This window comes from Ruegeria sp. AB8, from assembly GCF_056542605.1.
Genome location: NZ_JBQGAB010000018.1, coordinates 1 through 105302, shown reverse-complemented (window position 1 = coordinate 105302; position 105302 = coordinate 1). Strand labels below are relative to the sequence as shown.

Genomic DNA, 105302 nt, shown 5'->3' with positions numbered 1-105302 from the left:
AAGCATTTCCCCAACACTGCTCTGCGGAACCATGTACTACCAGTCTCTACGATAAGCATGGTTGACCGCAACCAGCCCAAACCAGACATTCAGAGTCGGACTTTGCAAAGTCCGACGGAAGGAATAGGCGGACTTTCTTGCCTATTTGAAGATCATGCAAACTTCATTCAACTTGAGAACCGGTGTGGTAGCTTGGTCGAGCGAGTTCATAAGATCAGATCAGTCCAATTGGAGTACGACCATGCGTCATATCGAGCTATTTCGGATATTACCAAAAGCGACCATAGCCTTTGTGGCTTCAGTATCGATGGCCTGGGGATGCACTGGCATCATGTTGACAGGGCAGGATGGAAGCATCGTTCGCGCAAGGACCGCCGAATGGGGGCCGTTCGATCTTGAGACAAAGATCAACATTATTCCGCGAGGTTTCACTTATACCGCAGGCGAAATGCCAGATGAGCGAGACGGAGCAAACTGGACCGGCCGATTTGGAATGGTCGGTATCAGCATGTTGGATCATGGGGCTCCCGCAGATGGCATCAACGAAGCTGGGTTGACCGCCGGGTTGTTTTATCTGCCCGGCTTCACCGAGTATCAGGAGTACGACCCTGACCTTTCCGGCAACACGATTCCCGGCGATTTGCTAGCCAGCTATGTCCTTTCCCAATTTGAGACAGTTGAAGAGGCTGCCACCGGGTTGGCGAATGTCCGTGTTGTCGGGGTCGTAGATGAGACTCTCGGATTTCCCTTCCCATTTCATATGTTGGTTGCTGACCGGTTCGGCGGAAGGATCGTTGTCGAGTACATTGACGGTGAACTGACGATTTTCGATGCTCCGCTTGGCGTGATCACCAATTCGCCAAACTACGATTGGCACATGACGAACCTTAACAACTACGTAAACCTGTCGGCCCTTGGGCTTCCGGAAGTTGAGGCAAGTGGCGTTACTTTCGCGCCCCTTGGCGCTGGGAGTGGAATGATAGGGCTGCCAGGCGACTTCACACCCCCATCCCGGTTCGTCCGCGCAGTCGCCTTTTCTCAGACGGCGCGGGAGACGCAAGGTGGCTATGACACCGTGCGCGAGGCGTTTCGCATTCTGGATAATTTCAACATTCCGGCCGATGCAGCGGAGGGCGCTCAAGACGATGTGCAGTCGGACGACCTGCTTTACAGCGCAACTCAGATCACGACCGCTGCGGACTCCCTCAACCTCGTCTACTACTATCACACGATGTACGACAGAACGGTGCATATGGTCGATATGAAGCAGATTGACTTCGGAGCTATGGGAGACGAGATGATCGTCTTTGAAACCAGCGGTGATCGCGAACCAACGTTAGTCGATGTGACCCCAACGAACTGACGTTTTACCACGTGGGCCGTGGCGGCATCACCGCTGGCTGCGGCCCAATAAAACTTCGGAATGGAGGGTTTACCGCTCCAGCGAATTACCGGCGCTAGGCTCGAAGCCGCGTTCACCACTGTTCGCACTAGTGACTGGAGGCAGCCCGAAGCGGACCTTCGCAACCAAGCTTTGCTAACTCCGAAATACACAACGAAACGGCCAGTTGCAGAGGTTGTATCGGCGGTGGCAACCAACCATTCATGTCGTCGACTAACCTGTTCAACGTCGCACTACAACTTCTCCGAACTGATCCCACGAGGACCTAATCTTCGAAGCGTTCATTTGGCTCGACCACATTTACTTGCTTCGGAACTTGGTCGGTGTCATTCCGGTCTGACCTCGGAAAAAGCGAGTGAAATGGGACTTGTCAGAATAGCCGAGCATCAGTCCGATCTCTGCAATTGTCATCTGGTTTTGTTTGAGGTGCTCCTTGGCGACATCGATACGCAGCCGTTTGATTTCGCGCGGTAGCGTTGTGCCTTGTTTTTGAAGCGCTTTCAGAAACCGTTCCGGTTGTATTCCCAGCATTCCAGCCACCATCTCTGGTCCCAAATCGGTTTCATCCAGTTTGTCGCGTAAGACAGATCGCAAAGCTGCCACCACGGTTACTTCTTCATCTTGTCGAAGTGATGCTATGGGCTTGGCAGAACCCTCAGAGACGTGGTGCAAAAACAACCATTCCACAGGAAAACTAATTTGCATTCCGGGATCAGTCCCAAGGCCAACCTCGATCCCTTTGTAGTCGATAGGCAGCCCATTGATGTATCTGCTTTCCCATCGCACACGGGAAGAGTCCCAGGAATCTCCGACGACGGTCTGCAATAGGCGTACATAGATTGCGGCACCAAAACCGGTCACCTGAATGGGTGGGACGGTTGGTTCCTGTTGCCTCTCGATACGATAAGTCGCTTTGTCTGCTTCAATGACAAGGCTGTGCCGCACAGAATTGGACTCCTGCGGCACGAGCTCAACAAAGCGGGTAAAAAACTCGAACAGCGTTTTTGTAGATTGCAAGGCTTGAGCGAAGGGCGGCCATCCTTGTAGGTCAAACGCTTCCCCTACATTCAGTCCTAGGTATCGATCCCCTGATACTTCTGAGAAAGCATTTACCAAGCCGTAAACCAACTCGGAGTGAACGTACACGGATGGGTTAGTCATCAGTTCAGCTTTCAAGCCGACCTGATCCAATGCTGGTTGCGGATTGATCTTACGTTCGGTGAGATATTGCAGAAAGGGAGCGGCTAAAGAGAGGCGAACAAAGCCCTCGCTATGCTCTCGGGAGGTGGAGTTGAAAGGCAAGCTCATAACCCTTGTTGGATTAGCTTTAAGAAGTGGCCATTTTTGCAGTCACATTCGTACATCCTAATTCAAAAGGGGCAACCGAGCCAATGAATTCCAGACTATAGTTGGCAAAACATGAATATGAAGGGAGTACTTATGTCCGGCTTACGAATGTCTCTTTGCTCGACGGCAATTGTCGCGGCAGTTCTTTCTTTTTCGGCGACCGCGCAGGCTCAGGATCAAGAAGAACCCCAAACGCTGTTTACCAACGTGCATGTCTTCGACGGTGTGAATGAGCAACGCATTGAAAATGCCAGTGTTCTGGTCGAGGGCAATCTGATCAAGTCCGTCTCAACCGATGCCATTGATGCGCCGAGCGCGACGGTTATCGACGGCGGTGGGCGCACTCTGACACCGGGCTTTATAGAGAATCACGCGCACCTGATGCTCATGGGGCCATCGATTGCCGAGATGGAAACCAACTCGACCTGGGAGGATTTCGCCATCCACGGGACCCGGATGGCCGAAATGTACCTGATGCAGGGCTTCACGACCGTTCGCGATGCCGGGGGCGCTGGCGGCGGGCTGCGGCGCGCAATTGACGCCGGCCAGATCGTCGGCCCCCGCTTTTATCCTTCCGGGGCATTTCTCGGAACACGTGGTGGTCACGCCGATTTCGCATCCTTCACATCTCCGCCGGGTGGGGTGACCAACTTTGGGACTCTGAATATGGCCCAACAGGTCAACGGTGTTGACGAAATTTACATGTATGGCCGCAACAACCTGCGCATGGGTGCCACGCAATTGAAGTTCATGCAATCAGGTGGGGTGATTTCGGCATTCGATCCATGGCAGTTGCTCGCCGGTTCGAAAGAAGAGATCGAGGCCGCTGTTCAGGTTGCCAACGAGTACGGCACCTATGTCATGGCACATTCCTACCGCAAAGAAGCGATCATCAATGCCCTGAATGCAGGGGTCAGAACCATTGAACACGGATTTCACTTTGACTGCGAGATTTCTGCTTTGATGAAAGAAAAAGGAGCGTACATCACGACGAACATCACAGCATTTGATCCAGGCCTACTTGATGTTCCTTCCGTGAAAAACAACCCCAACAGTTTGAGGAAGGCCAAATCGGCCTCGGCGACCTTCGAAGCCTACATTCCAAGTATGAAGGAATGCCCGGCGCCGCGCGGTTTCCAAACCGATTGCGTCGGCTCGGTCGAAGCGTGCAACATCCAGATCGCCTACGAGAAACATCTGAATAACCATTTCTTCGGCCCCTATGCGTCGATGGTAACCCTAACTTCGGTAGGTGGCGAGATCGCGGCACTTAGCGGTGATTTCATGAACCCCTATCCGGAAGGCAAACTGGGTGTGATCGAAGAAGGCGCCTATGCCGACATCCTGCTGATAGACGGCAACCCCCTCGAAGACTTCTCTGTCGTTGGAACAGGCGATCAGTGGTTCGGTGCGGACCCGAGGCCGGACAGCCCGGAAACAATCCGCCTGATCATGAAGGACGGTGTGATCTACAAAAACACACTGGATTGACCAGATAAAGCAGCCGGAGAGCATTCATGCGAAATTGGTTTTGCTCCGCAGTATTCGCATGGTTGGTTTTGTGCGGTTATGATGCTGCGGCGACGCCTGGAACCGCGTTGGACTGGGCAGATCTGCCAGATCCGTCTGCGCAGGTCTTTGATGACCCCTATCGTGAACTCAGCCCCGAACAGTTCGACGATGTTCTTTTCGTTGTGCGTATACGCGGCAGGTTGCAGCAGGAGGTTGGCAGCGCCGAAGAACGGCAGAAATGGCAATTGCTTTTAGCAGAGACCGAAGACGCCTTGGTGTCAGACGGAATTGACGTCGACTGGTTACTCGATCAGCGCGAGGTTGTGACTGAACGTCGAAGAAAGGCTGGAACGAGCGGAAACCCGCAATTCGACGGCAGAACAATCACACTCGCGGGCTTTGCCATTCCTGCTCCAAGCGATCCGGACGGCCGGCCTGTGGCGTATTTGGTGCCAGAAAGAGGGATGTGCAGCCACATGCCTCCACCTCCGCCTAACCAGATGATCCGTGTGCGGTTGAACGGGGACTGGGCGCCTAGCTATTTCCACGAACCCGTTCGGCTGACAGGCACGCTGACTATCGATCCTTCCGTTCATAATATGATGGTTGTGGATGGCCTCATGCCTATGAATGCGACTTTCCAGCTAGAGGCGGAACGTGTCGAAACTCTGGAAACCGAGGCAGACAGGTTGGAATGGAAGCAGCGTGCTGCTGATCTCATCCGCGCGGCAGGAAATCGCAAGACCGGTGGGGCACAGGCGTCAAAATGATAAGACTTCTGGTTGCCGCATTGAGCATTGCATTTGCTGGCGCAGCGTCGGCTCAGGGACTATCCGGGCCATCTTCAGTCGAAGCCGATCTTGCGCCCGGAGACGGGCTCACCGATCCGCAATATCGTTCCGATTTTCCACGCAACATCGCACCGGGTTGGTTTCAGTGGAAAGACCGACTGGCTGAGGGTGGTTTTCGGTTCAACATTGACTACCTGGCATTGGGCCAAACCACGGATGCTGATCTGGGAACCGGCGAAGCAGCCAGCGGAATTGCGCGGTTCTACGGCAGTTGGCAGGCAACTGAACGGGGGTCTCTGACATTCAAGATCGAAGACAGGCACAGTTATACTGACGTTGCTCCGCAATTTCTCGGGCTGGATGGCGGAGCCCTTTCAATCACGGGAACAGCCTTCAATGACAACGGTTTGCTTCTGACCAATTTGTTCTGGACCCAAAGGGCTGAGAATGGGTCGTGGGCGCTGCAAGTCGGCCAGATTGATGTAACGGACTTTGTGGATATCTACGGGTTGGTAAGCCCCTACAGTGGTTTTCAAAACCTGTCTTTCAATACCAACCCGACAATCAACACGCCCAACCAAGGCCTTGGTATTGCCGGTGGGGTAAAGCTGAGCGAGAACCTCTACGCCGTTGCCAGCGTATCAGACGCAAACGCCGACCCGTCCGATCCAAACTTTGATGTGTTTAGCGACGGCAATCTCTTCAAGTCGCTCGAACTTGGGTACACGTCCGGCTTTGATCGCATCTACTTCGACAATATCCATCTGACCCTCTGGCATGCGGATGCGGCTGACGATGGCAGTCGAGCAGAAGATTACGGCGCAGCGTTTTCCGCCGCATGGTTTGTTGACAATAAATGGATGCCGTTCTTCCGTGCAGGGGCCTCGAAGGGAACCGCAGCGCTTTATGATCGGTCGATTTCTGCCGGTCTCGGTTACTATGGTCGCAACACCGATTTGGCCGGTCTGGGCCTAAACTGGGCCGAAGCAAGAGGCATAGATGGCGATCAGTTCACGCTTGAAGCTTTCTACCGCTTTTCAATCTCACCCGGACTGCAGATCACGCCATCGGTACAATTCATTTCCGACCCGCTTCTAAATCCCGATCAGGACCGGATTACCCTGTTCGGTCTAAGAACCCGGATCGTTTTCTAATGCGGGGTGAAGGCAGTCACTAAGGGGTGTGCCAAAGGGCAACTAAGAGAGATCAAGCGCGTGCCGGAATTTTCAACGCCGGTCGAATGAAGTTGGGAAGCAAAGGAACAATCTATGAAGATTGCATACGGAATTCTTGCAGCCTTAGCAGTTGTGTTTTTCATCCTTGGAGGCAGCGATGCCCATGCCAAAGACAACAAGGGTAAAAAGCCGAACAAGGGGGGCAAGAACGGTGATGTCAGCATTCAGATAGAAGACAAACCCGGCAAAGGCCCAAAAGCTGTACCACCTGGACAGATCAAGCGCTACACGCGCGGTGCCAAGCTCCCATCTGACCTGGAGTTCGAGGATATTGGGGACCTTTCCAAATGGAAGCTGGGGGAGCCCGGCAAAGGAAACCGCTACATTCAGGTCGATGGCGAAGTCCTCGAAGTTACGAATGATCTGTCTACTGTTGTCGATGCCGTCGGCATCGTCGGTGATCTTCTCAACTAGACGAAAGTACGATGTTTCAGGGCAAGAACTACCTCGTTTGCCCTGACGCTGGCCGGGGCGATCATTTGTGAACCCCGGCCCAAGTTCAAAACCCGGATCCGAGGCGCTACGATGATAAAGGCCCTTCTTGTTCTTTTTGCGCTTGCTACCTTTTCGTCAGCACGCGCCCTACTCGCTCAGGAAAACGGTGCAACTGAAGTCCCGCAAACAATACGCTTTCAGGGCTATGTATAGCCCAGTCGCGAAGCAGAACTGTCGCCTTTGGTGGACAATGTGGTCAACCGGACTTTGCAAAGTCTGCTTTCTGCGCATCGCTGACCTTTGAATTCGAAGAAGCATTTTGAACTTTGTGTTCACGATTTCAGCTAAAGGAATGTTCACGAATGTCCGATTTTCGGACTTACGGGTGGTTGGCTGACTAGAACGCAACCGCTCTATAATCGCGACTTATGTTAAATCTCGAAATCCCGGCTTTCTGCCACAAAACCGGTGCGCGTTTTCGACAGTTTCAGGAAAACGAATGTTTCTCCCGTTGATGGCTGGAATGACGATTTGCGCAGCATCAATATTAGAATAGGTGCCTTATTCAGGCGCGTGCGGGAAACCCGCAACCCATTTGTCATATTCCGACCGTAGTTGCCCAAGGAACTCATCTACATTCGAAATCCTTAGCTGTGCGTCCTTGGCAAGCAGCATATCCAACCGCTCCTCCTTTTGAGCGCAGCGCAGATTCAAACACAGTGCCTCCGCGACTGAGCCAACGGGGAACGGCGTGAACTGTCTCTCCGGAATATCGATTAGGTAATCAATCGAATAGCGCGCTGCCTCAACCGGCTCGAGCAGAAAGTTCACAGCCTCTCTTCCGGGAACGAACATCGTTCCAAAATTTACGCCGTTTACGGAAGCGAAAAGATCATTCTCGCCCGAAAGGCGCTCGACTTCGTTGTTTGCAATCGCTTGAAAGAGGTCGTCCTTGACCCCGTTCCATTTTGGCCACGCCACGATGAAAATATAGTCTTCCGCCGTCTCGAAGCGTTTGAGGTCTCTAAATGGTGCCATGTTCCCGGGCAATTCAACCTTCCCACTGAGGTCTCCAAAAATGGATGGATCGGGCTGGATGCGAGTTTCGTTCATCTCATAATTCCAGGTCCCTGGATCGTCCGCCAGCCTAAGGACAAAGGCTGGTTTCCAGACCTGAAAACTGGCGTCAAATCGCAATTGCAGCGATAGTCGTAACACGGTTTCGAGCTTAAAATTCACGGCTTGCAAAGCTTTCGAAAGATCCGGCCTTTTTCTAGCGATGTCTCGGAACTCCGCGTACCAGTCCCAGTGATGTTCCTCATACAACTCGTTAAACAGCGCCCAGTTACCGCCGTCTTCAAAGTCGTCCTCCCCAATCGAGAGTCTGTCGGTCAGCCCAAAAAAGTCATAGATCGAGAATTCGACGGCAGCATCCAGACCGAGACGGTCTACCCGTCGTTTTGGCACCTTGACGACGCAATAGGGATGTTTGGCAGCCGGTGTACCAATATCACAAATAGCCACCGTTGGAGCCAGTCGTTGAAAAGGCGCGTCGAATACATAGTCGGCGTCCATGTCAAAGATTTGCCCCCAACCAGCGCCTGATATCAGTGAAAGTTCACCGCTTCGAGGCCATTCCGGCGGAACACCTGTCTGACATCAGCACCTGTGGGCCTGATTGAAGGAATTGCATAACGGAAGGTTTCTGGCTCATCTGAACCGTTAAGGAGTGAAGATGAGACGGAAAGCTGGAACCGACAAACCGACGGCTGAACGGGTCGTCAAGGACATTCGCCGCAAGACGCGCAAGCACCATTCGGCGGAGGAGAAGATCCGCATTGTGCTGGAGGGTTTGCGTGGCGAGGAGAGCATCGCCGCGCTCTGCCGTCGCGAGGGGATTGCCACGAGCCTGTACTATTCCTGGTCGAAAGAGTTCCTGGAGGCCGGAAAGAAGCGGCTGGCAGGCGACACAGCCAGGCAAGCGACTAGCCCCGAAGTGAAGGAGCTGCGGGCCGAGGCGTCGGCCCTGAAGGAGGCCGTTGCCGACCTCACCCTGGAAAACCGCTTGCTCAAAAAAAGCATGCTCGGGGATGGGGACGACGACATATGAGATACCCCGCAACGGAGAAGCTCGAGATCATCCGACTTGTCGAGCAGTCCCACTTGCCAGCGAAGAGGACGCTGTCGAGGCTGGGCATTCCGAAAACCACGTTCTACCGCTGGTGTGCCCGCTATGAGGCGTTTGGTGAAGCCGGGCTTGAGGATCGCCGACCACACCCCGGCCGGGTCTGGAACCGCATCCCTGACGAGATCCGGCAGGCTCTCGTTGACCTCGCTCTGGATGAGCCGGAACTATCGCCGCGTGAGCTGGCATTCCGCTTCACAGACACGAAAAAGTACTTTGTATCAGAGCCTTCGGCCTATCGCATCCTCAAGGAGCAGGACCTGATTACTGGCCCGGCATTCAACGTGATCAAGGCCGCGGACGAGTTCCACGACAAGACCACGAGAACGAACCAACTTTGGCAGACGGACTTCACCTACCTGAAGGTGACAGGCTGGGGTTGGTTCTATCTCTCGACGATCCTGGACGACTTCAGCCGTTACATCGTGGCATGGAAGCTCTGCACAACGATGAAGGCCGGCGATGTCACCGACACTCTGGAACTGGCGTTGGAGGCATCAGGCTGTTCGTCGGCGACCGTCCGACACAAACCTAGGCTGCTCAGCGACAACGGCTCATCATACATCTCTGGTGACCTGGCGGATTGGCTCCAAGATCAGGGCATGGACCACGTTCGAGGGGCACCAAATCATCCGCAGACCCAGGGCAAGATCGAGCGGTGGCACCAAACGCTCAAGAACCGCATCCTGTTGGAGAACTATTACCTACCGGGCGCACTCGAGGAAGCGATCAGAGCCTTCGTCGACCACTACAATCACTGCCGCTATCACGAGAGTCTCGGCAATCTGACACCGGCCGATGTCTACTTCGGTCGCAGCCACGGCATTCTGAAGGAAAGGAGAGCCATCAAGGAAAGAACACTGAAACAGCGACGCTTGCTCAATCTTGGGAGCGCCGCGTAAGATCGCAATCGATGAGCCAGGCCGTCCTAAACGCAGTCAGCTCAATCGGACCACTTCATTCGATGACGGACAACTTTGCTTTGGCAAGCCTTGCGAGAGACGTAAGCGTCATGCGATCCGAAGTCAGAAACCGTTCTTCGAGCAGATCGTAAGTGACTTCTTCAAACAAGAAGTCGTATCTGGGCGCTCGGTTGCCTTTGTTCGTGTGTTTGGGTCGAAGCCCTGCATCGCCTTTTGAACGGTCCAGCTTATCCCAGGATTGAACAGTCCTTAGTGAGGGAAAACCATTAGCTCGGAAAGACGTGTATTTGTCATCCAAGAAGTCTAGTAAAAGTCGATTGTAGGCTGCCTGCCAAGTGAGACCACCTCCTCGATGCACTCTGATCGCTGTGATAACACGTTTTTTGAAGCTTAGTTCTTTCTGCTCAGAAGCGTTGAGCATTCGGCGCAGTGACCTGGCATCTGCGTTCGGATCGAACGCCATCTCGGAATGAATGAGTTCTCTGAATCTCTCAAAGCTGATGTGCGAATAAACACCGTCCTTGTCAGTCAGGGAGACTGAACCGTCGCGCACTCCAATTTCTTCTACGGTGAAGGTCTGTTCTTCGATCAGAACATGCCAGCCAATATACTGTCGCTGAACGTGGGTCATAGCTCGATGATCTCCAGATGATTGGTTTTTGGAGTTGGCGACAAACACGCAAACGAAGCCGGCCCAAGACGTCGACTATGAAGATCCACTGCAAGAAACCCGGAAAGGATAGCGCAAAGGAGTTCGTCCGAACCAAGATCAAACTCGGAGATCAGCTGACCAAGACGGACACCTTCGTTTGGCACTTCAGAAAGGACCTCTAGAGTTTTCTTCGTTGGTGGCCTGTCAATAACAGCCTTCAGCGTGCGGACGTTGTGAGCCACGATTTCCGTCAGCGTTTCGTCTGTAATCAGTGTCCAATGATGGCCAACAGATTTGAAAAACTTTGGCAAAAAATTCCGATGGAGGTCCTCGTTGACCCGACTTTCAGCTTTTGTTTCAACGAAAGCTGTTCGACCATCCCGCATTCTGACGAGGAAGTCGGGTGTGTAAGGCTTGGGGCGATAGCGCTTTCCGACAAACTCATCGATAAGATTCTCTTTTTTCGCATAAGACCTTCCCGATAGAAGATCATATGTGCAAGGTTGGGGCCGGAAACTGGCTACACGCGGATCCAACGCCAACGCAAAAGCAGTCGTGGCCTCCAATGTGCTCTCCAATTGGATGTATCCAGCACATTTCGGAGCACTGACGTAATTTGCTCTCTTTTTTTGCCCCGCTTTTCTTACGATGCGGGATGTTGGGTGTGACTTGGGGTCTTTTTTCACTGGTAGATCTTGTACTATCCTTGATGGGATTACCCGAATAGGATATTCGGACACAGAATACAAGGAAAAAAATGGCGGAAAAATCCGGCAGCCTTGAAGGCGTGGCAAAAAGAGAAAACTGGATCGAGCTTGGCGAAGCTCTTTCAGAGGCAATGAGCCAACCAGAATACTACGGGCTCGGAACTTCGAGTGAAGTTCTCCAAAGTGTAGCTAATATCAAAGGAAAACAATCGGATAGCTTAAAGAAAACTGTGAATGTAAGCGCTTGGTTAAAGCAAAATTACCCGGATATCTTTGCCGCGAAACCTCCATGGCTCGGCATGACCCTGGTGATGTTCCTGATGAAAATGAATGAATTGGACCCTTCGGAAGCCAAGAAATCGGCCGCCGAAGTCTTTGCGGGCCATTCCGGTCAGGTTGCGCTCAAGAAAAAGTATGACGAACTACGAAAAAAGAGAAAGCAGGCGTCTAATTCAGTTACCAGTGCTGCGATTTCTGCACCAGAAAGAGCTCAGCAGTTCGAAACCATCGTGACCAACTACTTCGAACGCTTTGGGGCGCAGTTGTTCAACACCAGTCATGTCACCATTCGTTCAGGCAAAGTTATAGAACCGGTCAGCCCCGATCTAGTCGTGGATTGTGCAGACGGACGCCGGTTTGCAATCGAAACAAAAGCATATCGTAGTCAAGTAAACCGCCGCGATATCATCGGTACACTGGGGCACTTGGCCCTTATCGAAAAGCTTGTGCCAGAAATTCTCATGATCGTGCCCGAAGGAAGCGCATATGACTTGCGTCGGATGAATGATTTGCGCGACAAACTCTTCTTAAAGGGTATTCGCTTTGCAACACTGCCCGAAAAGAGAGCTGAACGAGCTACAGACCTTAGGGTATCCGAATAAAGCTATTTGCTGTCAGCATCATGGGATACAGCATTTGACAAGGGTCTGGTGACTTTCAAGGACGACGGGACACCTAGGTTTTCGAGTAAATTGTCCGCACCGGCAATGAGCTCGTTTTCTGGACATTCCAAGCAGATCTCTGGTCAAACTGCTGGGCACAAGGAGAACCTGATCTGGTATCGCGATCAGGTGTTCAATCCTTGAGCAACTGAAACCTATCCCTCGACACCCGCATAAGGCGATTTATTTGCTCTCCTCTGCACTATTATCGTGAAACAGTGCAAACTTATGGGCAAATCGTGCAAACTTATGGGGTGCGTGAAGGTTTGTGCGCGTCCCTACACATGACTAGAAATCCAAGTTTTCAACACTCAGCGCGTTTTTCTGGATGAACTCCCGCCGCGGTTCGACCACGTCGCCCATCAGTTTGGTAAACAGATCATCCGCCTCGACCATATCATCCACCCGCACCTGCAACAGTGTGCGTGCGTCGGGGTCCAGCGTTGTTTCCCAAAGCTGGTCGGGGTTCATTTCACCCAAACCTTTGTACCGTTGCAGCGACAGGCCCTTTTCGCCTTCTTCCAGAATTGCGCGCAGCAGGTCCAGTGGACCGTGAATCGATTGCATACGGTCCCGGCGGATCAGGGTCGCGGGGGTGTTGTAAACCTCTTGCAGGCTTTGTGTGAAGCTGCCTGTTTTGCGCGCCTCGCCCGAACGCAGCATGGGGCCATCCAGCGTGCGCACTTCTTCGACACCGCGCAGTATGCGGGCCAGCCGAATGCCGTGGTCCTGCGTGATCCGGCCCTGCCACCCTCGTTCATATTCAAGCGCGATCAGGTCCAGACGGGCGGCGACCTTGTCGGCCACGCCTTGCAGGTCGGCATCAACCGCGCCCGGCACAAAGGCCCCGGCAACGGCAGCTTGTTCCAGTATATGGCGCGGGTAGTGGGTCGGAAACGCATCCAGCACACGTTTCAACTGCCGTGCTTCATCGACCACCCGGGTCAGATCCTGGCCTACGATCTCTTCGCCCGAGCCCAGTTTCAGAACCGCACCTTCGACGCCCTGGTTGATCAGATAGTCATCCAGTGCCGCCTGATCCTTCAGGTAAACTTCTGATTTACCACGCGAAACCTTGTATAGCGGCGGCTGCGCGATATAGAGATACCCGCCCTCGATCAGCTCCGGCATCTGCCGATAGAAGAAGGTCAGCAGCAGGGTTCGGATATGCGCGCCGTCCACGTCGGCATCGGTCATGATGACGATCTTGTGGTAGCGCAGCTTTTCGATATTGAACTCATCGCGGCCAATACCAGTGCCCAGCGCCATGACGAGGTTGCCGATTTCCTGAGAAGACAGCATCCGGTCGAACCGGGCACGCTCGACGTTCAGGATCTTCCCGCGCAAGGGCAGAACGGCCTGCGTCAGACGATCCCGGCCCGTCTGAGCAGAACCGCCAGCCGAGTCCCCCTCGACGAGGAAGACTTCGGTCTTGGACGGATCTTTCTCGGAGCAATCCTTTAGCTTGCCCGCCAGATAGTTCACGTCCATCGCCGTTTTGCGACGGGTCAGTTCGCGGGCCTTGCGAGCGGCCTCGCGCGCCAGAGCAGCCTCGATGATTTTGCCTACGATGGTCTTGGCCTCGTTCGGGTTTTCTTCGAACCATTCGGCCAGCTTTTCGTTCATCAGACTTTCGACCGCCGGGCGCACTTCAGACGACACCAGTTTGTCCTTGGTCTGGGACGAGAACTTCGGATCGGGGACTTTCACCGACAACACACAGGTCAGGCCTTCGCGCGCGTCGTCGCCGGTAAAGCTGACCTTTTCCTTCTTGGCGATCCCGCTGGACTGCGCGTAGTTGTTGATCGTCCGGGTTAGCGCGCCCCGGAATCCGGCCACATGTGTCCCGCCATCGCGCTGCGGGATGTTGTTGGTGAAGGGCAGAACCGTCTCGTGGTAGCTGTCATTCCACCACATGGCAATTTCGACACCGATATCATCGCGCTCGCCCTTGATATAGATCGGCTCGGGCATCGCAGCAGTTTTCGAACGGTCCAGGTATTTGACGAATTCTTTTACGCCGCCCTCATAGAACAGTTCGGTCTCAAGCCGCTCCGCCGGACGTTCGTCGATCAGGATGATCCGCACGCCCGAGTTCAGGAAGGCCAGTTCGCGCAGGCGCTTTTCCAGCGTCTCGAAGGAATACTCCAGGTTCGAAAACGTATTGGTCGAAGCCAGGAACCGCACCTCTGTCCCGGTGCGGCCACCACACTCGGCCACGACTTTCAGATGCTCTGCTGTCTCGCCCCCTTCAAACCGGGCAATATGTTCGTTTCCGTTGCGCCAGACCCGCAGTTCCAGCCAGTCGGACAACGCGTTTACCACCGATACGCCCACGCCGTGCAGACCACCCGACACCTTGTACGAGTTGCTGTCGAACTTACCGCCCGCGTGCAACTGGGTCATGATGACTTCGGCGGCAGACACGCCTTCTTCGGGGTGGATATCGACCGGAATCCCACGCCCGTTATCGCTGACCGAAACGCTGGAATCGGCGTGAATTTTTACGGTCACATGATCGGCATGACCGGCCAGAGCTTCGTCAATTCCATTATCGACAACTTCGTACACCATGTGGTGCAGACCCGAGCCATCATCGGTGTCACCGATATACATGCCGGGGCGCTTGCGGACGGCTTCTAAGCCTTTGAGAACCTTGATAGAATCCGCGCCGTATTCTTGTGGTGCCTGTGCGTCTTCGGACATGCCGTTAGTACCTATATTATTTTGGTAACTTATACGTTTTCTGGTGGGGAATGTCACGCGATCCCCCCACATTTTGTGGCGGAACTTGGTTTTTTCAGCAGATCAAAGCCGGTCGATATCCGCCGCGATATCCGCCGCGATTTCCAGGGCATTCACATCACTGCGCTCGGCCGACAAACGCAGCCCCAACAGGTCGGATTGATACCGCGCCGCAAGACGGCCCGGATCACGATCCGCGCCGATTTCTCCGGCCTCCTGCGCGCGGCGAAACAGCGTTGCAAAACACACTTTCATATCCGCCATATGACGGCTCGCCTTTTCGGCCAGTTCGTGATCCTTCGACTGCAACTCGGCGTAGGTTTTGGCCAACATGCAGGCCCTTGCAGGCATCTGGGCAGAATCGATCACGATCCGTGGCTGCGCCTTTAATGCTTCAAGCGGCCCTAATTCCTCGGCCAGCGCCATAAGGCGTGCCACACCATCCTGCGCGTACCGTTCAAGCGTCAGCGCATAAAGCGCATCCTTGGACCCAAATGCCGCATAAAAACTGCCCGGCTTGAGGCCAAGTTCGCGTTCCAGATCCTTCAGCGACGTCCCGGCCCAGCCCTGACGCCAAAAAATATCCCTGGCCTTCGCGATCAGAGCGTCTCGGTCATATGCGGGTTTGCGGGGCATTTGCTTCACCAATTCTTGAACGTTCGCTCAAATATATACTTGAGTGATCACTCAAGAAAGACTATTTCGGACTCAGTCGCCAGAAGACAGGAGTTCCGACATGGCCAACTTCCCCTCCCACGACCTCGAATCCGCACCAGAAGGATCCAAACCGCTTCTCGAGAAATCCCAGGCCGCGTTTGGCCGCTTGCCCGGCCTGCACAAGGTGATGGCTGAAAGCCCCCAGCATCTGGAAGGTTATCAGGTCCTGCACGGCCTGTTCATGCAGACCGATTTCGACAATGACGAGAAAACCGTCGTCTGGCAGACCATCAATGTTGAAAATGAGTGCCACTACTGTGTGCCCGCTCATACCGGCATCGCGAAGATGATGAAGGTTTCGGATGAGATCACCGAAGCGCTTCGCAACGAAACCCCGCTGCCCAATGCCAAACTCGAAGCACTGCGCACCTTTACCCTGCAAATGATGCAAACCCGCGGCAACGTCGCCGAGGCGCAATTGCAAACCTTCTTTGATTCGGGCTACTCACACCGTGCTGTTCTAGACGTGGTACTGGGTCTGGCTCAGAAGACCATGTCGAACTACGTCAATCACATGGCTAAAACACCTGTGGATGAAGTCATGCGCGGCTTCCTTTGGGAACGCAAGGTCAGCGAACCCGCCTAAGGCGTCACGACCGAGCCTTCGTCGCCTTCCGTGACAACCAGCGTCTGGGCCCTCTCACCCAATTCCGCAAACAACTCAGGCCCGGTGCCCGTCATCCAGGCCTGAGCACCAAGTGCGCAGATCTCATCATAAAGCGCGGCCCGTCGGTCGGCATCCAGATGGGCGGCAACTTCATCCAGCAACACGATCGGCGGCGCACCCACCATCCCGGCCAACGCCCGCGCGTTGGACAGGATCAGCGAAACCAAAAGCGCCTTCTGCTCGCCGGTTGAACAATCCCTGGCAGGCACGCCCTTGGCCGCATACGCCCCATACAGATCCGACCGATGCGGCCCAACCAAAGTCCGCCCCGCCGCCAAATCGCGAAAGCGGCTTTCATTCAATGCGTAACGCAAGTCTTCCGCCGTCCCGGGCATCGTCCCTTCGGTCTGCACCAGCTCCAGTTCAGCAGACGGAAATGCCGTTTCTGCCTGATCCTGCGCTGCCCGCAGATGGTCCAGCGCCGATAACCGGGCCACATTTATCCGGTGCCCCATCTCCGCCATCTGACCTTCCACGGCGGCATACCAATGGGCATCCCTCGCCTGCTCCTTCAGCAAGCGATTCCGTTCCCGCATGGATTTTTCGTAGATCAACGATGCCTCGGCATGGCTTGGGTCGAAACTCAGCGCGATCCGGTCCAAGAACCGGCGCCGCCCTTCGGCGCCCTCGATCCACAACCGATCCATCGACGGAATCAGCCAGACCACCCGCGCCAGCTTGCCCAGATCGATCTGACTGGCGGCCTTGTCGTCAATCCGAACCTGCCGCGCCGCACCACCTTCCGACCAGGTCTCAATCTCGTATCGCTGTCCCTGCGCCTGCAACAGCCCGGACAGCTTCCAGCCCAGCGCCTCGGGTCGCCGCGTCATCTCTGCCGCGCTCGCCCGTCGCATTCCACGACCCGGCGAAAACAGTGAAACCGCTTCTAGGATATTGGTCTTGCCGGCCCCGTTCGGTCCATGGATCGCCACGGGCCGCCCATCCAAAGACAAACGCGCCAGTTTGTGGGACCGGAAATGCGAGACCGTAAGTTCGGTCAGGGCCAAAGCCATGACCCCTCCCTTCATCTTTTCAAAAATACTCCCGCCGGAGGCATCGCGCGCCAGCGCGATCAGACACGCATCGGCATGACAACGTAAACCGCGCTCTGGTCATTGCCTTCACGCATCAGCGTCGGGTCTCCAGCCGAATTGAACATGAACACCGCATTCTCGCGATCCACTTGGCTAGCGATCTCCAGCAGGTACTTCGCGTTGAACCCGATCTCCAGCCGCTCGTCGCCATAGGCTACGGCCAGTTCTTCCTCGGCCGCACCGCTATCCGGCGCGTTCACCGACAGGACCAGCTTGTCCGCATCCAGCTGCAGCTTTACCGCCCGCGACCGCTCTGATGAAACGGTTGCAACACGGTCCACGGCCTGCGCGAATTCGGCAGCGTCGACTTCCAACTTGCGAGTGTTCCCCTGCGGAATGACACGGGTGTAGTCGGGGAAAGTGCCATCGATCACTTTTGAGGTCAGCGTGATATCCGGCGTCGCGAACCGCACCTTGGTTTCACTGACCGAGACAGCGATATCCATCTCGTCATCGTCCAGCAGCTTGCGCAATTCGCCCACGGTCTTGCGCGGCACGATGACGCCCGGCATACCCGCCGCCCCATCCGGCAGGTCGGCGTCAATGCGCGCCAGCCTGTGTCCATCGGTGGCCACGCAGCGCAGAACCTTGCCGCCCTCGGACCCATCCGCCACATGCATGTAAACACCGTTCAGGTAGTACCGGGTTTCTTCAGTCGAAATGGCGAATTTGGACTTGTCGAACAACCGGCGCAGCAATGCTGCGGAAGCTGTGAAATTCGACTGGTACTCCGAAGAAGCCATCACCGGAAAATCTTCTTTCGGCAATGTCGCCAGCGAGAAGTTGGATCTCCCGGCCTCAACCGTCAGGCGACCCGCAGCACTGTCAGCCGTCAACGTGACCAGCGCGCCGTCGGGCAACTTGCGCACGATCTCGTGCAGGGTCGTTGCCGCCACCGTGGTCGCCCCGGCTTTTTCAACCTGCGCAGGGGCCTTGTCCACCACTTCGATATCCAGATCGGTGGCGCGGAACTGCACCTGGTTGCCTTCAGCCTCGATCAGCACATTGGCCAGAATCGGAATTGTGTTGCGGCGTTCCACAACGGATTGGGCCTGCGAAACGGCCTTGAGAAGGGTGCCGCGTTCGATGCTGATCTTCATACCCTCAATTCCTCTGACTTCTGTGCCGACATGGGCGGGACTGGCACGTTAGCGGTTCCACCCTGAGGCACAAGGATTTTTTATGGTTTTCTGGGTCGGATTGCCCAACACGTCAAGGGCCGCGTGGTTTCCAAAGCACAGTTCCAGGCCAGGCGTGGACAATAGCGCACATGATTACGCCCCGGACCTGGTGAACCGGGGCGTTGATGAAGGGCTTGGGTTGCAATCAGGCTTCCAGAGACCGCCGCAGCATTTCAACGTCTTCCGCGATCTGACCGTCGGTCAGCTTCAACTCTTCGATCCGCTTGACGCCATGCATGACCGTGGTGTGGTCACGCCCGCCAAAGCGGCGGCCGATCTCGGGCAACGAGCGGCTGGTCAGCTGCTTGCACAGATACATCGCAACCTGACGCGGACGCGCGTATGAACGCAGGCGTTTCGGACCGATGATGTCGGACAAGCGAATGTTGTAGTAGTCCGATACTTTCCTCTGAATCTCTTCAACGGTGATCTTACGCTCGGACGCGCGCAGGACGTCGGCCAGACAATCCTGAGTCAGTTCCATATCGATCTCACGCCCCACCAGCGAGGCAAACGCAAAGAGACGTGTCAAAGCCCCTTCAAGCACGCGTACATTGGTTGAGATGCGGTGTGCGAGGAATTCCAGAACACCGTCCGCGATGGTCAGATCCGGATATGTGCTGCTATACTGCTGTACCTTGTTCTGCAGGATACCAAGGCGCAATTCGTAGTCGGTGGGGTGCAGGTCGACGACCAGGCCGCATTGCAGACGCGACTTCACACGGTCCTCCAGATCCTTGATTTCGCCCGGGGCGCGATCGGCCGAGATGATAATCTGCTTATTCTGATCCACCAAGGCGTTGAAAGTGTGAAAGAACTCTTCCTGAGTTGAATCCTTGCCCGCGATGAACTGGACATCGTCGACCATGAGCACATCAACCGACCGGAAGAGATGTTTGAAATCCATCATCCGGCGCTCGCGCAGAGCCTGTACAAAGCGGTACATGAACTGTTCGGCCGACAGATAGAGCACATTCAACTCAGGGCGCTTGGTTTTTAGCTCCCAGGCGATGGCGTGCATCAGGTGTGTTTTACCCAGCCCGACGCCGCCGTAAAGGACCAGCGGATTGAAAGTAACCGGCCCGCCTTCTGCAACCCGGCGCGCCGCGGCATGGGCCAGTTCGTTGGGCTTGCCGACCACAAAGCTGTCAAACGTAAAGCGCGCATCCAACGGTGCCGCCTGCAGCGAATCCAGGGCACCATTGCCATCCTCCTGATAGGATGGATCGACCCTTTTGGGTTCCGCCATTTCCCGCGCTGCCGTAGCGGGTTCCACTGCCGGCCGCGCGGGCGAATTGGCCGCGACGCGAAAGGCCAGACGCTCCACCGGTTCACCGGAGGTGTTCAGTTCATAGAGAATGAGATCCGCAAAATTCTGACTCACGTAGTTGCCCATGAAATTCGTCGGCACCGAAAACACCGCTACACCGTCCTCCAACTCCTGAAATTCAAGAGGTTCGATCCAGGTGGTGTAGTTGTTCCGGCCAACAACCTTCAGCAACTTTTTACGCAGCAGTCCCCATTTCTCTTGTGTCATTCAGCGCCTCACGCATCCCATTCTTTATAGGCCTTCAGGCCTTTTTTTGAATTTGTCCGGATCACCCGGTCTTCTGGGCGTTCACTCACGCAAAAGGCACCCTTGCGCCGAACCAAATAGATCGGCGGTTAGATTTTCTTTTTCTGCGCATCGCTGATACTGCTACGCTCCAACAGCCGGAGCGCGCCCGAAAACCAGGTTACGCATCACCTTCCAATTTTAGACAGGACCGAGCACCTCGGTTTCCCGAGACCCGAAGCAGATCGCCAAACCGGCCAGACCGGTCGCCGACATTCGTCCATGGATCATCCTGATGCCCGTCAGTCCGATCGCCAGGACAGCCTGTCCCCCCAAGCGAGTGAATCGCTGAAACAGTGGTAACAAGACCGAACGGCCGGCGGCAATGAATCTCTGATATTGACTCAGGAATCCGGCAGAAAGAATCTCTCGGTTTTGTGAAGGCGCGATATATCGGCAACAGCAAAAAGGCGCCGCACATTGCGACGCCTTCTGAAATGGATCAGCCTTGTTTACCTGACGCTAGGTCAGGCACCGGCGTCAGCCCAGTGCTTTTACGCGCGACGACAGGCGCGACATTTTGCGGGCAGCAGTGTTCTTGTGGAAGACACCTTTGGTGACACCGCGCATCAGTTCGGGCTGGGCTGCGCGCAGGGCTGCGGTTGCCGCGTCCTTGTCGCCGGATGCGATTGCTTCTTCAACTTTGCGCAGATAGGTGCGGATGCGCGAACGGCGTGCTTTGTTTACAGCGAAACGCTTTTCGTTCTGACGTGCGCGTTTCTTTGCCTGAGGCGAGTTAGCCATGTGTTTCTGACCTTTGTTCGGTACGGTTATCTAGGGTTGCGCGCCACGGAAACATCCGCACCGGATCAGAAATCACGAGTGTGAGTCGGGCCGAGCGGGCCGCACGCGCATGTATAGCGGCGCTTACTATCCAAGTTGGCGAGGTTTGCCAAGCCGATTCTTTGATGCGCAAGGCAGGTATGAAAAAGGCGGGCAATGGCCCGCCTGTTCCGATCTGGTCAGGGCACCGCTTACTTGTCGCGGAACTGCGCCGCGCGTTTTTCCAGAAACGCGGCCATGCCCTCTTTTTGGTCTTCTGTCGCAAACATCGAGTGGAACACGCGCCGTTCAAACAGCATTCCCTCGCTCAGTGGCAACTCATAGCTGCGGTTCACGGCCTCTTTTGCCGCCATCGCCGTCAGTTGCGATTTCTCCGCGATCTTCTGCGCGGCCCCTATTGCCTCTTCGATCAGCTTTTTTGCCGGAACAACGCGGCTGACCAGCCCCGAACGCTCGGCCTCCTCCGCATCCATAAAGCGCCCGGTCAGGTTCATGTCCATCGATTTTGACTTGCCGACAAATCGGGTCAGGCGTTGCGTGCCACCGATGCCGGCAATGACACCCAAATTGATCTCTGGCTGGCCGAACTTGGCAGTATCAGCGGCGATGATGAAATCGCACAGCATCGCCAGTTCACAGCCGCCACCCAACGCATATCCTGCCACCGCAGCAATGATCGGTTTACGAATAGCCGAGACGCGATCATTCGCTTCGCCAAACAGGTTTTGACTGTAGACATCGACAAAGCTCATCTCGGACATCTCTTTGATATCCGCGCCCGCGGCAAAGGCCTTTTCCGAGCCGGTGATGACGATGCAGCGCACCTTGTCGTTTTCATCTGCCTCTTCCAGCGCGGTGTACAGCTCACCCATCAACTGGGTGTTCAGCGCATTCATCGCGTCCGGTCTGTTGAGCTTGATAAGGGCAACGTGGTCTTCGATTTCGACGATGATCGTCTCAAAAGCCATGGGATGTAAGCTTCCGGTTGTTCCGTTCAAGTACGATTCCTTACCACGCGAAAAACTTGGATCAAGCTATCTTTGGCATTGCGCACAGTAGAAGGATGAGCGACCGGACTGGGTGATTCTCCTTATCACAGCGTCACAACCTTCGGTCCGGCAGGGCTCGCCCTCTCGGCCATAGACGTCAAAGCTGTGCTGAAAATATCCAAGTTCTCCATCAGCTTGGCGGAAATCCCGCAGCGACGATCCACCCGCCTCAATCGCCTCCTGCAGCACCTGCCGAATAACAGGAACCAGCGCCGCGACTCGCGCCGCAGAAATTTGCCCGGCCCTGCGACGTGGCGACACCCCGGTGCGATAAAGCGCCTCGCACACGTAAATATTGCCGAGCCCGGCAACGATTCCCTGATCCAGCAATGCGGATTTGACCGGCGTGTTCTTTCCGCGAAACGCATCGACCAGGTGTTGCTCGTGAAAATCATTGCCCAAGGGTTCCGGCCCCAGAACCGACAGAAGTTTGTGTTCCTCGGCCGTGGCCGTCGGCAGCAGATCCATTGCCCCGAACCGGCGCGGGTCGTTGAAGGTCACCCGCGCGCCATTGACCATGTGAAACACGACGTGATCGTGTTTTGCCGGCATCGGATGCTCGTGCACGAACTGCCCAAGCGGATCGCCCGAGACGGTCATCCGCCCGGACATGCCCAGATGGATCAAAAGCGTCTCGCCGCTGCCAAGATCGGCCAGAATGTATTTGGACCGCCGCCGCAGCCTGTCAACCCGCTGGCCCGTCAGTCGCTCGGCCATGCGTTCCGGAAACGGCCAGCGCAGATCCGGTCGGTTCACGTCCGCCTTTTCGATCACCACCCCCTCCATTGCAGGGGTCAGGCCGCGTCTTACTGTCTCGACCTCGGGCAATTCCGGCATTACACGGCTCCTAATCCAAAGGGCCGCATTGTGCCCCGGTTCCAGAGCCCTATAACAGAGGCGAAATTCGACAAACGGCAAGGCAAATGTCCGACAACAGCGACAAGACCACACATTTCGGGTTCGAAACCGTGCGCGAGGCTGAAAAAGCCGGGCGCGTACAGGGCGTGTTCAACTCGGTCGCCTCGAAATACGACGTGATGAACGACGTCATGTCGATGGGCATCCACCGTGTCTGGAAAGACGCGATGATGGACTGGCTGGCTCCGCGCCCTGGTCAGCGGCTGCTGGATGTGGCGGGTGGCACGGGCGATATTTCTTTCCGCTTCCTTAAACGCGCGGGCCACGGCCACGCCACCGTTCTGGATCTGACCGAACCGATGCTGATCGAAGGCCGCCAGCGCGCCGAAGCCGACCAGATGTCGGACAGCCTCAACTGGGTAGTCGGTGATGCCATGGCACTGCCTTTCGAGGACAACACGTTTGACGTCTACACCATCTCGTTCGGGATCCGGAACGTCACCCGCCCGCAAGAGGCGTTGAACGAAGCGTTCCGTGTTCTCAAACCCGGTGGCCGCCTGATGGTGCTGGAATTCAGCCAGTTGCCCAATGACGGGTTGCAAAAGCTCTATGACCTCTACAGCTTCAACGTCATCCCGCGCATGGGGAAACTGATCGCCAATGACTACGACAGCTATCAGTACCTGGTCGAATCGATCCGCAAATTCCCGGATCAGGAAACCTTTTTGAACATGGTCCGCGCAGCGGGATTCGAGAATGCCAAATACCGCAACCTGAGCATGGGCATCGCGGTGCTGCATTCCGGATGGAAGATCTGACCTATGCGCGGCCCTCATAATATCATCCGCCTGATCCGCACAGGCGCCACCTTAGAGCGCACGGGTGCCATGAATGTCGTGCTGGATGCGTTTGAAGCCCCGCGTGCCGTGCGCATCCTGGCGCATACGTTGGGCAAACCCTTCCAATGGCTGGGTTACAAAGGCGATTCCAAGATGCCGCCGGCGACGCGTGCCCTGACCGCGCTGGGTCCGGCCTACATAAAGTTTGGCCAGGTGCTGTCGACCCGACCGGATGTTGTAGGCAACGAACTGGCAAGCCAGCTGCGTGTGTTACAGGACAAACTCCCCCCTTTTTCCCGCTCAGCAGCAATGGCCGAAGTGGAAAAGGAACTGGGGCAACCGGTGGCCGAAATCTTCAGTGAATTCAGCGATCCGATTGCCGCCGCTTCGATCGCACAGGTTCACAAGGCCAAACTGACCAGCACGGGCGAAGACGTCGCCGTCAAGGTCCTTCGCCCCGGCATCGAACGCGCCTTCAAAAAGGATGTCGACGCTTTCTATTTTGCCGCCCGCATTGTTGATCTCTTTGCCCCCGGCGCGCGCCGATTGCGCCCGATGGAGGTCATCGAGCATTTCGACGGGATCGTACGCGGCGAACTTGACCTGCGTCTGGAAAGCGCGGCTGCTTCGGAATACGCTGCCAACACAAAGGATGATGCGGGCTTTTGGCTGCCGCCCGTGGTTTGGTCGTTGTCCGCACGCCGGGTGATGACGCTCAGCTGGGCAGATGGAATCCCGCTTGGCGACAACGAGGCTCTGGATGCCGCGGATCATAACCGCAACGATCTGGCCCAGCGGGTCTTGCGCCTGTTTTTGCTGCATGCCCTGCGCGACGGCTACTTTCATGCCGACATGCATCAGGGAAACCTGAAAGTCGCGGCAAACGGCGACATCATTGCCTACGACTATGGCATCATGGGCCATATCGACGAATACACCCGCCGGGTCTATGCCGAGATCCTGTTCGGCTTCATCCGTCGCGACTACAAGCGCGTGGCCGAAGTGCATTTCGAGGCGGGCTATGTCCCCGCCAATCAGGACGTTGACGAGTTCGCCCGGGCCCTGCGCGCGGTCGGAGAGCCGATCTTCGGTATGGACGCTACCCATATCTCCATGGGGCGTTTGCTGAGCTACCTGTTCGAAGTAACCGAACGGTTCGGGATGGAAACCCGGACGGAACTGATCCTGCTGCAACGCACCATGGTTGTGGTCGAAGGCGTCGCGCGGTCACTGGACCCCCACATGAACATCTGGGAGGTCGCGCGTCCCGTGGTTGAAGATTACATCAAACAGTCAATCGGCCCGCGCGCCGTAATGCGGGACTTCGGCAAGACAGCAATGGTTCTGGCCCGGTTTGGCCCACGCCTGCCTGGATTGGTTGAAAACGCGCTGATTGCGCAGACCCAACAGGAAGAAACCAAAGGCAACAAAGTCGTGGCGTCACTTCTGACCGCCGCAATCGGCGCAGCTTTCGGTGCGGCGGCGGTGCTTTTGATTACAGTATTGGGTTAACTCCGGCCCGCCTGCTTCATCTGGCCAAAAATATCCTCGGGGGGAATCGCGCCATGGCGCGATGGGGGGCAGACAGCCCCCCTGCCCGATCTCAGATCAAAGGCGCTCGATTGCTATGGCAATCCCCTGACCGCCCCCAATGCACATGGTGATCAGACCTTTGGAACCACCGGTGCGCTCCAACTCGTAGAGGGCCTTCAAAGTGATGATCGCACCGGTCGCGCCCACCGGGTGGCCCAGAGCGATCGCACCACCGTTGGGGTTAACCTTCGATGCGTCCAGCCCAAGCTCCTGATTGACAGCCAAAGCCTGCGCAGCGAACGCCTCATTGCTTTCAATGACATCAAACTCTTCGGTGGACAGCCCGGTCTTCTTTAGCAGATTCTGAACCGCCGGAACCGGTCCGATCCCCATCACTTCGGGCCGAACCCCGGCATGGGCATATCCCAAAACGCGCGCCCTGGGCTTCAATCCGGCTTTCTCGGCGGCATCTGCCGTCGCCAGAACCATAGCCGCTGCCCCGTCATTGATACCCGAGGCATTTCCGGCAGTAACACGACCGTCTTTCTTGAACACCGGTCGCAAACCTGACAGCGCCTCAAGCGAGGTTGCTTTCGGGTGCTCATCGACCTTGAAATCGACCATGTCGCGCTTAACCTTGACCTGCACTGGCGCGATCTGGCTTTCGAAATAACCCGCCTCGATCGCTTCCGCCGCGCGGGTCTGGCTGGTCATTGCAAAAGCGTCCATCTGCTCACGGCTGATCTGGTGCTCGTCCGCGACGTTCTCGGCGGTGATACCCATATGCCCGGTTCCGAACGGGCAGTTCAGTGCCCCCAGCATCATGTCCAGCGAGGTGACATCACCCATCTTTGCGCCCCACCGCGCCTGCGGAATGATATAGGGGCTGCGCGACATGCTTTCGGCGCCGCCTGCAACGGCGAATTCCGCATCGCCCAACGTCAGCGACTGCACCGCCGACACGATCGCCTGCGCGCCAGACCCGCACAACCGGTTCACGTTCATTGCGGGGGTGCCATTTGGAATTCCTGCCTGCATCGCAGCAACCCGTGACAGATACATGTCACGCGGCTCGGTGTTGATCACATGACCGAACACCACATGCCCGATTTGCGCGCCTTCGACACCGGACCGCTCCAGCGCCGCCTCGGTCGCAACAGTCGCCAGATCAATCGGCGCGGTCGAGGCCAGAGCCCCGCCAAAGGTGCCAATCGCGGTGCGGGCACCATCGAGAATTACGATGTCGGTCATGGATCACTCCTCCTGAATTTGACCGCAGTATGCACACGCAGAATGATGATGTCGCGCAAGACGTCCCGTCACGGACGGAATTGACAATGCTCCGCTCAGCGCGCATGAAATTCCGTCATGACGGAAAACACAGACGATATCCTGACACGCCTCCCCGCCCGCCTGAAAGAGGCACGCAGGGCCAAGGGCCTGTCCCTCGAAGCGGTCGCCAACTTAAGCGGCGTCTCCCGGTCCATGGTCAGCCAGATCGAACGGGGCGAAAGCAGCCCGACCATCTCGACACTGTGGAACCTGACCCGCGCCCTGCAGGTGGATTTTGCGGGCCTTCTGGAAGACTCCAAAGCCAAGAATCAAATCGAGGTGCTCAAGAAAACCGAAGTGCCAAGTATCGATAACATGGGCGAGCGATGCCGGATTCACATCCTGTCGCCGCCGGAAGAGGCCGGTGGGCACGAAGTTTACGATATTCAGTTCGAAGACGGCGGTGCGTTGAACAGCCAGCCCCATAAGCGGGGCGCACGGGAACAGTTAACCGTTTTGGAGGGCGCCGTCCGTGTCATTTCGGGGAACGCCGTTTCGGACCTGAAGCAAGGCGATACCGCCCGGTATGCAGCGGATATTGCGCATTCCATTTCCGCCGATGGCCCGGCACGGGTTTTCCTGATCGTAAAAAACGCCTGACATCAGCAAATTTCCGCCTTCACGGAAATTTTTCCTTCATACTGTAATTCCCCTATTTGGGAATATTGTCCGCTATGTTAGAAACGCGACTCAGATGAACGGAGGTCGCCATGGCAGATGCATTCCTGTCCCACATCACGGACACCCTTGCGCAGATCGAAGCAGAAGGCCTGTACAAACGCGAACGAATGATCACCTCGCCCCAGGGCGGTGAGATTACGGTGGGCGACAGGCAGGTTATTAACCTGTGTGCTAACAATTACCTGGGTCTGGCCGATCACCCCGCTCTGATCGAGGCTGCCACGAACGCAATGGGACCCAAAGGGTTCGGCATGGCTTCGGTGCGATTCATCTGTGGAACGCAGGATATTCACCGGGAACTGGAACAGGCGTTGGCGAAGTTCCTGAACAAAGACGATTCCATCCTGTTTGCAGCCTGTTTCGACGCCAATGGCGGACTGTTCGAACCTTTGTTGGGCCCGGAAGACGCCATTATCTCGGACAGTCTGAACCACGCGTCGATCATTGACGGCGTGCGGCTGTGCAAGGCGAAGCGCTATCGCTACATGAACAATGATATGAACGACCTTGAAGCCTGGCTGAAACAGGCGCGCGAGGACGGGGCGCGGCATGTCATGATCGCCACTGATGGCGTATTTTCCATGGATGGATATCTGGCCAACCTGCCAAAAATTCGCGAACTGGCGGACAAGTACGATGCCATCGTCATGGTAGATGACTGCCACGCCACCGGCTTTATGGGGCCAAACGGTGCCGGAACACCGGATCACTTCGGTGTCGACGTAGACATTCTGACGGGAACTCTGGGCAAGGCACTTGGGGGGGCAATCGGCGGCTATATCGCCGGGCCGCAGCCAGTGATTGACCTGCTGCGGCAGCGGGCGCGGCCCTATCTGTTCTCAAACTCGCTGCCGCCTTCCATCGTCGCCGCAGGGCTTGAAGCCATCCGTCTGGTCGAACAGGGCGACATGCTGCGCGCTCAGCTATTCGGCAATGCGAAATACTGGCGCGCGGGTCTGGAAAAACTGGGATTTGACCTGCTTCCCGGCGAGCACCCGATCATCCCCGTGATGCTGGGTGAAGCGCAGTTGGCGCAGGACATGGCCGCACGTCTGTTTGACGAAGGCGTCTATGTTTCGGGCTTCTTCTTTCCTGTCGTGCCACGCGGAAAGGCGCGGATCAGAACCCAGATGAATGCAGCCTTGACAAGGGACGAACTGGACAGCGCACTGGCGGCCTTCGGTAAGGTCGGCAAGGAGCTGGGAGTGATCTGATGCGACCCAACACAATGAAAGCGCTCGAGAAGTCCAGGCCCGAGGAAGGGCTTTGGATGGTGCGGTCTCCGGTGCCGGAAATCGGCCCCGATGAGGTGCTGATCAGGATCAACAAGACCGGTATCTGCGGCACCGATATTCATATCTGGAACTGGGATGAATGGGCCGCGCATACTGTTCCGGTGCCGATGATCACCGGTCACGAATTTGCCGGAGAGATTGTTGAGATCGGACGCAACGTGACGGGTCTTGAGATTGGCCAGCGCTGCTCGGGGGAAGGGCATCTGATCGGAACCGACAGCCGCCAGAGCCGCGCAGGCAAGTTTCACCTCGACCCCGGCACGCGCGGCATCGGGGTAAACGAACAGGGGGCGTTTGCCCAATACCTGAAACTGCCCGCCTTTAACGTTGTGCCCTTGCCGGACGACGTCCCGGATGAAATCGGAGCGATCCTTGATCCGCTCGGCAATGCGGTGCACACGGCGCTCAGCTTTGATTTGCTGGGAGAGGACGTTCTGATTACCGGAGCGGGTCCCATTGGCATCATGGCTGCCGCGGTCGCCCGTCATGCCGGGGCACGGCATGTGGTGATCACCGATATCAACCCGGATCGTTTGAAGCTTGCCGAACATGTCGTACCCACGGTTCGCGCCGTCGATGTCAGTCACGAAGACCTGAAAGACGTTATCGCTGCGCTTGGAATGCAACAGGGGTTCGATGTGGGCCTGGAAATGTCAGGCTCACAAGCCGCGCTGGATCAGATGGTCGAAGCGCTGGTGATGGGTGGCAAGATTGCCCTTCTGGGTATCCCGCCCGGCAAATCCCCGGTCGACTGGTCGCGCATCGTGTTCAAGGCGATCACCATCAAAGGCGTCTATGGCCGCGAGATGTTCGAGACTTGGTACAAGATGATAGCCATGCTTCAGAACGGCCTGGATGTCAGCCGGGTCATCACTCATCGGTTCAGCGTCGACGATTTCACCAAAGGGTTTGAGGCCATGAAATCCGGTCAATCCGGCAAAGTGGTGCTGGACTGGACCTGAAATGACAAAACGAAAACAGCGGCCCGAATGAGCCGCTGTTTTTCTTTGTCTGATTGTGTCTGGATCAGTCCAGCGTGCGGGTAACTTCTTCGCGTTCAAAGATTTCGATGACGTCGCCCTGGCGGATGTCATCGTAGTTCTCGAATGCCATACCACATTCCTGACCCGACTGGACTTCGGCCACTTCGTCCTTGAAGCGCTTCAGCGTCTTCAGCGTGCCTTCGTGGATCACCACGTTGTCGCGCAGCAGGCGGACGCCTGCGGAACGACGGGCAACACCTTCGGTGACCAGACAGCCAGCAACCTTGCCAACACCGGTGACCTTGAAGACTTCGCGGATTTCGGCGTAACCGATGAACTTCTCGCGAATTTCGGCGCTCAGCAGACCCGATGCGGCCGCTTTCACGTCATCAACGAGGTCATAGATCACCGAATAATAGCGGATCTCAACACCCTTCTGGTTCGCCGTATTCCGGGCTGACGCATTGGCACGAACGTTGAACCCAAAGACCGGCGCGCCGGAGGCTTCAGCCAGGCCGACATCCGTCTCGGTGATCGCACCAACGCCCGAGTGCAGTACACGCACGCGCACTTCGTCGTTTCCGATCTTCTCCATCGCCTGAACGATGGCTTCGGCAGAACCCTGCACGTCGGCTTTGACGAGGATCGGCAACTCGGCCACGTTCTCGTCTTCCTTGGCCTTCTGCATCAGTTGCTCAAGGGTGGTCGCGGCACCGGCGGCGGCGCGTTTGTCCTTGGCGGCTTGTTCGCGGTAGGCTGCGATCTCACGGGCCTGAGCTTCTGTCTCGGTCACGTTCAGAACGTCACCGGCCTCGGGCGTACCATTTAGGCCCAGAACCTCGACCGGAACCGAGGGGCCAGCTTCCTTGACGCGTTCGCCCTTGTCGTTGATCAGCGCACGGACCTTACCGTACTGTTCACCCACAACGAAGATATCGCCCTGACGCAGCGTGCCGTTCTGAACCAGAACAGTGGCCACAGGACCACGGCCCACATCCAGCTGCGCCTCGATTACGGCGCCCTGGGCAGCGCGGTCGGGGTTGGCTTTCAGTTCCAGAATCTCGGCTTGCAGCGCGATGGCTTCCAGCAGTTCGTCCAGACCCTGACCGGTGATGGCCGACACTTCGACGTCCTGAACTTCACCCGACATCTTCTCGACGATCACTTCGTGTTGCAGCAGGTCGGTGCGGACCTTGTCCGGGTTCGCGTCCGGTTTGTCGATCTTGTTGATCGCCACGATCATCGGCACTTCGGCCGCCTTGGCGTGGTTGATCGCCTCGATCGTCTGCGGCATCACCGCGTCATCGGCCGCAACCACCAGAACCACGATATCCGTGACCTGGGCACCGCGCGAGCGCATCGAGGTAAAAGCCGCGTGGCCCGGAGTATCCAGGAAGGTCAGCGTCGTGCCACCATCGGTTTCTACCTGATAGGCACCGATATGCTGGGTGATGCCACCCGCTTCGCCTGCGACGACCCGCGCATCGCGGATCGCGTCCAGCAGCGAGGTCTTACCGTGGTCAACGTGACCCATGATCGTAATGACCGGCGGACGCGGTTGCAGATCTTTTTTGCTGTCTTCGACCTCTTTGATGACGTCCTCGACATCCGAATCGGAAACACGGGTGACCTTGTGGCCGAACTCTTCGATGATCAGCTCGGCTGTATCGGCGTCGATGGTCTGGTTCTGCGTCACCATCATGCCCATCTGCATCAGTGATTTGACCACATCGGCCACACGCTCGGCCATACGGTTCGCCAGTTCCGAAACCATGATCGCTTCGGGCAACTGTACGTCGCGGATCACCTTTTCGCGCTCGACCGGGCCGCCCATGGCTTTCTGACGCGCACGCTCCTGCTTGCGCTTCATCGACGCCATCGAGCGCTGACGGTTACCTTCGCCACCGGTGGCCTGACCCAGTGTCAGCTTGCCGGACCTGCGGTTGTCGTCACGCCCTTTGCCGCGACCGCGTTGTTCGCGTTCGCGATCCTGCTTGCGCGGAGTCGCCGCTGGAGCAGGCTTGCTGGCCGGGGTGCGGGCCGCCTTGGGTTCCTCGGGGGCCGGGGCAGCAGCAGCGCGTTTGGCGGCTTCTTCCGCCTCTTTGCGCTTGCGCTCTTCGTCTTCTGCCTTCTGGCGCGCACGTTCTTCGGCCTCACGCTGTTCGCGTTCCTTGGCCTCTTGCTCGGCACGGCGGCGGGCGCGTTCTTCTTCACGCGCCTTTTCTTCCGCCTCGCGGGCAGCAGCCTCGTCGGCCTCCCGCGCCTTGGCGGCCTGCAATGCCTTCATGCGGCGCGCCATTTCGGCATCCGAGATGCCCGCCGGACGACGTGAAGGATCACCCGACGGCGCAGCGCCGCCACCTGGCTTGCTGGCACCCGGCTTGGGGACCACCACGCGCTTGCGTTTGGTTTCCACCACGACATTCTTGGTGCGTCCGTGGCTGAAACTCTGTTTCACATTTCCGGGGCGTGCCCCGCCACGAAGACCCAATGTCTTTTTGCCGTCACTATCGCTCATAAAGCTTCTTACCCTTCCGAGCGGCCCTTGCCGCCGTCATCCGTTTCGCGCAAGCCACGCAGGCGCTGCGCTTCCTCTACAACACGTTTGGCGAGTCCGCCAGAGGCCAGAGCCGCATGAATCACGGTTTGGCGCCCAAATGCCTGTCCCAACTCGTCCGCCGTCAGCCAACCGATGTATTTTCCAAAATGCGGCGTGCTCAGTTTCGACTTGCCGCGCCCCGATCCGTCGGTGGCCTGAATCAGTACCTGGGCCTCTTCCCGGTCCAGCCACGTCTTGACCTTTTCGTAGCCGGCGACCGCATCGCCGGACTTGCGGGCCAGACTCAGCAGTTCGATCACCCGGCGCGAAATCTGCCGCTCGACCTCATCCGCCAGATCCTGCGGTATGGTCACCTGAGCCTTGAACCCGCGTGCAAACAGTTTCTTGCCCACGGCCCGGTCCAGAGCGGCGCGATCCGCCGCCACATAGACCCCACGTCCCGGCAGTTTCGCCGCGACATCCGGATAGACCTGACCGTCCGGCCCCGTCACAAAGCGTATCAACCCATATTTAGGCTGAACTTCGCCCGTGGCGATGCACTTGCGTTCAGGTCCTTCGGACCGGTCTTTATGGACGCCACCGCGACCCATTCACGCCACCCGAGGCCTGAAATCAGGCCTCGGCCTCCTCGTCTGCAATTTCACCATCTTCTTCGGCCTGCTCCAGCTCGGCCGGATCAACCCAACCCAGCATGATGCGGGCCGTCATGACCAGATCCTGTGCTTCTTCCAGCGTGACGCCGAAAGGCTCCAGAACACCGTCATCCTTGATGCGTTCGCCCTCGACCGTGGTCCAGCCACCGGCCAGTTCCCAGTCCGCGCAGGTCGCGAAGTCTTCCAGTGTCTTCACATCGTCCTTGGCCAGCGCCTCAACCATCTGGGGTGTCAGGCCTTCGAATTCAATAAGGCTGTCCTCGGCGCCCAGGGCACGGGCAGCATCCAGCGCGGCCTTGGCCTGTGCTTCCAGGAATTCCCGCGCGCGGGTTTGCAGTTCCTGCGCGGTGCCTTCGTCTACACCGTCAATGACCAGCAGCTCGTCGATCTCGACGTAAGCCACCTCTTCGAGGTTGGTGAAACCCTCTGAGACCAGCAACTGGGCAAAGAATTCGTCCAGATCCAGACTTTCCATGAACAGCTTGGTGCGGGCTTCGAATTCCTTCTGACGACGCGCCGACTCTTCAGCCTCGGTCATGATGTCGATGTCCAGACCGGTCAGCTGGCTGGCCAGACGCACGTTCTGACCACGGCGGCCAATGGCGAGCGATAGCTGTTCCTCGGGGACCACAACCTCGATCTTGCCGGCTTCTTCGTCCAGAACCACCTTGGAAACCTCGGCGGGTTGCAGCGCGTTCACCAGGAAAGTCGGCTGGTCCTCGTTCCACGGGATGATGTCGATCTTTTCGCCCTGCAGCTCATTCACAACGGCCTGCACGCGGCTGCCGCGCATACCTACGCAGGCACCGACGGGATCAATTGAGCCGTCATAGGAAATCACCGCGATCTTCGCGCGCGAGCCGGGGTCACGGGCCACGGCCTTGACCTCGATGATGCCGTCATAGATTTCCGGCACTTCCATCTTGAACAGCTCGGCCATGAATTCCGGCGCGGTACGCGACAGGAAGATCTGGTGGCCGCGAACCTCGCGGCGGACTTCCTTGATATAGGCGCGCACACGGTCATTCGGGCGATAGCTTTCGCGGCCAATCTTGTCGTTGCGGCGCAGAACGGCCTCGGCACCACCCAGATCGACGATGACATTGCCGAATTCTTCGCGCTTGACGGCACCGTTGATGATGGTTCCGGCGCGATCCTTGAATTCTTCGTACTGACGATCACGCTCAGCCTCGCGGACCTTCTGCAGAATCACCTGTTTCGCCGACTGCGCCGCGATACGGCCCATTTCAACCGGCGGCACTTCTTCAGCGAAGACGTCACCGACTTGCGGGTCTTCCATGTACTGTTTGGCCTGCTCGACGGTGAACTCGGCCTGATAGTTTTCCAGCTCGTCATCCTCGACCACGGTACGAACGCGGGTAAAGGTGGCCTTGCCGGTCTTACGGTCGATGCTGACGCGAATGTCCATCTCGGCGCCGTAGCGGCTCTTGGCGGCGCGGGCGAGCGATTCTTCCATCGCTTCGACAACCAGACCGGGGTCGATCATCTTTTCGCGGGCCACGGCCTCGGCGGTCTGCAGCAGCTCCAGCTGGTTGGCTGAGGTGATTGCCATCAGTTCGTCTCCTCTTCGGACCCTTCGGTCTCAATCTCGTCGAAAGCGTTTTCGTTCAGGGCACCGGCATCCTTGCGCTGGCGCAGCATTTCCTTGATCAGGTCGTCGGTCAGGACCAGCTTGGCGTCGCTCAGCCAGTCGAACTGCAGACCGATGGTGATCGTTTCTGACCCTTCGGGGATGTTTATCAGAACCTCGTCCCCTTCGATCCCGGCCAATTCACCCTTAAAGCGGCGGCGGCCGTCGATCAGCTCGGCAGTTTCGATCTTGGCTTCATACCCCTCGAACGTCTCAAAATCCTTGAGACGGGTCAGAGGGCGGTCGATACCGGGGCTGGACACTTCCAGCGTATAGGCGTCAAGGATCGGATCCTCGACATCCAGCGTGGCGCTGACCGCGTTCGAAATTTCAGCGCAATCATCCACTTCGATACCGCCATCGGGCTTGTCGGCCATGATTTGCAGCGTGGTCTGTTTGCCGCTCATCAGGCGAATACGGACCAGCTCATACCCCAGATCCTCGATCACGGGGGTAATGATCTCGGCCAGTCGCCGATCGATGGCAGCTTTGGCTATCAGGTCGTTTGTCATCAGGTTCTCTACCCATGAATCGGGCACAAAAAAACGGGCGCGCGGCCCGTCGATCTTTTCCGGTGGAGCCCCGGACCCTAGCCCGACACGCCGCTGTTGAAACTGCATATACGCAGGGTTTCCCGAAACTGCAACCCCCAGCAGGTCACACTGAACGGAATTGCGTCACCCACCACCTTTCGGCGATGCGCCCGTCGTCCAGCGCGCGGCCCTTTCCGATCTGGCGGGGCATTCCCACATGAGCAGCCAGCGCCAGTGCCATCTCCGATTCGGCGGGAAAAAACCGCAAACCTCGCTGGCCCTTCAGCCCCTCCAAGGCAGGCAAGGCAGCGATGTCGACATACCCATCCCGCAATGCTTCAGCGCGGACATTTGGGTCCGGAATGACGATAATTTCCACGGAGTCGGCCCAACCGGCCTGTCCGTCCTTGTAGTGACCGCTCACCTTGCGTCCGAGGAAATGGCGGCCATCCTCGGCACGCTCGACCCGGTAACACCCTGTCCCGTTCGCGGCGTGCAGCGGCGTGACCCCCTGCCCCTTGCGCGTAATGACAAACCGACTGTCGGCCAGAAGAAACGGCAGGCCCGGATTGGCCGCGGCCAATTCCAATCGTATCGCAGTCAGGGAAAGCGCTTCGGCCTGTCCGACTTCTTCCAGAACGGCCAGAACATCACCCATTTCCAGAACCGCGCCATCGTGAAACAGAACGTCCCGGCGCAGCTCGAAATTCCAGACGCGCGCTTCTGCATCGGTTTGCCAACTGGTTGCCAGTTCTCCACGCAAGGTGCCATCCGGCGCAATCTCGGTCAGCGTGTCGAACACCGCGCCGCGTGCCACCTGCTCGAGGCTGTCATCACGGGGCACGGCCAACCGCAGGGCCCCGCCCGATTTCGGCGTATCCGCAAGCGAAGCTCCGGTCGCCGCCAGCAGAGCGGCAGCGGCACCCGACGCAAACAGGGCTCGGCGGTCGATCCGTGTCATGCCACAGCCTCCTCGGCCACACGGTCCATGATACGGACCAGTTCGGCGCTAATTCCGGGCTCAGAGAGGGCGTGGCCTGCCTGCCGCACCATTTTCAGCTCGGCGTTGGGCCAGCGGTCGGCCAGATTCCAGGCAGCTTGCGGCGGGCAGATCATGTCATAGCGACCTTGAACGATATAGCCGGGAATATGTGCGATCCGATCCATCCGATCCAGAATCTGGCCGTCTTTCTCAAGAAATCCACCATTCATGAAATAGTGGTTTTCAAGCCGAGCAAAGGCGCGCGCATACTCTCCGGGGCTTTCCCCGGTCGATCCGTTGGAATGGATCGAAGCCAGCGCATTTTCCCAACTGGACCAGGCGCGAGCATACAGGATCTCGGTCGCGCGATCGCCTGAGAACAGGCGTTTGTGATAGGCCGTGATTGTGTCGTGCAGTTCGGCATCGGGCAGCAGGGACGTGAATTTCGCCCACTGCTCGGGCCAGAATTTTCCGGCCCCACCGCCATAGAACCAGTCCAGTTCGGCCTTTGTCATCAGGAACACGCCACGCAGCACCAGACGGGCAACGTGATCCGGATGGGCCTGCGCGTAGATCAGCGCCAAGGTGGCCCCCCAGCTGCCGCCAAAAACGATCCACTCATCTATGTCCAGCAAAACGCGCAGGCGTTCTATATCGTCAACCAGATGCCATGTCGTGTTGTCTTCGACCGCAGCGTGGGGCCGGGACCGGCCACAGCCGCGCTGATCGAACAGAATCACCCGGTAAACATCGGGATCAAAATAGCGGCGCATCGCCGGACTGCAGCCACCACCCGGGCCGCCATGCAAAACCACGACCGGTATCCCATCGGGATTGCCGCATTGTTCCATATAGATGCGATGCCCGTCGCCCACATCCACCATCCGCTGATCGAACGGGTCGGTCGGCGGGTAGAGATATTGAACTGCGCGCTTTTGGTCCGGGTACTTGTCCATTATTGGCCTATATAGTCCTTACGGGTAAAAGAGCATACGGAGACAGGAATGCAAGCGCATCCGAACACGGTCGACCCTTCCGAGATCGCAAAATTCGAAGCGATGGCCGCGGAATGGTGGGATCCGCATGGTAAATTCAAGCCATTGCACATGCTGAATCCGTGCCGTCTGGACTATATCACACAACAGATTGCGGGCGAGTTCGATCGCGACCTGAAGGACCCTGATCCCTTTGAAGGCCTGCGTCTGCTGGATATCGGATGCGGTGGCGGATTGCTGAGCGAGCCGATGTCCCGACTGGGGGCCGAGGTCGTCGGCGCCGACGCCGCCGCAGGCAACCTGCCCGTCGCACGTATTCATGCGGAACAATCCGGGCTGCAAATCGACTATCGCCACACAACGGCCGAATCGCTGGCCGAGGCAGGCGAACAGTTCGACGTTGTCCTGAACATGGAAGTTGTCGAACACGTTGCTGATCCGCTCAGCTACCTGACGGCGACCCAGCACCTGCTGAAACCCGGCGGACTGCAGATCTGTTCGACCATCAACCGCAATCCGAAATCCTACGCCATGGCGATTTTCGGAGCCGAAGTGGTCATGCGCTGGCTGCCGCGCGGCACCCATGAGTGGCACAAGTTCATCACACCAGACGAATTGTTCGACCTGCTGCGCCAGGCAGGGCTGGACCCGGTCGACCGCAAGGGGTTCGTGTTCAACCCGATCCTGTGGAGCTGGTCAATTTCCGACCGCGACCTCAGCGTGAATTACGTGACCGCAAGCGTGAAGCCGGGCTGAGCTGTTCGAGATGGGGGCAAGCGCCCATCTGACGCTGGATGCCGAATTGCCCCTATTCACCCTCAAGCTGCAACCGCAAATCTCGCAGCACGGGCAACGTGCTGCGAACCCGCTCCAGACCCAATTCTCCGACCACACGGTTGATCAGCGGTGCAATCGACGAAATCGCCTGATCGCGCGCACGGCGGCCGGCGGGGCTGATCGCCACCATCTTACGACGGGCATCGTCCCAGTCGGGTCGAATGTGGATGTATCCGGCCCATTCCAGCTTGGCCAAAGTGTTGGTCATCGCGCCTCGGGTCACATGGAATGTATTGGCCAGTTGCGCCGGGCTGCGCTCGTCTCCGACAAAGACCAGATGGTTCAGCACCGAGAAATGCGAGATCTCCATGCCCTTGGGCAGCACCCGGCTGAGCCGGTTGCGCAAAAGCTGATCGGCGGTCAGGATCTCGCTGAAAAGCGTGACCGCAAGGGCATTTTTCTCGTCCGTCATATTCCGGTTCTGGATCAGGGCCCGTCGAAAGGCCGCACGTGAGTCAATGAGGGCACACGGCTGCGCGCCTGTGTCACAGAACTATCATCCAAATCGAAAATGTGAATGCCCGGATCGTTACCTGCGTCGATCAGCACCTCTCCCCAAGGGGCCACAACCATGCTGTGGCCATAGGTATGACGGGTCCTGCCGCGGGTTTTCGGATGCTCACCCGTTTGCGCCGGGGCCAGAACCCAACAGCCGGTCTCAATCGCGCGCGCGCGCAACAACGGTTCCCAATGGGCCGCGCCGGTAACCGGTGAAAAAGCCGCCGGAACAGTCAGAATCCGCGCGCCGGACTGCGCCAGCGCCGCGTAAAGTTGCGGGAAGCGAATGTCATAGCAGACAGTCATGCCAACCTTGCCGAAATCGGTCTCGGCAATCACTGCCTTGTCGCCTGGCCGATAGTTCCTGGATTCGCGGAAGGTCTCAGACTCGGTGACCTGCACGTCGAACATGTGAATCTTGTCATAGCGGGCCACGATCTGACCCTTCGGGTCGATCAGGAAGGACCGGTTGGCGAATCGCCCATCTGCGTCATGGGTCCTGACCGCCAGCGAGCCGATCAGCAGCCAGACACCAAGCGTGGCGGCCTGTTCTCGCAGGCCGGCCAGCGTGATGTCATCTTCTTCGTGCTGCAAAACTTCGCGCTGCCGTGTGGTGCTTGTCGAGACGCAATTCGTGACCTCGGGCGTCAGGACAAACTGCGCGCCCTGCGCTGCCGCATCGGCCATCATGGCGCGCACCATAATGAGGTTTTCTGCCGGGTCATCCGACGAAGTGATTTGCAACAGCGCCGTTTTCATCAGGCCGCCAGCAGACGGTCCAGCTTGCCCTGCCGATCCAGCTCGTACAGGTCATCGCAACCGCCGACATGGATGTCACCTACAAAGATCTGAGGCACCGTGCGTTTACCCGAGGCCCGTTTGATCATCTCTGGTTTTCGCTTGGGGTCCATCAGGACATCGATTTCCTTGAAATCGATACCCTTCTGCTTGAGCAGGCGTTTGGCAGCGTGGCAAAAGCCGCATAGCGGCGAGGTGTAGATTTCTACCGGCTTCATGTTCCGTTCCCTAGATTTCGCGCAATCTTGAGCGAATTAGGCATCCTTGGCAACGCGCGCCAGTACCAACACGAAAATATGATTTGCCCCCGCGATCTGGCATGACCGGGTACAGGCTGCCAAAGTCGCGCCGGATGTCATCACGTCATCCACCAGAAGGATATCACGGCCTGTCAGCAGGTTTCGCCGCTTGGGGTGAACTGCGATCGCATCTGACAGGATGTCCGCCCGTTCCGCTGCGGTTTTGCCATCCAGAACCGGGGTTTTTGTTCGACGCACCAGGAGGTCCGGACACATGTCCAGGCCGGTTTCACGGGCCAGACTTTGCGCCAGCAGGGCAGACTGATTGTATCGCCGTTTCAGCAGGCGCGACCAGTGCAACGGGACAGGTGCGATCAGCATCTCGTCGCGAAACAGATCTTGGCCTGCCCGCGCCATCCAAAGGGCCGCTGTTCGGGCCAGTTCGGGCCTGTCACCGTGCTTGAAGCTCAGGATCAGCGATCGTGCCTGACCCTGATACAACAGCGCTGCGCGCCCGTCCCTCCATGGTCGGGGGCTCGCCAGACAATCGTCGCACTCGATTCTGTGACCATCCGCCTCGCCCTCTATCGGCATTCCGCAGGTTTCGCAGACGGTCCCGCCGATGAATGGCGTGTCACGCCAACAGGAGCCGCACAAACCAAAGTCGGATTCCGTCAATACGCCGCATCCCAGGCAACGCGGCGGGTAGATCAGTGCAACAACGGTTTGAATCCGCTGCCACATGCGATACTTGCGACCCATGAAACTGCCTGCCGACACTGCACCCTCGCCGTTTGATCGCTCGATACTGACCATGCGCCGCGCCCGTGCCCGGGACGATGCGTTGTTCCTGCATCACGCTGCCATGGATGAGGTGCAGGATCGGCTTTTGATGGTTAACAGAAGCTTTACGGCACCGGCGATTATCACTCCGTTCCCGCATCTCTGGCGTGATTTTCTGCCCGCTGCCACCATCATCGCGGATAATGAGGTTCTGGAGCTGGAGCGCGGATCACATGATCTGGTTATTCACGCAATGGCGCTGCACTGGACCAATGACCCGGTCGGGCAATTGATCCAATGCCGTCACGCCCTGCGCCCGGACGGGCTTCTGCTGGGCGTCTGTCCCGGTGGTGAAACCCTGCACGAACTGCGTGCAGCCCTAGGACAGGCCGAGATCGAAGTAACCGGGGGGCTCAGCCCCCGCATCGCCCCGATGGCAGAACTGCGGGATCTGGGTGGGCTATTGCAGCGGGCCGGATTTGCATTGCCCGTGGCCGACAGGGCAAGCCTGACAGCGGAATACCGTGACCTGATGCACCTGATGCACGATCTTCGCGCAATGGGTGAGACCAATATTCTGATCGCTCGCCTTAAATACCCGACTCAGCGCCTTGTCTTTGACAAAGCCCAGACAATCTACAACCGCCACTTTGCGTCGCCTCAGGGCCGTCTGCAGGCGACGTTCGAATTGATCTGCCTGACAGGCTGGTCCCCGCACGACAGCCAACCGCAACCGTTGCGCCCCGGGTCCGCCCGCATGCGACTAGCTGAAGCTTTAGGGACAAAAGAAGGCAAACTGTCCGATTGACCGCCGGGCATTTCCGTATATCTCAGGCCGGACCACAGAAATTCAGGAAGCTCAAATGACTGACGCAACCCGCCCCGCCCATGCACCAGCCGACCACCCAAAGGTCAAAAAGGGTCGCGTCGGAATTCTGCTGGCAAATCTGGGCACGCCGGATGACTACAGCTATTGGCCGATGCGGCGTTATTTGAACGAGTTTCTGTCGGATCAACGCGTGATCGACTATCCAAAGTGGAAGTGGCAACCGATCCTGCAGGGGATCATCCTGACCAAGCGCCCGTTCAGCTCGGGTGAGGCCTACAAATCGATCTGGAATCACGACGAGGGCGAAAGCCCGTTGATGACGATCACAAAGGACCAGACAGCCAAGCTGCGCAACGCGATGCAAGATCGTTACGGCGATCAGGTGATGGTCGATTTCTGCATGCGCTATGGCAACCCTTCGACCAAGTCCAAAGTAAGCGAGATGGTGGCGGCGGGCTGTGACCGCATCCTGTTCTTCCCGCTCTACCCGCAATACGCGGGAGCCACGACAGCGACAGCAAATGATCAGTTCTTCCGGGCGCTGATGGAGGAGGTCTGGCAACCGGCCACCCGGACCGTACCCGCGTATTTTGACGAACCTGCCTACATCGACGCATTGGCGGGGTCGGTTGAGCGCGCTTATGCAGAGATGGAGACGAAGCCCGACATTCTCGTCTGTTCCTATCACGGGATGCCAGAACGCTATTTGCAGCAAGGCGACCCCTATCACTGCCAATGCGCAAAAACGACTAGATTGCTGAAAGAGCGGCTGGGCTGGACAGACGATCAGCTGGTTTCGACGTTCCAGTCCCGGTTCGGACCTGAGGAATGGCTGAAGCCCTACACCGTCGATCACGTCGCCGATCTGGCGCGGCAGGGCAAAAAGAACATCGCGGTAATCGCCCCGGCCTTTTCATCCGACTGCATCGAAACGCTGGAAGAAATCAACGAAGAAATTCGGGAAAGCTTTGAGGAGGCCGGCGGCGAGGGCTTTACTTATATCCCATGCCTCAACGCCGATGATTCGCATATCGCCGCACTTGGCGCGGTGATAGAAGACAATCTCAGGGGCTGGCTGGACTGAACGACCCACGGACCGGACACAAAAAAAGGCGATGGATAAATCCACCGCCTTTTCTTTGATCAGCTTGTCGAATTAGCTTGCTGCAACAGCTGCGGCAACAACAACCAGCAGGATCAGCGGCAGGATGATACCCTGCGACGAACCTTGGGTTTCTTCGACAACGACAGGTGCCTCTACAACCGGCTCTTCCAGGTTGCCAGCATAGGCAGTCGAAGCAGCAGCGGTCAGAGCAGCGGCGAGAACGAGTTTTTTCATATTAACCTCCAGAATTTGCGTGATTCCGATTAGTGCAGTCACACATCTAAGACTTACCTCGTGTTTTTTTCTAATCAGCAATGCGCAGGGATTGCAATTGCAACTTGATCGCCAAGCGGGTTCGTGCATGAAAATGTCGTCAAATTAGCAACACTTGCGTGCCAACCTTCGCCATAGAAAACAGCTCGGCAATGTCCTCGTTGAACAGGCCGATACACCCATTTGAAGACCGGCGCCCGATTTTGCGCGTGTCATGGGTGCCGTGAATGCGATAATATTTCCAACTCAGGTACAAAGCATGTGTTCCCAAAGGGTTATCCGGACCAGGCGGGATATAGTCGGGCCATTCCGGATTTCGCTTCTTCATCGACGGCGTCGGCGACCAACTTGGGCCTTCGACCTTCCGGATCACGCTCGTCCTTCCGCGGCGGGTCAGTTCTTCGGTCAATGGAACAGAAGACGGGTAGAGTTTGTATACAGATTGATCATCTGACCAATAATGCAGCGCCCGCGAGACGGTATCGACCAAAATGGCACCGTTTCTGGTATTGGAAAAATAGGGCTGCCAGTCCAACGCCCGGAAGCCCGAAACATTGCGGCGAACCGCCGGTTCTGCTTCCGGAGCAGGACGCAATGGGTCTCCGGGAATGTACTGGGCGATTGCCGGCGAGGCCAGCATGGCCGTCGCGCCTGCCAGAAATCCGCGGCGGGTCGAAGGCTGAATACGTTTTTTGACCATGACAAAGGGTCCTTTGCTTAGGTGACTTGGAAATTTCGGATCATTTTATTGCCAGAATGCTTCAGTCGCAAATCAAACCGGCAGAATCACGCGGGTTGTGGCCATTGTACGTTTGCCCAGCGCGTTCAGTCACGCTATGCCCGTTGATAACACAAATATCAGGTCGACCATGACGCGTATCCTTTCTCTGCTAGTTATTTGCCTTGTCGCACTGGCGGCATGCACGGACACCTCAACCACAGCCTTGGGGGCCGACGGGCGGCCGTTGCCGACAGTCTACAAGATTCGCGGCAGCACCGATAAACTACAATTCCGCATGTTGGATTCGGTGAACGCGCTCCGTCAGGCCTCGGGCCTGCAACCGGTTCAACTGAATGCCCAGCTGAATGCGGCCGCAGCCACCCATTCGAAAGACATGGCACGTCAGAATCGCCCTTGGCATTTCGGGTCGGACGGATCCTCACCTATCGATCGCGCTGCGCGCGCAGGCTACTTCGGAACCTTCCTGGGCGAAGCAATTTCCGAGACCTACGAGACCGAGACCGAAACCCTGGCCGCGTGGATGCAGGAGCCCGGCCCGCGCGCCGTCATCATGGATCCGAAGGCAAGCCAGATGGGCTTTGCCTGGCATCAGGAAAAAGGCGGCAAAATCTGGTGGACACTGGAAATGGGCACAGGCGGCTGATCGCCTCGGGCCGCAACAAAGCCTCCGGATAACGGGGGCTTTTTCAATTGAACCAGGTTACGCAGCCTGCATCGACTGCGCTTCGGTCAGAATGGCATAAAGTTTGACGGGGTCAGGATTTGCCCGCAACTTTGCGCAGACAGATGTGTCACGCAAGGTCCGCGACACAAGCGCCAAAGCCTTGAGATGATCGACACCCGCTTCCTCCGGCGCAAACAATGAAAAGGCAATGTCGACTGGCTGACGGTCGACCGAGCCGAAATCAATAGGCTTTTCCAGCATGACGAATACGCCAGAAACGGCCTGAAGCTGCGGCAATCTCGCATGTGGCAGCGCCACACCATGGCCAACCCCGGTCGGGCCGAGGCTTTCACGCTCCAGCAGACTGTCCACAACTTCCTGCGCGTCCAGCCCAAGGGTGGCGGCAGCGACATCGCTGATTTCCTGAAACAACCGCTTCTTGCTGGAAGCAGATGACAATACACGTACGGCTTCGGGCTTCAGTATGCTCGACAGCTCCATGATCACGCTCCATGACGTTGCCCCGGCCAAAACCGGGGCCCGTCTTTCAATCTTGCCTGTTACGGATCGATCCAACCGATATTGCCGTCATCCCGGCGATACACGACATTCAATCCGTCCTTGTTTTCATTACGGAACACCAGCACCGGGGCGCCTGCAAGTTCCATTTGCATAACAGCTTCGCCAACGCTGAGAGATGGGATCTTTGTTTCCATCTCAGCCACAATCATGGGCTGCAGCGATTCGGGTTCGTCAGCCGTCTCCGATTCATCAGAGGCGAGGATATATGAGGACGCGCCAAAGAGTTCAACCGGCTCGGACCGATCCTTGTGGTGGTCTTTCAGGCGGCGCTTGTATCTGCGCAGTTGTGTCTCCATTTTGTCGCAGCAAGCCTCGAATGCCGCATAAATCTCGATTGCGTGGGCCTTGGCCTGGGCGGTCAGGCCCGTCGACAGATGCACCGTGGTCTCGCATACATATTCATGCGCTGAACGGGAAAAGACGACGGCGGCGTCCGTCGGGCGCTGGGCATACTTACCCACAACCTCGCCCAGCTCGGTCTGCACGTGGGTCTGCAGCGCCGCGCCGATGTCGATCTGTTTTCCGCTGATTTGGTAACGCATGTGATCTCCTTCACAATTCACACCCATTCTGACGCCACGTTACGCGGCGAGCTTGTTTTTATCGGGTGGGGGGTAGCGACATGTTTTGTGGTTGTCTGCCATCGCGCCCTTCGGAGAAGGGATATCGTGATCCAGACTGGAACCGCAAAACTGCCATGAGCCAATTGAGCCAAGAGGCGGCGGAAGAGTCAATCAAAACAAAAGCGTATTTGTGTAATTTCCGACATGCAGCAAGTGCAGATCAGCGCAAGCCTATGAAATCCTGAAGTTTTCACCCAGATACACGCGGCGCACGTTCTCGTTTTCAACAACTTCGTCCGGCGTGCCGGACATCAGCATCTTTCCGTCATGCAGGATGTAGGCCCTGTCCACAATTTCCAGCGTTTCGCGGACGTTGTGATCCGTAATCAAAACACCAATTCCGCGCTTTTTCAGGTCGGCAACCAAATGCCGGATATCCCCAACACTGATAGGGTCCACACCCGCAAACGGTTCATCCAAAAGCAAATACTTGGGATCGGCAGCCAGGCAGCGGGCGATTTCCACCCGGCGTCTTTCCCCCCCTGACAGAGCCAGTGCGGGGGCCCGCCGCAAATGCTCGATCGAGAAATCGGACAAAAGCTCTTCCAGACGTTCCTTGCGGCGATGGGCGTGGCTGACGGTTATGTCCAACACAGCGGCGATATTGTCCTCGACGCTCATGCCGCGAAAAATCGACATCTCCTGAGGCAGATAACCGATCCCCATCCGGGCTCGCCGATACATCGGCAAAGTCGTGACATTGTGCCCGTCCAGCGTGACCGTGCCCGCCTCGGGGAAAACCAGCCCGGCGACAGAATAGAACGTCGTCGTCTTGCCCGACCCGTTGGGACCAAGCAAAGCCACAACTTCGGACCGGCCCAGTGTCATCGAAACATCCCGGATCACGGTCTTCTTGCGGTAGGACTTTCGCAGTTTCTCGATTCTGAGACCCGAGGTGCCGTCGGCAACGGATAGGTTGGGTCGTGCCATCAGTTGTTGCCTTGTTGCAGGATCGTTTTCACCCGACCGGTCATGGTTGCGGTACCGGTGGTCAGGTTGGCATTCATCTGATCGCCGCTGATGACGCTTGGCCCCTGTGTCAGAAGAACATTGCCCTTCATCAGGATCACACCGGAATCAATTGTGTATTCGGCCCAATCTCCCTGCGCCGCGTCCGGAGGGCTTACCAGAACCACGTCTTCCGTGGCCTCTAGCCGCTCGATCGCCGAACGCTCGTTGTTGTAGATGACCAGAACCCGTTCTGCAGTCAGACGCATTTCACCCTGAATCACGATGACATTTCCCAGAAACTCGGCCGATCCGTTTTCCTGATTGACGTTGAGTGTTTCCGACGTCACTTCGACAGGCAAACTGGGGTCCGCCTGGGTCGACCCAAACGCCACCTGCGTTTCCTGCGCGGTCGCGGAAACGACACTCGTCACCAGAGCGATGCAAACAAGGGCAATTCGAAAATCAAACACACTTCATCTTTCTGCTTTTGCCGGCTCATACACCAGCTTTACGCCATCTGTAAAAACAATATGGACCGGTCCGTCCTTTTTTTCAGTCCCAAATGTCATGCGCCCGGCCGAGAAATCACCGATCGGTCCGGTTCCGTTAACCTGGCCCGGTGTATCCCCGCGGATTTCATCCAGCGAGGTGTTCAGCAAATCGGTGGTGACCTGGATGCCGTCCGTGGTGGTTATGACTACGTCGCCGACAAAAGTTGCCGTCTTTTTGTCGGGTCGGATCATGCCCGAATTTGAATCCAATGTTATGACACCGCCATTCAACAGCCCCAGGCGCCCACGAAACTCGGCTGCGGTCGGGACAGATCCTTCGGCCCCTTTTGCCGCCTGTATGGCCTTGATGTGCACGTCTTCGCCCTTGCGGGTTATGCCCCGGTAGTCGGGCTGGGTAATAACCTGGTCGGCAAGGCGTTCGTTGATTTCCGTTTGCGGAAATGGAACCGACACGTCGGTCTCGATGCTGCGCGACAGCAGGAACACCGTGGACAGCATCAAGATGGCCACCAGTGGCAACAGCACCTTCAAGAACTGTACCATACGGGAATAGCGGTCCACAGTTTCCACCTTTCAGCCCAACCCGACGCGCAGGCAATCGTGAATGTGCAAAATGCCTTCGGCCCGCCCGCCCGAGGCCGGATCGACCACAAACAAACAGGTAATCTTGGGCGTCTGCATCGTCATCAGGGCCACGGCGCTTTCGGCCAGTTCACCCGGGCCGATGGTGCGCGGGTTAGCGGTCATCACCTGATCGACGGTCAGGTCAAGCAGACCCTGCATATGCCGCCGCAGGTCGCCATCGGTCACGATGCCCAGCAACCGCCCCTCGGCATCACTAACACCGACAACGCCAAAACCCTTCTGGCTCATGACCAGCAACGCCTCGCTCATCGGCGTGCCCGAGGAAACGATCGGCGTGTCGGTATGCATCAGATCGCGAACCTTGCTGAGCTGCGCGCCGAGTTTGCCGCCGGGGTGGAAATCACGGAAGTTTTCGGGCCGGAAATCCCGGTACTTCATCAAGGCGATCGCCAGCGCGTCCCCCATTGCAAGCGTCAGCGTCGTCGAAATCGAAGGCACCATACCAAAGCCGCAGGCCTCACCCATCGACGGGATCAGCAGATGCACGTCCGCCTGTTTCATCAACGTGCTTTCGGGCTTGCTGGACAGGCCGATCAGAGGGATGCCGAACCGCCGGGTAAAGGCCAGAAGATTGGCCAGTTCCGGCGCCTCGCCCGAGTTCGAAATCGCCAGAACCACATCGCCCTTCGACACCATGCCCAGATCGCCGTGACTTGCCTCGGCCGGGTGCACGAAATATGCGGGTGTCCCGGTACTCGCCAGCGTCGCCGCGATCTTGTGACCGATATGGCCCGATTTGCCGATCCCGCTGACAATGATCCGACCGGTTGCCTGCAGGATCATCTGCACGGCAGTGGCGAAATTCTCATTCAGGCCGTCCGCCAGAACGTCTAGCGCACGGGCTTCGTCAGTGATGACCTGCCGCGCGGTTTTCAGAAAGGATTCGTTGTCAGTCATGAGTGCGCAAAAATATCCGTTTCAGGCCAACCGGCGAGGTCCAGCTTGGCACGCATCGGCAGGAAATCAAAACAGGCCTGTGCCATCTCGGTCCGGCCCTCGCGTGCCAGACGCCCGTTCAGCGCATCGCGCAACTGGTGCAGGTACAGAACGTCCGAGGCGGCATAGTCCAGCTGAGCCTCGGTCAGGGTTTCCGCACCCCAGTCGCTCATTTGCTGTTGTTTCGAGATGTCGACGCCGATCAGTTCCTGGCACAGGTTCTTCAGCCCGTGTCGGTCTGTATAGGTGCGTACCAGTCGGCTGGCGATCTTGGTGCAATAGACCGGCGCCGCCAGCGCACCGAATGTGTGGTACATGGCCGCGATGTCAAATCGCCCGAAATGAAACAGCTTCAGCACATCGGGATTTTCCAGCATGGCACACAGGTTCGGCGCTGATGTCTGCCCTTTTTTGACCTGAACGATATGGCTGTGCCCATCGCCACCCGACATCTGGATGACGCACAACCTGTCCCGATGTGGATTCAAACCCATGGTTTCACAGTCGATCGCCACGACCGGGCCCAGATCCAGCCCATCCGGCAGGTCGTTTTTGTACAAGTGGTTCGCCACAGATTTTTCCTTTGTTCGGTCTCAGACCACGAGATAGGAGGTTTGGTCCGCAAACTCAACGCCATCCATCGGGCGTGATTGTGACCAGGCGCTGCCGGGACGGGATTTTGCCGCGACACAAATGAGGTCAACAGGAACTTGAGCATCTGTATGCTAATGCTCTAAACCTTGGCCACCATGGACAAACTTGATCGAAATATCGTTGCCGCACTTCAGCAGAACGCGCGTGAATCAACTACCCGGATCGCAGCAAAGCTGGGCGTGGCGCGCACCACCGTTCACGAGCGTATCAGCCGCATGGAAGATCGCGGTGTAATTGCAGGGTACTCTGTGGTTTTGCATAGCCCGCAAGACACACCGCGTGTTCAGGTCATCGTTCTGCTGGAAGTGCAGCAAAAAGAAACGGCCCGCATCATCAAACGTCTTGAAGCCTATCCCGAGGTCAAACTGTGCCTGTCCATCAACGGAGAATTCGACCTGCTGCTAAATGCCGAAGCACCGCATATCGAAGATCTGGACATCCTCGTCGACGAACTCGCCAAGATTCCGGGCGTCATGCGAACCAACACAAGCGTTGTGTTTGGCCGCCGGATCGACCGGAACTGATGCTGCGATAACCCTATGTAAACCGATGCGCGGCTAGCCTGCCCCGGACTGATCAAGATCCCGGACCGGCAGAATGCCCCATCGAATACTCCTTTTCCTTCTGATTTTGCTTTTTGCCGGGCGTTCGCTGCATGCACGACCCGACGCAAGAACCGCCGATCTGTGTGATCAGGCCATGCGGCAAGCCGCTTTGTCGGAAGGGGTTCCTCTGGATGTCCTGCGGGCTATCGCGCGCGTGGAATCCGGTCTTAATGTCGCCGGCACCCTGCGCCCTTGGCCGTGGGCGATCAATGTCGAGGGGCAGGGTCTTTGGTTTGACACCGAGGTCGAGGCAAAATCCCATGTTTTCCAAATCTTCAAGGCGGGCGCACGCAGTTTCGACATTGGCTGCTTCCAGATCAACTATCGCTGGCACGGGCAGACATTCCGGTCGATTGACGAAATGTTCGACCCGGAACAGAACGCCAGGTATGCCGCCCGTTTTCTGAAAGACCTGTTTGCAGAGTTTGCATCGTGGCCCGCAGCGGCCGGTGCTTATCACTCTCGCACTCCCGCTTTGGCCCAGACCTATTCCGAGCGTTTTCAGACCGAGTTGGCGCGCCTCAACGAGGACGAGCCGACAAGGAATGCGGCAGTTGCCCGCGATCCTTTCACACATTCCTCTGCTCCATTGCTTCCGTCGCGATCTGAAGCGCCAAAACGGGTAATGCTGGGGTCGCTGGTTCCGGTAGCGGATAGTGCCACCGCCTTTATCGTCTTCAACTAAGGGGGTGATCGTGTTCAGGTTCGATGCCCGCTCTGTGTTCTCGCCGACCGTCCTGCTGGCGCTGGCCCTGATGACAGTCATCGTGATGATGATCCTTCCAATGCCCGCCTGGGTTCTGGATGTGGGGCTGGCAGCGTCGTTTGCGCTGGCTATTCTGATCTTCACCTTGACCCTGTTTATCGAACGCCCGCTGGATTTCTCATCTTTTCCAACGATCCTGCTGGCATCCCTGATGCTGCGATTGTCGCTGAATGTTTCGTCCACCAAGCTGATCATCGGTCAGGGTCATTCGGGCACCAACGCCGCAGGTGATGTGATCGAGGGGTTTGCCCAATTCGTAATGGGCGGAAGCATCTTTCTGGGTCTCGTCGTGTTTGGCGTTCTGCTGATCGTTAACTTCATGGTGATCACCAAGGGCGCCGCCCGTATGGCCGAGGTGGGCGCAAGGTTTGCGCTGGATGGGATGCCGGGCAAGCAACTTGCAATTGACAGCGACATGTCCGCAGGGGCCATCGACCATCAGCAAGCCAAGGAACGGCGCGAAAGAGAACAGCAGGAAACGACTTTCTTCGGCTCGCTGGACGGTGCGTCCAAATTCGTCAAGGGCGACGCCGTTGCCGGGTTGCTGATTACGTTGCTGAACCTTGTCATGGGTTTGATCATGGGCGTGATTGTGCATGGGATGCCGGTTGCAGCCGCCTTCGAAACCTATGCGATCCTGACGGTTGGTGATGGGCTGGTCTCACAAATCCCTGCGGTCATTATCTCAATCGCGTCCGCCCTGCTGCTGGCGCGGGGCGGCACGCAGGGGGCAACCGACAGCGCAATCTTCTCGCAGTTGGGGCGGCACCCGGCTGCACTGGGCACAGTCTCGCTGCTGATGGCCCTGTTTGCGTCGGTGCCAGGCCTGCCGTTTCTGCCCTTCATTCTAGGCGCGGGGGTTTTGGGATACTCAGCCTACAGCGTTTACAGCAAACAAAAATCCGAGCTGACAAAAGCGCACTCACCGGCACCCGAGACCGATGCCCCGACCCCGCAGGCCATCGGAGACATCCTGGACCTGGACGACGTTCATCTGGAATTCGCACCGGATCTGGTCAGCATGGTTCTAAACCCAGGCACCGGTCTGGACGCGCGGATCGCAAATATGCGGACATATGTCGCCTCTGGCTTTGGTCTGATCCTGCCCGAAATTCGGTTGACCGATCGCGCCGATCTTCCAACCGGCACTTACGTTATCAAAGTTCAGGGCGTCGAACAGGCGCGCGGTGTTCTGAACCCCGATCTCGTATTGGCGCTGGTTCAGGAAGGGCCGGACATTCTGCCGGAAGGAAATGATGTGACCGAACCCGTCTACGGCGCACCGGCCCGTTGGATCCTGCCCAAAGATCAGGAGGCTGCGGCCCTGAGCGGCGCGACGATCGTCTCGCCCCCCGAAATCCTGGCGACCCATCTGCTTGAAATCATCAAGCAGAATTTCTCCCGACTGCTGACACTCAAGTCGCTGCGGCGTCTTTTGTCCGAAATGACTCGGCTGAGCGATCTGGGCCGGGCCGAGGCCAACCGCAAGTTGCTGGACGAACTGATCCCGGACAAGGTCCCGATCGATACATTACATTCCGTTCTGCGGCTGCTGCTGGACGAACGGGTGTCCATCCGAAACATGGCCCTGATCCTGGAAACCGTGGCCGAGGCTCGGCTGACTACAACTCTGCCCGAAGGGATTTGCGAACTGGTGCGCCAACGTCTCGGGTTCCAACTGGTCGCCGACATGAAGCGCGAAGATGGGTCGATTCCACTGATCCAACTGGCACCGGAGTGGGAGGACACGTTCGCCACTTACCAAATCGACGCCCAAAGCGCAGGTCTCGACGTCGCGCTTCCGCCCAACCTGTTCAACAAGCTTGCAGACGGTGTCGTGCAAAGCATTGCGCAAACCGCGGATCGGGGCGTGTTTGCGGCCGTTGTGACTTCGACACGTCGACGCAGGTTGCTGCGCACGATCCTGCATGCACGCGGTGTCTCCAACCCGGTTCTGTCATTTGAAGAAATCGGCTTGGAAGCCAGGCCGGCACTTGTCGGTACGGTGCCCGCGTGATCGGCCTGCCCCCCGACTTGCTGCCGTTTATCAGTAGCGAGCTTGAGCACTTGTTCGCCGTTTTCCTGCGGGTTTCCGCTTTGGTTTCCCTTCTGCCTGCCTTCGGAGAGCGCAGCATTCCGGCCCGCGTAAAACTGGCGATAGCAGTGGCATTTACGCTCGTGGTTTCTTCCGCAATTGACCCGTCCGGGGCGATGTCTGGACTGTTCCCCGTAGTGCGGCTGATCGGCACCGAAATCCTGACGGGTCTGGCACTTGGCTTAAGCTTGAGGCTTTTCGTGCTTGCCCTTCAGACAGCAGGATCAATTGCCGCTCAGGCGACATCGCTATCCCAGCTTCTGGGCGGGGCGGCAGCAGACCCAGTGCCGGCCATGGGATATCTGCTGACCCTGGCCGGAATCACTCTGGCTGTTCTTATGGGGCTGCACATTCGTGCGGCGCAGTTTTTGATTGATAGCTACACTCTGATCCCAATGGGACAGCCCCCTGCGGCTGCGGATCTGTCCCAATGGGGTGTGCGACAAATTGCGCACAGCTTTGCGCTGGCTTTTGCGCTGGCAATGCCATTCGTTATCGCCTCGCTGATCTACAATCTTGCGCTTGGGGTCATCAACCGGGCGATGCCTCAGTTAATGGTCGCCTTTGTCGGTGCCCCGGCAATCACCTTTGCCGGTCTCTTTCTTTTGTTAGCCGGAGCGCCGTTGATCCTGTCCGCCTGGTCGGACGCACTCAACAGTTTTCTAACCAACCCGATTGGAGACAACTGATGAGCGCAGCAGACGACGACAGCGACAAGTCTTTTGACCCGACACCGCAGAAACTGAAAAAAGCCCGTGAAAAGGGCGAAGTGGCCAAGTCCGCCGATCTGTCGGTGGTTGCGGGTTATTCCGGGTTGCTCGTCGCGCTGGTAACAGCCGGTCAGCACGGCGCGGAAAATCTCGGCATGCTTTTTCTTGTAATGATTGATCAGGCCGACGATCTGTCCCGCCTGATGATTGATGGCCCGTCTGCAGGCCCGGTCGGCGGCGTTCTGAAAACGTCCCTGGTCGCCATCGGGATTCTCTTTGCTATTCCGGCGGCTGCGGTCCTGCTCAGCCTCATTGCGCAGCGAGCTCTTGTCTTTGCCCCGTCCAAACTCAAACCCAAGTTGTCGCGTGTTTCCGTTGTGTCGAACGCTAAGAACAAGTTTGGCCGGAGCGGGTTGTTCGAATTCCTTAAGGCCTTTGTCAAACTGATAATCTATTGCACATGCCTTGCCGTTTTCCTACGCGCCAATCTGGTGGAAATCCTGTCTGCGGGTACGGCACCACCCCAATCTTCAATCCTGTTGATGATGAACCTGTTGTTTCGATTCTTGTTTATTGTGATTGTCATCGCCCTGGCCATCGGCGCAGCGGACTACCTTTGGCAATACTCCGAGCACATGCGCAAAAACCGTATGTCGCGCAAAGAGATTCAGGACGAAGCCAAGGATGCTGAAGGCGATCCTCATGTCAAACAACAGCGCAGGCAGCGCGCACAGGGCATTGCGGCAAACCAGATGATGGCGGCGGTTCCGGAAGCAGACGTTGTCATAGTCAATCCGACGCATTTTGCGGTTGCGCTGAAATGGTCACGGGCGGTCGGTGCCGCACCGGTTTGCGTCGCGAAGGGCGTGGACGAAATCGCTGCCGCCATCCGGTCGGCAGCCGGACAGGCAGGGGTTCCGATCCATTCCGACCCGCCGACCGCGCGGGCGCTTCACGGCACCGTCGATATCGGGCAGGAGATCCAGGAAGAGCACTATCGATCCGTCGCGGCCGCTATCCGTTTCGCCGAAGCCATGCGCAAACGAGCAAAGAAGCAGGTATAATGCGACATACGCAGATCAAAGCATTGGTGCGGGTGACGGAGGCCGCGTTCCAAAAGGAATTTCAGGCCATTCGCCCCTTGGTCGAGGCCGAGACATTGGTTCTGAGGAAGCTGTCGCAACTGGACACGCAGGTAAAAGCGGCGCGCCTCGATAGTGCGCAGTCCCAAGGCTACAAAATCACAGGAACGGATATCTTGTGGAACGGCTGGGAAGCTTCAACACGCCGCCAGTTGAACATGGAACTGGCGCGCATCCGGGCGCAGAAGCTGAGCGCTCTGGACGCGCTGCGCCTTTCGTTCGGGCGCAAACGTGATGTTGAGAGCCTGTCGGAGTCGCTAGTGGCTGATCAGCTTTGCAACCCGTCAAAGGGCTTCTGTTCCACAACCGACTGAGTGGTCAGGTGTTCTGACGATTGACACTCATAATCAGAACCTGAGAAACGTCTTCACCCAAATCCTTACGCGCAACGTCCAGCAACGCTTTGCGCAACGCATTCAGGTTGCCGGACTCAGTAAAGGCACCGTCAAAGCCGCCGATATTGGCATGATCAAACAGCACCTGCAGGAACCTGTCGCGCAGTTTCGGTTCGGTCGCATAAAAAGTTTCCGAAAGCCCAGGCGTGGTTTCCAAACTCAAGGACACCGTCACCAGAGCTGAAATCTGGTCCTTCTTAACCACCGGAACAACGAATTGCTTGGTGAGTTTTAGATATTCGAACTCTCCCTCCTTCTTACCAGCTTTCTTTTCCTTTGGCTTTTCAGCCTCTGCAGTCGCCGCCTTGCTGTTGTCGTTTTCTTTCGGTCCGAGGAAGACCCCGGCCCCGACACCTGCGGCCAGCCCCAAGGCAAGACAAATCACCGGTACAAGTTTCCTGACCACAGCGGCACCTCAGAACGGCAGAAGCGAGTCGAGGATCTGCTGGCCGTAACGTGGTTGCTGCACATCCGTGATTTGCCCCCGGCCCCCGTAAGAAACCCGCGCCGAGGCGATCTTGTCATAAGTGATCTCGTTCTGGCGGGAGATATCCTGCGGTCGAACATAGCCGGTGACCAGCAGTTCCCGCAGTTCGAAATTGACACGCAATTCCTGCGAACCGGAAATCGACAATACACCGTTGGGCAAAACATCAATCACCGTGGCCGCCACCCGCAGGGTCAGTTTTTCCTTACGCTTGACCGAGCCTTTTCCCGAACTGTCCGATGAGGAATCGATGGACACGGCGTCATCCATCGAGGCACCTTCAGGCAACTTGTCTGCCACGCGCTGGGGCAGGCCGAACAATCCCGGAACGGCCAGACTTTCAGATCCGGCGCGCGATCGTTTCGTATCATTCGAAATCTCGGCTTTTTCGTCCAGCTCGATCACAACCGTCATGATGTCACCTTTTTTGATCGCTCTTTGGTCTCCCAGCAGCGACTGTTGCCCACCGCTCCAAAGCGAAGCGCGGTCCACACTCCGCTGCGGCTGAGTGTGTGTTGGCAGGCCTGGCCACAGCATGGCCACCTGTTCCGGAGACTCATCAGTGGGCGTAAAGCTCGGCGGTTTGCCCAGGTGGTCCAAGCGCCCGCACGCGGACAGGGCAATCAAAGTGACAAGCAGTTTGTAAGGCTCTACGGGCATTATCTTACCTCAATTTGGCCGTCGGGCCGGATATGCCCGGTTACAGTCGTTCTGGACGACAAATTCATGACCCGAATGCGGTCACCTGCAGCCCCGCGCCCCAGCGCACGGCCTTCTGCCGTGATCGACAGCGGCTGGCGGTTGAATACCAGGACAACCAGATCGTTCCGGTCCACAATGGCCGGAGGACCGACGTCCGTTTCCCGTATAGGGCGACCCGGATATAGCGCAACACGGGCTTCCTGGCCGATCAAAAGACCGGGATCCATGACAACGCCTTCAACCTCGGTGTTTGTCAGCTCGAGATCCGAGGCCACAATGATCTCCTTCGCACGAATGGTTCTGGTCGGCACGACTATCTCGGCCTGAACAGCCATGGGAGACATCACTATCAGCACCCAAAGAACACTGCGCATCATCGCACCTGAGTTGTCGCGCCCATCATCTGATCGACGGCGGATATGACCTTGGCGTTCATTTCGTAACCACGCTGAGCTTCGATCAGTTCCGTGACCTGTCGCACGGCATCAACCGAACTGTCCTCCAGGTACCCTTGACGCAAAGTTCCCAACCCGTCCTCACCCGGCGGACCCGTCACCGGTGCGCCAGAGGCTTCGGTTTCCTTGAACAGGTTGCTGCCGATCGCCTCCAGCCCCTTGGCATTCGAGAAACTGGCCAAGGTGAATTCTCCCAGCAGCTGACCCTCGGCTGTGTCATCGAAATAGGCGTATACTTCGCCGGATGCGTTGATGGATATCGACCGCGCATCATCGGGGATGGTAATCTCGGGAGCAACGGTAAAACCGTCCGAAGTCACGATCAGGCCCTCGGGCGATCGTTTCAGGCTACCATCGCGGGTATAGGCGGACTGGCCGCCCGGCATGGTCACTTCCAGATAGCCTCGCCCCTCGATAGCGACATCCAGATCGTTGCCAGTTGCGGACAAGGCACCTTGCGCCAGTTGGACGGTGACGGCTGAGGGCCGAACGCCCAGACCTAACTGGACACCGGTTGGCAAGACCGTGCCGTCAGAGGCATTCACCGCGCCCGCGCGGGCCATCTGCTGATAGTGCAGGTCCGCAAATTCGGCCCGCCGTGCGTTGTAACCGGTTGTGTTCATGTTTGCGAGGTTGTTCGAGATGGTCTCGACCCGCATCTGTTGTGCCGTCATTCCGGTGGCGGCAATCTTCAAAGCGCGCATTTCAAAATCTCCCCTGGTTAATAATCAGCGCATCAAGGCCTTGAGAGCCCCTCGAACCCGCTCGTCTTCGGCCTTAAGAAAGCTCTGTCCCAGCTCATAGGCCCGTTGAATTTCAACAAGCCGTGTGACCTGATCTATCGCGTTGACATTTGAACCTTCCAGGAACCGGTGCAGGACTACGGGTTCGTCAACCGGCTCAACGTCGCCCGCCGGGCGAAACCGGGTGCTGCCTTCGCGAATAAGCCCCCCTGTGTCGGCCACCTGATACACCCCGATCTGCCCCAGTAGCTGGCCATTGACGCTCAGAGTGCCGTCGCCGCCGACATCGAGTGTTGCGGCATCCGGCGGAACAAACAGGGGGGCGCCGTTGCTGTCCAGTACCCGCAGCCCGTCCATCGTCACCAGATCGCCATCCGCGTTGGGCGAAAAGCTCCCGGCCCGGGTCAGGCGATTGCCGTCGGGCGTTTCGATCATGAAGAACCCGTCACCTTCGATTGCAAAGTCGAACTGCCCGCCGGTCTCGGTCAGAACGCCTTGTTGCAGCGATGTATTGCGGACTTCGGCCCTGCTCATGGAGAGGGAAGGATCGTTTGACATGTCCCTCACGTACTCGGAAAACACCAGGCCTTGCTGCCTGTAGCCGGTCGTGTTTGCGTTGGCGATATTGTTGGCCACCAGCCGCATCTCGTTCATCAGCCCGGATTGGCGGGACAGGGTGACATAGGCGGTATCCATCAGCGGGCTCCTGCGATCAGAGGGATGAGTGTCGACGAGAAGAACGTCACGAGGGTTTGGGTAATGAAGCCCATGGAAATCCAGAACACGACGACTATCGCGATCAGCTTGGGGACAAAGGTCAGTGTCATCTCCTGCACCGATGTCAGCGCCTGAAAAAGGCCCACGACCAGTCCCGATACCAGCGCCACCGCCAGAATCGGCACAGACGTGATAACCGCAACCCACAGTGCCTGCCGCAGGATGTCGTAGAACTGCCCCTCGCTCAGCATCGATCAGACCGGCATCCGCAGGATTTCCTGATAGGCTTCGACGACTTTGTTACGCACGATAACCGCCGTTTCCACGGCAAGCTCGGTCTGCGCAAGGGCCTGCACCAGCGCATGCGGGTCGGCCTGCCCGACCATCGAAGCCTCTGCCACCTGCTCGCTATGTTTCAGGGTTTCCGCAAAATCTTGAAACGTTGACCGCAAGCCTTGCGCCATTCCAACGTGGTCTGTGGCAGCCTGAGTGGCTGGGCGCGCAACGGCGTAGTTCTGGGCGGCGGTTATTGAGCGGACATCCATTCTGGCTTCCTTTATTTTCTGAGTAGTTCCATCAGGCTCGACGACATCTGACGGGTCTGGTCGAACATCTTGAGGTTGGCTTCGTAGCTGCGCTGCGCCTCGCGCGCGTCGGCTATTTCGATCATCAGATCGACGTTCGACCCCCGGTAGTGCCCGGTCTCGTCCGCCATCGGATGGCCAGGATCGTAGATCCGGCTAAGGTCGCGACGGTCGAGCCTGACGCGCCCGGCCTGAACCGTTTCCCCGCCGCCTTGCGCAACCGCTTCGAACGGAACCGTCTTGCGGCGATACCCCGGAGTATCCGCGTTGGATATGTTTTCCGAAACATGGCGCAAACGAGCCGCCTGTGCTCGCAATGCGCTGGCCGAGGCTGTCAGGGAATGTGAAAAATCACTCATGTCTTCGCCCCTTTACGACCGGCCCAGGCTGGCGCGCAGGACATTCATCGAGGATCTGTAGATCGCCAGCGCGCGGTCATGCTGGCGCTTGACCTCGACGGCTTTCAGCATCTCCTCCTCCAGCGAGACACCGTTGCCGTTGGGATCGCCGGTCGGTTCTGCCTTGTACTCTGACCAGAGGTGATCACCGATGGTCGTTCCATGCAAATGGCCCGGACGGGTCGCAGACATGACCGATTCACGGTCTGTGTTGTCATACGCTGTGTGAAAGGCGTCAATATCGCGGGGCTGGAATCCCGGCGTATCCGCGTTGGCCATATTGCGCGAGATGACAGCCTGCCTTTGCCCGGCATGGGTTGCCATTGCGTACGCTGTTTTAAAGACGTTCAGGTCATAGAACATCGGGGCTTCTCCCTCGATCCGTTTCAATCAAGGCTTAACCCCGATTCCTTTAGAAAGCGTTTTCAGAACCAGGATGGAGGCCGGCCATGCCCGAGATCGAACCAACGCTTCTGAAATGTGAATTCGACCGGATGTCGGCCGTCCGAAACGTCGGGCTTGTCAGAGGCGTCTCTGGCGGTGTGATCGAAGTTGCCGGTCTGACGGGTCACGCCCGGATCGGAGACAACCTGACATTGCAGCGCCGGCCAGGTCCGGATTTGGCGGGTGAAGTACTGCGTGTGGATGCCGACCAAATTTACATGCTGCCCGAATCGGCACCGGACGGGGTCAGCCTTGGGGATCGGGTGCAGCTTGAACCGTCACCAGTTTTCGCGCCGGACACGCACTGGCTGGGCCGGGTTGTCGATCCGTTCGGCAAGCCGCTGGACGGCAAGCCCTTGCTGAGCGGTTCGCAGGAGAGGAACATTGTTCAATCTCCCCCTCCCGCCGTTGAACGCCGGGGATTGGGGCAGCGACTGGAAACCGGGCTGTCGATGCTGAACACGGTTCTTCCCATCGTGCAGGGCCAGAGAATCGGGTTGTTCGCCGGTTCCGGGGTCGGAAAATCCACATTGCTGGCGACGCTTGCCAAATCAGTGCAGGCAGATGTGGTTGTAGTCGCTCTGGCCGGGGAACGGGGCCGTGAAGTGAACGCGTTTGTCGCCAAAGCTCTGGGTCCTGAGACGATGAAAAGGTCTGTTGTCGTCGCAGCCACTTCTGATCAGTCCGCCCTTGCTCGACGGCGTTGCCTTTGGGCAGCGATGTCGGTTGCCGAATACATGCGCGATCAGGGGTTGCACGTTCTGTTCTTGGCGGATTCCATTACGCGATTTGCCGAGGCTCATCGTGAAATCGCCGTCACCACGGGCGAATCGCCATCGTTGCGCGGGTTTCCACCATCCGTCACACCACTGATTGCCGGTCTGTGCGAACGGGCCGGGCCCGGCACTGCCGGGCAAGGAGATATCACCGCGGTTTTCAGCGTGTTGGTTGCCGGGTCCGACATGGACGAACCGGTTGCCGACATTCTGCGCGGTGTTCTGGACGGGCATATCGTCCTAAGCCGTGACATCGCGGAACGTGGCCGGTTTCCGGCAATCGACCTCAGCCGGTCGGTTTCGCGCTGCCTGCCCGAAGCCGGGTCAGAAGACGAAAACAGGCTGATCTCGGAAACCCGCAAGCTCGTCGGCAGCTATGAGCAATCCGAGATCATGGTCAAAGCCGGGCTTTATACCGAAGGCACCGACCCGCTGCTGGATCAGGCCGTTCGCGCGCATGAAGATCTGGATGCGTTTTTCGCAAGACCCGATCCCGAAGGGATAGAGAACAGCTTTAACCGTCTGTCCCTGATCCTACGTCGTGCCGCTGGCGGATTGATGCGTTGAACGACGACAGATTTCGGAACAGTTTTAAGTGTTAAGCGGCCATTAAGACCTGCCCTGATAACCCGGTTGTGGGTGATAAAAGGTGGTGAAGATGGGTGCGCAATCCAATGCGGTGCCGGTCATCATCAAGAAGAAACGTGTTTCGGGTGGCGATGGCCATCACGGTGGCGCATGGAAAGTCGCATATGCCGACTTTGTCACGGCCATGATGGCGTTCTTCATGTTGATGTGGCTGCTGAATGCAACAACAGAAAAACAACGAAAAGGGTTGGCGGATTATTTTTCGCCCACAATACCGGTGAATCCGGTTTCTGGCGGTGGCGACGGCGCTTTTGGCGGCAACAACATGTTCTCGGAAAAGACCATGGTAATGGACGGCTCGGGTGCCAGCAGCCGACAGCCTACCATTGCCAGGCAGGCCCGCGGCGCAAGCGGCGTGGATGCCCGCAGCGGAAGCAAGGGGGCATTCGAGGATTTCACCTCGCTCGAAGCGAAACTGCTTGGACGCACCGGCGAAAGCCTGGTCTCGGACGAGGTCCTCAAACATATCGTGACCCGCGTCACGGATGAAGGCTTGGTGGTGGAACTGTTTGACACGGACGACCAGACCCTGTTCGAAACGGGAACGGACAATCCAACACCCGTCCTGCGAGCCCTGATGCTGCTGGTAGCCAGATCCTCGGACCTTGTGACCAATGCAATTGCTGCCGAAGGCCATGTCGCGTCGTCGCCGGTGGTGCTGGCACATAACCCCGCCTGGGAATTGTCCACGACACGTGCCCAAGCCGTGCGCAGGATGCTGCAGGACAAGGGCGTGGCAACGCACCGGCTGGATCGCGTTACTGGCCACGCGGACCGCGAACTGGTCAGCGAAAACCCCATGGCCACGCGCAACAACCGCGTTGAAATCATATTCCTTCGCAGGTCATGACCGCAAAAGGATAGGTCGCATTTTACCTGTTAGCGCGCTGTTAAGAGGCCGCGCGCTAGGTGTTGCATCAACGGTTGACGCAACAGAAGGGCGTTCCAATGACTATTTCTTCATCCCTGAACGCCGGTGTGGCTGCATTGAAGGCGAATGCGAACAGATTGGCCACTATTTCGGACAACATCGCCAATTCTTCCACGTTCGGATACAAGCGGGTCGAGACGGACTTTCACTCGATGGTCACATCCGGTCAGGGCGGCAGTTATTCAGCAGGCGGCGTCAGAACCACCAGTCAGCGCCTGATTGATCAGCGCGGCTCGCTGGTGACGACGAGCAATTCAACCGATCTGGCCGTCCGAGGCCGTGGCATGCTGCCCGTGCGCTCCAGTTCACAGATTGGGTCGAGTTCAAATGAGATGCTGCTGACCACCACAGGATCCTTTCGAACGAACGATCAGGGATATCTGGTCACGGAATCCGGCCTTGTCCTGCTGGGCTGGCGTGCCGGACCCGATGGTTCGATCCCCAGTGTTCCCCGCGACACCCCCGCTGCGCTGGAACCCATCCAGCTTAGCGTCAATCAGCTTTCGGGGGCGCCGACCACGCAGATGAACCTGCGCATGAACCTGCCCGCAACCGCGACGGATGCAGGGGCACCAGGCGATACCCAGCCCCTGTCGGTCGAGTATTTTGACAATCTGGGCAAGTCTGAAAACGTGGATATCGAACTTGCCCCGACTGTTCCGGCGACCGGGTCCAGCAATGAATGGGCCATGACCTTGCGCGATTCCGCGTCCGGCGGAACCATCATCGGAGAGTACACGCTGACCTTTACCGACAGTCGCACCGCCGGCGGAACGCTGGCCAGTGTCACGGCGGTTTCAGGAGGCGCCTACGATCCCGCAACAGGCAGCGTTGTCGTCAATGTTGCGGGCGGTCCAATGGAGATCAATATCGGACAGATTGGCGATACGGACGGCATCACGCAGTTGTCCGACACGTTTGCCCCGGTATCGATAACACGCGACGGTTCCGCTGTCGGCACGATGACCAGCGTTCAGGTTGACGAAAATGGCTATGTCTACGCTTTCTACGACACAGGCGTCAGTCGCCGCATGTTTCAGATCCCGCTGGTCGACGTCCCGAACCCCAACGGATTGACTGCCCTGGACAGCCAAACCTACGCGCCTTCCCGCGATAGCGGCACCTTTTTCCTTTGGAACGCAGGCGAAGGGCCGACGGGCGATCTGGTCTCATTCGCGCGTGAGGAATCGACGACGGATGTGGCAACCGAACTGACGTCGATGATCCAGACTCAGCGCGCCTATTCCTCCAGCGCCAAGGTGATTCAGACCGTGGATGAAATGCTTCAGGAGACCACGAATATTAAACGCTGATCCCTGTAACGGCCGATTGAAAGGACCTGTCTCATGAATATGTCGACTGCATTGCACAACGCTCTTGGCGGGTTGACGGCCGCAAGCCGCGGAGCCGCAGTCGTGTCGGGAAACATCGCAAACGCGTTGACACTGGGATACGCACGCAGAACCCTTGAACTGACGACCAGCCCGGTTTCAGGAAATGGCGTCCAAACAGTTGGCGTTGTCCGCCACCATGATCCCGTGATCACTGCGAACCGCCGCGTCACGGATGCCGATCTTGCGCGCCAAACCGCGATTTCGGACTTTCACGCAAGGCTCGAAACCTTTGTCGGAAAGCCCGACAACATGTCTTCCTTAACCGCTCGTCTTGCAACGTTTGAAGGCAGCCTTATCACTGCCGCCAGCCTGCCGGACTCTGCCGAAAGACTGGACCAGGTCGCCCGGGCCGGACGGAATCTTGCCGCAGGGCTTAACGCAGCGTCGGAAGGGGTTCAGCAACTTCGGTCGGATGCAGATCGCACGATCGGCAGTCATGTAAGTAAGCTGAACCAGATGCTTGCAGATATCGAGGCCCTGAACGCCAAAATCCCTGCAATTCGATATTCAGGCGGCGATATCGGGGCGCTGCTGGATCAAAGACAGGTTCTGGTCGATCAGGTCAATCAACTGGTCCCCGTCAACTCTGTTCCCCGGGAGAACGATCAAATCTCGCTTTATTCCGAAGGTGGTCTGATCCTGCTGGAAGGAAGCGCGGCAAAATTCTCGTTTGCAACGACGGGTGATACCAAGCCGCACATGACGGTGGCGAACGGGCTGCTGTCAGGCCTTCAAATGAATGGAAATCCTGTACGCACCAGCGGTGACTCGGCGCAAATTCGGGGCGGTGCGCTGATGGCGCAGTTCCAGATCCGTGATGAACTGTCGATCGACGCTCAGAATGATCTGGACACCGTCGCGCGCGACCTTGTCGAGCGTTTCGAAACCCCGGGCCTGGATCCAACCGTGCTGCCGACAGATCCCGGCCTGTTCACCGATGACGGCGTACGTCTGAACCCAGCGCTCACCATAGGCCTCGCGTCCCGCGTAGGGTTCAATACTATCGCTGACCCTGACGCGGGTGGTGCAAGTTGGAAACTGCGCGCCGGTTTAGGCGCCACCCTTCCGGGTGCTCCCGGGGATTCCACTCAACTACAGGCTTTTGGAGCGATTCTGGAAACCGCGCGCCCGGTCGCAGGTTCACCGTTCGGAACCGGAAACATGCGGGCCACCGAGATTTCCGAGGCGATGATCTCTCGTGTCGGTGCCAAAGCACACACAGCCAGCGCACGCCTGGTCTTTGCAACAAACGCACAGCTTGAGATGGCAAAGATCGAGGCTGAACAAGGCGTAGGCACAGATCAGGAATTGCAACGCCTGATGCAGATCGAACAGGCCTACGCCGCGAACGCCCGGTTGATTTCGGTCGTGGACGAATTGATGGACACATTGCTGAGGTTGTAATCATGAATTTGACTGCCATTGGCGATTTGGCGCGGGGCATGACGCTTCGCTCTCGTGCGACGGAAATCAAAACCCAGATCGAAGATCTTTCATATGAGATGTCGAGTGGAAAAGTGCAGAACATGTCGCACCGACTGGGCGGTGACTATTCGCACTTACTGGATCTTGAGAACAAACTGACCCGGCTTGACGCTTACAAAGTCGCGACTGCCGAAGCTGGCCTTTTTGCGGATGCCATGCAGAAAAGCCTGACCATGTTCAGCAACTCGGTCGGAGAACTGTCCAACGCGCTGCTGGCGTTCGGCAGCGCAAGTCACGCTGTGACGCATGAACAGGCTTCGGTTCAGGCCCGGAACGAACTGGACACGATGATTTCCGCGCTGAATACAAGGATTGGCGGACGCAGCCTGTTTTCAGGGACCGCAACGGACAATTCTCCGCTGCCGTCGGCTGAAACGTTGCTGGCAGCGCTTCGCACGGAAGTGACCGGTCAGGTCACGGCATCTGACATCATGTTGGCGGCCGAGAACTGGTTCAACGACCCTCTCGGCTTCGACGCCGTCATTTTTCAGGGCTCCGCAACACCCCTTGCGCCCATGCAAATTTCGGAAAACGAACGTATTTCCCTGCCCGTAACAGCAACGGACCCATCCTTAAAAACCGCATTGAGGGACATAGCGCTTGCGGCGCTGGCTACGGATGCTTCATTGGCATTGGCGCCCGATCAGCGCACTGCGGTGTTCACGCAATTGGGTGTCAATTTGGCCAATACACGTGACGACGCCGTGACGCTTCGCGCGCAGGTGGGCGCAGCCGAGGCCCGCGTCGACCAGGCAACGTCGCGCAACGCCGCCGCAAGGACAAGCCTGGAATACAGCCGGAATCAACTGATAGCTGCCGATCCCTATGAAACCGCAGCGCGATTACAGACCGTACAGTTTCAGCTCGAAAGTCTCTATTCCGTTACGGTTCGCAACGCCAACCTGTCGCTGGTGAACTTCCTGCGATGAAAATTCTGGTTCTCCTTTTGCTTCTGTTGCCGGGCATGGTTTCCGCAGGGGCAATACGATTAAAAGATCTCGTCAATTTCGATGGGGTCCGCGGCAATGACCTTGTCGGCTATGGCCTTGTCGTCGGCCTGAACGGAACCGGTGACGGGCTGAGAAATGCGCCTTTCACAGAAGAGATCATGTCCAACATTCTAGAACGGCTGGGTGTCAACGTTACCGGAGAAGACTTTCGCCCCAAAAACGTCGCCGCTGTTCTCGTCACCGCCAGCCTGCCCCCATTTGCACGAGTCGGTGGACAGATTGACGTGACCGTATCCGCCATCGGGGATTCAAAAAGCCTGCTTGGGGGGACATTGATCATGACACCGCTTAACGCGGCGGACGGTCAGATCTATGCAGTGGCTCAAGGCACGGTACTGGCCGGCGGCGCTGTGGCAGAGGGCGAGGCGGCATCCGTTGTGCGCGGAGTTCCGACGTCTGGCGTCATTCCGTCCGGCGCCCGGGTTGAACGTGAAATCGAATTTGATCTGTCGTCGCTCAGTCAAATCCGCTTGGCCCTGCGAGAACCGGATTTCACAACGGCTGAACGAATCGAAACTGCAGTCAATTCAGAATTCCGAAAGGCCGTGGCCATCATGAGAGATTCCGGCACGGTGGAACTGAGCATTCCTGCCACCGGCGCACGATCAGCTGCGCATGCACTTCGGCGCATCGAAAACATCCTGGTAGAGCCGGAAACCAAGGCTCGTGTCGTGGTTGATCAACGCTCGGGCACCATCGTGATGGGTCAAGAGGTGCGTATCTCGAGGGTGGCGGTATCCCAAGGCAATCTGACCCTCACCGTCGAAGAGGCTCCGATCGCAATCCAGCCCAACCCGTTCGCGCGTGGCGAAACGGTGGTCGTTCCCAGAACCGTCGCCGGTATTGACGAAGAAGAAGGCACCGGGCTGGCAGAAATACCCGAAGCGACAACCTTGTCAGAAGTGGTGGCAGGTTTGAACGCATTGGGCGTTTCTCCACGGGACATGATCGACATATTGAAGACGATCAAAGCCGCCGGTGCGCTGCATGCTGAATTCATTGTTCGGTGACACCAAGGCCGGCCCAGTCATATTCGGCCCCTACTTTGACTTCCAACTGTTCAGCCACCTGCGAAACCTGCTGCTGCGTTCCTCGATCGCGTCGCCTGCGGCATACAGGCCGTCTTCCACATTCTCCATCATTGGGTCGATGCGGGCTTCTCGGAACCTGCGCCAGCGCACCCAGATGGCCCAAACAAGGGCGAAGAAAACAGTCAGGAAGATGATGTTGAACCATGGAATGATCCGCACATCCGGGCTGTCGACCTGCCATATCTTAACGGCGTTCGGAAAGATCGAAAGGAATTCACTGCGCCAGCCGTAGTGACGTACCACCACCCAACGCGGCGCCTCGGTTGTTGATTTCAGGTCTGCCGCTTCTGCCTGCAGGTTCGAGGAGTTCAGCTTGAAGTAAGGCGGCCAGCCCCAGCCTGTATCCTCGTTCCGATAGACCATGACCTTGCCGTTGGTCTTGCGGGTCTGGATGAAGAACACATCACGGTTCGGTGTGGTCGGGTCGCTGCCGACATCATGAACCGACCAGAAGATGCTGTTCTCACCGGGGTCGATCCGTTTTTCATAGGTGTCCGAGATCCGAACCACGTCATGCTGCGGCAGGGTGTAGTTCAACACCGCCGCGATCGTACCCCAGAACAGGATGATGATGGCCCATTTGACATAACGCATTAGTCAAACCCTCACATGAAATTCGAAACATAAATCAGGATCGCGATCAGGCCCAGCGGCACGACATAGATCCCAAGGATCAGTTTGCGGCGAAACGATCCGTCGTACTTTTTCAGCCCGCGCTGGACAAAGGCGTCCCTGTCGCCTGTCATGCCCTTTTTCTCCCAATGTGCGATCAGTTTACTGCGTCGCACCCGGCGGGAATAGATCGACACGCCAACGTAAAGGACGGTCAGAACGATCAGCAACGGGATCAGAAAGCGGAGTGCGACCAACATTTAACTTCTCCCTACTGCGCCCCAGGGACCAACGCGCGCGATGATATCATCGCTGACCCGATCACTGCCACTCATGTCCGGCTCATGCCCGAACAGCGCGGCCCGGGCGCCTGCCTTGTCCACCTGATACTCTCGCGCAAGGAACTCGGCAACATAGGCTTTTTTGGTTTCCGGCCATGTCGAATAAGTGCGGTAGAACAGCTCTTTGTGGCAAATGAACATCTGGCGCGGATCCAGCGGGGCCAGTTCGGCCAACAGCATATTCACCAGATCGCGGTGCGGCGTATCGGCGGCGCGCAAAGTATAGAAATAGGCCGGATGATCCGAAGTTATACGCGGCCAGGGCCCGCCGTCCGTCGCCCAGCGCAGCAACTGCGCCAGACCGTGATAGGCCTCGGGCAGACGGTCCGAGTGGTTGCGCGCCAGACGGCGCATGTCGCTGCGGTCCAGCCCGGTCAGATCGACATCGGCATCCGCAGCAGCATCGATGGTCAGGAAATCCATCTTCTGCTGCAGGATTGCGGCGGCATCCACGCCGCGCGCCTTGACGATGGGTTCGACCAGATCGTTGTAGTCGAGAAATTTTGCAATTTGGTTCCGCTGCGACGGCCCAAAGATGTACTTGATCGGCAGGTCATCCGGCCTGCCCCCCATACAAATCGCCGCCGGGTGATCCAGATCCGGGAATAGGTACAAACCACCGAAATGCGCCGTCCAGAAGTTGCGCTGCTCAAACGCAGTATGGCGCAGTCGGACGGGGTTACGGGTGACGTCGCCGGTTTCCTTCGCGGTTGCGATCATCTTTGCAATCAGCACATCGTCGAACCAGGCATCCTCTTCGGACTTGAAGCGTTCGACCATGCCCGCCAGTTGCTGAGCCTTGCGCAGGGTGCCGCCTGCGGTATCAGCCTCAATCTCGATTTTGCGCAGGTTCAGCAAGTCGCGCGGCGTGGTGAGTTTGAAGACCGAGTTCACCAACTCTCCGGCCACCGCATCGGTGGCAGTCAGGGCGAATAGCTGCGCCTCGTTCATCTCGATGAATTCGCGCAGGATATCGCGCGAGGTCGAGAATTTGACGTTCAGCAAAGGCGCGCGTTTCTGTTCCGTCGTCAGCAGGATGAACTGACGGTTGACGCCGTTGGGGTTGAGGTAGAGCTCATCCTCCAGCTCAATCCCCACCTCCGGCGAATAGCCCGAGATATCGACATGAAAATCCGTCAGCTCTGTGGTTTTGCCCGCCAGATGCTGCAACGCGCGGTTATACCGCTCGACCAGAGCCGGGCTGGAGATGTGGACGAGGTTGCCGAACATCAGGCCTTGTTCGATGAGGCGGATCATCTGCCTACCCCGTTTCTCAGAAAGACCGGTGTTTTTCGCCCTTCAATTTCACCCACAAGCTCGGGCTCTAACCATAGCAATTTTTGTCTCGCGTTTCTATCCGGCAAGCGATCCAAAACTAATTCGGTTGCGATCAACTCGTATGCTTTGTTAGCCCACCGTGTCGCACTCAGGTTCCAGTCCAACCAGTCTTTCAGTAGCTGGTTTTTTTCCTCTTTAGTCCTAAGGGATGCGCCGGCTCGGTTTAGACGCCCACTAAACATTACTTCTTCGCCAAATGGATACCATGAGTTCCCATCTTTGTTGTGCAAGTACAGCTTGCAGTTCGCTCGATCTGAAACGTGACCGATGTTTTTTTTAGCGGCCTTGAAGGAATAGTGATTGGTAGCTTCGTGCCTTATGGCGCGGGCAATTTCGTATCCACTAAGTTCTTCAAGTTTTGAAAACGCATCGAAGGATTCCTTGGCGAGACGAATAACGTTATCGTCTTTTGTACCGCGGGAATTGGATATCTCAGAGATGCTTTCAAAAAACTCAAAGAGTTTTGCAGACCAGTATCTTAGCAAAACCATGATTTGAATTGAAATCGCCGAGTCCACGATTTCGTCCCCCGTCATCTTGTGAGTGGAAAACAAGTACAGCTTGCTAATCGTATTAGACTCAGAAGCGGCGTAGCTTGCCAACGCAAGAAGGGCTTTCTCGTCAAGTGAAAGCGATTTTAGGTCGTTCCAATAGATTGGGATTTCGACTATTTTCTCAATTGCTTTCATAAATGAATTCTACCCTTTCCCCTCCAGATACCGCCGCTTGGCCTCTTCCATCCGGCCCATCTCACGCACCGCGTTTTCGATGGCGACCTCGTCGCTCTTGTCGGCGTAGCGGAACTCGCTGTCAGCGTAGCGGTTGATTTCCTGGATCACCATTTCCACCGTGATCGGCTGGCGCAGGTCTTCGATCATCGCCTTCTTGGTGTCGTAGTCGCGGAACAGGAACAGGTCGGGGTTTTCCATCCATTCGTCGGGCAGTTCGAAATCCATCGCGCGGACCTTGACCGCGTCGGTGATGTTCTTGATCGCGCGGCCGGTAAAGCGCTCATCCGCCTGCTGGATCGCCTTGAGATAGGTGCCCAGCTTGGCGATCGTGTCCATATGGCCGATCTCGCTGGAAACCCGGTCATAGACCTGCAGCAAGGCATCCTCATGCGGGCGGGAATGGCTTTCGAAACTGGCGGCAACGGCCTTTTTGATCTCTTGCGCGGCATAGGCTTCGTGTTCGCCCAGCGGGATTTCGTGGTTGCGGCCCATCAGCAGGTGCAGGATGTCGATGTAATCCTCGCGCGTTTGCGGCCCGTCCACCAGAAAGCGCGCGCCCGCCCGCTGGCGCAGGGCGTCGTCCACATTCTCGGGGTAGTTCGAGAACATGCCAAAGGTGCAGTTGCCGCGCACGACGGTGTTGGCGCCCGCAAAGCTCTCCATCAGCACGGCGGTGATTTCCAGTTGCCCGGCCGAGGACTGACGGTCGCCGCGTTTGCCTGCCAGTTGGTCGATATCGTCGATGGTGCCGAACCCGATGACCGAGGGGTCGATAATCGTGTTGATAAACGCCTTGGCGTTCTGGCCTGATTTGCCCTGATAGCTGTCGATATTGTCGGTGCTCAGGTTCTGATAGCGGAACGGATAGCCCGCATTCTGGCAGTAGTCGTTGATCAGACCGGCCATCATCTGGATCAGGGTGGTCTTGCCGGTGCCCGGCTTTCCGTCACCCATGAAAGTAAAGATGAACCCGCCAAGCTCGGCGAATGGGTTCAAACGGCGGTCGAAATCATAGGCCATCACCATCTTGGCCAGCTTCATCGCCTGATACTTGGCGATATGGTTGCCGACCACCTCGTTCGGTTTCTTGAACGTCATGGTCAGGGTGGTGGATTTGGCCTTTGAGGCCGGCTCAAAACCCCGGATGGTCAGGTCATCGGCTTCGATATGCCATGCGGCGTTTTGGAATGGCGCCAGGTGACCCGCAGACTGTGCGCGCAGGGCCGCTTTCTCCATCAATTGCTCGGCATAGGCGCTGGTTGCGGCGATCAAATGCGCATCATCGGGAGCGTGTTTGGCAAAGGTCTGGTCCAGTTCCCACAACGCGCCGTGCAGAGCGAGTTGGCCGTTGTCGGTCAGAACCTCTTCGATCTCGCCGAGATCAACGGTTGTTTCGCCCAGATGTGAGGACATCAGGTAAGCCAGCGCATTGCCAAACACGTGCGACGTGATCAGAGCCTCCGCCGTCAGCAACTCCGAGAACTCGGTCTTGCGGGCGGCAGGCAAATCCCCGGCCAGATTGGCCCGCTTCAGATCGGCTAGCGGTGTCTGTTCCGCATAAGCCTCACCTATGGCCAGAGCGATGGCGATGGCGCGCCGGATGGCCTGCTGTGTGGTGGCCTGCGGTGGTGACACCAGCGCATCGCCCTCATCCGAGGCTTCGATCCGCTCAACCAGATGCACCCCATCGGCGCGCACCGTGCGCCGCGTCACCAAACCCGGTGTCGTCGACCGAAATCTTCGCCCAGTCGTAACGCCCGGAGACTGTTCAAGCGCCACCTCCACCGCCTTTGCAATCCGAGGCGCGTGTTCGAAACCGTTCAGCAAAGCGGTTGCCGCCGGATAATGCTTGCGAATATCCGCCTCACGCAATTCCATCTGATCTGACGTCAAACTCATCTCAAAAGCCGCCCTCACTTCATCTTTTCAAAAATACTCTCGCCGAAGGCGAAAACCTCAATATCTCAACACCTGCCCCGCCTTGCTGACCACGAACTTGCGCACATCTGCAAACCCCGGCGGGTTACGCTCGGCCAGCACCTGGAACGGGCGCTGGGGCAGGATGATCGACCGCTGGGTGCGCGTGGCCCCGGTCTCGGCCCCCTGCCCGCCGAACGGGTCCAGCGCAAAGACCTCGCGCTCAACGGTTGAGAACCAACCGGCGCGCTCCTCGATAACCTCTTCGCTTTGCAGTTCTTCGGTGGTCCAGGCCAGTGCCCAGTCCTGACCTTCGGGCGCCTGCGCATCCTCCAGCACCTGCCGCAGGGGGCCGGATTGCTCGGTATAGGCCGAGGAATACATCGGCCCCACATGGATGCGGCGCAGGTGCTTGGGGTGCAGGTCGTCGAAATCCTGATCGAAGCCCTTGGCGATGGTCACCAGCTTCAACCCGCCCAAGGATTGTGCCATCAAATGCGCCTGCACCTCAGGCCAGCGGCGCTGGTCTTTGGGCAGGGCCGTTTTGCCGCTGTCCTCCAACTGCATCAGATAGATGACCGGCAGGTTGATTTGGCTGTCATAGACCGCCCAGTGGATCATGAACTTGCGACGCTCGCCCTCATTCCCGATCCAGTGGCACTCGGGATCGTTGCGGGCCCAGAACAGCTGACCTTTCAGCAATTCCTCGTAATAGAGCCTTTGCGACAGCGCAAATTGTAGTTTGGTGGGGATTGCCTGATCACCAATGATCGTTCGAACCATGTCGGTTTTCAGATCATCCTCGGATGGCATATTCGCCAAATGCACCTGCGCCTGCTGCGCGTCATTGGCCATGGTCAGCAACTCGGCCGCCACCGGAAACCCGCTGTCACGCTTGTCCATCGCAAGGCTGCCAAAGAACCGCCCCGTGTCGCGCCCGACCAGCAGGTATTTCATGCTGAGCGCGCGGAAGGTGTAGAGCAGCCCCGAGAGGTAACGCGACACGATCCGCACCTCTTGCTTGCTGATCGCGCCCTCCGCCTCCATCGTCGCGGCCACGCGCAGAAGGTGGACGGTGATCACTTCGAATTTGCGGAAATAGCGGCGCGAGGCGAAAGTGTCGGTCAGGCCGACATGGTCTTGGGTGGGGTTAGTATTCATTAGTCTCCACCATCTCCATCACCATCGCCGTCACCCGAATGGTAGCCATCGTTCTCGTTGTAGAACGCAATTTCAGCGGAAACAGGATCTTCTTTCCGGTAATGGCGATAGACGATGTGACCGACCGCGAAGAATACCAGCATACTCAACGCAATAGCCCAATAGGACTCTGTGATCCAATATAGAACGACGCCAATCCCAATGGCGAACCACCGCACGATCATCGCCGTCTCAACCCAATCCGGTAGGTCAATGTCCTTGCGAGACAACGCCGGAGGAGGACGTCTTTCGCCTTCACTCATAGCGGAGCCTTTCCTTAAGAGCCCCCATACAAATTCTTATCATGCTTCTCGACAATCGAGGCGAACCGGCGGGCAAAGCGTTCATCCGCCTTGGCCTTTTTCTCCAGCACGTCGCGGGCAAAGACCATGTGGTCCTCATGCGCCTCAAGCATGTCGGCCATTTTCTGGTTGGTCGCCGTGCCGATGGCGGCCATGGCAGTTTGCGCTTCTTGGTCGGTCTGCACGCCGATCTCATTGATGCGGTGAGCCACGTCCTGCTGTTGCGCGGTTTTCAGCGATTTGGTCAGGGCGTCATACAGCACGACGCGCTGTTGCGTGTCTGTCTGCAGCTTGTTGATCAGCACCATCTGCGTCGCCGCTTGGTTCTGCAGTGAATCGACCCAGGTCTTGCCCTTTTCGATATAGCGCTCCAGCGTCTGAGATTTGGCCAGCTTGACCTGCTCCTCCTGAACCTTGGCGTTGTATTGCTTGTTCAACTCGGCCAGTTCGGTTTCCAACTGAGTGCGCGCGGCAGCGTCCTGTTCGACCGAAATCTTGTTCTCCAGCGTGATAATCGTCGGGTCCATATTCTGAATTTCAGCGCGCAGAGCCTCCAGCTCGGCAACAGTGGCCTCGCGATCATCCAGTGTGACGGTCAGGTTCTCTTCGACCTTCACGCGCTGTTCTTCCAGTACGGCCAGTTGCCCTTCCAGCAGCTTCACGATCACGTCGGATTTGGCGATCAGGTCCTGCAGCTTGTCGTCGATATTGGCGGTGCGCATCCGCTCCTGCCGCATCGACTCGGATTTGGCCTTGGCAAAGATGCCGACAAAGCTCTCCCACCCGGTTTTCGAGCGCATCTCGTCGAAATCCTTGGAAAAGGCGTTGGTCACGTCGTCCAGGCCCATGATCAGCTCGGCGATATTCGCATTCATCACCTCGGTATGGGCATGCACGTCCTCAAGCGTCGCGTTCTCGATGTCGATATCCGCCTCGGCAGTGCCGATCTTGGCGCGCGCGGCCTCAATCCGCGAGGTCAGCCCTTCGATCTGTGACTGACTTTCACGCACTTTGGTCTGAGTTTCCTGAATCAATGCCTCGAACTGTTGGTTCGACATCTGTCCTATCCTTGTTTTTTCTTATCTACCCAATGAGATAGTGGATGTTATGACAATTTACATCCCCATGGGTCTTGAAATCACCAGAACTTTGGCAAAATCAATCAGAAAAAGATAGGCGCGACGATACAATCCAAAGCTGTATTATCAGCCGACGCTGACGTTCTGTTGTCTATATTCTGGATTGATCCGTCCTCCGGAGTGGCCATGGACAAAACCCGCGGCACATGGTTGGGTGCGCGCAAATCTTTTCCTGCCGGAGACTGACTCATGCTGGACGCAACAACCGACCTTAAATCAATCCTGAAAAACCCCGATCTGCTGGTGACCAAAGCCTATATTGGCGGTCAATGGGTGGATGGCGACAATGGCACCTTTGCTGTAACCAACCCCGCGCGCGGCGATGTGGTGGCTGAGGTTGCGGACCTGAGCCGCGCCCAGGTTGCTGGCGCGATTGCACAGGCAGAGGCTGCGCAAAAGGAATGGGCCAAGCTGACCGGTAAAGAACGTGCGGTGATCCTGCGCCGCTGGTACGACCTGATGATGGAAAACGCCGAAGATCTGGGCAAAATCCTGACCGCCGAGCAAGGCAAGCCACTGGCCGAGGCCGTTGGCGAGATCGGCTATGGTGCATCCTTCATCGAGTTCTTTGGCGAAGAGGCCAAGCGCGTTTACGGTGAGACGATCCCCGGCCATCAGCGCGACAAGCGGATCATGGTTCTGAAACAGCCGATCGGCGTTGCAGCCTCGATCACGCCCTGGAACTTCCCCAACGCGATGATCACCCGCAAGGCAGGACCCGCGCTGGCCGCTGGCTGCGCGTTTGTCGCCCGCCCTGCAGCCGAAACACCGCTATCCGCGCTGGTTCTTGGCCTTCTGGCCGAAAAGGCCGGCATCCCGGCGGGTGTGTTCAACGTCGTGCCGTCCTCGCGTGCCAGCGAGATCGGCAAGGAATTCTGCGAAAACCCGGGTGTGCGCAAGCTGACCTTCACCGGATCGACCGAGGTGGGACGCATCCTGCTGCGCCAAGCCGCCGATCAGGTCATGAAGTGCTCGATGGAGCTGGGCGGCAACGCGCCTTTCATCGTGTTCGACGACGCCGATCTGGATGCGGCCGTCGAAGGTGCCATGCTGTGCAAGTTCCGCAATAACGGCCAGACCTGTGTCTGCGCCAACCGGATTTACGTACAGGCCGGTGTCTACGATGAGTTTGCAGCCAAGCTGAAAGCAGCGGTCGAAGCGTTGAACGTCGGCGACGGTCTGACCGCGGGCACCACGACCGGTCCGTTGATCAACGCCGAAGCTGTCGCCAAGGTGGAGGAACACATCAAGGATGTCACCGACAAGGGCGGTGCAGTTCTGACCGGCGGTCTGCCGCATGACCTGGGTGGCACCTTCTTCCAGCCGACGATCGTGACCGGCGTGACGCAGGACATGATGGTCGCGCAGGACGAGACATTCGGGCCGCTCGCGCCGCTGTTCAAGTTCGAGGACGAGGACGATGTGATCGCGATGGCCAACGACACGATCTTTGGTCTGGCCTCCTACTTCTACGCCAAGGACCTGAGCCGCGTCTACAAAGTGGCCGAGGCACTGGAGTACGGCATCGTCGGCGTGAACACCGGCATCATCTCGACCGAGCTGGGCCCGTTCGGCGGAGTCAAGCAATCCGGCCTGGGCCGCGAAGGCAGCCACCACGGCATGGAAGACTATCTGGAGATGAAATACGTCTGCCTGTCGGTTTGATTTGAAACGGCCCAGGTGCTGAACGCTTGGGCCGCTAAAATCTACGGCATCTCGTTGTCTGAACTAACCTCGATCGTTGGTTCATACTGGAAAAGATCGAATGTCTGGCTGTCGTGCCCGCTGGCGTAGCTTTGGTAATGGCCCAGAATGATGGGGTGCACGATGCCTCGGGCGAGACGATATTCTGGTCGATGGGATCAGTCACTGCTGGGAATTGATTGCCAGCCTAACAATGCCTGAAACCCCCGCGGGGAACTTGCGCGGGTTTTATGGATTGAAGCCTACTTTGAGCGGAAAGCGCTAAATTATTTGCTAGGTATTTCCTGTTTTGCAGTTTCGGAGTGGTGCCCTTGCAAACTGGGCTGTACTCGGGGTTAAAAAACCAGTCTCAACAAAAAGGAAAAAGACTGCAAATATCTTTCCGATTTCCGTTTGCGGAGACAAGTTTTCCAGTCCGACAGTAGTTGCTGGGGCGACGTCGAGTACAAAGTATCGACTCAGGACAATCCTTCAGCACCCCCGGTGATAGAGCGTTCCTGACGTTAAGAAACGACCGTCGAACCCAAACATTCGCGAAGCATGTGGCGGTTCAGCAAAATACACGCTGACCTTTCAAAAGTCGTACGATTTCAGGCGCAGTGCCAGCACCATAGACACCTTAGCCTATAGGACTTTAAATCAGGCAAAAGCGAAACTGACCAAGGTACTAACAGTTGCAAAATTTCAGTATGCTTTTGCGCAGGTTGAGCTATGTCTTGATCACTTTGAAGTTCTTACCTGACCCCAGTGAATTGAGGTGCTTTGAATGAAAATGCTTCTTGCTTGTTTGGCGTTATTGGGCGGAGCAGCCCAAGCGCAAACAGATGCGACGCCGATCTTGTTTACGAACGTGAACGTCTTTGACGGTCAGAACGAAGCTCTGATTGAGAACGCGAACGTCGTCGTTACCGGCAACTTGATAACGGCTGTATCGACTGAAACTCTCAGTGTTGCAAACGCGCAAATCATCGATGGCGGCGGACGTACAATGATCCCTGGTCTGATTGATGCACATTGGCACACGTCTTATGCCTATGCCCCGCAAGCAACAATTGTAGCTGGCGACATGTCTGAAGTAGCCATCCGAGGTGCCTTAGGTTCCCAAAAAACTCTGATGCGTGGGTTCACCACAGTTCGTGATGTAGGTGGTAACCCATTCACCATTAAGAAAATGATCGACCGTGGTGAGCTTGTAGGACCCCGTATTTTACCCTCTGGTCCGCCGATTAGCCAAACGTCTGGTCACTTTGACTACCGTGCACTTCAATCGACACCAACCAACCCCGGCGATGCGTTGGAATACTGGAACAGAAATTCGCTTCTTCTTGTGGCGGATGGTGTTCCCGATCTCCTAAAACGTAGCCGTGAGGTGCTGCGCATGGGAGCGGTACAATTGAAGTTCGCCGGGGGCGGAGGAGTATCCTCTGTTTTCGACCCACTGGATGTTCAAGAATACACGTTGGAAGAAATGGAAGCGATTGTAGACGTGGCCGAGACTTGGAACACTTATGTCGCAGCTCACATCTTTACCGACCGTGCGACGCAGACAGCCATCAGGGCTGGCGTCAAGTCAATCGAACACGGTTTCCTTGTCAGTGAAGAGACCCTTCAAATGATGAAAGATGAGGGCGTCTGGCTAAGCATTCAACCCTTGCTCAACGACGAAGACGCGTTCGTTTTCGATGATCCATTCAGCACAAAAAAATGGATACAAGTCACTGATGCGACTGATAAAATTTACCCTTTAGCCAAAGAGATTGGTGTCAATATCGCGTTTGGTACCGACATGCTTTTTGACCCGGAGACTGCGGAAAAACAGGGTAAGTTCCTGGCCAAGCTCGGCAAATGGTTTACGCCTTTTGAAGCGCTTAAGATGGCCACCCATGACAATGCGCAATTGCTCAAACTATCTGGTCCGCGCCATCCATACCAACAGGGTGAGTTGGGGATAATTGCCGATGGAGCCTATGCCGATCTGATCCTAGTGAACGGCAACCCGCTTGATGATCTGGACCTTGTGGCCGACCCGAATGCTAACTTTGATCTGATCATGAAGGACGGAATCATCTTCAAGAACGCGGTGGACTGACACCGCCGCCAGTTGGCTGCTCCATCTACTTTGCGAAAATTTTCGGACAAAAAACAACGCCCCGCGTCTGGAGGAACGCGGGGCGGGTGTTGCGACGGTCCGGGAGGAGGAGACCGTCGCAGGATCTTCAGGCGCGTTAGTTCACGGCCTTGGCGTCAACCACATCTTTTTCGATGGCTTTCGCCGAACTAATCTCAATCCGGCGCGGTTTCAGGGCCTCGGGCACTTCGCGCTTCAGGTCGATGTTCAGCATGCCGTTTTCATGGCTGGCGCCGGTGACACGGACATGGTCGGCCAGGGCAAAGCGGCGCTCGAACGCGCGCGTGGCGATGCCGCGGTGCAGGTAGCTGCGCTGTTTGTCTTCGGCGGCTTTCTTACCGGCGACGATCAGCGCGTTTTCCTTCACTTCGACCGACAGGTCATCTTCCGAAAAACCGGCGACAGCGACGGAAATCCGATAGGTGTCGGCATCGGTTTTCTCGATGTTATAGGGCGGGTAGCTGGGCTGAGCCACGTCGTTGGTCAGAACGCGGTCCATCATGTCGGCGATCTGGTCGAAACCGATGGTGGCGCGGTGCAGCGGTGCAAAATCAAATGTACGCATGTGTCGTATCCTCATGTTTGAGCGATTCACGATTTGTTGCCCTCCGTTCGGACGGGCGGTGATGTTTTCCGAACCCCGTTGTGGCGATCCGGTACAATTCACATGGGTAGCGATTTCGCCGAGTTCAAGACCCGCCAGCACCGATGAATTTCGCACCCGAGCTGGACTTGCCCGATCCCACCTGCAACCGGCGGATCGAGGCCTTGGGTTGCGGCGCATCCCGCCGCATGATCGACTTGAGTTCGGACACGACGCCGGCCAGTTCCATACCAAATCCGACCTTTTTTCCGTCATAGACTCCGACGGCGGACACCACGGACAGAATCTGCCAGCGCGGGCCATTTTTCGCCAGTATGGCCGAACCGGATGACCCAAAGGTAATATCGCAATCAAAGGTAATCAGACCCAGACGTCGTTCCAGAATTCGGCATGATCGTTCGCGCGTAATCGCCTCGGACCGGCCCAACCCGTATGAGGCAATGGTGATTTCCTTGTTGAGAATTTGCCCGCCATGCAAGGCGAAGGGATCGGCAATCGTGTAAGGGATTGGCTTTTCCAGACGCATGAGCGCGACGTCGGCGCGAACCGCTTCAGGCGAAAGCGGTTCATTCGCGCCATAGGCGGGATGGGCGGCGATCTGCACCACGTTGCGTTCGGCCAACGCCTTGCCGTTGCTCAGCCCGGCGCGGAAAACCACCTCGCCAGACCGGTAAGGTTTGCCGGTTTTCTTGTCCAGGGCGCAATGCGCTGCCGTCAGCACCAGGTCCTGCGCAATCAGCGTTCCGGTACAAAACGACCGCGACCCCACATCCAATCGTCCGACCGCTTCCCATCCATACAGATCATCGCGGTCCACCAGCGTGCGTTTGCTTGATGTCTGGGCGGATGCTGCACCGATCAGAACGGACTGGCAAAACAGGAAGAACAGCAGAAACCTGATCATGGCCTTACGAACCTTGCCCCGATGTTTTTGCCTGAATCACCGGTTTTAGAGCCGTATCCGCGCCCTGCCGACAGTTCTGCACGCAACAATTGCAGCGCATCCTCAACCGCCGTACCGATCGCGACGCTCTTGCCGCCCATCATCGCCTTGGCCGCAACGACCGAGACAATGCGGGGACGATTACCAGCAAAGGAAAACACCGGCGCGCCTGAAGCGCCAAAATCCACGTCGCAGGACATCACCAGAACACCCCCCTGCCCGGTCACGACAGAACAGACCTCCTGCAGGGATGGCGCCTCGGCCCTGTCCTGTGCGTAGGACACAACACCCACTTCTTCGCCCTGCACAGGGCGTTCACCAGTTTCGAAAGGAATGACCGTTGTGTTCCGGACCGGCTGCCACAATTCGATCAGCGCGATATCATGCCGGACACGTTCTGACGGGGTTCCGCCGTCAAAACGGTATTCTGGGTGGATTACGACCTGCCGGGCAGCGCGGTACGCCGATGCGCGGCCCAGGCGCCAACCGGCGAGAAACTCGATCAAAGCGGGGTCAATCCGACGGCGCGTCGATTTGTCGAAAAGGCAATGCGCTGCAGTCAGAACCAGTCCGGGTGCAATCAGTGTCCCGGTGCAAAAACCGGTTCCGGCGATATCCAACCGCCCGACGGCCATCCACTCGCGCCCGGAATCCGAAGTCTCAAGGCTTTTAAGCCCCGTGTCCTGCGCCATGGCTGCCATTGGCAACACAGCAAACGCTATGGCCCTGATCCAGTTTCGCACGCATGTCTCCGGCATTGCTAAAGACAGTTTGTTACGCAAACGGTGCGGCGAAAATAGGGCGCAGGCCCAGTCAGGGTTTTTCCATCACAATTGAGGCTGCGTTGCATCAACCGCGATTACTTCAGAATGGGTACGTCACCGGCGTCGGCTGGTCGGCTTTGTTGCAAGGCCCTGGGCATTGGGCCGCCTGTCGCCCAGTCCAGCAACTCGACCGTGTGCAGGACGGGCGTACCTGTTCCCGAACCGATCTGCATCATGCACCCAATATTTCCGGCGGCGATCACGTCGGGCTTTTTCGCTTCCAGTGTCCGCACTTTGCGTTGTCTGAGTTGGGCCGAAATTTCAGGCTGCAACAGGTTGTAGGTTCCGGCGCTGCCACAGCACAGATGACTGTCAGCCGGCTCGGACACGGTGAAACCTGCGCGCTTCAGCAAATCCTTGGGATAGGTTTTGATCTTTTGCCCGTGCTGCAGCGAACAGGCCGCGTGATACGCCACACTCATGCCCCGGCCTTCACTTTCGGGAAGTTCCAGCTGCATCAGAAGCTCGCTGACATCCATGGCAATTGCAGATACACGTTCCGCATCCGCAGCCAGCGCGTCGTTGCGGAACATGTGACCGTAATCCTTCACGGTTGTCCCGCAGCCCGATGTATTGATGACGATGGCATCCAGTCCCTTGCTGTCCATCTCGCGCGTCCAGGCCCGGATGTTGGTCGCGGCAGAAGCGTGACTTTCGCGCGTCTTGCCCATGTGATGGGTCAACGCTCCACAGCAACCGGCGCCATCGGCGACCACGACCTCGCACCCCAATCTGGTCAACAGGCGGATTGTGGCGTCATTGATATCGGTGTTCAGCGCCTTTTGAGCGCAACCTGTCATCAACGCCACGCGCTTTTTGCGTTCGCCCTTGGACTCAAAGCACTGCGGATCATCGTTTCGGCTCACTGGCGGGATGTGTTTTGGTGCCATATCCAGCATTGCACGCAAACGCGCATCAGGCATCAGAAAGCGAAATGGCCGCCCCAGCTTTGCCCCGATCAAAGCCCACCTGAACCGCATCGGGTAAGGCAGGATCTGCGCCAGCATCCAGCGCAGTGCACGATCCATGAAGGGGCGCTTGTAGTTCGTATCGATATACTCGCGCGCGTGATCGACCAGATGCATGTAATGCACGCCGGACGGGCAGGTGGTCATGCAAGCCAGACAGGACAGACAACGGTCAATGTGTTTGACGGTCTTTTCGTCCGGAACGCGATTGTTCTCCAACATGTCCTTGATCAGGTAGATACGCCCGCGCGGGCTGTCCAGTTCATCCCCCAGAACCTGGTATGTCGGGCAGGTCGCAGTGCAAAAACCGCAATGCACGCAACTCCGCAGGATGTCGTTGGACCTTCGGATTGCGGGATCCTGCAACTGTTCTTCGGAAAAAGTTGTCTGCATTACCCTACCCCATCAGGCCCGGATTGAATAAACCCTTCGGGTCAAACCGCTGTCGCAATCCCTGCGTCAGCGCGGCCAACCCTGCAGGTTCGGGCTGAAAACGACCAAACCTTGCGATTTCAGCATCGCTGCCCCGAACAAGCGTGGAATGCCCCGGAACCTCGGCCAGCGCGGCCCGAAGATCGAACCCTTCGGGCGCAAGCGCCCAGATCAGCCCTCCGCCCCAATCCAGAAGATGAATGCAGCCCGGCTGGTCTACGACGCGCAGCATGTCTGTCGGCTTGACGGACGTTTTCCAGACATTTCCCGCAGTGTCTGCAAAGGGCTCGACATCACGAACAGCCTTCCAGATCGCCTCGTTTTCCGCAGCGTCGGTCACTATTCGGTCGGGCTTTTGATGGTTGAACATTTCTGCCAGTTTGCCAACCCGATACGCAACTGAATCGCTGAACCCTTCAATACGAATGACCGTCTCGGACGTTGTTTGTTTCATCTGTGATCCGCCCGGCAGTCGCGCGGCACCCGTGACTTCGAAAGGGGACGCCAGCGCCTCGCTGAACAGTTTCAGGGATTGTGACCAGTCGCACCCGCTCCACACCAGAGTTGCCGAACTTTCCGAGCGCGGCAAAACTTTCAGCGAGACCTCGGTCAACACGCCAAGCGTCCCCCACGACCCGGCCAACAGCTTGACCAGATCGTATCCGGTGACGTTTTTCATCACCCGGCCACCGTTTCGGATCACTTGCCCCAAACCGTCGACATAGCGCACGCCCAAAAGAAAATCCCGACACGCCCCCGCCTGTACGCGGCGCGGCCCCGAGACATTGGCAGCAACCACGCCCCCTATTGTCGGCTCGCCTGTTGTGCCCATCAGCGCGCGATGATCCATCGGCTCGAACGCAAGCCTCTGGCCTTCGGCATCAAGCGCGGCATTGATATCCGCTACCGAAGTTCCGGCCCGGGCGACCAATGTCAGCGCACCAGGCTCATAGAGGGTGATCCCGCGCAATCCTGTCACACTCAGGTCCGCATCCGGCCCGGTCACACCTCGGGTACCTCCCCCGGCAATTCGCACCGGCTGCGCCAGCCCGGCCACCATTTCGGCCAATTCGGCCTCTGTTTCAGGTCTCATGTCTCTTCTTCTGTTCCAAAATCCTCGGGGCGATCGCGCGACGAGGGCAGTGCCCCCTACTCCGCAGCAATTCGGCGCGTCGCCGAAACATCCAGTGGAAACACTTTGGCCGGGTTCAGCAGCCAGTTCGGATCGAACACATCCTTGACCGCCATCTGCGCTTCAAGATCCTGCGCCCCGTACTGATGCGTCATCAGATCGCGCTTTTCGATTCCGACCCCGTGTTCGCCGGTCAGACATCCCCCGACATCGACGCATAGCTTCAGTATTTCGGCACCGAACGCTTCGCATTTCTCAAGATCGCCCGGTTTGTTGGCATCGAACAGGATCAGCGGATGCATGTTGCCGTCGCCTGCATGAAACACGTTGCCGACAGGCAGTCCGAATTCCTCACTCATCTCGCCGATACGTCGCAGCACTTTTGGAAGCGATGAAACCGGGATCGTGCCGTCGAGACACATATAATCGTTCATCTGCCCCATCGCGCCAAAGGCCGATTTGCGCCCCAGCCAAATTCGGGCGCTTTCCTCGGCGGACTGGCTTTCGCGCAGTTCGACCGGGTTGTGACGTTTGGCGATCTCGATGATCTTCGACAACTGGCTGTCGATCTCGGCCTCGGATCCTTCGACCTCGACAATCAGCAGGGCTTCGCAATCCGGATACCCGGCTTTGGCAAAGTTCTCGCAGGCCTGAATGCACAGACGGTCCATGAATTCGATTGCCACCGGCAAAATGCCTGACTTTATTATGTCGGACACGCACTGCCCGGCGACTTCGTTGTCGTCAAAACCCATCAGAACAGGCCGCGCGCCTTCCGGTTTGCGCAGGATGCGCAGCGTTGCCTCGGTCACGACACCCAATTGCCCTTCCGAGCCGCAGATGACGCCAAGCAGGTCCAGTCCGCCTGAATCCAGATGCGCCCCGCCGATTTCGACCACGCTGCCGTCCATCATTACCATCTTCACGCCCAGCAGGTTGTTGGTCGTCACCCCATATTTCAGGCAATGCGCCCCACCCGAATTCATTGCGATATTACCGGCAATCGCGCAGGCCAGTTGCGATGAGGGGTCCGGGGCATAGAAGAAATCATTGTCTTCGACTGCACCGGTAACACTCAGGTTCGTTCGGCCCGTCTGCACCCGGATGAAGCGGTTGTCGAAGTCTACCTCCAGCACATCGTTCATACGTGCGACGCCCAGAATGACACAGTCGGCGGTTGGCAGGGCGCCTCCGGCCAGAGACGTCCCCGCGCCACGCGGGACAACCGGCGCGCCTTCCTGATGGCAAATACGCAGAACCTCCGATACCTCCTGAGTGGTTGATGGCAAAACCACCAGCATCGGAGGGCACCTGTATGCCGTCAGGGCGTCGCATTCATACGCCCGGGTTTCAGCCTGATCGTGAATGATCGCATCGCTTGGTAAAACCTGTTGCAGGCGCGTTGTGATCCTGTGCTTTCGTGAAATCACGTCCGGATCAGGCAGTGGCATTTCCATGGCGAAACCTCCCTTTTGGTAAAATAATATTACCAAACGGGAGGGCTGACAAGCATTCATCGGTGGCAGCTTCGGCCCCACATGATCAGTACCGCCCAAACGCACCGTCACACCGATCAGCTCTTCACATTGCGCTGACAACCGGTCAGACAGACACACAGACGTGATTAACAATCCGCTTACAAAACCGTAGCTTCGGACCATGCGATACCTGATTCTCAACCTGCTCCTGGCTGCGCCAGCCCTCGCCGACCCGCCCGTGATCGAAAATGTCACGACCAGCAGCAACGGGAATACGTGGCGGTTTGATGTCACCATCCGTCACCCTGACACCGGCTGGGATCACTACGCGGATGGTTGGCGTATTCTCAACATGAACGGCGAACAGATCGGCATTCGCGTTCTGCACCACCCACACGAGACCGAGCAGCCTTTCACGCGATCCCTGAGCGGCATCACGATACCGGCGGGCACGTCGCAGGTTCAGGTGCAGGCCCGTTGCAGCGTGGACGGCTGGAACGCCGAGACGACAATCGTCCAGTTGAAGTGACGATCAGAACACACCCAGACTGAGGCCGGCGGCCATGGCTGCCCCAACTTCGGAGCATTTGTCCAGTTGGTCGGCCGGGATGGTCTTTTCGGCCAGTATAGCCTCGGACGTCTGGGCATGGGTGCAAACAATCAAAGGGGACTGCACCTCTTTCAATCGCCATCCCGTCGCGATCCTTGCGATCTGACGGGCGGCATTTTGGCCATCTGACCCGGCGCATATCATTTGTGCATACGGACGGCCTTCGATTTTTCCCAAAACCGGATAGTAGCTGCGGTCGAAGAATTCTTTCATCTGACCCGAAATCGCCGCCAGATTCTCGGGTCCGCAGAAGATGTATCCATCGGCGCGCAGCAGGTCCTCAGGCACAGCCTGACAGGCGGTTTTCAACACCACATCTGCCTCATCCCGCCCCGCCTCTGCCGCAACCTCGGCCATCTGGCGGCTACCGCCGGTGCGTGAATGATAGATGATCAGAAGCTGTGCCATGTCAGACCCGGTGATAGGGGCCGCCCGACAGAATAGTTGCGGCCCGGTAGAGTTGTTCGGCCAACATCACACGGACCAACATGTGAGGCCAGACCATCGACCCGAAGGAAATGGAAAAGTCGGCCTCGGCGCGCAGACCCGGATCTATTCCGTCCGCCCCGCCAATAATTAGCGCCAGTTCCTGTCGCCCGGCATCCCGCCAGTTGCCCAACTTCCGCGCAAAATCGGGAGAGGACAACACCTGCCCCCGCTCATCCAGCGTACAGATTACAGCCCCTTTGGGCAGTGCCTTGCGAAGTAGCGCGCCCTCGGCGCCCATACCGGCGTTTTTCTTGTCTTCAACTTCGATCACCCGCGCAGGACCAAGGCCCAGCGCGCGGCCGGTCCGGTCAAATCGGGTCAGATAATCGTCAAGCAGGGTCTTCTCCGGTCCGGCGCGCAATCGCCCGACCGCAACTATGCTGATACGCATGTCTCTCTCGCCTCCGGCCTGTTAATGCAGACCGGGATGGCGCCTCAGTTCGCCGAGGCGCTGCCGCCCTGAGGCAGCCACATCTTTTCCAGCTGATAGAATTCACGCACTTCAGGGCGGAAGATATGGACGATCACGTCGCCCGTATCGATCAGGACCCAGTCGCCTGCATCCTTGCCTTCGACCTTCGAGGTGAAACCGAATTCCTGCTTGATTCGATCCGTCAGCTTTTCCGCCATGGCCGAGACCTGACGGGTCGACCGACCCGAGGCAATTACCATGTGATCCGCAACCGACGATTTGCCCTGCAGGTTGATCTGCACGACGTCTTCGGCCTTGTCATCGGAAAGTGAGGAAAGGATGCGCTCAAGCAGCTTGTCGCTGATTGACTGAGAGTGGGCCATTACGCTGGCACCATCATCGGCGGGCAAACCCGCCTGTGTATGTAGAGACAGGACATAGTCCTCCTTTGCTGCGCGCCGCCAAAACCCCGGCGCTGGGGTACTATTAAGGTAACAAGGGGAATGCAACATTTCAATGAACGGGCGATTTCAGGGCGCCTGGCCCTTTCACTCTTTCGAGAGTTGTTGCGCGTCTGCGTCGTCGGGAAGCAAGCGAACCTCACGCTGCGGGAAGGGTATTGTTATTCCCTCATCCTTGAACGCGTCCCACAGCGCCAGGTAGACATTGCCCCGGATATTCGTCAGCCCCTTGGTCGGGTCGCTGATCCAGAACCGCAACACGTAGTCCACGCTGCTGTCGCCGAAACCGGTGATGTGGCAGACAGGTTCGTGCGAGCCGCCGCTCAGCACCCGGGCCACCGTTTTAACGGACCGGATGGCCGTGGCACGTACCTTGTGTGGGTCATCGCCATAGCTGGTGCCGAACTTCAGATCCAGCCGAACGAACTTGTCAGAATGCGACCAGTTCACCACCTGATTGGTGATCAGATCCTCATTCGGGATCAGATATTCGCGCCCATCTCGAGTGACGACCGAAACATAACGCGCGCCCAGCGCATTGATCCAGCCGAACGTGTCGCCCAGCGATATGACATCGCCGGGTTTGATCGACCGGTCCATCAGGATGATGATCCCGGAAATCAAGTTCGACACCACTTTCTGAAGCCCGAAACCGATGCCGACACCGATCGCACCGGACAACAGCGCGATCCCCGTCAGGTCGAAGCCAAGCGTGCGGATCGCGGCCATGAAAACCGCGCCGTAAAGCAGCACCTGAATGCCCTTGGCCAGCAACACCTGCATCGAGGGCGTAATGTCGTCGTTGCTTTTCAGCCCGCGCTCGGCCGCGCGCGTTCCAAGCCGGGCCAGCGTCAGCAGGATGCCGATCAGCAGGACAGCCTTGATGATCCCAAGCGCCGAGATATGCAGATCGCCGATGGAAATCGCCACCCCGTCCAGGAACCCGGCCACATCATCGGTCAACCCCAGGGCAATCAGCGTTGCGTAGACCCACATGGACCACTTGAATATCTGCCGCAGCGTTCGGTTCCGCACCAGCCGCGAGACCAGCGCGATGGCCAGCCAGGCCAGGCCCAATGTGGCAAAAACACCGATGATGTAACTGCGCGAGGGCCATGTCGCCTGCTGCATCCCCCAGTAAAGTCCCCAGGACAGCAGCGTGAAATATACGAGCGTCAGGCGCCGCATCAGTTGGACCAGAATGCGCAGTCGCCATTTCGGCCAGCCGGAACGCGCGCGGGCCCAGGCCTCCCACCGGCTCTGTGTCAGCAGTTTCAGCAGGAACGCCAACAACCACAGGAACAGGATGATGACGAGTTGGTACTGCCTCCAGCCCGGCGTGACGATCAATTCGATCAGATTTTCAAGCTGTTCTGAAAAAGCCGCCGTCATGTTCGCGTAAAGCTCGGACAGCGTTTCCGGTAGCAAATCCTGGTTCATGCCCGCCAGATTGGCGATCTGTGCGAGGCGATGCAAGCCCGCACGCGAACTGCACCGGTATTGAACCTTGATTGACGTGAGTGGCCGTTATATCTGAACCGCATGAGACTCAATGTGGCCCAACTTCAGAATCTGGAAGACCGCGCGCGTCTGCGTGAACGGTTCTACGGGGCTGCCCGCACGGTCCTGGCGCGCCTATCGGCCGCCTGAGCCAACTCGCCAGCTATTTCTCATTACTTACGGGAGAGGACCGATGTCCCCCAAGACACTCTATGACAAGATCTGGGATGCCCATGTCGCGCACGAAGCCGATGATGGCACCTGCCTGCTGTATATCGACCGCCACCTGGTGCACGAAGTCACCAGCCCGCAGGCGTTCGAAGGCCTGCGCATGGCGGGCCGCAAGGTGCGCGCGCCAGAAAAGACCATTGCCGTGCCGGATCACAACGTTCCCACCACGCCGGATCGCGTAAACGGAATCGAAAACCCCGAATCGCGCATTCAGGTCGAAGCGCTGGACAAGAACGCCAAGGATTTCGGCATTCACTACTACCCGGTGAATGACGTTCGTCAGGGCATCGTGCACATCGTTGGCCCGGAACAGGGCTGGACCCTGCCCGGCATGACCGTCGTCTGTGGCGACAGCCACACCGCCACCCATGGTGCGTTTGGCGCGCTGGCTCACGGCATCGGCACGTCTGAGGTCGAGCATGTTCTGGCCACGCAGACGCTGATCCAGAAGAAATCCAAGAACATGAAGGTGGAAATCACCGGCAAATTGCAGCCGGGCGTGACCGCCAAGGACATCACGCTGGCCGTGATCGGTGAGACCGGCACCGCCGGCGGCACCGGCTATGTCATTGAATATTGCGGCGAAGCGATCCGCGATCTGTCGATGGAAGGCCGCATGACCGTCTGCAACATGGCCATCGAAGGCGGTGCCCGTGCTGGCCTGATCGCACCTGATGAGACCACCTTTGAATATGTCAAAGGCCGCCCGCACGCCCCTAAAGGCGCGCAGTGGGAAGCCGCGATGGACTGGTGGAAGACGCTCTACACCGATGAAGGCGCGCATTTCGACAAGGTCGTCACCCTGCGTGGCGAAGACATCGCGCCGGTCGTGACCTGGGGCACCAGCCCCGAGGACGTTCTGCCGATCACCGCAACCGTGCCCCACCCCGAGGATTTCGAGGGCGGCAAGGTCGATGCAGCCCGCCGTTCGATCGAGTACATGGGCCTGACAGCCGGTCAGAAACTGAGCGATGTGGAAATCGACACCGTCTTCATCGGCTCGTGCACCAATGGCCGAATCGAAGATCTGCGGGCCGCCGCCGCGATCCTGAAAGGCAAGAAGATCAAGGACGGCATGCGCGCGATGGTCGTGCCCGGCTCGGGTCTGGTCCGTGCTCAGGCCGAGGAAGAAGGTCTGGCAGACATCTTCAAAGAGGCCGGTTTCGAATGGCGTCTGGCGGGATGCTCGATGTGTCTGGCGATGAACCCCGATCAATTGCAACCGGGCGAGCGCTGCGCCGCGACTTCGAACCGCAACTTTGAAGGCCGTCAGGGCCGCGGTGGGCGCACCCATCTACTGAGCCCGGCAATGGCTGCCGCAGCGGCAATCACAGGACGGCTGACAGACGTCCGTAAACTGATGTAAGCTACCCTCATATCTAGATATTTGAGGGAGAGACTGAAATGAGTGATTGGGTCAAATGGCTCCTGCTGGGGCTGCTGTCCATAGCGTTCGGCGTCTTTGTGCTGGGCGCGCCTTATGTGGCGTCCATTGCCGTCACACTGGTTACGGGTGTGCTGTTGCTGATCTCCGGCGTGCTGCAGGTTGCCGGGGGGTTTTCGGTTGAAGGAACGGGTAACAAAATCCTGTCCTTCATCATGGGGGCCGTGATGTTGTTCCTGGGTTGGTCCTTCCTGGACAACCCGCTGGAAGGTACGCTGACGCTGGCAACGGTTGTTCTGATCCTGTTCATGGCAGGCGGGATTGCCCGAATCATCCTTTCATTTCAGATGCGCGGAACGTCATTTTTCTGGCCGACCCTAATTTCGGGGATCTTGTCGATCATCCTGGCAGGCATCATCTGGTCTTATGCGGCTGCGGAACCAACGGTTCTGCTGCGGTTGCTGGGCATCCTGCTTGGCATCGAGATGCTGTTCAACGGGTTCGGTCTGGTCTTCATGGCGCTCTTCGTCAAAGGCGCACCAAACGAAACGACAGAAGCGAAAGAAGCTTAAACGCGGGGCATGGGCGCGGCCCTCTCCCGCAGGAGTGTGAACATGGAAAAGTTTGAAAAAGTCCACGGGGTGGCCGCCCCAATGCCGCTGATCAATATCGACACCGATATGATCATTCCGAAAGTACATCTGAAAACCATCAAACGGTCCGGCCTCGGTGTCGTGCTGTTTGACGAGATGCGTTATCACGATCATGGCGGCGAGAACGAAGACTTCGTCCTGAACAAGCCCGCCTATCGCAACACCGAGATTCTGGTGGCCGGTGACAATTTCGGCTGCGGCTCGTCGCGTGAACACGCGCCCTGGGCGATCAGGGATTTCGGCATCAAGGTCGTGATCTCGACCAGCTTCGCCGACATCTTCTTCAACAACTGCTTCAAGAACGGCATCCTGCCCATCGTGGTCGAGGCAGAGCATCACGCGATCCTGATGGAAGATGCACACAAAGGCGAAAACGCCCGCATGACCGTGCATCTGGAAGATCAGCAGATCACCACCTCGGACGGCGTTGTCATCGAGTTCGAAATCGACCCGCACCGCAAGCATTGCCTGCTGAACGGTCTGGACGATATCGGCCTGACGATGGAAAAAGACCATCACATCGACAGATACGAGGAACATGCCAGCCAGTCCCGCCCTTGGGTCTGATTCTGGAAACGAATCTGGGGATACTCAACCTGACGGGGTCGCCAAGGCGGCCCCGTTCGCATTCTTGGGGTTGAAAACTCGTGGCCCACAACATGTAGGTATCAATTTGACATACACGTCGGATTTGCGTCAAAAATGATGCAATCCCGCACCAGTTGCGCCATCATTTTGCCTGAAAGCACGTGTTTTCTGCCCCTTGGCTTGAGCTGATTGACCGGTTTTGTTCATCTTGCATCAAAACAGGCATCCGCCGATGACTCACTCGGCAGGCACAAGTTGGAATGAAGTCGGCACAGAACTGACTGGTCCAGTTTGAAAGGGTTCGGAATATTGATTGCGCGCACAACCGGGGCGGCGATACGCGGAATACTGGTGGCACTGATGGTGCTTACCCCTGCGTTATATCTGCCGATATCTTCGACGAACGGAACCGAGATTGTCGTCTTTCTCGCGATCCTCGCGTTTTTCCTGACCTTTGCAGAATACAACTCTGCCTTCCCCAGTTTCATTGAATTCCGTGATGCACCGCCGGTAAACCGGCTGCGCTTTGTCGGATTGCTGTCGATGGTCACGTTTCTGACGCTGATCTGCAAAAACATGTACGCCCCGACCGAGCTGACACGCGCGGTCTATTCCATGGGCCTCGCTGTAGCCAACGTGGCTGACTTTCCATATTCACCGGTTCGGCTGATCGTTCTGATGCTTCCTGCTGACGCCGGGCAGTCGATGATCGAACTGGTTCGGGCGACCGCCAGTGTGGCCTATGTCGCGGCCCTGGTGACAATTGCAAGCTTTGCTTATGCCGTGAAGCTGCGCGGCTGGCCGACAGGAAACGGAGCGTTCAATGTCTGGACCAATCTGCCGCTGTTCGACCCGACCAAGGGCGGTGACGTCGTCACCCGCCTGCAGCGCGATGGCCGACTGAATATCTCGATCGGTATCCTTCTGCCGTTCCTGATTCCCGCGCTGATCAAGCTATTGACCGATTTTGCCAATCCCATCTCGCTCAGCAATCCGCAGACGATGATCTGGACCATGTGTGCGTGGGCCTTCCTGCCTGCCAGCATGATCATGCGTGGGATGGCGACCCTGCGCATTGCCGGGCTGATCGTCGAAAAGCGCCGCGCATACTCCACAGCCGAGTCAACGCAGACTGCATGATCCGCGCCCTTGTCGTGTTGTTGCTGCCCTTCGCAGCGCAGGCAGAGACGGTGCGCGTCGCGACTTTCAACACAGAACTCAGCCGGGAAGGTCCGGGCCTTTTGCTGCGCGACATAAAGCGGGGTGACGATCAGGTTCAGGCAGTGGTCGAAGTTCTGGGCGCGGTTCGCCCCGACATCGTGGCTTTGCAAGGTATCGACTGGGATCTGGACGGCCTGACCCTGACTGCGTTCACCGAACAATTGCGCAGCCAAGGCCTCGACTACCCCCATAGTTATTCGGTACGGCCCAATTCCGGACTGGAAACGGAGTTCGATCTGGATGGAGATGGCGAAACGCAAGGACCCGGCGATGCACAAGGCTGGGGGCGTTTCACGGGGCACGGCGGGCTTGCGGTCTTGTCGCGATACAAGATCATTCAGTCCGAGACGCTGGATTTCTCCGCGCTGCTGTGGCGCGATTTGCCAGGGGAGCAACTGCCACAGCAGGCAGAAAGGCCATTTCCCTCAGCTCAGGCGCAATACGTGCAACGCCTGTCATCATCCGGTCACTGGGTCGTGCCAGTCGACACCCCGATCGGCAAACTGCGCCTTTTCACGTTTCATGCCACGCCACCTGTCTTCGACGGCCCTGAAGACCGCAACGGATTGCGCAACCGCGATGAGCTTCGGTTCTGGTCACTGCTTCTGGACGGGCATTTGGGACCGGCACCGACCGCCCCGTTTGTCATTGCCGGGGACGCCAATCTGGACCCCGAAGGTGGCGAGGGTCATCGCGACGAAATCCGGAAACTGCTGGCCGATCCACGCTTGCAGGACCCGATCCCCCGCAATGGTGAGGGTGACACCAACACAGTTCGCTGGAAAGGGGTCGGCGAACTGCGGGTAGACTATGTGTTGCCATCCTCGGATCTGACGGTTGCAGGGTCGGGACTGTTCTGGCCGCCAGAAGGCTCCGCCCTTCGCAAAACCGCAGAACGCGCCAGCAGGCACAGGTTGGTCTGGGTCGACCTGACTGCGCCCTGAGGCGTGCGCCCGTCAGGCGCCAACTGCGTGCGATGACTGGGATTGCGATACACGAAACTCTGGCAATGCACTACTCAATGCAACGTCCAGATCAGTTTGCGGAACCCGCCCAAGCAAGTCGCGCAGCGCAGTTCCATCCAGACTGTGCGGCACATTCCAAAGATACCGCATCTCAATCAGATGCGGCGCCAGCCGCCAGAACGGGCGGGCCAAATATATGGGCCACCACCGCATCGGCTTCACAAGGACCTGAGTTCCGGTCACACGCGACAGTGCCTTCGCCAGTTCCGAACCGGTCAGCGTATACCCCGCAAAGGACACATCGCAGAACCTGGGCAGGCTGGCCCTGCGTTCCGCCAGCTCTACCGCGGTTCTTGCAAGATCCGGCAGATAGGCCCAGGAATGCGGAATGTCCGGATCACCCGGATAGGTGATCCAACCCCTTTGCAATGGCTTGGCGATAACCTGATCGAACCAGTTTCCGGAGGCACAGGTATCTATGAAATCACCTGCCCGCAGGATGATCGTGCGAACCTGCGAGAAACGGTAAGCGTCTTCCATCTCGGCCCGAATACGACCCAAGGGATTCGTTGCCCCATGCGGCGTGTCCGCAGACCATGGCCCTGGCGCTTTGGCGTCAAAAACGTAGACGTTTCCGGGCACGACAACTGTGGCGCCTGTTTCCTTTGCGGCGGAAATCACCTGTTTGTGCAGTTTTGGAACCTGTCTTTCCCAATCCGGATATTGAGGGTTCCACGCGTTGACTATCACATCCACGCCTTGGGCTTCCGCCTGCAAACTCTGCTTTTTGCGATCGAAGGTGCGGACCCGCCAGCCCGCATCTTGAAACGCTGCCGTTGCATTTCGGCCGAACCGGCCTGTGGACCCCAGTATGAGAACGGTTTTTGTCATGGCTTTCTCCTGTCAGAGTCAAGATATCCATTCACATCACATGGGGAATTGCCGAAAACAGCAGATCATGTATTCATCTGTGAATGGATAAATCCCTCACCCACTCAGACTGGTCGCTGATTCAAAGCTTTTTGTCAGTGGCGGAAACCGGCTCTCTCTCGGCTGCGGCGCGTCAGCTCAATCGCAGTCAGCCAACGCTCGGACGGCAGATCCAGACCCTGGAAGCCGATTTGGGTGTTTCCCTGTTCGAACGGCATGCAAGAGGCCTGCGCCTCAGCGATGCAGGTGCTCAGCTTTTGCCGATGGCCCAGCAGATGCACGCGGCCATGAATGCCTTCAATCTGACTGCGGCCGGGCAATCGACGCAATTGGAAGGGTCGGTCCGCGTTACGGCTTCGGTCTTTGCCTCGCATCACCTTCTGCCGCCGATTCTGGCCCAGATCCGCATACAGGAGCCGTCCATACAGCTTGAGCTGGTTGCCACGGACGCCAGCGAAAACCTGCTGTATCGCGAGGCAGACATCGCCGTGCGCATGTACAGGCCCGAACAGGTTGACATCGTATCCCGTTATCTCGGGGACGTGCCGCTTTGTTTCTGTGCTGCCCGCTCGTATCTGGATCGGGCTGGCCGCCCTCAAAACCCCAAGGACCTGTTCCGGCATGATCTGGTCGGATTTGACGCCAACGAACAGATCATCACCGAGATGCGCAACAAGGGTTGGCCAGCCAATCGGGACAACTTTGCCACAAGATGCGATCTGCAAAGCGCCTATTGGGAGTTGATCCGCGCCGGCTGCGGCATCGGTTTCAGCCAGGTGCAGGTGGCTGAAGCGGATCCGGATGTCGAGATTCTGCCGCTGGACGTGGAGATTCCGGTATTGCCGGTGTGGCTGGCCGCCCCTCAGGCGATGCGACAGACACCGCGCATTCGCAGGGTCTGGGACCTGTTGGCCGAAGGTTTGCGGGCCAGCCTGTAAGCGATCAGAGCGCCCCTGTGTAGGTACCGCGCGGCGGATAGTTGTTGTCGAGCGCGTATTTGATACCGCCTTTCATGTCCCCAACCGACGGCCGGCCAAACGGGGTCGATTGCAGCCATGCGAAATACAGCGTCCGGTCCGGGGCAATATAGAAATGCCCGGGCTCGGCGAAAAATGCGGCCTCGGCGGTGCCTTCGCGCCCTTTGGACATATACAAACCCCAGTCATCTCGTGCCGCAGGCAGCGGCAGACTGTGCCCGACCCTCAGCCGCGAGGTGCCCGCTTTTCCAACAGTTTCAGCCGCCCGCTCGGCCGTGTCTGTGCTCAGCATAATCACTTCGACACCAAGCGAGGCGATGTCATCCAGCGCAGCTTCCACCTCACCCATCTGCCGGATACAGATCGGGCAATGCAAACCGCGATACTGAATCACCAGTGTCCCGTTTTCGCCCTTGTCGGCATCCAGATCGAACGTTCCCTGCCCCACGGTCTGGATTTTCAGATCAGGAACGGCGTTTCCCGGTATCAACATGTGTTTTCCTTCTGATTTGGCGGGTTCGTCTCATTGACCCGATGCGGCGCAGACGCTAGGGCCATTGCGACAAAACGCAAGGAGACCCTTCATGTCCAACCCCTCGCTCCTCATCCTGCCCGGAGACGGAATTGGCCCGGAAGTTATGGCCGAAGTGCGCAGAATCATCGACTGGTTCGGCGAAAACCGCGGCCTTCACTTTGACGTGAGCGAGGATCTGGTCGGCGGCGCGGCCTATGATGCGCACGGCAAGCCCCTGTCGGATGAGACTATGGCCAAAGCGCAGGAGGTCGACGCAGTTCTTCTGGGTGCCGTGGGTGGTCCGAAATACGATGATCTGGACTTCAGCCTGAAACCCGAACGCGGTCTGCTGCGCCTGCGCAAGGAGATGGACCTGTATTCCAACCTGCGCCCGGCACAATGCTTTGACGCACTGGCGGATTTCTCATCGCTGAAAAAGGACGTGGTCGCAGGCCTCGACATCATGATCGTGCGCGAGCTGACCTCGGGCGTCTACTTCGGCGAGCCGCGCGGCATTTTCGAAGAAGGCAACGAGCGTGTGGGCATCAACACCCAGCGCTATACCGAATCCGAAATCGAACGCGCCGCACGTTCGGCCTTTGAGCTGGCCATGCGCCGGAACAAGAAACTGTGCTCGATGGAGAAAGCCAACGTGATGGAATCGGGCATTCTGTGGCGCGAGGTCGTGACCCGCGTCGGCCAGGAATACCCCGAAGTCGAACTGAGCCATATGTATGCCGACAACGGTGCAATGCAGTTGGTTCGCGCACCCAAGCAGTTCGATGTAATCGTAACCGACAACCTGTTCGGCGACGTGCTGTCCGATTGCGCCGCGATGCTGACCGGTTCGCTGGGGATGCTGCCGTCGGCCAGCCTTGGTGCGCCGATGGCGAATGGCCGCCCCAAGGCGATGTATGAACCAGTGCATGGGTCAGCCCCGGACATCACCGGTCAGGGCAAAGCCAACCCGATTGCCTGTATCCTCAGCTTTGCCATGGCGCTGCGCTACAGCTTTGATCAGGGCGCCGAGGCCGACCGCCTTGAAGCCGCGATCGAGAAAGTTCTGGCAGATGGCGTGCGCACAGCCGATCTGCTGGCCGAAGAAGGGGTCGAGCCGGTCTCGACCACCGAAATGGGCGACGCTATTCTGGCCGCGCTGGACGCCAGCGTCTGAATAATACCGAAGGCGGCGCGTAGGTCGCCGCCTTCCCCTTTTTTGGCGCGAGTCAGTTCCCGCCAAAAATATCCTTCAGCAAGTTATCCACCGCTTTGGCAAAACCACCGGGTTTGCGTTTGGGATTTCTGGGCTTGGCCACCTGCTTGGGTTGCTCCGGCAGCATCATCGGCAATGGCGTGGGCGTCATCCCCTCGGTCACGCGCAGCATGGTTTCCCTCCATATCTCTGCGGGCAGACCGCCCCCTGTCACTCCGGACAACGGCGTGTTGTCGTCATAACCCATCCAGACACCCGCAACATAATCCGCCGTAAAGCCAATGAACCATGCGTCACGCGCTGCCTGAGTCGTGCCGGTCTTGCCTGCCACCTGCCAACCCGGCAGCTTGGCGCGTTGGCCGGTGCCTTCGGAAACGACACGCTCCATCATCCAGGTCAGTTGCCGAGCCGCGTCATCGCGGATCACACGCTCACCAATCCCTGTCGTCGTTACCATCACCGGCGTTTCATCACCCAGCAGCTTGAGTTCCGTCAGACCGTACGGTTCAACCGCTGAGCCACCGTTCAGGATGCCGGCATATGCTCCCGTCATCTCGATCAGCGTGCTTTCCGACGCGCCCAGCGCCAGTGCAGGGCCCTGCGCAAGATCACTGGCGATACCGAAACCGCTGGCAACCGTGCGAACGTTTTCCAGCCCGGAAATCTCGGCGACTTTTACTGCTGGTATATTCAGAGAGTTCTTCAGCGCATCCGCCAGCGTGACCCGGCCATAATACTTCTTGGTATAGTTCTTGGGGCACCACTGCCCGGAACCGGGAATGTCGATGCAGTAGGGCTCGTCCACGACGATATCCAACGGGGAATACCCCAGTTCCAGCGCCGTGGCATAAACGAAGGGCTTGAACGAGGAACCGGTCTGGCGCAGCGCCTGGGTCGCCCGGTTGAACGCACCCGATACACGGGTCTTGCGGCCACCGACCATCGCGCGCACGGCGCCATCGGCGGACATCACAACGATCGCGGCTTGCGCCTTGGACCCGTCGCGCACTTTTTCCTGAAAAATGTACTGCAGCGCCTCTTCAGCCGATTTCTGCAGGCGCTGATCCAGGGTGGTGCGGATTACCACGTCCTCGGTCGTATTGCGCGTAAAGAACTCGGGCCCGCTGGCCATGACCCAGTCGGCGAAGTACCCGCCTGCCCGCGCGGCGGCGGCTTCGGAAAGCTCTGCCGGGTTGTTTCGCGCCGCAGATGCCTGAGAGGCTGTCAGGTAGCCCTGCGCCTCCATCAACCCGACCACAAGCCGTGCCCGGTCCTGCGAGCGTTGGAGATCGTTGGTGGGTGCAAACCGCGTCGGGGCGACCAGCAACCCGGCCAGCATCGCAGCCTGGGACGGATTGACCTCGGCCGCCGATATCCCGAAGTACCGCTGACTTGCGGCCTCAAACCCGCGCGCACCGGCGCCAAGGAAAGCGCGGTTCAGATAGATCGTGAGAATCTCATCCTTGGAGTATTTGACCTCCATCGCCATCGCGTAGATGGCTTCCTTGGCCTTGCGCCAGAGTGACCCCTGACGGCAATCGGCTTCATATGCGGCCTCTGATTCCCATTCGCTTGGCACATAAGGCACACCCAGACACAACAGCTTGGCCGTCTGCTGCGTGATGGTCGACCCACCGTGGCCCGACAAGGGGCCGCGCCCTTCACTCAGATTGATGCGAACCGCGCTGGCCACACCCCGTGGGCTGACACCGAAATGGCGATAGAACCGCTTGTCCTCGGTCGCCACAACGGCGTTTTTGAGATGGGGCGAGACAGTGCTGGCCGTCATCACCCCGCCAAACTGATCACCGCGCCAGGCAAAGACTTTGCCGTTGCGATCCAGCAGCGTGACCGAACCACGCGCACGACCGTCCAGCAGCGCATCAACATCCGGAAGCGTAGAATAGACCACGCCGACGGCCAACATCAGCAACAGACCGACGATTGCGCCGACACGCCACGTCAGCCCCCAGAGCAGGCGGAAAACCCACCGGAACATGCGACGGAACACGCCGCCGCCACCACTGCCGGTGCGCCGCGTTTTCTTTCGCCCAGTCCTGCGCGTCGCCGTCTTGCGGGCGTTTGATTTCTTGCCAGCGGGTTTTGCAGCCCGCTTGGTCGCCGTGGGCTTGCGGCCCTTCGACGGATACCTTTTATCTGCGACCAGTGGCGGCTTTCGGCGCTTGGACTCAGTCATGCTCAAACTCTGCCCGATTGTGCTTTTGCGTCACCTTACCTTGGCAACGCAGTCATGTAGAGGTGTGAAATTCCGGTAATTCCCCTCTCAGATGCGCCCAAAAATTAAACATACCGGAAATTTTGTGCAAAAAATGTGCAACTTTGCCCTGATTTCCCTCGCGTCCGGGCTGTCAGACCGTTTCCTATGACGCCCGCTCAGGCTCTTTTTCTGCAGGTGCAAACAAACCGGCCTGCCCGGGAAGCAGAGGGGAAAGACGTGAAACTGATCATTGCGACAATCAAGCCGTTCAAGCTTGAGGAGGTGCGCGAGGCACTGACCGAAGCGGGCGTGCGCGGCATGATGGTAACCGAGATCAAGGGCTTTGGTTCGCAGTCGGGCCACACGGAAATCTATCGCGGCGCCGAGTACGCGGTGAACTTCGTGCCCAAGATCAAACTGGAAATCGTGGTTCCCGCCACGATGACCGACCAGATCGTCGAAACCATCACCAAAACAGCCAAAACCGGCAAGATCGGCGATGGCAAGGTTTTCGTCCTCGATGTCGAGCAGGCCCTGCGCGTGCGGACCGGGGAAACCAACGAAGAGGCGCTGTAAGGCGTCCCCACTCATAGTCATTCGAGGAAGTCACATGAACCTGATGAAATCTCTCATCCCTGCTGCCGCGCTTGTCGTGCTGCCGCAGATGGGCCTTGCGCAAGAGGCCGCCGCTGGCGAGACCGCGCAGCACACGCAATACATCCTGACCTCGCTGCTGTTTCTGGTTGGCGGGTTCCTGGTGTTCTGGATGGCCGCTGGCTTTGCCATGCTCGAGGCCGGTCTGGTGCGCTCCAAGAACGTGGCGATGCAGCTGATCAAGAACATGGGCCTGTTTTCCTTTGCCGCCATCATGTACTGGCTGGTCGGCTTCAACCTGATGTATCCGGGTGATGGCTGGATGATCCCTGGCTTCCTGGGCGCAATCGCACCCACATCGCTAGAACCCGTCGGTCTTGCCGGAGTGGAAACCGACCTGTCTTATGCCTCCGTCGGTTCGGACTTCTTCTTCCAGCTGATGTTCTGCGCCACCACTGCGTCGATTGTCTCGGGCACCATGGCGGAACGTGTCAAACTGTGGCCGTTCTTCGCCTTTGTGATCGTGCTGACCGGCATCATCTACCCGATCGAAGCATCCTGGCAGTGGGGCGGCGGCTGGCTGTCCGAGATGGGCTTCAGTGACTTCGCTGGCTCGACTCTGGTCCATGCCGCAGGTGGCTTCGCGGCGCTGGCAGGCGCCATCGTGCTGGGTCCGCGTATCGGCAAGTACAACAAGGACGGCAAGGTTGTTCCGATCCCCGGTTCGAACCTGGCGCTGGCCACTTTGGGCACGTTCATCCTTTGGCTGGGTTGGTTCGGCTTCAACGGTGGTTCGCAGCTGGCAATGGGCACCATTGGAGACATGGCCGACATCAGCCGTATCTTTGCCAACACCAACATGGCTGCTGCAGCGGGTGCCGTCGCCACGCTGATCCTGACGCAACTGATGTATGGCAAGGTCGATCTGACGATGGTACTGAACGGCGCGCTGGCTGGTCTGGTGTCGATCACCGCCGAACCGCTGGCCCCGTCACTGTTCCAGGCGCTGATCATCGGCGCAATCGGTGGCGTCATCGTCGTCCTGACCGTCCCGATGCTGGACCGCATGAAGATCGACGACGTGGTCGGCGCAATCCCGGTTCACCTGATCGCAGGTTTCTGGGGTACGTTCATCGTGGCATGGACCAACAGTGACGCCAGCTTTGTGACCCAGATCATCGGCTTTGCCGCCATCGGCATCTTCGTCTTCGTGGTCAGCTATGTCCTCTTCTCGGTTCTCAAGGCCACGGTCGGCCTGCGGGTTGGCGAAGAAGAAGAGATCAACGGGCTCGACATGGGCGAGCTGGGTATGGAAGCCTATCCGGAATTCTCCAAGGGCTAAACCTTGAGAAAAAACAAAAATACCCGGGCAGTTCTGCCCGGGTTTTCTTATTCAAAGCATGCGCATTCAAGCTCCAACGTCGACAATCGCCTTGGCCAGAATCGGCACGGTTGTTGCATTCAGTCCTGCGATATTCAGACGGCTGTCACCAACCATGTAGATACCGTGGTCGACCCGCAGTTTTTCAACCAGTTCCGGCGAGGCGCCGAGTCGCGAGAACATGCCGCGGTGCTGAGCGATGAAACCGAACCGGTCCGATCCGCTCAGGCGTTGCAGCTCGTCCGCCAGTTGCTTGCGCAATCCCAGCATGGACAGACGGGTTTCTTCCAGTTCGGTCTGCCATTCAGCACGCAACGCTTCGTCCATCAGGATGGTCGTTACAACCCGCGCACCGTGATCGGGCGGGAAGGAATAGTTCTGGCGGTTCAGGAAGGCCAGAGTGGCTTGGTTCAAAGCCGTCTGCCCCGCGTCCGCGCTGACGGCCATCAACAGGCCGGTACGCTCGCGATAGACACCGAAGTTCTTGGAACTGGACGCCGCGATCAGGCATTCCTTGACCGATGACGCCACCAACCGGACCGCCTGCGCGTCTTCTTCCAGACCGTCGCCAAACCCCTGGTAGGCAATGTCGATCATCGCCACCAGACCACGCTCGTTGATCAGGTTTACGACGTCCTGCCACTGCACCATGTTCAGATTGGCACCGGTCGGGTTGTGGCAGCAGCCATGCAGCAAAACAACGTCGCCCGCATTGGCGGTTTTCAGATCTTCGATCATGCCGTCGAAATCAACGCCGCGGGTATCGCCGTCGAAATAGCGATACTGAACCGTCTCCATGCCCAGATAATTCAGAATGGAAAGGTGGTTCGGCCATGTCGGGTTCGACACGAAGACGCGCGCCGACGGGTTGGCCATGCGGATCAACTCGAACGCCTGACGGCAGGCGCCGGTCCCACCGGGGGTCGCAACGGCCGCAATGTTACCGCGCGGTACAGACGTTCCCAAGATCAGGCCAATCATCACATCCGCAAAGACCGGATCGCCGGCCAGCCCTGTATAGGCTTTGGATTCCTGCTCTTCCAGTATGCGCTGCTCGGCGGCCTTGACCGAGCGCATTACTGGCGTCACACCCTCGGCATTTTTGTAGACGCCCACGCCCAGATCAATCTTCTGATCACGCGGGTCCTCGCGGTACATCTGCATAAGCATCAGGATTTTATCCGCAGGCTGCGGCTTGAGGAATTCGAACATCAGTTCTCTCCGGTTGCGACGGGAAGGGTCGGGAAGGCGCCCCATTCAGCCCAGGAGCCGTCATAAAGCGAGTGATCTTTCTTGCCCATGCGTTCAAGCGCAAGGCTGAGGATTGCAGCGGTAACGCCAGATCCGCAGGACGTGATCGCCGGTTTCGACAGATCAACGCCAGCAGCCTCGAAAACGGCACGGCAATCTTGGGGCGATTTCATTGTGCCATTGGCGTTCAACAACTGGCCAAACGGGACATTGCGCGATCCTGGAATATGCCCCGAACGCAGGCCTTCCCGCGGCTCGACCTCAGTTCCTGCGAAACGGGCGGCAGAACGGGCGTCAATGATCTCGTGATCTGCCAGTTTCGCTGCCGCAGACACTTGCGTGACGTCCCGAACCAAATGGTTCTGCACCCGGACTGTCATGTGGCGGTCGCGAATGACGGGCGGCAGATCCTCGAGCTCGCGCCCTTCCGCGTTCCATTTCGGCAAACCCCCATCCAGAATGGCAATGTTTTCCTGACCCATTAGCCGGAACAGCCACCAGACGCGGGCTGCCGACATCAGACCGGCCCCGTCGTAGACGACGACCTGATGACCATCACCCACACCCATCGCCCGCAGGCGCGACATGAATTTCTCGACCGGAGGCGCCATGTGCGGCAGGTCGGACCGGTGGTCAGAAATCTCGTCGATATCGAAGAACCGCGCCCCGGGAATATGGCCCGCGTCATATTCAGCCCTGGCATCGCGGTTTTGCGAAGGCAAATACCACGACCCGTCCAGAATCCGCAGATCCGGGTCCTTGATATGTGCGGCCAGCCATTCGGTAGATACGAGGGTTTTCGGATCGTCCTGCATCAATGCCTCCCCTGAGCGAGCTTGATTTTTCCCTATACCCGGCAGCATAGGGGTTCAAGGCTGGATAGGGCTATTCTGCCGCGCTGCGCAGGCGAAAATGCTGAATAATTCCGATGAAACTGATCAAAATCCAGAACCCTTCGATCAGCATCGAAGCCAGATTGAAATTGTGCAACAGAGAATAGACGATCAGCACCGAGCCCAGAAGGTTGATCACCGGAAAGGCCAGATCGTCGGAATTCATCATTCGCATTTGCGTTGCGAAATACGCGGCGACCACGATCAAGGCGCCAAACGAACCGATTGCATCCACGATCGTGAGGGTGTTCAGAACATCGGTCATCAATGAGCCTTGCCGTTTTCAGAATTGTCAGAGAGCTGTCCGTAATGGTGCATATTCAAAAACGCAGCACCCTGCGCCCCCGCGCGATACCCATGAGGCACGTCGGCTGCAAAGCGCAATCCCTGTCCGGCATGTAAGGGCACCCATTCCTCACCACGCAGAATTTCAAGTGTTCCGCCCAGAACAAAGACTTCCTCGGTAACACCAACCGCATGTGCAGGCGATTCGTGGCTCTGGTTCGGGTTCAGGTTGACGTGGAATGTCTCCGCCCCCAATGCGGGATCGAAAGGGAACACGATCTTGACCTCTATACTGCCGGGAAACGTGACCGTCTGAAAGACGGATGGATCGCCGATCGCCGTGTCGATCAGAGCGCTCAGCGGCACTTGAAACCCTTTGGCGATTTTCCAGAGCGTAGCGATCGTCGGGCTGGATTCGCCGCGTTCGATCTGACCCAACATTGCTTTGCTGACGCCTGTCATTTCGGCCACTTTGGACAGGCTGAGGCCGGATGCTGCGCGCACATCCCTCAGCTTCAGTGTAATATCGTCAGAGTTCATGTCAGCGTCCCGCGAATCCTCTTGTGCGTTATAGCGCACATGTGATACGTGCGCTATAACGCACGAAACCCGATCTATGCAACCCGAGGCAACAGGGAAACAGCATCATGCCATTGTACCGATCCAGAACCTCCACTCATGGCCGCAACATGGCGGGCGCACGCGGCTTGTGGCGCGCCACTGGCATGGAGGATGACGATTTTGGCAAACCGATCATCGCCATCGTCAATTCGTTCACCCAATTCGTGCCCGGGCATGTGCACCTGAAGGATCTGGGCCAGATGGTTGCCCGCGAGGTCGAGGCCGCAGGCGGCGTCGCCAAAGAATTCAACACCATCGCTGTGGATGACGGCATCGCAATGGGCCATGACGGCATGCTCTATTCGCTGCCCTCGCGCGAGGTAATCGCGGATTCGGTGGAATACATGGTCAATGCGCATTGTGCCGATGCGATGGTCTGCATCTCGAACTGCGACAAGATCACCCCGGGCATGTTGATGGCTGCCATGCGTCTGAATATCCCGGCGATTTTTGTCTCGGGTGGGCCAATGGAGGCCGGCAAGATCGACATCGCCGATCTGGAGGCGAAAAAGATCGACCTCGTTGATGCGATGGTTGCCGCCGCTGATGACAAGTTCACCGATGAGCAGGTGCAACATATCGAGGAGAACGCCTGCCCCACCTGCGGGTCGTGCTCGGGCATGTTCACCGCCAACTCGATGAACTGTCTGGCCGAGGCGTTGGGTCTGGCATTGCCGGGCAACGGGTCTACGCTGGCTACCCATGCCGACCGGAAAGAGCTGTTCCTTGAGGCCGGTCGCCGGATCGTCGAGATCACCAAACGTCACTACGATCTGGATGAAAAAGGCTTCCTGCCGCGCGAAATCGCGACCTTTGAAGCCTTCGAGAACGCCATGAGCCTTGATATCGCCATGGGTGGGTCGACCAATACCGTGCTGCACCTTCTAGCCATCGCGCATGAGGGCGAGGTGCATTTCACCATGACCGACATGGACCGGCTCAGCCGTCAGGTGCCCTGCCTGTGCAAGGTCGCACCCAACACCGAGAACGTCCACATGGAGGACGTGCACCGCGCCGGTGGCATCTTCTCGATCCTTGGTGAGCTTAGCCGTGCCGGTCTGCTGCACGAAGACTGCAGCACGGTGCATTCGGCAACCATGGGCGAAGCGATTGCCAACTGGGACATCAAGATCGCCAACAATCCCAAAGCGCAGGATCTGTTCAAGGCCGCCCCCGGCGGCGTGCGCACCACTCAGGCGTTCAGCCAGTCGAACCGGTACAAGGAACTGGACACCGACCGCGAAGGTGGTGTGATCCGCTCGAAAGAACATGCGTTCAGCCAGGACGGCGGTCTGGCGGTTCTGTTCGGAAACATCGCGCGCGACGGCTGCATCGTGAAAACTGCCGGGGTGGATGCAAACATCCTGAAGTTCACCGGGTCGGCCTATGTCTGCGAAAGCCAGGATCAGGCGGTGAACGATATCCTCACCGGCAAGGTCAAGGAAGGTGACGTGGTGGTCATCCGCTACGAAGGTCCGCGGGGCGGGCCGGGGATGCAGGAAATGCTCTACCCGACTTCGTATCTGAAATCCAAAGGTCTGGGCAAAGCCTGCGCATTGCTGACAGACGGGCGCTTCTCGGGCGGCACGTCGGGGTTGTCCATCGGTCACGTCTCGCCTGAAGCCGCCGAGGGCGGCGAGATCGGCCTGGTGCAGAACGGCGATACAATCGAGATCGACATTCCAAACCGCTCCATCCATCTGGCCGTGTCGGACGAAGAACTTGCCGCCCGTCGCGAGGAACAGGACGAGAAAGGCTGGGTGCCCACGCAGCCGCGCAAACGCAAAGTTTCAACCGCGCTGAAAGCCTACGCGAAACTGACCACCAGTGCAGCCAAAGGGGCCGTTCGCCAGGTTTGACCCCGAAACGGACCGGTTCTTTTCGCGAAGAACCGGCGGGTCCGCCTACTTAACAAAAGCTCCCGCGCCCAATCGCACCATCGGCCTTGCCGATGCCACGTTCGGATTTGGGCCCGGCGCCGCGCATTGCGCGG

110 protein-coding genes are annotated in these 105302 nt (G+C 57.8%); 43 read left to right on the top strand and 67 right to left on the bottom strand.

What is annotated here, in order from left to right; genetic code table 11:
• Nucleotides 1–241: 241 nt before the first annotated feature.
• Complete coding sequence (locus ACR0CG_RS18175) at nucleotides 242–1363, top strand: linear amide C-N hydrolase (RefSeq protein ID WP_170382460.1); 1122 nt, start codon at nucleotides 242–244, stop codon at nucleotides 1361–1363.
• A gap of 339 nt (nucleotides 1364–1702) precedes the next feature.
• On the opposite strand, the gene ACR0CG_RS18170 is transcribed toward ACR0CG_RS18175, so the two are convergent.
• The gene (locus tag ACR0CG_RS18170; protein ID WP_170570605.1) at nucleotides 1703–2710 is read right to left on the bottom strand and encodes an AraC family transcriptional regulator; all 1008 of its coding nucleotides are present in this window, start codon (nucleotides 2708–2710) and stop codon (nucleotides 1703–1705) included.
• Nucleotides 2711–2842: 132 nt separating this feature from the next.
• On the opposite strand from ACR0CG_RS18170, the gene ACR0CG_RS18165 reads away from it, so the two are divergent.
• From ACR0CG_RS18165 to ACR0CG_RS18150, 4 genes are all read left to right on the top strand, one after another.
• On the top strand, nucleotides 2843–4240 hold the full coding sequence (locus ACR0CG_RS18165) for an amidohydrolase family protein (RefSeq protein WP_170337131.1): 1398 nt from the start codon (nucleotides 2843–2845) through the stop codon (nucleotides 4238–4240).
• A 26-nt stretch (nucleotides 4241–4266) separates the two neighbouring features.
• Nucleotides 4267–5031: a DUF3299 domain-containing protein gene (locus tag ACR0CG_RS18160; protein ID WP_171181224.1), complete on the top strand. Its 765-nt coding sequence runs from the start codon at nucleotides 4267–4269 to the stop codon at nucleotides 5029–5031.
• Nucleotides 5028–6206 (top strand): carbohydrate porin, encoded by a 1179-nt coding sequence (locus tag ACR0CG_RS18155; RefSeq protein WP_480526646.1) that lies wholly within the window; start codon nucleotides 5028–5030, stop codon nucleotides 6204–6206. The genes ACR0CG_RS18160 and ACR0CG_RS18155 overlap by 4 nt, the downstream gene beginning before the upstream one ends.
• Before the next feature lie 114 nt (nucleotides 6207–6320).
• The gene (locus ACR0CG_RS18150) at nucleotides 6321–6701 is read left to right on the top strand and encodes a hypothetical protein (protein WP_170412890.1); all 381 of its coding nucleotides are present in this window, start codon (nucleotides 6321–6323) and stop codon (nucleotides 6699–6701) included.
• Between the two features lie 582 nt (nucleotides 6702–7283).
• Here ACR0CG_RS18150 and ACR0CG_RS18145 read toward each other — a convergent pair.
• The gene (locus tag ACR0CG_RS18145; protein WP_480526644.1) at nucleotides 7284–8297 is read right to left on the bottom strand and encodes a hypothetical protein; all 1014 of its coding nucleotides are present in this window, start codon (nucleotides 8295–8297) and stop codon (nucleotides 7284–7286) included.
• A 160-nt stretch (nucleotides 8298–8457) separates the two neighbouring features.
• Here ACR0CG_RS18145 and ACR0CG_RS18140 point away from each other — a divergent pair.
• Nucleotides 8458–9809, top strand: a protein-coding gene (locus ACR0CG_RS18140) for an IS3 family transposase (protein WP_480526643.1) whose coding sequence is annotated in 2 segments (ribosomal slippage) — nucleotides 8458–8794 and nucleotides 8794–9809 — 1353 coding nt in all. Because the reading frame shifts where the segments join, the coding sequence is not laid out codon by codon here.
• Between the two features lie 55 nt (nucleotides 9810–9864).
• Here the strand turns inward: ACR0CG_RS18140 and ACR0CG_RS18135 are convergent.
• Together ACR0CG_RS18135 and ACR0CG_RS18130 are read right to left on the bottom strand one after the other, a co-directional pair.
• Nucleotides 9865–10461: a hypothetical protein gene (locus ACR0CG_RS18135; protein ID WP_480526641.1), complete on the bottom strand. Its 597-nt coding sequence runs from the start codon at nucleotides 10459–10461 to the stop codon at nucleotides 9865–9867.
• A complete protein-coding gene (locus ACR0CG_RS18130; protein WP_170526191.1) occupies nucleotides 10458–11168 on the bottom strand; it encodes a TnsA endonuclease N-terminal domain-containing protein in 711 nt (236 codons plus the stop codon). Before ACR0CG_RS18130 ends, ACR0CG_RS18135 begins: the two co-directional genes overlap by 4 nt.
• 71 nt (nucleotides 11169–11239) lie before the next feature.
• Between ACR0CG_RS18130 and ACR0CG_RS18125 the strand changes: the two genes are divergently transcribed.
• Nucleotides 11240–12070: a hypothetical protein gene (locus ACR0CG_RS18125; RefSeq protein WP_480526639.1), complete on the top strand. Its 831-nt coding sequence runs from the start codon at nucleotides 11240–11242 to the stop codon at nucleotides 12068–12070.
• A 348-nt stretch (nucleotides 12071–12418) separates the two neighbouring features.
• Here the strand turns inward: ACR0CG_RS18125 and gyrB are convergent, their stop codons facing one another.
• On the bottom strand, nucleotides 12419–14836 hold the full coding sequence (gyrB, locus tag ACR0CG_RS18120; protein ID WP_480526637.1) for a DNA topoisomerase (ATP-hydrolyzing) subunit B: 2418 nt from the start codon (nucleotides 14834–14836) through the stop codon (nucleotides 12419–12421).
• A gap of 102 nt (nucleotides 14837–14938) precedes the next feature.
• Nucleotides 14939–15511, bottom strand: coding sequence for a TetR/AcrR family transcriptional regulator (locus tag ACR0CG_RS18115; RefSeq protein ID WP_480526636.1), 573 nt, complete (start codon nucleotides 15509–15511; stop codon nucleotides 14939–14941).
• A gap of 100 nt (nucleotides 15512–15611) precedes the next feature.
• Between ACR0CG_RS18115 and ACR0CG_RS18110 the strand changes: the two genes are divergently transcribed.
• Nucleotides 15612–16178: a carboxymuconolactone decarboxylase family protein gene (locus ACR0CG_RS18110; protein WP_480526634.1), complete on the top strand. Its 567-nt coding sequence runs from the start codon at nucleotides 15612–15614 to the stop codon at nucleotides 16176–16178.
• On the opposite strand, the gene recF is transcribed toward ACR0CG_RS18110, so the two are convergent.
• From recF to mutM, 6 genes are all read right to left on the bottom strand, one after another.
• Nucleotides 16175–17272, bottom strand: a complete 1098-nt coding sequence (recF, locus tag ACR0CG_RS18105) for a DNA replication/repair protein RecF (RefSeq protein WP_480526632.1) — start codon at nucleotides 17270–17272, stop codon at nucleotides 16175–16177. The two genes, ACR0CG_RS18110 and recF, sit on opposite strands and share 4 nt — an antisense overlap.
• Nucleotides 17273–17331: 59 nt before the next feature.
• On the bottom strand, nucleotides 17332–18453 hold the full coding sequence (gene dnaN, locus ACR0CG_RS18100) for a DNA polymerase III subunit beta (protein WP_170615475.1): 1122 nt from the start codon (nucleotides 18451–18453) through the stop codon (nucleotides 17332–17334).
• A gap of 226 nt (nucleotides 18454–18679) precedes the next feature.
• Entirely contained in the window at nucleotides 18680–20071 is a 1392-nt protein-coding gene (gene dnaA / locus ACR0CG_RS18095; protein ID WP_480526630.1) for a chromosomal replication initiator protein DnaA, read from the bottom strand.
• Nucleotides 20072–20629: 558 nt separating this feature from the next.
• On the bottom strand, nucleotides 20630–20893 hold the full coding sequence (rpsT, locus tag ACR0CG_RS18090; RefSeq protein ID WP_170575014.1) for a 30S ribosomal protein S20: 264 nt from the start codon (nucleotides 20891–20893) through the stop codon (nucleotides 20630–20632).
• Nucleotides 20894–21123: 230 nt separating this feature from the next.
• The gene (locus tag ACR0CG_RS18085) at nucleotides 21124–21900 is read right to left on the bottom strand and encodes an enoyl-CoA hydratase (protein WP_170681949.1); all 777 of its coding nucleotides are present in this window, start codon (nucleotides 21898–21900) and stop codon (nucleotides 21124–21126) included.
• 66 nt (nucleotides 21901–21966) lie between these two features.
• A complete protein-coding gene (gene mutM / locus ACR0CG_RS18080; RefSeq protein ID WP_170805855.1) occupies nucleotides 21967–22818 on the bottom strand; it encodes a bifunctional DNA-formamidopyrimidine glycosylase/DNA-(apurinic or apyrimidinic site) lyase in 852 nt (283 codons plus the stop codon).
• A gap of 86 nt (nucleotides 22819–22904) precedes the next feature.
• Here mutM and ubiE point away from each other — a divergent pair, with 86 nt between their 5' ends.
• Nucleotides 22905–23657 carry a bifunctional demethylmenaquinone methyltransferase/2-methoxy-6-polyprenyl-1,4-benzoquinol methylase UbiE gene (gene ubiE / locus ACR0CG_RS18075; RefSeq protein WP_480526628.1) on the top strand — a complete coding sequence of 251 codons (753 nt, stop codon included), beginning with the start codon at nucleotides 22905–22907 and terminating at the stop codon, nucleotides 23655–23657.
• A 3-nt stretch (nucleotides 23658–23660) separates the two neighbouring features.
• Entirely contained in the window at nucleotides 23661–25190 is a 1530-nt protein-coding gene (gene ubiB / locus ACR0CG_RS18070; protein WP_480526626.1) for a 2-polyprenylphenol 6-hydroxylase, read from the top strand.
• A gap of 96 nt (nucleotides 25191–25286) precedes the next feature.
• On the opposite strand, the gene ACR0CG_RS18065 is transcribed toward ubiB, so the two are convergent.
• Nucleotides 25287–26462 carry an acetyl-CoA C-acyltransferase family protein gene (locus tag ACR0CG_RS18065; RefSeq protein ID WP_480526625.1) on the bottom strand — a complete coding sequence of 392 codons (1176 nt, stop codon included), beginning with the start codon at nucleotides 26460–26462 and terminating at the stop codon, nucleotides 25287–25289.
• Between the two features lie 117 nt (nucleotides 26463–26579).
• On the opposite strand from ACR0CG_RS18065, the gene ACR0CG_RS18060 reads away from it, so the two are divergent.
• The 3 genes from ACR0CG_RS18060 (at nucleotide 26580) to tdh (ending at nucleotide 29481) form a co-directional block, all read left to right on the top strand.
• Complete coding sequence (locus tag ACR0CG_RS18060) at nucleotides 26580–27143, top strand: helix-turn-helix domain-containing protein (protein WP_480526623.1); 564 nt, start codon at nucleotides 26580–26582, stop codon at nucleotides 27141–27143.
• Between the two features lie 110 nt (nucleotides 27144–27253).
• Nucleotides 27254–28438: a glycine C-acetyltransferase gene (locus tag ACR0CG_RS18055; protein WP_321250517.1), complete on the top strand. Its 1185-nt coding sequence runs from the start codon at nucleotides 27254–27256 to the stop codon at nucleotides 28436–28438.
• 14 nt (nucleotides 28439–28452) lie between these two features.
• A complete protein-coding gene (gene tdh / locus ACR0CG_RS18050) occupies nucleotides 28453–29481 on the top strand; it encodes an L-threonine 3-dehydrogenase (RefSeq protein WP_480526656.1) in 1029 nt (342 codons plus the stop codon).
• A gap of 64 nt (nucleotides 29482–29545) precedes the next feature.
• On the opposite strand, the gene infB is transcribed toward tdh, so the two are convergent.
• The 6 genes from infB to pip all read right to left on the bottom strand — a co-directional run bounded on the left by infB (nucleotide 29546) and on the right by pip (nucleotide 36837).
• Entirely contained in the window at nucleotides 29546–32020 is a 2475-nt protein-coding gene (infB, locus tag ACR0CG_RS18045; protein WP_480526622.1) for a translation initiation factor IF-2, read from the bottom strand.
• Between the two features lie 8 nt (nucleotides 32021–32028).
• Nucleotides 32029–32652 (bottom strand): RNA-binding protein, encoded by a 624-nt coding sequence (locus ACR0CG_RS18040; RefSeq protein ID WP_170615495.1) that lies wholly within the window; start codon nucleotides 32650–32652, stop codon nucleotides 32029–32031.
• Between the two features lie 22 nt (nucleotides 32653–32674).
• Nucleotides 32675–34288, bottom strand: a complete 1614-nt coding sequence (nusA, locus tag ACR0CG_RS18035) for a transcription termination factor NusA (protein ID WP_480526620.1) — start codon at nucleotides 34286–34288, stop codon at nucleotides 32675–32677.
• Nucleotides 34288–34878 (bottom strand): ribosome maturation factor RimP, encoded by a 591-nt coding sequence (gene rimP, locus ACR0CG_RS18030; RefSeq protein ID WP_170386826.1) that lies wholly within the window; start codon nucleotides 34876–34878, stop codon nucleotides 34288–34290. The genes nusA and rimP overlap by 1 nt, the downstream gene beginning before the upstream one ends.
• Before the next feature lie 145 nt (nucleotides 34879–35023).
• Nucleotides 35024–35860 carry an ABC transporter substrate-binding protein gene (locus tag ACR0CG_RS18025; protein WP_480526618.1) on the bottom strand — a complete coding sequence of 279 codons (837 nt, stop codon included), beginning with the start codon at nucleotides 35858–35860 and terminating at the stop codon, nucleotides 35024–35026.
• Entirely contained in the window at nucleotides 35857–36837 is a 981-nt protein-coding gene (gene pip / locus ACR0CG_RS18020; protein ID WP_480526616.1) for a prolyl aminopeptidase, read from the bottom strand. Before pip ends, ACR0CG_RS18025 begins: the two co-directional genes overlap by 4 nt.
• A gap of 48 nt (nucleotides 36838–36885) precedes the next feature.
• Here pip and ubiG point away from each other — a divergent pair, with 48 nt between their 5' ends.
• Complete coding sequence (ubiG, locus tag ACR0CG_RS18015; protein ID WP_170805846.1) at nucleotides 36886–37632, top strand: bifunctional 2-polyprenyl-6-hydroxyphenol methylase/3-demethylubiquinol 3-O-methyltransferase UbiG; 747 nt, start codon at nucleotides 36886–36888, stop codon at nucleotides 37630–37632.
• Nucleotides 37633–37684: 52 nt separating this feature from the next.
• On the opposite strand, the gene ACR0CG_RS18010 is transcribed toward ubiG, so the two are convergent.
• The 4 genes from ACR0CG_RS18010 to ACR0CG_RS17995 are packed head-to-tail and all read right to left on the bottom strand — an operon-like array spanning nucleotide 37685 to nucleotide 40010.
• Nucleotides 37685–38125 (bottom strand): MarR family winged helix-turn-helix transcriptional regulator, encoded by a 441-nt coding sequence (locus ACR0CG_RS18010; RefSeq protein ID WP_010442526.1) that lies wholly within the window; start codon nucleotides 38123–38125, stop codon nucleotides 37685–37687.
• Between the two features lie 14 nt (nucleotides 38126–38139).
• Nucleotides 38140–38970 carry a carbon-nitrogen hydrolase family protein gene (locus ACR0CG_RS18005; RefSeq protein WP_480526614.1) on the bottom strand — a complete coding sequence of 277 codons (831 nt, stop codon included), beginning with the start codon at nucleotides 38968–38970 and terminating at the stop codon, nucleotides 38140–38142.
• Nucleotides 38970–39227, bottom strand: coding sequence for a glutaredoxin 3 (gene grxC / locus ACR0CG_RS18000; RefSeq protein WP_170615509.1), 258 nt, complete (start codon nucleotides 39225–39227; stop codon nucleotides 38970–38972). The genes ACR0CG_RS18005 and grxC overlap by 1 nt, the downstream gene beginning before the upstream one ends.
• A 36-nt stretch (nucleotides 39228–39263) precedes the next feature.
• Nucleotides 39264–40010, bottom strand: a complete 747-nt coding sequence (locus ACR0CG_RS17995; RefSeq protein WP_480526612.1) for a double zinc ribbon domain-containing protein — start codon at nucleotides 40008–40010, stop codon at nucleotides 39264–39266.
• Between ACR0CG_RS17995 and ACR0CG_RS17990 the strand changes: the two genes are divergently transcribed.
• Both ACR0CG_RS17990 and hemH read left to right on the top strand, forming a co-directional pair.
• The gene (locus tag ACR0CG_RS17990; protein ID WP_480526611.1) at nucleotides 40009–40839 is read left to right on the top strand and encodes a methyltransferase domain-containing protein; all 831 of its coding nucleotides are present in this window, start codon (nucleotides 40009–40011) and stop codon (nucleotides 40837–40839) included. The genes ACR0CG_RS17995 and ACR0CG_RS17990 overlap by 2 nt on opposite strands.
• A gap of 55 nt (nucleotides 40840–40894) precedes the next feature.
• The gene (gene hemH / locus ACR0CG_RS17985) at nucleotides 40895–41944 is read left to right on the top strand and encodes a ferrochelatase (RefSeq protein ID WP_480526610.1); all 1050 of its coding nucleotides are present in this window, start codon (nucleotides 40895–40897) and stop codon (nucleotides 41942–41944) included.
• Nucleotides 41945–42016: 72 nt separating this feature from the next.
• Here hemH and ACR0CG_RS17980 read toward each other — a convergent pair whose 3' ends face one another.
• Both ACR0CG_RS17980 and ACR0CG_RS17975 read right to left on the bottom strand, forming a co-directional pair.
• Entirely contained in the window at nucleotides 42017–42199 is a 183-nt protein-coding gene (locus tag ACR0CG_RS17980; RefSeq protein ID WP_010442520.1) for a hypothetical protein, read from the bottom strand.
• Nucleotides 42200–42338: 139 nt separating this feature from the next.
• On the bottom strand, nucleotides 42339–42938 hold the full coding sequence (locus tag ACR0CG_RS17975; protein ID WP_480526608.1) for a L,D-transpeptidase: 600 nt from the start codon (nucleotides 42936–42938) through the stop codon (nucleotides 42339–42341).
• Nucleotides 42939–43107: 169 nt separating this feature from the next.
• Between ACR0CG_RS17975 and dalA the strand changes: the two genes are divergently transcribed.
• The gene (dalA, locus tag ACR0CG_RS17970) at nucleotides 43108–43623 is read left to right on the top strand and encodes a divisome-associated lipoprotein DalA (RefSeq protein WP_170615517.1); all 516 of its coding nucleotides are present in this window, start codon (nucleotides 43108–43110) and stop codon (nucleotides 43621–43623) included.
• A 57-nt stretch (nucleotides 43624–43680) separates the two neighbouring features.
• Here dalA and ACR0CG_RS17965 read toward each other — a convergent pair whose 3' ends face one another.
• From ACR0CG_RS17965 to ACR0CG_RS17935, 7 genes are all read right to left on the bottom strand, one after another.
• Nucleotides 43681–44145 (bottom strand): PTS sugar transporter subunit IIA, encoded by a 465-nt coding sequence (locus tag ACR0CG_RS17965; protein WP_170615519.1) that lies wholly within the window; start codon nucleotides 44143–44145, stop codon nucleotides 43681–43683.
• Nucleotides 44146–44204: 59 nt separating this feature from the next.
• Nucleotides 44205–44768: a ribosome hibernation-promoting factor, HPF/YfiA family gene (gene hpf / locus ACR0CG_RS17960; RefSeq protein ID WP_170681931.1), complete on the bottom strand. Its 564-nt coding sequence runs from the start codon at nucleotides 44766–44768 to the stop codon at nucleotides 44205–44207.
• 252 nt (nucleotides 44769–45020) lie between these two features.
• Nucleotides 45021–45779, bottom strand: a complete 759-nt coding sequence (lptB, locus tag ACR0CG_RS17955) for an LPS export ABC transporter ATP-binding protein (protein ID WP_170615523.1) — start codon at nucleotides 45777–45779, stop codon at nucleotides 45021–45023.
• The gene (locus ACR0CG_RS17950) at nucleotides 45779–46270 is read right to left on the bottom strand and encodes an LptA/OstA family protein (protein WP_480526605.1); all 492 of its coding nucleotides are present in this window, start codon (nucleotides 46268–46270) and stop codon (nucleotides 45779–45781) included. The genes lptB and ACR0CG_RS17950 overlap by 1 nt, the downstream gene beginning before the upstream one ends.
• 3 nt (nucleotides 46271–46273) lie before the next feature.
• Complete coding sequence (gene lptC / locus ACR0CG_RS17945; RefSeq protein ID WP_480526604.1) at nucleotides 46274–46873, bottom strand: LPS export ABC transporter periplasmic protein LptC; 600 nt, start codon at nucleotides 46871–46873, stop codon at nucleotides 46274–46276.
• Between the two features lie 12 nt (nucleotides 46874–46885).
• Nucleotides 46886–47854: a KpsF/GutQ family sugar-phosphate isomerase gene (locus ACR0CG_RS17940; protein ID WP_480526602.1), complete on the bottom strand. Its 969-nt coding sequence runs from the start codon at nucleotides 47852–47854 to the stop codon at nucleotides 46886–46888.
• Nucleotides 47851–48465 (bottom strand): ribonuclease D, encoded by a 615-nt coding sequence (locus ACR0CG_RS17935; RefSeq protein ID WP_480526600.1) that lies wholly within the window; start codon nucleotides 48463–48465, stop codon nucleotides 47851–47853. The genes ACR0CG_RS17940 and ACR0CG_RS17935 overlap by 4 nt, the downstream gene beginning before the upstream one ends.
• Before the next feature lie 177 nt (nucleotides 48466–48642).
• Between ACR0CG_RS17935 and ACR0CG_RS17930 the strand changes: the two genes are divergently transcribed.
• The 6 genes from ACR0CG_RS17930 (at nucleotide 48643) to ACR0CG_RS17905 (ending at nucleotide 54179) form a co-directional block, all read left to right on the top strand.
• Nucleotides 48643–49071: an Lrp/AsnC family transcriptional regulator gene (locus ACR0CG_RS17930; RefSeq protein WP_480526599.1), complete on the top strand. Its 429-nt coding sequence runs from the start codon at nucleotides 48643–48645 to the stop codon at nucleotides 49069–49071.
• A gap of 73 nt (nucleotides 49072–49144) precedes the next feature.
• The gene (locus tag ACR0CG_RS17925) at nucleotides 49145–49837 is read left to right on the top strand and encodes a lytic transglycosylase domain-containing protein (RefSeq protein ID WP_480526597.1); all 693 of its coding nucleotides are present in this window, start codon (nucleotides 49145–49147) and stop codon (nucleotides 49835–49837) included.
• Nucleotides 49838–49907: 70 nt separating this feature from the next.
• Nucleotides 49908–51935, top strand: a complete 2028-nt coding sequence (flhA, locus tag ACR0CG_RS17920; protein ID WP_480526655.1) for a flagellar biosynthesis protein FlhA — start codon at nucleotides 49908–49910, stop codon at nucleotides 51933–51935.
• Entirely contained in the window at nucleotides 51932–52702 is a 771-nt protein-coding gene (locus tag ACR0CG_RS17915) for a flagellar biosynthetic protein FliR (protein ID WP_480526595.1), read from the top strand. The genes flhA and ACR0CG_RS17915 overlap by 4 nt, the downstream gene beginning before the upstream one ends.
• Complete coding sequence (locus ACR0CG_RS17910; protein WP_480526594.1) at nucleotides 52702–53787, top strand: EscU/YscU/HrcU family type III secretion system export apparatus switch protein; 1086 nt, start codon at nucleotides 52702–52704, stop codon at nucleotides 53785–53787. Before ACR0CG_RS17915 ends, ACR0CG_RS17910 begins: the two co-directional genes overlap by 1 nt.
• Nucleotides 53787–54179 (top strand): hypothetical protein, encoded by a 393-nt coding sequence (locus ACR0CG_RS17905; protein ID WP_480526592.1) that lies wholly within the window; start codon nucleotides 53787–53789, stop codon nucleotides 54177–54179. Before ACR0CG_RS17910 ends, ACR0CG_RS17905 begins: the two co-directional genes overlap by 1 nt.
• Nucleotides 54180–54183: 4 nt before the next feature.
• Here ACR0CG_RS17905 and ACR0CG_RS17900 read toward each other — a convergent pair whose 3' ends face one another.
• The 9 genes from ACR0CG_RS17900 to ACR0CG_RS17860 are packed head-to-tail and all read right to left on the bottom strand — an operon-like array spanning nucleotide 54184 to nucleotide 58709.
• A complete protein-coding gene (locus tag ACR0CG_RS17900) occupies nucleotides 54184–54630 on the bottom strand; it encodes a flagellar basal body-associated protein FliL (protein WP_480526590.1) in 447 nt (148 codons plus the stop codon).
• 45 nt (nucleotides 54631–54675) lie between these two features.
• Nucleotides 54676–55407: a flagellar basal body L-ring protein FlgH gene (gene flgH / locus ACR0CG_RS17895; protein ID WP_480526589.1), complete on the bottom strand. Its 732-nt coding sequence runs from the start codon at nucleotides 55405–55407 to the stop codon at nucleotides 54676–54678.
• A complete protein-coding gene (gene flgA / locus ACR0CG_RS17890) occupies nucleotides 55407–55784 on the bottom strand; it encodes a flagellar basal body P-ring formation chaperone FlgA (RefSeq protein WP_480526587.1) in 378 nt (125 codons plus the stop codon). The genes flgH and flgA overlap by 1 nt, the downstream gene beginning before the upstream one ends.
• A 38-nt stretch (nucleotides 55785–55822) precedes the next feature.
• Nucleotides 55823–56608 carry a flagellar basal-body rod protein FlgG gene (flgG, locus tag ACR0CG_RS17885; protein WP_480526585.1) on the bottom strand — a complete coding sequence of 262 codons (786 nt, stop codon included), beginning with the start codon at nucleotides 56606–56608 and terminating at the stop codon, nucleotides 55823–55825.
• A gap of 24 nt (nucleotides 56609–56632) precedes the next feature.
• On the bottom strand, nucleotides 56633–57343 hold the full coding sequence (locus tag ACR0CG_RS17880) for a flagellar hook-basal body complex protein (protein ID WP_480526583.1): 711 nt from the start codon (nucleotides 57341–57343) through the stop codon (nucleotides 56633–56635).
• A complete protein-coding gene (locus tag ACR0CG_RS17875) occupies nucleotides 57343–57615 on the bottom strand; it encodes a flagellar biosynthetic protein FliQ (protein WP_480526581.1) in 273 nt (90 codons plus the stop codon). Before ACR0CG_RS17875 ends, ACR0CG_RS17880 begins: the two co-directional genes overlap by 1 nt.
• Nucleotides 57616–57618: 3 nt before the next feature.
• Complete coding sequence (gene fliE, locus ACR0CG_RS17870) at nucleotides 57619–57909, bottom strand: flagellar hook-basal body complex protein FliE (protein ID WP_170805826.1); 291 nt, start codon at nucleotides 57907–57909, stop codon at nucleotides 57619–57621.
• An 11-nt stretch (nucleotides 57910–57920) separates the two neighbouring features.
• On the bottom strand, nucleotides 57921–58307 hold the full coding sequence (gene flgC / locus ACR0CG_RS17865) for a flagellar basal body rod protein FlgC (protein WP_170805825.1): 387 nt from the start codon (nucleotides 58305–58307) through the stop codon (nucleotides 57921–57923).
• Nucleotides 58308–58319: 12 nt separating this feature from the next.
• Nucleotides 58320–58709 (bottom strand): FlgB family protein, encoded by a 390-nt coding sequence (locus ACR0CG_RS17860; protein WP_480526653.1) that lies wholly within the window; start codon nucleotides 58707–58709, stop codon nucleotides 58320–58322.
• Nucleotides 58710–58795: 86 nt separating this feature from the next.
• Here ACR0CG_RS17860 and ACR0CG_RS17855 point away from each other — a divergent pair, with 86 nt between their 5' ends.
• From ACR0CG_RS17855 to ACR0CG_RS17830, 6 genes are all read left to right on the top strand, one after another.
• Nucleotides 58796–60133, top strand: coding sequence for a FliI/YscN family ATPase (locus tag ACR0CG_RS17855; RefSeq protein WP_480526579.1), 1338 nt, complete (start codon nucleotides 58796–58798; stop codon nucleotides 60131–60133).
• A 91-nt stretch (nucleotides 60134–60224) separates the two neighbouring features.
• Nucleotides 60225–61064, top strand: coding sequence for a flagellar motor protein MotB (locus tag ACR0CG_RS17850; protein ID WP_480526577.1), 840 nt, complete (start codon nucleotides 60225–60227; stop codon nucleotides 61062–61064).
• A gap of 98 nt (nucleotides 61065–61162) precedes the next feature.
• Entirely contained in the window at nucleotides 61163–62458 is a 1296-nt protein-coding gene (locus ACR0CG_RS17845) for a flagellar hook protein FlgE (protein WP_480526575.1), read from the top strand.
• A 33-nt stretch (nucleotides 62459–62491) separates the two neighbouring features.
• Complete coding sequence (flgK, locus tag ACR0CG_RS17840) at nucleotides 62492–63943, top strand: flagellar hook-associated protein FlgK (protein WP_480526573.1); 1452 nt, start codon at nucleotides 62492–62494, stop codon at nucleotides 63941–63943.
• A 2-nt stretch (nucleotides 63944–63945) separates the two neighbouring features.
• A complete protein-coding gene (locus ACR0CG_RS17835; RefSeq protein WP_480526571.1) occupies nucleotides 63946–64953 on the top strand; it encodes a flagellin in 1008 nt (335 codons plus the stop codon).
• Entirely contained in the window at nucleotides 64950–66044 is a 1095-nt protein-coding gene (locus ACR0CG_RS17830; protein ID WP_480526569.1) for a flagellar basal body P-ring protein FlgI, read from the top strand. Before ACR0CG_RS17835 ends, ACR0CG_RS17830 begins: the two co-directional genes overlap by 4 nt.
• Nucleotides 66045–66074: 30 nt before the next feature.
• On the opposite strand, the gene ACR0CG_RS17825 is transcribed toward ACR0CG_RS17830, so the two are convergent.
• Genes ACR0CG_RS17825 through ACR0CG_RS17790 form a run of 8 tightly spaced genes read right to left on the bottom strand, consistent with a single transcriptional unit; the run spans nucleotide 66075 to nucleotide 73624 of the window.
• A complete protein-coding gene (locus ACR0CG_RS17825) occupies nucleotides 66075–66719 on the bottom strand; it encodes a DUF1523 family protein (RefSeq protein ID WP_170805817.1) in 645 nt (214 codons plus the stop codon).
• Between the two features lie 11 nt (nucleotides 66720–66730).
• Complete coding sequence (locus ACR0CG_RS17820; protein WP_170805816.1) at nucleotides 66731–66997, bottom strand: hypothetical protein; 267 nt, start codon at nucleotides 66995–66997, stop codon at nucleotides 66731–66733.
• Nucleotides 66998–68335, bottom strand: a complete 1338-nt coding sequence (locus tag ACR0CG_RS17815) for a DUF6638 family protein (protein ID WP_480526566.1) — start codon at nucleotides 68333–68335, stop codon at nucleotides 66998–67000.
• Nucleotides 68332–69105 carry a hypothetical protein gene (locus ACR0CG_RS17810; RefSeq protein WP_480526565.1) on the bottom strand — a complete coding sequence of 258 codons (774 nt, stop codon included), beginning with the start codon at nucleotides 69103–69105 and terminating at the stop codon, nucleotides 68332–68334. Before ACR0CG_RS17810 ends, ACR0CG_RS17815 begins: the two co-directional genes overlap by 4 nt.
• Nucleotides 69106–69114: 9 nt before the next feature.
• On the bottom strand, nucleotides 69115–71046 hold the full coding sequence (locus ACR0CG_RS17805; protein ID WP_480526564.1) for an AAA family ATPase: 1932 nt from the start codon (nucleotides 71044–71046) through the stop codon (nucleotides 69115–69117).
• A gap of 57 nt (nucleotides 71047–71103) precedes the next feature.
• Entirely contained in the window at nucleotides 71104–72225 is a 1122-nt protein-coding gene (locus ACR0CG_RS17800) for a hypothetical protein (RefSeq protein WP_480526562.1), read from the bottom strand.
• Nucleotides 72225–72527, bottom strand: a complete 303-nt coding sequence (locus tag ACR0CG_RS17795) for a hypothetical protein (protein ID WP_480526561.1) — start codon at nucleotides 72525–72527, stop codon at nucleotides 72225–72227. The genes ACR0CG_RS17800 and ACR0CG_RS17795 overlap by 1 nt, the downstream gene beginning before the upstream one ends.
• 14 nt (nucleotides 72528–72541) lie before the next feature.
• Nucleotides 72542–73624 carry a hypothetical protein gene (locus ACR0CG_RS17790; RefSeq protein ID WP_480526559.1) on the bottom strand — a complete coding sequence of 361 codons (1083 nt, stop codon included), beginning with the start codon at nucleotides 73622–73624 and terminating at the stop codon, nucleotides 72542–72544.
• Between the two features lie 270 nt (nucleotides 73625–73894).
• Between ACR0CG_RS17790 and ACR0CG_RS17785 the strand changes: the two genes are divergently transcribed.
• Nucleotides 73895–75370 carry an NAD-dependent succinate-semialdehyde dehydrogenase gene (locus ACR0CG_RS17785; protein ID WP_480526557.1) on the top strand — a complete coding sequence of 492 codons (1476 nt, stop codon included), beginning with the start codon at nucleotides 73895–73897 and terminating at the stop codon, nucleotides 75368–75370.
• A gap of 312 nt (nucleotides 75371–75682) precedes the next feature.
• Here ACR0CG_RS17785 and ACR0CG_RS17780 read toward each other — a convergent pair whose 3' ends face one another.
• On the bottom strand, nucleotides 75683–75871 hold the full coding sequence (locus ACR0CG_RS17780; RefSeq protein ID WP_480526652.1) for an ion channel: 189 nt from the start codon (nucleotides 75869–75871) through the stop codon (nucleotides 75683–75685).
• A gap of 304 nt (nucleotides 75872–76175) precedes the next feature.
• Here ACR0CG_RS17780 and ACR0CG_RS17775 point away from each other — a divergent pair, with 304 nt between their 5' ends.
• Nucleotides 76176–77498: a metal-dependent hydrolase family protein gene (locus ACR0CG_RS17775; protein ID WP_480490816.1), complete on the top strand. Its 1323-nt coding sequence runs from the start codon at nucleotides 76176–76178 to the stop codon at nucleotides 77496–77498.
• 136 nt (nucleotides 77499–77634) lie between these two features.
• Here the strand turns inward: ACR0CG_RS17775 and ACR0CG_RS17770 are convergent, their stop codons facing one another.
• The 6 genes from ACR0CG_RS17770 to ACR0CG_RS17745 form a co-directional block, all read right to left on the bottom strand.
• A complete protein-coding gene (locus ACR0CG_RS17770) occupies nucleotides 77635–78102 on the bottom strand; it encodes an Hsp20 family protein (protein ID WP_170681897.1) in 468 nt (155 codons plus the stop codon).
• Nucleotides 78103–78226: 124 nt separating this feature from the next.
• The gene (locus ACR0CG_RS17765; protein WP_170825262.1) at nucleotides 78227–79045 is read right to left on the bottom strand and encodes a trypsin-like serine protease; all 819 of its coding nucleotides are present in this window, start codon (nucleotides 79043–79045) and stop codon (nucleotides 78227–78229) included.
• Nucleotides 79042–79827, bottom strand: coding sequence for a trypsin-like serine peptidase (locus ACR0CG_RS17760; RefSeq protein WP_321250447.1), 786 nt, complete (start codon nucleotides 79825–79827; stop codon nucleotides 79042–79044). The genes ACR0CG_RS17765 and ACR0CG_RS17760 overlap by 4 nt, the downstream gene beginning before the upstream one ends.
• A 116-nt stretch (nucleotides 79828–79943) precedes the next feature.
• Nucleotides 79944–81269: a glycolate oxidase subunit GlcF gene (gene glcF / locus ACR0CG_RS17755; RefSeq protein WP_480526555.1), complete on the bottom strand. Its 1326-nt coding sequence runs from the start codon at nucleotides 81267–81269 to the stop codon at nucleotides 79944–79946.
• 4 nt (nucleotides 81270–81273) lie between these two features.
• Nucleotides 81274–82401: an FAD-binding protein gene (locus tag ACR0CG_RS17750; RefSeq protein ID WP_480526553.1), complete on the bottom strand. Its 1128-nt coding sequence runs from the start codon at nucleotides 82399–82401 to the stop codon at nucleotides 81274–81276.
• A 56-nt stretch (nucleotides 82402–82457) separates the two neighbouring features.
• Entirely contained in the window at nucleotides 82458–83897 is a 1440-nt protein-coding gene (locus ACR0CG_RS17745) for an FAD-linked oxidase C-terminal domain-containing protein (RefSeq protein WP_480526551.1), read from the bottom strand.
• 202 nt (nucleotides 83898–84099) lie between these two features.
• Between ACR0CG_RS17745 and ACR0CG_RS17740 the strand changes: the two genes are divergently transcribed.
• Nucleotides 84100–84447, top strand: coding sequence for a hypothetical protein (locus ACR0CG_RS17740; protein WP_480526549.1), 348 nt, complete (start codon nucleotides 84100–84102; stop codon nucleotides 84445–84447).
• A 3-nt stretch (nucleotides 84448–84450) separates the two neighbouring features.
• On the opposite strand, the gene ACR0CG_RS17735 is transcribed toward ACR0CG_RS17740, so the two are convergent.
• The 4 genes from ACR0CG_RS17735 to ACR0CG_RS17720 all read right to left on the bottom strand — a co-directional run bounded on the left by ACR0CG_RS17735 (nucleotide 84451) and on the right by ACR0CG_RS17720 (nucleotide 87330).
• A complete protein-coding gene (locus ACR0CG_RS17735; protein WP_480526547.1) occupies nucleotides 84451–84936 on the bottom strand; it encodes a flavodoxin family protein in 486 nt (161 codons plus the stop codon).
• A 1-nt stretch (nucleotide 84937) separates the two neighbouring features.
• On the bottom strand, nucleotides 84938–85408 hold the full coding sequence (gene rlmH, locus ACR0CG_RS17730; protein ID WP_480526545.1) for a 23S rRNA (pseudouridine(1915)-N(3))-methyltransferase RlmH: 471 nt from the start codon (nucleotides 85406–85408) through the stop codon (nucleotides 84938–84940).
• Nucleotides 85409–85452: 44 nt separating this feature from the next.
• Entirely contained in the window at nucleotides 85453–85812 is a 360-nt protein-coding gene (gene rsfS, locus ACR0CG_RS17725) for a ribosome silencing factor (protein ID WP_058276550.1), read from the bottom strand.
• 165 nt (nucleotides 85813–85977) lie between these two features.
• Complete coding sequence (locus tag ACR0CG_RS17720; protein ID WP_480526650.1) at nucleotides 85978–87330, bottom strand: mechanosensitive ion channel family protein; 1353 nt, start codon at nucleotides 87328–87330, stop codon at nucleotides 85978–85980.
• Between the two features lie 114 nt (nucleotides 87331–87444).
• Here ACR0CG_RS17720 and ACR0CG_RS17715 point away from each other — a divergent pair, with 114 nt between their 5' ends.
• The 6 genes from ACR0CG_RS17715 (at nucleotide 87445) to ACR0CG_RS17690 (ending at nucleotide 92411) form a co-directional block, all read left to right on the top strand.
• The gene (locus ACR0CG_RS17715; protein WP_480441683.1) at nucleotides 87445–87540 is read left to right on the top strand and encodes an isopropylmalate isomerase; all 96 of its coding nucleotides are present in this window, start codon (nucleotides 87445–87447) and stop codon (nucleotides 87538–87540) included.
• 43 nt (nucleotides 87541–87583) lie between these two features.
• On the top strand, nucleotides 87584–88987 hold the full coding sequence (leuC, locus tag ACR0CG_RS17710) for a 3-isopropylmalate dehydratase large subunit (RefSeq protein WP_480526544.1): 1404 nt from the start codon (nucleotides 87584–87586) through the stop codon (nucleotides 88985–88987).
• Nucleotides 88988–89025: 38 nt separating this feature from the next.
• Nucleotides 89026–89577, top strand: coding sequence for an HdeD family acid-resistance protein (locus tag ACR0CG_RS17705; protein ID WP_480526542.1), 552 nt, complete (start codon nucleotides 89026–89028; stop codon nucleotides 89575–89577).
• A gap of 42 nt (nucleotides 89578–89619) precedes the next feature.
• The gene (leuD, locus tag ACR0CG_RS17700; protein ID WP_480526541.1) at nucleotides 89620–90225 is read left to right on the top strand and encodes a 3-isopropylmalate dehydratase small subunit; all 606 of its coding nucleotides are present in this window, start codon (nucleotides 89620–89622) and stop codon (nucleotides 90223–90225) included.
• A gap of 330 nt (nucleotides 90226–90555) precedes the next feature.
• A complete protein-coding gene (locus ACR0CG_RS17695) occupies nucleotides 90556–91386 on the top strand; it encodes a hypothetical protein (protein WP_480526539.1) in 831 nt (276 codons plus the stop codon).
• The gene (locus ACR0CG_RS17690) at nucleotides 91383–92411 is read left to right on the top strand and encodes an endonuclease/exonuclease/phosphatase family protein (protein WP_480526537.1); all 1029 of its coding nucleotides are present in this window, start codon (nucleotides 91383–91385) and stop codon (nucleotides 92409–92411) included. The genes ACR0CG_RS17695 and ACR0CG_RS17690 overlap by 4 nt, the downstream gene beginning before the upstream one ends.
• Nucleotides 92412–92423: 12 nt before the next feature.
• On the opposite strand, the gene ACR0CG_RS17685 is transcribed toward ACR0CG_RS17690, so the two are convergent.
• Nucleotides 92424–93323 carry a Rossmann-fold NAD(P)-binding domain-containing protein gene (locus ACR0CG_RS17685; protein WP_480526535.1) on the bottom strand — a complete coding sequence of 300 codons (900 nt, stop codon included), beginning with the start codon at nucleotides 93321–93323 and terminating at the stop codon, nucleotides 92424–92426.
• A gap of 83 nt (nucleotides 93324–93406) precedes the next feature.
• Here ACR0CG_RS17685 and ACR0CG_RS17680 point away from each other — a divergent pair, with 83 nt between their 5' ends.
• Entirely contained in the window at nucleotides 93407–94300 is an 894-nt protein-coding gene (locus ACR0CG_RS17680; protein ID WP_480526534.1) for a LysR family transcriptional regulator, read from the top strand.
• A 4-nt stretch (nucleotides 94301–94304) separates the two neighbouring features.
• On the opposite strand, the gene ACR0CG_RS17675 is transcribed toward ACR0CG_RS17680, so the two are convergent.
• The gene (locus ACR0CG_RS17675) at nucleotides 94305–94832 is read right to left on the bottom strand and encodes a redoxin domain-containing protein (RefSeq protein ID WP_480526532.1); all 528 of its coding nucleotides are present in this window, start codon (nucleotides 94830–94832) and stop codon (nucleotides 94305–94307) included.
• A gap of 91 nt (nucleotides 94833–94923) precedes the next feature.
• Between ACR0CG_RS17675 and leuB the strand changes: the two genes are divergently transcribed.
• Nucleotides 94924–96027 carry a 3-isopropylmalate dehydrogenase gene (gene leuB, locus ACR0CG_RS17670; protein ID WP_170681881.1) on the top strand — a complete coding sequence of 368 codons (1104 nt, stop codon included), beginning with the start codon at nucleotides 94924–94926 and terminating at the stop codon, nucleotides 96025–96027.
• Nucleotides 96028–96079: 52 nt separating this feature from the next.
• Here leuB and ACR0CG_RS17665 read toward each other — a convergent pair whose 3' ends face one another.
• Nucleotides 96080–98263: a transglycosylase domain-containing protein gene (locus ACR0CG_RS17665; protein ID WP_480526530.1), complete on the bottom strand. Its 2184-nt coding sequence runs from the start codon at nucleotides 98261–98263 to the stop codon at nucleotides 96080–96082.
• 258 nt (nucleotides 98264–98521) lie between these two features.
• Here ACR0CG_RS17665 and ACR0CG_RS17660 point away from each other — a divergent pair, with 258 nt between their 5' ends.
• Both ACR0CG_RS17660 and ACR0CG_RS17655 read left to right on the top strand, forming a co-directional pair.
• Nucleotides 98522–98860: a P-II family nitrogen regulator gene (locus tag ACR0CG_RS17660; protein WP_170615599.1), complete on the top strand. Its 339-nt coding sequence runs from the start codon at nucleotides 98522–98524 to the stop codon at nucleotides 98858–98860.
• Between the two features lie 34 nt (nucleotides 98861–98894).
• The gene (locus ACR0CG_RS17655; protein ID WP_170615601.1) at nucleotides 98895–100220 is read left to right on the top strand and encodes an ammonium transporter; all 1326 of its coding nucleotides are present in this window, start codon (nucleotides 98895–98897) and stop codon (nucleotides 100218–100220) included.
• A gap of 66 nt (nucleotides 100221–100286) precedes the next feature.
• Here ACR0CG_RS17655 and ACR0CG_RS17650 read toward each other — a convergent pair whose 3' ends face one another.
• From ACR0CG_RS17650 to ACR0CG_RS17635, 4 genes are all read right to left on the bottom strand, one after another.
• Nucleotides 100287–101471 (bottom strand): amino acid aminotransferase, encoded by a 1185-nt coding sequence (locus ACR0CG_RS17650; protein WP_480526527.1) that lies wholly within the window; start codon nucleotides 101469–101471, stop codon nucleotides 100287–100289.
• Nucleotides 101471–102325 carry a 3-mercaptopyruvate sulfurtransferase gene (gene sseA, locus ACR0CG_RS17645; RefSeq protein WP_480490835.1) on the bottom strand — a complete coding sequence of 285 codons (855 nt, stop codon included), beginning with the start codon at nucleotides 102323–102325 and terminating at the stop codon, nucleotides 101471–101473. The genes ACR0CG_RS17650 and sseA overlap by 1 nt, the downstream gene beginning before the upstream one ends.
• A 70-nt stretch (nucleotides 102326–102395) precedes the next feature.
• A complete protein-coding gene (locus tag ACR0CG_RS17640; RefSeq protein WP_480526525.1) occupies nucleotides 102396–102668 on the bottom strand; it encodes a CBU_0592 family membrane protein in 273 nt (90 codons plus the stop codon).
• On the bottom strand, nucleotides 102668–103228 hold the full coding sequence (locus ACR0CG_RS17635) for a helix-turn-helix domain-containing protein (protein WP_480526524.1): 561 nt from the start codon (nucleotides 103226–103228) through the stop codon (nucleotides 102668–102670). Before ACR0CG_RS17635 ends, ACR0CG_RS17640 begins: the two co-directional genes overlap by 1 nt.
• Nucleotides 103229–103335: 107 nt before the next feature.
• Between ACR0CG_RS17635 and ilvD the strand changes: the two genes are divergently transcribed.
• Nucleotides 103336–105168, top strand: a complete 1833-nt coding sequence (gene ilvD, locus ACR0CG_RS17630; RefSeq protein WP_480526522.1) for a dihydroxy-acid dehydratase — start codon at nucleotides 103336–103338, stop codon at nucleotides 105166–105168.
• Nucleotides 105169–105302: the final 134 nt, after the last annotated feature.

What these genes read in the sequence shown, in the direction of transcription:
- ACR0CG_RS17640 (WP_480526525.1), bottom strand. Translation starts at nt 102,668, where the DNA reads ATGACCGATGTTCTGAACACCCTCACGATCGTGGATGCAATCGGTTCG.
- ACR0CG_RS17685 (WP_480526535.1), bottom strand. Translation starts at nt 93,323, where the DNA reads ATGACAAAAACCGTTCTCATACTGGGGTCCACAGGCCGGTTCGGCCGA.
- pip (WP_480526616.1), bottom strand. Translation starts at nt 36,837, where the DNA reads ATGGACAAGTACCCGGACCAAAAGCGCGCAGTTCAATATCTCTACCCG.
- hemH (WP_480526610.1), top strand. Translation starts at nt 40,895, where the DNA reads ATGACTGACGCAACCCGCCCCGCCCATGCACCAGCCGACCACCCAAAG.
- leuB (WP_170681881.1), top strand. Translation starts at nt 94,924, where the DNA reads ATGTCCAACCCCTCGCTCCTCATCCTGCCCGGAGACGGAATTGGCCCG.
- ACR0CG_RS18085 (WP_170681949.1), bottom strand. Translation starts at nt 21,900, where the DNA reads ATGGCTTTTGAGACGATCATCGTCGAAATCGAAGACCACGTTGCCCTT.
- ACR0CG_RS17800 (WP_480526562.1), bottom strand. Translation starts at nt 72,225, where the DNA reads ATGAATACTAACCCCACCCAAGACCATGTCGGCCTGACCGACACTTTC.
- ACR0CG_RS18145 (WP_480526644.1), bottom strand. Translation starts at nt 8,297, where the DNA reads ATGGACGCCGACTATGTATTCGACGCGCCTTTTCAACGACTGGCTCCA.
- ACR0CG_RS17905 (WP_480526592.1), top strand. Translation starts at nt 53,787, where the DNA reads ATGCGACATACGCAGATCAAAGCATTGGTGCGGGTGACGGAGGCCGCG.
- rlmH (WP_480526545.1), bottom strand. Translation starts at nt 85,408, where the DNA reads ATGCGTATCAGCATAGTTGCGGTCGGGCGATTGCGCGCCGGACCGGAG.
- ACR0CG_RS17655 (WP_170615601.1), top strand. Translation starts at nt 98,895, where the DNA reads ATGAACCTGATGAAATCTCTCATCCCTGCTGCCGCGCTTGTCGTGCTG.
- leuC (WP_480526544.1), top strand. Translation starts at nt 87,584, where the DNA reads ATGTCCCCCAAGACACTCTATGACAAGATCTGGGATGCCCATGTCGCG.
- leuD (WP_480526541.1), top strand. Translation starts at nt 89,620, where the DNA reads ATGGAAAAGTTTGAAAAAGTCCACGGGGTGGCCGCCCCAATGCCGCTG.
- ACR0CG_RS17650 (WP_480526527.1), bottom strand. Translation starts at nt 101,471, where the DNA reads ATGTTCGAATTCCTCAAGCCGCAGCCTGCGGATAAAATCCTGATGCTT.
- ACR0CG_RS17705 (WP_480526542.1), top strand. Translation starts at nt 89,026, where the DNA reads ATGAGTGATTGGGTCAAATGGCTCCTGCTGGGGCTGCTGTCCATAGCG.
- ACR0CG_RS18135 (WP_480526641.1), bottom strand. Translation starts at nt 10,461, where the DNA reads ATGACCCACGTTCAGCGACAGTATATTGGCTGGCATGTTCTGATCGAA.
- glcF (WP_480526555.1), bottom strand. Translation starts at nt 81,269, where the DNA reads ATGCAGACAACTTTTTCCGAAGAACAGTTGCAGGATCCCGCAATCCGA.
- dnaN (WP_170615475.1), bottom strand. Translation starts at nt 18,453, where the DNA reads ATGAAGATCAGCATCGAACGCGGCACCCTTCTCAAGGCCGTTTCGCAG.
- ACR0CG_RS18125 (WP_480526639.1), top strand. Translation starts at nt 11,240, where the DNA reads ATGGCGGAAAAATCCGGCAGCCTTGAAGGCGTGGCAAAAAGAGAAAAC.
- ACR0CG_RS18155 (WP_480526646.1), top strand. Translation starts at nt 5,028, where the DNA reads ATGATAAGACTTCTGGTTGCCGCATTGAGCATTGCATTTGCTGGCGCA.
- ACR0CG_RS17805 (WP_480526564.1), bottom strand. Translation starts at nt 71,046, where the DNA reads ATGAGTTTGACGTCAGATCAGATGGAATTGCGTGAGGCGGATATTCGC.
- ACR0CG_RS17875 (WP_480526581.1), bottom strand. Translation starts at nt 57,615, where the DNA reads ATGCTGAGCGAGGGGCAGTTCTACGACATCCTGCGGCAGGCACTGTGG.
- ACR0CG_RS17820 (WP_170805816.1), bottom strand. Translation starts at nt 66,997, where the DNA reads ATGTTGGTCGCACTCCGCTTTCTGATCCCGTTGCTGATCGTTCTGACC.
- ACR0CG_RS17850 (WP_480526577.1), top strand. Translation starts at nt 60,225, where the DNA reads ATGGGTGCGCAATCCAATGCGGTGCCGGTCATCATCAAGAAGAAACGT.
- grxC (WP_170615509.1), bottom strand. Translation starts at nt 39,227, where the DNA reads ATGAAGCCGGTAGAAATCTACACCTCGCCGCTATGCGGCTTTTGCCAC.
- ACR0CG_RS17860 (WP_480526653.1), bottom strand. Translation starts at nt 58,709, where the DNA reads ATGTTCTATGACCTGAACGTCTTTAAAACAGCGTACGCAATGGCAACC.
- ACR0CG_RS17750 (WP_480526553.1), bottom strand. Translation starts at nt 82,401, where the DNA reads ATGAGACCTGAAACAGAGGCCGAATTGGCCGAAATGGTGGCCGGGCTG.
- ubiE (WP_480526628.1), top strand. Translation starts at nt 22,905, where the DNA reads ATGTCCGACAACAGCGACAAGACCACACATTTCGGGTTCGAAACCGTG.
- sseA (WP_480490835.1), bottom strand. Translation starts at nt 102,325, where the DNA reads ATGCAGGACGATCCGAAAACCCTCGTATCTACCGAATGGCTGGCCGCA.
- fliE (WP_170805826.1), bottom strand. Translation starts at nt 57,909, where the DNA reads ATGGATGTCCGCTCAATAACCGCCGCCCAGAACTACGCCGTTGCGCGC.
- ACR0CG_RS17690 (WP_480526537.1), top strand. Translation starts at nt 91,383, where the DNA reads ATGATCCGCGCCCTTGTCGTGTTGTTGCTGCCCTTCGCAGCGCAGGCA.
- ACR0CG_RS17810 (WP_480526565.1), bottom strand. Translation starts at nt 69,105, where the DNA reads ATGAAAGCAATTGAGAAAATAGTCGAAATCCCAATCTATTGGAACGAC.
- ACR0CG_RS18010 (WP_010442526.1), bottom strand. Translation starts at nt 38,125, where the DNA reads ATGACGGACGAGAAAAATGCCCTTGCGGTCACGCTTTTCAGCGAGATC.
- ACR0CG_RS17635 (WP_480526524.1), bottom strand. Translation starts at nt 103,228, where the DNA reads ATGAACTCTGACGATATTACACTGAAGCTGAGGGATGTGCGCGCAGCA.
- ACR0CG_RS17745 (WP_480526551.1), bottom strand. Translation starts at nt 83,897, where the DNA reads ATGGAAATGCCACTGCCTGATCCGGACGTGATTTCACGAAAGCACAGG.
- ACR0CG_RS17675 (WP_480526532.1), bottom strand. Translation starts at nt 94,832, where the DNA reads ATGTTGATACCGGGAAACGCCGTTCCTGATCTGAAAATCCAGACCGTG.
- ACR0CG_RS18115 (WP_480526636.1), bottom strand. Translation starts at nt 15,511, where the DNA reads ATGCCCCGCAAACCCGCATATGACCGAGACGCTCTGATCGCGAAGGCC.
- ACR0CG_RS17795 (WP_480526561.1), bottom strand. Translation starts at nt 72,527, where the DNA reads ATGAGTGAAGGCGAAAGACGTCCTCCTCCGGCGTTGTCTCGCAAGGAC.
- tdh (WP_480526656.1), top strand. Translation starts at nt 28,453, where the DNA reads ATGAAAGCGCTCGAGAAGTCCAGGCCCGAGGAAGGGCTTTGGATGGTG.
- ACR0CG_RS17845 (WP_480526575.1), top strand. Translation starts at nt 61,163, where the DNA reads ATGACTATTTCTTCATCCCTGAACGCCGGTGTGGCTGCATTGAAGGCG.
- ACR0CG_RS18175 (WP_170382460.1), top strand. Translation starts at nt 242, where the DNA reads ATGCGTCATATCGAGCTATTTCGGATATTACCAAAAGCGACCATAGCC.
- flhA (WP_480526655.1), top strand. Translation starts at nt 49,908, where the DNA reads ATGACAGTCATCGTGATGATGATCCTTCCAATGCCCGCCTGGGTTCTG.
- flgK (WP_480526573.1), top strand. Translation starts at nt 62,492, where the DNA reads ATGAATATGTCGACTGCATTGCACAACGCTCTTGGCGGGTTGACGGCC.
- ACR0CG_RS18170 (WP_170570605.1), bottom strand. Translation starts at nt 2,710, where the DNA reads ATGAGCTTGCCTTTCAACTCCACCTCCCGAGAGCATAGCGAGGGCTTT.
- ACR0CG_RS17815 (WP_480526566.1), bottom strand. Translation starts at nt 68,335, where the DNA reads ATGATCCGCCTCATCGAACAAGGCCTGATGTTCGGCAACCTCGTCCAC.
- ACR0CG_RS18160 (WP_171181224.1), top strand. Translation starts at nt 4,267, where the DNA reads ATGCGAAATTGGTTTTGCTCCGCAGTATTCGCATGGTTGGTTTTGTGC.
- ACR0CG_RS18150 (WP_170412890.1), top strand. Translation starts at nt 6,321, where the DNA reads ATGAAGATTGCATACGGAATTCTTGCAGCCTTAGCAGTTGTGTTTTTC.
- ACR0CG_RS17825 (WP_170805817.1), bottom strand. Translation starts at nt 66,719, where the DNA reads ATGCGTTATGTCAAATGGGCCATCATCATCCTGTTCTGGGGTACGATC.
- ACR0CG_RS17790 (WP_480526559.1), bottom strand. Translation starts at nt 73,624, where the DNA reads ATGTCGAACCAACAGTTCGAGGCATTGATTCAGGAAACTCAGACCAAA.
- flgH (WP_480526589.1), bottom strand. Translation starts at nt 55,407, where the DNA reads ATGCCCGTAGAGCCTTACAAACTGCTTGTCACTTTGATTGCCCTGTCC.
- ACR0CG_RS18110 (WP_480526634.1), top strand. Translation starts at nt 15,612, where the DNA reads ATGGCCAACTTCCCCTCCCACGACCTCGAATCCGCACCAGAAGGATCC.
- ACR0CG_RS17880 (WP_480526583.1), bottom strand. Translation starts at nt 57,343, where the DNA reads ATGGATACCGCCTATGTCACCCTGTCCCGCCAATCCGGGCTGATGAAC.
- flgG (WP_480526585.1), bottom strand. Translation starts at nt 56,608, where the DNA reads ATGCGCGCTTTGAAGATTGCCGCCACCGGAATGACGGCACAACAGATG.
- dnaA (WP_480526630.1), bottom strand. Translation starts at nt 20,071, where the DNA reads ATGACACAAGAGAAATGGGGACTGCTGCGTAAAAAGTTGCTGAAGGTT.
- lptB (WP_170615523.1), bottom strand. Translation starts at nt 45,779, where the DNA reads ATGGCACGACCCAACCTATCCGTTGCCGACGGCACCTCGGGTCTCAGA.
- ACR0CG_RS17830 (WP_480526569.1), top strand. Translation starts at nt 64,950, where the DNA reads ATGAAAATTCTGGTTCTCCTTTTGCTTCTGTTGCCGGGCATGGTTTCC.
- nusA (WP_480526620.1), bottom strand. Translation starts at nt 34,288, where the DNA reads ATGGCAATCACCTCAGCCAACCAGCTGGAGCTGCTGCAGACCGCCGAG.
- ACR0CG_RS17770 (WP_170681897.1), bottom strand. Translation starts at nt 78,102, where the DNA reads ATGCGTACATTTGATTTTGCACCGCTGCACCGCGCCACCATCGGTTTC.
- ACR0CG_RS17785 (WP_480526557.1), top strand. Translation starts at nt 73,895, where the DNA reads ATGCTGGACGCAACAACCGACCTTAAATCAATCCTGAAAAACCCCGAT.
- ACR0CG_RS17995 (WP_480526612.1), bottom strand. Translation starts at nt 40,010, where the DNA reads ATGGGTCGCAAGTATCGCATGTGGCAGCGGATTCAAACCGTTGTTGCA.
- ACR0CG_RS17835 (WP_480526571.1), top strand. Translation starts at nt 63,946, where the DNA reads ATGAATTTGACTGCCATTGGCGATTTGGCGCGGGGCATGACGCTTCGC.
- ACR0CG_RS18055 (WP_321250517.1), top strand. Translation starts at nt 27,254, where the DNA reads ATGGCAGATGCATTCCTGTCCCACATCACGGACACCCTTGCGCAGATC.
- ACR0CG_RS17930 (WP_480526599.1), top strand. Translation starts at nt 48,643, where the DNA reads ATGGACAAACTTGATCGAAATATCGTTGCCGCACTTCAGCAGAACGCG.
- ACR0CG_RS17855 (WP_480526579.1), top strand. Translation starts at nt 58,796, where the DNA reads ATGCCCGAGATCGAACCAACGCTTCTGAAATGTGAATTCGACCGGATG.
- ACR0CG_RS17990 (WP_480526611.1), top strand. Translation starts at nt 40,009, where the DNA reads ATGAAACTGCCTGCCGACACTGCACCCTCGCCGTTTGATCGCTCGATA.
- ACR0CG_RS17680 (WP_480526534.1), top strand. Translation starts at nt 93,407, where the DNA reads ATGGATAAATCCCTCACCCACTCAGACTGGTCGCTGATTCAAAGCTTT.
- hpf (WP_170681931.1), bottom strand. Translation starts at nt 44,768, where the DNA reads ATGCGTTACCAAATCAGCGGAAAACAGATCGACATCGGCGCGGCGCTG.
- ACR0CG_RS18165 (WP_170337131.1), top strand. Translation starts at nt 2,843, where the DNA reads ATGTCCGGCTTACGAATGTCTCTTTGCTCGACGGCAATTGTCGCGGCA.
- ACR0CG_RS17720 (WP_480526650.1), bottom strand. Translation starts at nt 87,330, where the DNA reads ATGAACCAGGATTTGCTACCGGAAACGCTGTCCGAGCTTTACGCGAAC.
- ACR0CG_RS17665 (WP_480526530.1), bottom strand. Translation starts at nt 98,263, where the DNA reads ATGACTGAGTCCAAGCGCCGAAAGCCGCCACTGGTCGCAGATAAAAGG.
- ACR0CG_RS17965 (WP_170615519.1), bottom strand. Translation starts at nt 44,145, where the DNA reads ATGGAGCTGTCGAGCATACTGAAGCCCGAAGCCGTACGTGTATTGTCA.
- rimP (WP_170386826.1), bottom strand. Translation starts at nt 34,878, where the DNA reads ATGACAAACGACCTGATAGCCAAAGCTGCCATCGATCGGCGACTGGCC.
- ubiG (WP_170805846.1), top strand. Translation starts at nt 36,886, where the DNA reads ATGCAAGCGCATCCGAACACGGTCGACCCTTCCGAGATCGCAAAATTC.
- ACR0CG_RS17735 (WP_480526547.1), bottom strand. Translation starts at nt 84,936, where the DNA reads ATGGCACAGCTTCTGATCATCTATCATTCACGCACCGGCGGTAGCCGC.
- gyrB (WP_480526637.1), bottom strand. Translation starts at nt 14,836, where the DNA reads ATGTCCGAAGACGCACAGGCACCACAAGAATACGGCGCGGATTCTATC.
- ACR0CG_RS17910 (WP_480526594.1), top strand. Translation starts at nt 52,702, where the DNA reads ATGAGCGCAGCAGACGACGACAGCGACAAGTCTTTTGACCCGACACCG.
- rsfS (WP_058276550.1), bottom strand. Translation starts at nt 85,812, where the DNA reads ATGGCCCACTCTCAGTCAATCAGCGACAAGCTGCTTGAGCGCATCCTT.
- ACR0CG_RS18065 (WP_480526625.1), bottom strand. Translation starts at nt 26,462, where the DNA reads ATGACCGACATCGTAATTCTCGATGGTGCCCGCACCGCGATTGGCACC.
- mutM (WP_170805855.1), bottom strand. Translation starts at nt 22,818, where the DNA reads ATGCCGGAATTGCCCGAGGTCGAGACAGTAAGACGCGGCCTGACCCCT.
- ACR0CG_RS17940 (WP_480526602.1), bottom strand. Translation starts at nt 47,854, where the DNA reads ATGACTGACAACGAATCCTTTCTGAAAACCGCGCGGCAGGTCATCACT.
- ACR0CG_RS17975 (WP_480526608.1), bottom strand. Translation starts at nt 42,938, where the DNA reads ATGGTCAAAAAACGTATTCAGCCTTCGACCCGCCGCGGATTTCTGGCA.
- rpsT (WP_170575014.1), bottom strand. Translation starts at nt 20,893, where the DNA reads ATGGCTAACTCGCCTCAGGCAAAGAAACGCGCACGTCAGAACGAAAAG.
- dalA (WP_170615517.1), top strand. Translation starts at nt 43,108, where the DNA reads ATGACGCGTATCCTTTCTCTGCTAGTTATTTGCCTTGTCGCACTGGCG.
- ACR0CG_RS18060 (WP_480526623.1), top strand. Translation starts at nt 26,580, where the DNA reads ATGACGGAAAACACAGACGATATCCTGACACGCCTCCCCGCCCGCCTG.
- ACR0CG_RS18040 (WP_170615495.1), bottom strand. Translation starts at nt 32,652, where the DNA reads ATGGGTCGCGGTGGCGTCCATAAAGACCGGTCCGAAGGACCTGAACGC.
- ACR0CG_RS17775 (WP_480490816.1), top strand. Translation starts at nt 76,176, where the DNA reads ATGAAAATGCTTCTTGCTTGTTTGGCGTTATTGGGCGGAGCAGCCCAA.
- ACR0CG_RS18025 (WP_480526618.1), bottom strand. Translation starts at nt 35,860, where the DNA reads ATGACACGGATCGACCGCCGAGCCCTGTTTGCGTCGGGTGCCGCTGCC.
- ACR0CG_RS17740 (WP_480526549.1), top strand. Translation starts at nt 84,100, where the DNA reads ATGCGATACCTGATTCTCAACCTGCTCCTGGCTGCGCCAGCCCTCGCC.
- ACR0CG_RS17925 (WP_480526597.1), top strand. Translation starts at nt 49,145, where the DNA reads ATGCCCCATCGAATACTCCTTTTCCTTCTGATTTTGCTTTTTGCCGGG.
- flgA (WP_480526587.1), bottom strand. Translation starts at nt 55,784, where the DNA reads ATGGCTGTTCAGGCCGAGATAGTCGTGCCGACCAGAACCATTCGTGCG.
- flgC (WP_170805825.1), bottom strand. Translation starts at nt 58,307, where the DNA reads ATGAGTGATTTTTCACATTCCCTGACAGCCTCGGCCAGCGCATTGCGA.
- ACR0CG_RS17765 (WP_170825262.1), bottom strand. Translation starts at nt 79,045, where the DNA reads ATGATCAGGTTTCTGCTGTTCTTCCTGTTTTGCCAGTCCGTTCTGATC.
- ACR0CG_RS18005 (WP_480526614.1), bottom strand. Translation starts at nt 38,970, where the DNA reads ATGAAAACGGCGCTGTTGCAAATCACTTCGTCGGATGACCCGGCAGAA.
- ACR0CG_RS17980 (WP_010442520.1), bottom strand. Translation starts at nt 42,199, where the DNA reads ATGAAAAAACTCGTTCTCGCCGCTGCTCTGACCGCTGCTGCTTCGACT.
- recF (WP_480526632.1), bottom strand. Translation starts at nt 17,272, where the DNA reads ATGGCTTTGGCCCTGACCGAACTTACGGTCTCGCATTTCCGGTCCCAC.
- ilvD (WP_480526522.1), top strand. Translation starts at nt 103,336, where the DNA reads ATGCCATTGTACCGATCCAGAACCTCCACTCATGGCCGCAACATGGCG.
- infB (WP_480526622.1), bottom strand. Translation starts at nt 32,020, where the DNA reads ATGAGCGATAGTGACGGCAAAAAGACATTGGGTCTTCGTGGCGGGGCA.
- ubiB (WP_480526626.1), top strand. Translation starts at nt 23,661, where the DNA reads ATGCGCGGCCCTCATAATATCATCCGCCTGATCCGCACAGGCGCCACC.